Here is a 115,343-nt window from a genome sequence, read left to right on the forward strand (position 1 = left end):
CCTATTTGTGAGGAAGTTATCTGTCGAGGTATCATCCCTACTAAACTCTTCGAAGGATACGAGAAAATTGGATATATTTTCGGTTGGTTTCTCTTCACTATAGCCCATATACCAAATAATCTTCCTTCTTTCTTGATCTATGGCTGGATGTCTGCAGTACTAACTTGGACTGCTTATCGCACCAAACGACTAGAAATGTCTATCTTACTCCATTTAGTAATTAATGGAGTCAGCATTCTATTGCTTATCCTCCTTACATTCCTTATCAAGGTTGTTGGTATAGATGCTTTTCAATAAATGAAGGTTCCACTACTAATATAATTTAAAATAAAAAGACTAGAAATCTATCTAATTTCTAGTCTTTTTTGTCTATTCAAGAACGAAACACGAATTAAGTGTGAGAAGTGGCAACACGGAGTTAGTAAAGCAGGTAGCTAGACTGCTTCCTTTCTGTTACGACGGCAAAACCCACGAACCGATACCATTCGTGGGTTTTACCTAGTGAAGCGTTTAGGTAAACACTCTTAGCGCTTAGTGTTTAGTGTTTATTAGATTACGACACTTAGTTTTACAAATCGATTTCATTTGTAAAACTAAGTTAGTGAGGCAGTTAGGCAAGTCTTATAGGACTTGCCGTAGTCTACTTAAATTGCTTTGCAATCAAGTAGACTTACTGAATCACATCTTTTCTTCCAACTCCACATCTGGATACTTGTCGGCAAACCAGCGGAGGGCAAAGTCGTTTTCGAAAAGGAAGACTGGTTGGTCAAAGCGGTCCTTAGCCAAGATATTTCGGCTTGAAGACATACGTTCATCTAAATCTTCTGGTTTAATCCAACGAACTGTCTTTTTACCCATTGGAGTCATGACAACTTCAGCGTTATACTCGCCTTCCATACGGTGTTTAAAGACTTCGAACTGGAGTTGTCCAACAGCACCTAGCATATACTCACCTGTTTGGTAATTCTTATAAAGCTGGATGGCTCCTTCTTGTACCAACTGTTCCATTCCCTTGTGGAAGGATTTTTGTTTCATAACGTTCTTAGGTGAAACCTTCATGAAAATCTCAGGCGTGAAGGTTGGTAGTGGTTCAAACTCAAACTTGTTTTTCCCAACAGTTAACGTATCTCCAACCTGGTAGGTACCTGTATCATAAACCCCAATAATATCTCCAGCTACGGCATTAGTTACATTTTCACGACTTTCCGCCATAAATTGGGTGACATTAGAAAGTTTAGCTCCCTTACCAGTACGAGGCAAATTGATACTCATACCACGCTCAAATTCACCCGATACAATACGAACAAATGCGATACGGTCACGGTGTCGAGGGTCCATGTTGGCTTGAATTTTAAAGACAAAACCTGAGAAATCCTTATCATAAGGGTCGACAAGTTCACCGTCTGTTTTCTTGTGTCCATGAGGTTCTGGAGCAAACTTGAGGAAAGTTTCAAGGAAGGTCTGCACCCCAAAATTAGTCAAGGCCGAACCAAAGAAGACTGGTGTCAAATCACCTGCAAGAATGGCTTCCTCTGAGAATTCATTTCCTGCTTCATTCAAAAGCTCAATATCATCTTTCACTTGTTCATAGAAAGGGTTGCTAGCAAAGAGTTTATCGCCATCTTCTAGGCTGGCAAAACGTTCATCCCCTTTGTAGAGTTCCAAACGTTGGTTATAGAGGTCGTAGAGCCCCTCAAAGGCTTTCCCCATCCCGATCGGCCAGTTCATTGGATAACTTGCAATACCCAAGACTTCTTCCAATTCTTGCAAGAGATCTAGTGGTTCACGACCGTCACGGTCCAGCTTGTTCATAAAGGTAAAGACTGGAATCCCGCGGTGTTTGACAACCTCAAACAATTTCTTGGTTTGGGCCTCGATACCCTTGGCAGAGTCTACTACCATGACCGCAGCATCCACCGCCATCAAGGTACGATAGGTATCTTCTGAAAAGTCCTCGTGTCCTGGAGTGTCTAGGATGTTTACCCGTTTCCCATCGTAGTCAAACTGCATAACAGATGACGTGACTGAAATCCCACGTTGTTTCTCGATATCCATCCAGTCTGACTTAGCAAAGTTTCCTGTTTTCTTCCCTTTTACAGTACCTGCCTCACGAATCTCTCCCCCAAAATAGAGCAATTGCTCAGTAATGGTTGTTTTCCCCGCGTCCGGGTGAGAGATGATGGCAAAGGTACGGCGTTTCTTAATTTCTTCTTGAATACTCATAAGTTCTCTTTCTTTCTACTTTTTTAATTATTTTAATTTATAATCACTCTTTATTACATCGGACCCTAACATTCCTTTCAACACTTCATTATATCGGATTTTAGAGAGTTTTTCAATTGCTTACACAAGAAAAAGCAGGTCAAGATACTAGACCTGCTCTTCAGATTCTTTATTCATTATTTATTTTGTATCGCTAGTAACAATCTCTTCAAAATTTAATTTTTTCTAGAGCAATTTTCTTTTGCCAACGTTTTTTAAACAAAATATCAAAGAGCACTAAGGCTGACGAAAGAATGATTGAAACCAGAAGATACTTTATCCATATAGGGGCATCTGGAATAAAAGGTGTGGTATTCAAAAGTCCATAGTTCCCACCTGTTACTTGATTGACCCCAACTAGGAAAAGGTTGAGAATAAAAGTGTAGGCAATAATTCGATACTTTTTAAGTAGGTTTTTATCGTAGTGATTCATGAGATAAACCAGGGAATTGACCAAGAGAGCATAATGGCCAATCAGGAAAGAAAAGCTGGTAATATGCGGGAAATCATAGGGGTCAAAAACAGGGTAGCCCAAGGCAAATACTGCTCCACTGGCTCCCAAAAGGGCAAAATACTGCTTGGTTTTCCATTTATCTGGCAAGAATACTACTGCAAACATGGCCAAACGGCAATGGTAAAGAGGCAGGCTGTTCGAAAATGGAATGCTAAAGCCTATATACCAGGTATAAAGAGCTAGCAATTGCGCTATTTGAATCCACTTAAACAATCGAACAAATTTGGGATTTTTGTAGTAAGTAAGAGAAGCATAAATAGACAAGGCGAGAAGGCCTATCATAACTCCATACCAAAAAATCGGAATAGGCGGTGGCGTCGTTTGGGTTCTTGTAATAAAATGATGCATAAAGTCTCCTTAAGGTAACGAATTCAGTTGTATATTAACTATTCTTATGTTTATATTTAGCGAGTTGATTGATAAGGATGAGAATACCTGTCATCAAACTGGTCACTATCAAATAGTTAAGCAAACTACCATGATCCCCAATCACAGGCGGCTTGCTCATAAAGCCATAATTTCCTCCTGTCAAGAGGTTGGCTATCAAGATAATGGCATTAACTCCAAGAGTCATCTGGCATATTTTCCAAGTATCCCCTTTTTCAACTTTATAATATCTAACAAGATAAATCAAGCAGTTAGCCAAGAGGGCCAAGTGTCCGAAAACATTGTTCACGGACGAAACATGAGGGAAAGGAAAAGGATAAAAGACTGGATAAACCAAGGCCATGATAGAACCAAAAACTCCAACCAGGGCAAAATATTGCTTGAAAAAGGTCTTATCCGGAGCAAATAGAATAATCCACATAGCCATGCGACTATGGTAAAAAGGGAGAGCCTCAGATAGGGGCAGACGTGCAGCAATATACCAAGCGTTGATGATGAGCAACTGAATCAATTGTCCCCAATACCAAAATTCTCGGTAACGTTTAGAGCTTGCATAGCGCATCGATAAAACAGCTATGATTACCAAAGAAGTAGGTAATAAAAAGTAAAATGCTCCTAAATGAGGAGGGACTGTCTTTTTACTGGTAAAAAGTAACTCCCAAAGCGTCATGTGTCATCCTTAACGTCTTCTAGTTGGGTTAATGATACATCCTTTTTACCAACTAAAAACGACTGTTATTCTTTCTTCTAATTTCAACCATTATATCGAAATAAAAAGTATTTTTCAATTTCTGTTTCTTTTTAGCTTGACTTGCCTTATTTATAGGAAAATATGGTAAAATAGAACAGATAAAGAATCATCATTTCACGAAAGGATAAAAGATGAAAATTACGCAAGAAGAGGTGACTCACGTTGCCAATCTTTCTAAATTAAAATTCACTGAAAATGAAACAGCTGAGTTTGCGACAACCTTGTCTAAAATTGTTGATATGGTTGAATTGCTCAGTGAAGTTGACACAACTGGTGTTGAACCAACGACTACCATGGCTGATCGTAAGACCGTATTGCGACCGGATGTTGCTGAAAAAGGAACTGACCGTGACCGCTTGTTTAAAAATGTACCTGAAAAAGAAAACTACTATATCAAGGTACCAGCTATCCTAGATGACGGAGGAGATGCCTAATGACTTTTAACAATAAAACGATTGAAGATTTGCACAACCTCCTTGTTTCTAAGGAAATTTCAGCAACAGAACTTACCCAAGCGACACTTGACGATATCAAGGCGCGTGAAGAGGCTATCAATGCCTTTGTCACTATCGCTGAAGATCAAGCTCTTGCTCAAGCTAAAGCTATTGATGAAGCTGGAATCGATGCTGACAATGTTCTTTCAGGGATTCCCCTAGCTGTTAAGGATAACATTTCTACAGATGGTCTCTTAACAACAGCAGCCTCAAAAATGCTCTATAACTACGAGCCTATCTTTGATGCCACAGCTGTTGCCAATGCAAAATCTAAGGGCATGATTATTGTCGGAAAAACCAACATGGATGAGTTTGCTATGGGTGGTTCTGGCGAAACATCATATTATGGACCAACTAAAAATGCTTGGGACCACAGCAAGGTTCCTGGTGGATCATCAAGTGGTTCAGCTGCTGCTGTAGCTTCTGGACAAGTCCGTTTATCACTTGGTTCTGATACTGGTGGATCTATCCGCCAACCTGCTGCCTTCAACGGGATCGTTGGTCTCAAGCCAACCTATGGAACTGTTTCACGTTTTGGTCTTATTGCCTTTGGTAGTTCATTAGACCAGATTGGGCCTTTCGCTCCAACTGTGAAGGAAAACGCCCTATTGCTCAATGCGATTGCCAGTGAAGATGCCAAAGACTCTACTTCTGCTCCTGTTCGTGTAGCAGACTTTACTTCAAAAATCGGTCAAGACATTAAGGGCATGAGAATTGCTTTGCCTAAGGAATACCTTGGTGAAGGGATTGACCCAGAGGTAAAGGAATCTATCCTCAACGCTGCTAAGCACTTTGAAAAACTTGGTGCTATCGTTGAAGAAGTTAGCCTTCCTCACTCTAAATACGGAGTTGCCGTTTACTACATTATCGCTTCATCAGAAGCATCATCAAACTTACAACGTTTTGACGGTATCCGTTACGGCTACCGCGCAGAGGATGCAACGAATCTTGATGAAATCTATGTAAACAGCCGTAGCCAAGGCTTCGGCGAAGAAGTAAAACGCCGTATCATGCTTGGTACTTTCAGTCTTTCATCAGGTTACTATGATGCCTACTACAAGAAGGCTGGACAAGTCCGTACCCTCATCATCCAAGATTTCGAAAAAGTCTTTGCTGATTATGACTTGATTTTGGGACCAACTGCTCCTAGCGTTGCCTACGACTTGGATTCACTCAACCATGATCCAGTTGCTATGTACTTGGCTGACCTTTTGACTATCCCTGTCAACTTGGCTGGTCTGCCAGGAATTTCTATTCCTGCTGGATTTGTTCAAGGTCTACCAGTAGGACTCCAATTGATTGGTCCTAAATATTCAGAAAAGACTATTTACCAAGCTGCTGCTGCTTTTGAAGCAACAACAGATTACCACAAACAACAACCCGTGATTTTTGGAGGTGATAACTAATGAACTTTGAAACAGTCATTGGACTTGAAGTCCACGTAGAGCTCAACACCAATTCAAAAATCTTCTCACCTACTTCTGCCCACTTTGGAAATGACCAAAACGCCAATACTAACGTAATTGACTGGTCTTTCCCAGGAGTACTACCTGTTCTCAATAAAGGTGTTGTGGATGCTGGTATCAAGGCAGCTCTTGCCCTCAACATGGACATACACCAGAAGATGCACTTTGACCGCAAGAACTACTTCTATCCTGACAATCCTAAAGCCTACCAAATTTCTCAGTTTGATGAGCCAATCGGTTACAACGGTTGGATTGAAGTAGAACTTGAAGATGGTACAACTAAGAAAATCGGTATCGAACGTGCCCACTTGGAAGAAGATGCCGGTAAGAACACCCACGGAACAGATGGTTTCTCTTATGTCGACCTCAACCGCCAAGGGGTGCCTTTGATTGAGATTGTATCTGAAGCCGACATGCGTTCACCAGAAGAAGCTTACGCTTATCTAACAGCTCTTAAGGAAGTTATTCAGTACGCTGGTATTTCTGACGTTAAGATGGAGGAAGGGTCTATGCGTGTGGATGCCAATATCTCTCTTCGTCCTTATGGTCAAGAGAAATTCGGTACCAAGACTGAGTTGAAAAACTTGAACTCCTTCTCAAACGTGCGTAAGGGTCTTGAATACGAAGTGCAACGTCAGGCTGAAATCCTTCGCTCAGGTGGTCAAATTCGCCAAGAAACACGTCGTTACGACGAAGCTAATAAAGCAACTATCCTCATGCGTGTTAAGGAAGGTGCTGCAGACTACCGCTACTTCCCAGAACCAGATCTACCACTCTTTGAAATCTCAGATGAGTGGATTGAGGAAATGCGTACTGAGTTACCAGAGTTTCCAAAAGAACGCCGTGCTCGCTATGTCTCTCAACTCGGATTATCAGACTACGATGCTAGCCAGTTGACTGCCAATAAAGTCACTTCTGACTTCTTTGAGAAAGCAGTTGCCCTTGGTGGCGATGCTAAGCAAGTCTCAAACTGGCTCCAAGGTGAAGTCGCTCAGTTCTTGAATGCTGAAGGTAAGACACTAGAACAAATTGAGTTAACTCCAGAAAACTTAGTAGAAATGATCGCTATCATCGAAGACGGCACTATTTCATCTAAGATTGCCAAGAAAGTCTTTGTCCACCTTGCTAAAAATGGTGGAGGTGCTCGTGAATACGTTGAAAAAGCCGGTTTGGTTCAGATCTCAGATCCAGATATCTTGATTCCAATCATCCATCAAGTCTTTGCTGATAACGAAGTTGCTGTTGCCGACTTCAAGTCAGGAAAACGTAACGCTGACAAGGCCTTCACAGGATTCCTCATGAAAGCAACCAAGGGCCAAGCCAATCCACAAGTTGCTCTTAAACTACTTTCCCAAGAATTGGCTAAGTTGAAAGAGAACGAGTAAATATACTTTCGTTAATAGCCTTTTCTACTAAAAAATAGAATAAGGAGAATAAATGAACAAATTTTTACGAGTACTATTTATTTTAGTTATTATCGCAATGTTGGGTGCTTCTATTCTACAAATCTTTCTCCCATCCTATATGGGAGAGCATTCTGGTTACGGTATTTCTGTAGGATGGCAAAGAGAAATTGGAATTTGGAATCTAGCTGTCTTAATTATTATTCTTGCTGTTAATATTAAGTACGATTGGTTTTACCTGAGAATTGCCCTTCTTGCCCTTATTATTGGTGGTATAGGAATAGGAACAAATCATTTGTTAAGTTTTATTGAATTTCATTCTCCTGTTAATGCGATTGGTGCTATCGAGAATTATTTACTCGTATTTGGTTGGATTATAGGGTGGTTTATTGAAAATAAAACAATAAAACTCCAAAACTCTTTATAGACATAAAATTTAGCAAAAACTATTTTTGTACTCACATAGTTAGGAGACATATGAAAAAGTTATATACTCTTATCGCTACTTTCTTGCTTCTTCTCTTTGTGACACCCCTGCAATCAATCGATGCAGGTGTTGGACATTCTCGAAGTGGTAGCTCTAGTCACAGTAGCTCACGAAGCAGTAGCAGTTCTCGAAGTAGTAGTTCTAGCCGAAGTCGTTCAAATGGTAGTTCTTCTTCTAGAAGCAGCTATCGTTCTGGCGGTAGCTACTCAAGTTTAGATGGTTCTCTAGGGACAGGAATGAGCATTCTTATCATGTTTGGTGTCGGAGCTTTCTTACTCTTCATGCTCATCAAATATTTGAGTGACCAGAATTCATCATCTGGTAAATCTTATGGCAGCTCGCCTAGCTACAATGCTGAACCAACACTTCACCGTCGAGTGATAAACAACACCTTGGCTATCGATCGTGTCCGTTCTGGGGACCCAAACTTTGATGCAGACACTTTCACTTCATGGGTTAAAGAAGTCTATATCCAATTACAGGCAGCCTGGACTAAAAAAGATTGGAATTTGGTGCGTTCTCTTGAAAGTGCCAGCCTCTACTCTCAACATAGTGCCCAACTGGAAGACTATATCCAATCTCAAACAACGAATATTTTGGAACGAGTTTATGTCGAGAATGTTCGAATCAAAGATTTCTACGAAAATCCAGATGGAAATGATACTCTAGTTGTTATCCTTTCATCTACTTTGAGAGACTATGTCATCGAAGATAAGACTCGTAAGGTTATTGAGGGAGACCCTCAAAAAGATTTATTTACAGTTTATCAAATGAACTTCATCCGCAAACATGGCAGTCAAACCGAAAGCTCTGTCCAAGATGAAGCCGTTAGCGACCGCTGTCCAAACTGTGGCGCTCCACTGAAAATATCAGCTATCAGCAAATGTGACTATTGCGGATCTGATATCACCCGTAGTCCAAACCAATGGGTTCTTGATACCTATGAAGTTGTGGATGAAGACGAACTATATAATTAGGAGGAAATTATGGGATTTATTCGTATGGCCAAAGAGCAAATTAAGGGAGTTGTTGATGTTGCCAAATCTGCTGGAATTAATAGTCTTAATGACAGTAAATTTAAGGAAGCCGTTGTACTTCCAGAACACGTATCATCAGAAGCATTAGCTGTTAAAGGAATTCTTCTTACAAAAGACCCTGACGGAGTTTCTAGACAAGGTAATCAACATACAGGACTTTTAACAGATGGTTCTGTCGTAATTGTGCCACAAGGTTATGTTGCTATCCTTGTAAATAACGGTACTTTCCTTGGTGATGTTTTAGAAGCTGGTAGCCATGAATGGCGCTCTGGCGAAAACGCTTGGCTTCTAGAAAAAGGGGGAATTAAGGGCACTTGGGAAAACTTCAAGCACCGCTTTTCATTCGCTGGTCAAGTCGTTACTCAACAAGAAATCATCTTTGTCCGTATCCAACCGATTGCGGGTAATAAATTTGGTACCCAAAACGCTGTAGAATACTTCAGTGAACGTTACCAACAATTGCTCAACATCCGTTTCTATGGTTTATTTGATATCAAGATTTCTGATCCAGTCCTTTTCTACGTTAGCTCAATCAGTCAACAGATTGAAGAACATAAACCATTTACACTCCAAGATATTGCTCAAGGAACTCTTCGACAAAATATCTCTCCTAAAATTGCTATCGCAATTTCCAAATTCACTAATGAGTACCGAGTTGATATCTATAGCCTAAATGCTAATCAGGATACCTTCAATGAAATCGCTAAACAAGAAGTCAACAAGGTATGGACAGGACTTTACGGTATTGAAGCAACCAATATCCTTCTTGAGGATTTGAGCTACGACCAAGAAAGCTTGGAACTTGTTCGAAAACTTGACAGCGAACTCGTTGCAATGAAATACAATACCATCGAAATTGAAGAACGTCGTGCTCGTAACGAAGCTCTAATTGCGGCAGCCAATAACGAAGGTAATGGCAATGGTATGAACATGTTTATGGGTATGAATCTCGGTCAAACTCTCGGTGGCCAACTCACCCAACAAGCTCAACCTGTTAGTCCAAATCAAACTGTTCCCCCAGTACAACCTGCTGATCCAAACCAAGCATTTACTCCGACCCAAACTGCAAGTCCTGAGCAAGTTGCTAGCCCAGTAGAAACTGTTATCCCTGAACAACCCGCTAACTCAGTAGAAACTACTAATCCAGAAGTAACAACTCCTGTTCAAGAATCTACAACTCAAGAAGTAACAACTCCTTCAGTAGAAACTACTAGTCAAGAAAAACCAACTAATAAAAACTTCTACATCGAAGTCGATGGCAAGTACGTATTAGTAACCAAAGATGAAGAAGGAAACATCGTTCCTGTCAACTAATCTCACTTCCCTGATATTTGAGAAATCTTACGACTTATGATACAATAAAGAGTAAATTATTTTATTAAAGAGGTAAAAACATGATTGAAGCAAGTAAATTAAAGGCTGGTATGACCTTTGAAACAGCTGACGGAAAATTGATCCGCGTTTTGGAAGCTAGCCACCACAAACCAGGTAAAGGAAACACTATCATGCGTATGAAATTGCGTGATGTCCGTACTGGTTCAACATTTGAAACTAGCTACCGCCCAGAGGAAAAATTTGAACAAGCGATTATCGAAACTGTGCCAGCACAATACTTGTACAAAATGGATGATACAGCTTATTTCATGAACACTGAAACTTACGACCAATACGAAATTCCTGTTGTAAATGTTGAAAATGAATTGCTTTACATCCTTGAAAATTCTGAAGTTAAAATTCAATTTTATGGAACTGAAGTAATCGGTGTAACAGTACCTACAACTGTTGAATTGACAGTTGCTGAAACTCAACCTTCTATTAAAGGTGCTACTGTTACCGGTTCTGGTAAACCAGCTACAATGGAAACTGGACTTGTCGTTAACGTTCCAGACTTCATCGAAGCAGGACAAAAACTCGTTATCAACACTGCAGAAGGAACTTACGTTTCTCGTGCCTAATCTCTAGAAAGAGGTCATTCTATGGGAATTGAAGAACAATTAGGCGAAATCGTTATCGCCCCACGTGTACTTGAAAAAATCATTGCAATCGCTACAGCTAAAGTTGATGGTGTCCACTCTTTTTCAAACAAATCAGTATCTGACACCCTTTCAAAACTTTCACTTGGTCGTGGCGTCTATCTAAAAGAATCTGAAGAAGAGCTAACAGCTGATATCTATCTCTATCTTGAGTATGGTGTCAAGGTTCCTAAGGTTGCAATGGCTATTCAAAAAGCTGTAAAAGATGCCGTTCGTAATATGGCTGATGTTGAACTCAATGCTGTGAATATTCACGTTGCTGGTATTGCACCAGATAAGACACCAAAACCAGCATTAAAAGATTTGTTTGATGAGGACTTCCTCAATGACTAGTCCATTATTAGAATCTAGACGCGAACTACGAAAATGTGCCTTCCAAGCACTGATGAGTCTTGAATATGGTTCTGATATTGAAACAGCTTGTCGCTTCGCTTATACTCATGATCGAGAAGACGACGAGGTAAAACTCCCTAGCTTCCTAATCGATCTTGTATCTGGTGTTCAAGCTCAAAAAGAGGAACTAGACAAACAAATCACTCAGCATTTAAAGGCTGGTTGGACGATTGAACGTTTAACCTTAGTTGAAAAGAATTTATTGCGTTTGGGAGTTTTCGAAATCACTTCATTTGATACTCCTCAACTCGTAGCTGTGAATGAAGCTATTGAACTTGCAAAAAGCTTTTCAGATCAAAAATCAGCCCGTTTCATCAACGGACTGCTCAGCCAGTTTGTAACTGAAGAAAACTAAATATAGAAAAAAGTGTTTGACTATTATCAAACACTTTTTTACTACACTTCCATCGAAACTTGGAGTCCAGGTTAACAAAAAAGTTAGAACTATTATAAGTTCTAGCTTTTTTATATTTCTTAATATTTTCTAAAGCGTTTGTAACGTTCCTCAATAAGTTGATCTAGTGGAAGTTTCCCAAGTTCATCAAGTTCTGCTCGGAGTTGTTCTTTGACTTGCTTGATTAAATCTTTGCTTGATAGGCCCACCTCAGAAATAACCTTATCTACAATCTTCATATCTAGCAATTCGAAAGAAGTAATTTTCATCAACTCTGCAGCTTCCATGGCACGACTGCCATCTTTCCAAAGAATAGACGCAAATCCTTCAGGACTGAGAACTGCATAGATTGAGTTTTCTAACATCCAAACACGGTCAGCTACTGCAAGAGCTAGGGCTCCACCAGAACCACCTTCACCAATAATAATGGCAATAATTGGCACCTTAAGATCGCTCATCTCCATGAGGTTACGAGCAATAGCTTCACCTTGACCACGCTCCTCTGCACCGACACCAGGATAGGCACCCGCAGTGTTGATAAAGGTTACAACAGGACGACCAAATTTTTCAGCCTGCTTCATCAAGCGAAGGGCTTTTCGATAGCCTTCTGGATGAGGTTGACCAAAGTTACGGTTAAGATTGTCTTGTAAACTTTTACCTTTTTGAATCCCAACAACAGTTACTGCTTGGTCTCCCAACCAACCGATACCACCAATAACAGCACCATCATCTCGGAAAGAGCGATCACCATGGAGCTCTACAAAGTCATCAAATATTCCGGTTGCGAAGTCCAAGGCAGTTAAGCGGGTTTGTTCACGTGCTTCTCTGACGATTTTTGCAATATTCATAAACAATCCCCCTTATGTAACCTTACTAATCGAGCAATCATATCTGGCAATTCTCTCCGTTTAACAATCGCATCCACAAAGCCATGTTCTAACAAAAACTCTGCCTTCTGGAAATCCTCTGGCAAATCTTCCCTTACGGTATTTTCAATGACACGGCGTCCAGCAAATCCTACTAAACTTTGAGGCTCTGCCAAGATGATATCACCCTCCATAGCAAAGGAAGCTGTAACACCACCAGTTGTTGGATCAGTAAGGATTGTTAGGTAAAATAAACCTGCATTGGAATGACGTTTGACTGCTGCAGAGATTTTAGCCATCTGCATCAAACTCATGATTCCTTCTTGCATACGTGCTCCACCAGATGCTGTAAACAAGACGACTGGTAATTTTTCAGCTGTCGCGTATTCAAACAAACGAGTGATTTTTTCACCAACTACTGTTCCCATAGATGCCATGATAAAATTAGAATCCATGATTCCGAGAGCAACTTTCTCACCCTTAATCAAAGCAGTTCCTGTGACAACAGCCTCATCAAGACCTGTTTTTTCACGCATAGAGGCTAATTTTTTCTGGTAACCTGGAAATTCCAATGGATCTTGCGTCTCAATTCCTGTGAACATCTCTAGGAAGCTTCCCATATCAATGGTTAAAGCAAGGCGCTCTTGAGCTGAAATACGGAAGGTATAGCCACAGTGAGGACAAATACGTTCACTCCCCAAGTCCTTTTGGTAAATCGTATATTTGCAACCTGGACATTGGGAGAAGAGCTCATCTGGAACCTCTGGCTTGATCTGAGGTTGATTTACAGTCGAACGATTGGGATTGATTCGAATATATTTATCTTTTTTACTAAATAGAGCCATACATCCCCCTTTTCAGTCTTATACTATTTTTACATTATTCTTTTTCTTGATAGTGTGGTAAGAAAGTTTCCATCAAGAATGAAGTATCGTAGTCTCCTGCTATCACGCGACGATCTGAAATCAAATCGAGTTGGAAATCAGCATTAGTGACAACCCCTTCAATTTCGAGCTCATAAAGAGCTCGTTGCATTTTCATGAGTGCATCAAAACGATTTTCACCATGAACAATAATTTTAGCAATCATACTATCATAGTATGGCGGAATGGTATAACCAGGATAAACTGCTGAGTCCACTCGCAAGCCCACACCACCACTTGGTAGATAAAGATTGGTAATCTTACCTGGACTTGGTGCAAAATTAAAGGCTGGGTTTTCTGCATTGATACGGCACTCAATAGCATGTCCTTTTAGAACAATGTCTTCTTGCTTCAAGGTCAAAGATTGACCTGCAGCGATTCGGATTTGTTCCTTGACAATATCCACACCTGAAACAAATTCAGTTACCGGGTGTTCCACTTGGACACGCGTATTCATTTCCATAAAGTAGAATTTACCAGTCGCTTCATCTAGCAGGAATTCAATGGTACCAGCGTTTTCGTAGCCTACAGACTCCGCTGCACGTACTGCCGCTGCACCAATTTCATTACGAAGTGTTTTCCCGATAGCAATCGAAGGACTTTCTTCTAAAACCTTTTGGTTATTCCGTTGAAGCGAACAGTCACGCTCTCCTAGGTGAATAACATGTCCCATCTGGTCAGCAAGAATCTGTACTTCAATATGGCGAGCAGGATAAATCACACGCTCAAGATACATAGCCCCATTACCAAAGTTGGCTTTAGCTTCACTAGAGGCTGTTTCAAAGGCTGACACAAGATCCTCTGCCTTTTCAACCTTACGAATCCCTTTACCACCACCTCCAGCTGAAGCTTTCAGCATAACTGGATAACCAATTTTTTCAGCAATAGCAAGAGCCTCTTCTGCAGTATGGACTTCGCCATCTGATCCTGGAATGACAGGTACATTAGCCTTAATCATTTGAGCACGGGCGTTAATTTTATCTCCCATGACATCCATGACACGAGCTGATGGTCCGATAAATTTGATACCAACTTCTTCACACATGGTTGCAAACTTGGAATTTTCACTTAAAAAACCAAATCCAGGGTGAATAGCTTCAGCTTCAGTCAATACTGCAGCTGATAGGATGGCATTGATGTTCAGATAAGATTCTGTAGCCTTCCCAGGGCCGATACAGATAGCCTCATCAGCCAAAAGCGTGTGGAGAGCTTCCTTGTCAGCAGTTGAATAGACAGCGACTGTTGCAATTCCTAACTCTCGTGCCGCACGAATAATACGAACAGCAATTTCACCACGATTGGCAATTAAAATCTTACGAAACATGGAAAACCTCCCTAGTTTCCAATAGCAAATGTCAGAGTACCGCTTGCTGCAAGCTTACCATCTACTTCTGCCTTCGCTTCTACTACGGCGATTGTGCCACGACGTTTGATAAAAGTTGCTGTCATGACAAGCTGATCACCAGGAACAACTTGTTTTTTAAATTTCACTTTGTCCATACCAGCATAGAAAACAAGTTTCCCTTTGTTTTCAGGTTTAGACAATTCCAAAACACCTGCTGTTTGTGCCAAAGCTTCCATGATCAGGACACCTGGCATTACAGGGTATTGAGGAAAATGACCGTTGAAGAAAGGTTCGTTAATCGTCACATTTTTAATGGCAACGATTGTATCTTCACTGACCTCCAAGACACGATCCACTAAGAGCATCGGATAGCGGTGGGGCAAAGCTTCTTTAATTCCTTGAATATCAATCATTTGATACGTACCAAGCCTTTCCCGAACTCAACCATTTCTTCATTTTCAACAAGAATTTCTGTTACGACACCGTCTTTAGGTGCTGGAATTTCGTTCATGACCTTCATAGCTTCGATGATGACCAAGGTTTGGCCTTTTTTAACAGTATCACCAACTGAAACAAAATTAGGTTTATCTGGTCCGGCAGCCAAGTAAGCAACTCCGACAAGTGGACTTTCTACAAGGTCTCCTTCAGCTACAGACTCAGTAACACTTGATTCTGAAACTGCTTCTGCAGCTGGTGTTGTAGTTGGAGCTTGTGGTGCAACTGTAGGTGCAGTTGCTGGAACCACAGGTTGAGGTGCTGGACTTGTTTCAGCAACAAGTTTTGCTTCATTCTTACTGAAGACCAACTCGTCCGTTCCATTTTTATAAGAAAATTCTTTCAAGCTCGACTGGTCAAATTGTGCCATCAAGTCTTTGATTTCATTTAAATTCATCTTTACTTATTCTCCCAACGTTTGAAAGCAAGAACTGCATTATGCCCACCAAATCCAAAAGTATTTGAGATAGCATAAGGAATTTCACGTTCCACACCTTGTCCATAAATAACGTTTGCTTCAATGTAGTCTGACAATTCTGTTGTTCCAGCTGTCATTGGAACATAGTTGTTACGGATTGCTTCAATTGTTGCAATGGCTTCAACTGCACCTGCTGCACCGAGCAAGTGTCCTGTAAATGACTTGGTTGAAGATACAGGTACTTCTTTACCGAGAACCGCTACAATCGCTCCGCTTTCTCCTTTTTCATTAGCTGGAGTTGATGTACCGTGTGCATTAACGTAGGCTACTTGGTCTGGTGTAATCTCAGCTTCCTCCAAGGCAAGTTTGATAGCTTTAATAGCACCTTGGCCTTCTGGATGTGGTGAAGTCATATGGTAGGCATCACAAGTATTTCCATAACCAACAACTTCAGCTAGGATAGTTGCACCACGTTTTTCAGCATGTTCTAAACTTTCAAGAACCAACATACCTGATCCTTCACCCATAACAAATCCATTACGGTCTTTGTCAAATGGAATAGAAGCACGAGTTGGGTCCTCTGTTGTTGAAAGAGCTGTTAAGGCTTGGAAACCGGCAATCGCAAATGGTGTAATAGAAGATTCTGAACCACCAACAAGCATGATATCTTGGAAACCAAATTTGATAGAACGGAAGGCATCTCCGATAGCATCATTTGATGAAGCGCAAGCTGTGTTGATAGATTTACAGATACCATTGGCACCAAAGCGCATAGCTACATTTCCTGCAGCCATATTTGGCAAAGCTTTTGGAAGTGTTAATGGTTTAACACGTTTTGGACCTTTTTCGTGAAGTCGAAGGACTTGGTCTTCGATTTCTCTGATTCCACCGATACCTGATGCAACGATGACACCAAAGCGGTCTTTATCAAGTGCTTCTACGTCAAGATTAGCATGGTCAACTGCTTCTTGAGCGGCATACAAGGCATACAAAGAATAGTCATCGAAACGATTGGTATCTTTTTTTACAAAATATTTGTCAAAAGGAAAATCATTAATCTCTGCTGCATTATGGACGTCAAAAGCACTGTGATCAAACTTGGTGATTTCACCAATCCCAATCTTTCCATTCTTTAAACTGTTCCAAAATTCTTCTGGCGTATTCCCAATTGGAGATGTTAATCCATAACCTGTTACTACTACACGATTTAGTTTCATTTTCATACCTCTATTTTAACTCTTATTGCATGGTAAGTCCACCATCAATTGCAATGACTTGTCCCGTTAGATAATCTTGGCTTGCAAGAAAGGCTGTGACCTCTGCCACTTGCTCAGCTTGGCCGAATTGTTTCATCGGAATTTGTGCCAACATGGCATCTTTTACCTTATCAGATAGGACTGCAGTCATATCTGATTCGATCATTCCTGGTGCAATGGCATTGACACGCACATTACGATTGGCCACCTCACGTGCTACTGATTTGGTAAATCCAATCAAACCAGCCTTAGATGCAGCGTAGTTTGCTTGACCGATATTTCCCATCAAACCAACGACACTAGACATATTGATAATGGCCCCTTCACGTGCTTTTATCATCTGCTTCAAGACTGCTTGCGTCATGTTGAAGGCTCCCGTTAGATTGACTTTCAAGACCTTCTCAAAATCTTCTTCTGTCATCTTCAGCATGAGAGTGTCTTGAGTAATCCCAGCGTTATTCACTAGGACGTCAACTGAGCCTAGCTCTTCAATCGCTTGATCCACCATGCGTTTTGCATCTGTGAAGTCAGAAACATCACCAGAAATAGCAAGGACCTTCACCCCGTAAGGTTTAAATTCGTCTAGAAGCTCCTCGGAGATTTCACCACGACTATTCAAGACAACGTTGGCTCCCAAGCTAGCAAATTTATGAGCAATGGCAAGACCAATTCCTCGACTTGAGCCTGTAATAAAGACATTTTTCTGTTCTAGTTTCATTTTTCTCCTTTCAGAACTTCTACTATTTTGGTCTAATTTTCTAAGAGTGCTTGTAAACTTGCTTGATCTTCAACATTTGCAAGTTGAGCAGTTTTATCAATCTTTTTGACGAATCCTGACAAGACTTTTCCAGGGCCAATCTCGATAAAACGAGTGACTCCCGCTTCTTGCATGACTGCAATGCTTTCATAAAAACGAACAGGTTCCTTAACTTGACGAGTCAAGAGTTCTGCAATTCGTTCTTTTTCCATGATCTTTGCTTCTGTATTACCAACAAGTGGACAAGCAAAGTCAGAAAATTCAACTTCTGTAAGGGCTTGAGCTAATTTTTGACTAGCAGATTCCAATAAAGCTGTATGGAAAGGCCCAGAAACATTTAGCGGAATTAAGCGTTTTGCTCCTGCTTCTTGCAAGAGTTCAACTGCACGATCCACAGCAACTACCTCACCACCAATAACAATTTGGCTTGGGGTATTGTAGTTAGCTGGAGTCACAACACCAAGTTGAGAAGCTTCTTGACAAGCTTGTTCAATAACTTCAACTGGAGTATTGAGTACGGCTACCATTTTACCAGATCCAGCAGGTGCCGCTTCTTCCATATAAGATCCACGCTTAGCAACTAGAGCCACCGCATCCTCAAAATCCAAAGCACCACTAGCTACGAGGGCAGAATATTCACCAAGAGACAGACCTGCCACCATATCTGGTTGGTAACCCTTCTCCTTTAGTAGTCGGTAAATGGAAACGGATGTAGCCAAAATAGCTGGTTGTGTGTAACGAGTCTGATTTAGCTTCGTTTCATCGTTATCAATCAAGTCACGAAGATCATAACCCAAGACCTGGCTAGCTTGGTCGATTGTTTCCTTGACGATAGCATATTGGTCATATAGTTCACGTCCCATTCCAAGGTACTGGGCTCCTTGACCTGCAAATAGAAAGGCTGTTTTAGTCATTTCTTGTAACTCCTGCCCAACGAGCGGCTTCTTTTTGAATTTTCTCAGCTGCACCATAGTAGATATCTTTTAAGATTTCTTCAACTGTTTCTTCTTTCGATACCAAACCTGCAATCTGGCCGGCCATTACTGAACCGCCATCCACATCACCATGGACAACAGCCTTAGCTAAGGCTCCAGCACCCATTTGCTCAAAGATTTCCAAATCTGGATTTTCTTGTTTAAAGGCATCTTTTTCAGCTTGCTCGAAATCACGAGTCAATTGGTTTTTGATAGCACGAACTGCGTGTCCAAAATGTTGTGCTGAAATCGTTGTATCAATATCTCGGGCTTTTAAAATTTTAGCTTTATAGTTTGGATGAGCATTAGATTCTTTAGCAACTACAAAACGAGTTCCTACTTGAACAGCTTCAGCACCAAGCATAAATCCAGCTGCAGCTCCCTCGCCGTCTGCAATACCACCTGCAGCGATAACAGGAATTGAAACAGCCGCCGCAACTTGGCGAACCAAGGTCATAGTTGTTAATTTACCAATATGTCCGCCGGCTTCCATACCTTCAGCAATGACAGCATCCGCACCGATTTTTTCCATACGTTTAGCCAAAGCAACACTTGGAACTACAGGAATAACGGTAATCCCCGCTTCATGGAATCGCTCCATGTATTTACTTGGGTTTCCTGCACCAGTTGTGACTACCTTAACCCCTTCTTCAATAACGAGGTCAACAATATCATCAACAAATGGAGACAAGAGCATAATGTTTACACCAAAAGGCTTGTCTGTTAAAGATTTAATCTTATCGATATTGGCTTTAACTACTTCTTTAGGTGCATTTCCCCCACCAATGATACCAAGCCCACCAGCTTTTGAAACAGCTCCAGCCAAATCTCCATCTGCCACCCAGGCCATTCCACCTTGGAAGATAGGATATTTAATATTTAATAGTTCAGTGATACGTGTTTTCATAGTGCCTCCATAAGTCTTGCTTACGTAATAGTTCGACTTTATTATAATTTGACGGTCAAACTATTACCTAAACAAGAGGGAGCGGGTCTCCCCTACTCCTTCTTTATTTATTCTAATTATTTTGTTTGCTCTTCAACGTAAGCAACCAAGTCGCCAACTGTTTTCAAGTTGTCTTCTGCTTCGATTTGGATATCAAAAGCGTCTTCGATTTCAGAGATTACTTGGAACAAGTCCAATGAATCTGCATCCAAATCATCAAAAGTAGATTCAAGTGTTACTTCTGATGCATCTTTTCCAAGTTCTTCAACGATAATTTCTTGTACTTTTTCAAATACTGCCATGATAGACTCCTTTAAAATAAATAGTTTTTTATAACAATGTGATCACCACATGATTACCTAAATTGTAACAATAAGTGTGCCCCATGTCAAACCTCCACCGAAACCTGACAAGAGAATTTTTTGGCTACCATCCAAATGGATGAGCCCTTCTTCTACACACTCAGAAAGTAAAATCGGGATACTTGCTGCACTAGTATTTCCATACTTCATCATATTAGCAGGAAGCTTGTCACGATCGACACCGATTTTTCTAGCCATCTTATCTAAAATGCGAATATTAGCTTGATGAAGCAAGAGATAATCGAGTTCATCTGCTGATATTGGACTTTTTTCGATGGTCTGTTTAATAGATTTAGCCACGTCTCGAATTGCAAAGTCAAAAACTGCTCTCCCATCCATTTTCAAGAAAACATCTGGTTCTTCTTGAATCGAAAATGGTGAAATCAATCCTGTCTGTCCATAAGTGAGACACTCACCACGAGAACCATCGCTATTGAGACTTTCAGCTAAGAAATGTTTTTGGTCACTTGCCTCAAGTAGCACTCCACCAGCTCCATCTCCGAACAAGACAGCTGTTGAGCGGTCAGACCAATCCAAAGATTTTGACATGGTCTCACTACCGATAACCAGACCCTTGCGATATGTTCCTGAAGAAATGAACTTTTCTGCAGTTGATAGGGCAAAGACAAATCCACTACAAGCGGCTGTTAAATCATAGGCAAAAGCCTTGTGAGCGCCAATTCTTGCCTGAACACGAGCTGCAGTAGAAGGCATCATCGAGTCAGGTGTCATAGTCGCCAGAATAATAAAATCTAGCTCTTCAGCAGAAATCCCTGCCTTGTCTATAAGTTGCTTTGCAACCTCTGTAGCCAAATCTCCTGTTGATTCTGTTTTAGAAATATGACGTTCTTTAATCCCTGTCCGACTTGAGATCCATTCATCACTCGTATCCATGACCTGAGCCAAGTCTTCGTTAGTGATAATCTGCTCTGGAGCATAATGAGCGACCTGGCTTATTTTTGCAAAAGCCATTACTTCAAATCCTCCAAAAAGTGATAAAGATTAGTCAACCCTTTACCCATAACTTCCATCTCTTCAGGACTCATGCTTTCGATAATTCTTTCGACCATGGCCTTATGGAAACGTTTGTGAAGACGGTGAACGAGACGACCTTTCTTTGTCAAATGCAGATGTACTACACGACGATCTTGATCTGAACGGATACGTTCGATGTATCCTTTTCTCTCCAAATTGTTTAAACTCGTTGTCACAGTCCCTAGAGTTACCATCAACTCTTTGGAAACTTGGCTCGGAGTCACTTCTGGATACTTGCCGATAACATCAATCGTGTGCATTTCTTTGATAGAGATATCCTTGAAACGACTACCTCGCAAACTTACTTCCTCGATTACTAGGACATTGTTAAAAATTGATGTTAAATAGTCATTGACTTGTTGGTAGTCCATTTCTCTTCCCTCCTTTACCAAAAAAGTTTAATAATCAAAACATTTGACAAGAAAAGTATATCAAACTTCAAAGAATAGTGCAAGTATTTTTTATTTCCCGACAAATTTTGGACGTCTTCTTTCAGAATGTGCACGAACACCTTCTTTAAAATCTTCCGTATAAGATAGTGATTTTTGTAGCTCCAATTCAAGTTGGGCGTATTCATGCCACTGCTTGAACTCACTCTCCCAAACGAGCTTTTTAATTGCTGCATAAGAATTTGAAGAACCACGTCTCAACTTCTTCAACAATTGTTCTCTTGTTTTTTCTAATTGTTCACTAGTGCATAGGCGATACAAAGCTCCTGCTTCAAAGGCTTTTTCAGCGGTAAAAGCTTCGCCTGTCATTGCTAATTGAGTTGCTCGAGTTGCACCTAGAGATCGTGTAAGCAAGAATAAGCCACCTGCATCAGGAGCTAAGCCCACACCTACAAAAGCCTGGATGAATTTAGCTTTGTCAGATGCAATACAGAAATCAACAGCCAAAGCCATATTTGCTGCGGCTCCAGCAACTGCTCCGTCCACCTCCATGATAACTGGCTTAGAAATCTGTTTAATCTTATAAGAAATTGTATTAACCAATTCAGCAATTCGTGCAAGTGAAGCAATATCATCTTCATCGACAGCACGTTTCATCTCAACTAAGTCTCCACCGACTGAAAATACCTTACCTGCTGCATTAATGAGAATAAATGAAACAGAGTCGTCTTTTTCAGCCAATTCCAGTGCTTCTAAAATTTCTTCACACATAGGAATATGGAAACCATTTGCCACTTCGGGACGATTTAAAGTAATCGTTGCTAAATCGTCTTGAATTTGAAAGATAATATGATTCATAGCTACTCCTTTAATTTAGAAAGCTTATTAAATTATTTTATCTTCAAAGTATATCTTATTATTTTCATTTACACAAGCAAAAATCGATTAAAAGTGTATCAGCCGATTTTTAAAGAGTGTTTTCTATACTTAAAATAACTAAGTTAAGCTAATCATGTCCAGACTTCTAATAAGATGTAGCCTTTCCTATTGCAGATTGAAAAAAGCCCTTCTTTCTGCTATAATCGTATAAAATACTAACTGAGGAGTTTTTATGAAGGTTGTAAAATTTGGAGGAAGTTCACTCGCCTCTGCAAGCCAGTTGAAAAAGGTTTTAAACATTGTAAAAAGTGACCCTGAACGTCGTTTTGTAGTTGTTTCTGCACCAGGAAAGCGCGATGCTGAAGATACCAAGGTTACGGATGCTTTGATTAAATATTATCGTGATTATGTAGCAGGAAATGATATCAGTGCTAGTCAAAATTGGATTATCGATCGTTACGCTGCAATGGTTAGCGAACTAGGACTTAAACCAGCTGTTTTAGAACGAATCTCTAAAAGCATCCGAACTCTTGCTACTCTTCCAATTGAGGACAATGAGTTTCTTTACGATACCTTTCTTGCTGCAGGGGAAAATAACAATGCTAAACTGATTGCAGCTTACTTTAACCAAAATGGTATAGAAGCGCGCTATGTTCATCCACGAGAGGCTGGGATTGTTGTTACAAGCGAACCTGGAAATGCTCGTATCATTCCTTCAAGTTATGATAAAATCGAAGAGCTCAATAATGGAACGGAAGTTCTGGTTATTCCCGGATTCTTCGGTGTGACTAAAGAGAATCAAATCTGTACCTTCTCACGTGGTGGATCTGATATCACTGGTTCAATTATCGCAGCTGGAGTTAAAGCTGACCTTTATGAAAATTTCACTGATGTTGACGGAATTTTTGCTGCCCACCCTGGTATCATTCACAAACCACACTCAATCCCTGAATTGACTTACCGTGAAATGCGGGAATTGGCCTATGCAGGTTTCTCTGTACTACATGACGAAGCACTCCTTCCAGCCTACCGCGGAAAAATCCCTCTTGTTATCAAAAATACCAATAATCCTGAACATCCGGGTACTCGCATCGTTCTAAAACACAGCAGTGATGAATTCCCAGTAGTGGGGATTGCTGGTGATTCTGGTTTTGTCAGCATCAATATGTCTAAATACCTGATGAACCGCGAAGTAGGTTTTGGTCGTAAAGTACTTCAAATTCTAGAAGACCTGAATATTGGTTGGGAACATATGCCAACTGGTATCGATGACCTATCTATCATTCTACGTTCACGAGAATTGACTCCTATCAAGGAAGAAGAAATCCTTCGTCAACTTGTTCAAAAGGCAGAGGTAGACCACGCCGAAATTGAGCACGATCTCTCAATCATTATGATTGTTGGAGAAAAAATGAAGCGCCATATCGGGGTAACTGCTACAGCTACTCGTGCCTTATCTGAAAACAAGATCAACATTCAAATGATGTCGCAAGGTTCTAGTGAAGTTTCTATCATGTTCGTTGTCCACAAAGACCAAGAAAAAGCGGCTCTTAAGGCTCTCTACCAAGCATTTTTCGGTGAAAGTAAGGAAGACTAAACATGGCTCAATCTCTCAACAAAGTCATTGACCTACAAACAACTGGAACCTCCTATCTTTCCATTTCAGGAAAGGTCGGAAAGTTCCTTGTTGGAGATCAAGCACTAGAATTTTACGCAGACCGAAATGTCGAGGATTATATTCAAATCCCATGGTCTAGCGTTAATCAAATCGGAGCCAATGTTTCGGGCCGTAAGGTTAGTCGTCACTTTGAAGTTTTTACAGACCAAGGAAAATTCCTCTTTGCCTCAAAAGATTCTGGAAAAATTCTTAAAATTGCTCGTGAAAAACTAGGTAATGATAAGGTTGTCAAGCTTCCAACTTTAGTCCAAATCATTGGGCATAAAATTAAAAATCTATTTGCAAAAAAATAGAAACTTTAGTATAATCATAGAAACGGATAAGTAGGTTAAGTTTATCTTTCAGAAAGTCTGCGGTCGCTGTGAGCAGATAGAAAACTTAGGTGAAATTCTACCGTTGTTGCAAACTAAATACATAATCAAGTGCACACCTGTGAAGTTGGATGGAACCGTGGCCCTGCCACTCCAACGCTTTGTCAGGTGTGCTTTTTTCATAAAGGAGTTTATATGCTAGATATTAAACGAATTCGTACAGACTTTGATGCTGTCGCAGAAAAATTGGCTACACGTGGTGTAGATGCTGCTATCTTGAACGAGATGAAAGAAATCGATGCAAAACGTCGTGATATCTTGGTCAAGGTTGAAACACTTAAAGCAGAACGTAATACAGTTTCTGCTGAGATTGCTCAAGCTAAACGCAACAAAGAGAATGCAGACGATAAAATTGCTGCCATGCAAGCTCTCTCTGCTGAGGTAAAAGCTCTTGATGCTGAATTGGCTGAAATCGATGCGAAATTGACAGAATTTACCACAACTCTTCCCAACATCCCTGCTGATAGTGTTCCTATCGGTGCTGACGAAGACGATAACGTAGAAGTTCGACGTTGGGGAACTCCTCGCGAGTTTGACTTCGAACCAAAAGCTCACTGGGATCTTGGTGAAGACCTCGGCATTCTTGACTGGGAACGTGGTGGAAAAGTTACCGGTGCCCGCTTCCTCTTCTATAAAGGCCTTGGAGCTCGTTTGGAACGTGCTATCTACAACTTTATGTTGGATGAGCATGGTAAAGAAGGCTATACAGAAGTCATCACTCCATACATGGTGAACCATGATTCTATGTTTGGTACTGGTCAATATCCAAAATTCAAGGAAGATACTTTTGAGCTCAGTGATACCAACTATGTCCTCATTCCTACAGCTGAAGTTCCTTTGACTAACTACTATCGTGATGAAATTCTTGACGGAAAAGACTTGCCAATCTACTTTACTGCTATGAGTCCATCATTCCGTTCTGAAGCTGGTTCAGCTGGTCGCGATACTCGCGGTTTGATTCGTTTGCACCAATTCCACAAGGTTGAAATGGTGAAATTTACCAAACCAGAAGAATCATACGAAGAATTGGAAAAAATGACAGCCAACGCTGAAAACATCCTTCAAAAATTCAATCTCCCATACCGTGTGGTAGCTCTTTCTACAGGAGATATGGGATTCTCAGCAGCAAAAACTTACGACTTGGAAGTATGGATCCCTGCGCAAAATACTTATCGTGAAATCTCAAGCTGTTCAAATACAGAAGATTTCCAAGCGCGTCGTGCCCAAATCCGTTACCGTGATGAAGCAGATGGTAAAGTGAAACTCCTTCACACTTTGAATGGTTCTGGACTTGCTGTTGGACGTACCGTTGCTGCAATTCTGGAAAACTATCAAAATGAAGATGGTTCTGTCACTATTCCAGAAGTCCTTCGTCCATACATGGGTGGTGTTGAAGTCATCAAACCATAATTCAAAAAAAGAGGAAGCTATGCTTCCTCTTTTTAATTTACAAGAAAGAAAACAGGTAGAAACCTTTATTTCCACCTGTTATTTTTATATTCTCTAGTAACCACCCATCATAGATGGATCCATTGCTGGAGCAGGGGCTACTGGTTCTGGTTTGTTAGCTACAACTGCTTCGGTTGTCAAGATGAGACTTGCTACTGAAGCGGCATTTTGAAGGGCTGAACGACTTACCTTAACAGGATCGATAATTCCTGCTTCAATCATGTTAACCCATTCACCTGTTGCAGCGTTGAAGCCTGTTCCAAGCTCTGCATGCTTCAAACGATCGATAACGATTGAACCTTCATAGCCTGCGTTGTAGGCAATTTGGCGAACCGGCTCTTCTAAGGCACGAAGAACAATGCTACGTCCTGTTGCTTCATCACCTGTCAATTCTAAAGCTTCAACAGCTGGAATGACATTCACTAAGGCAGTACCACCACCTGCAACGATACCTTCTTCAACAGCTGCACGAGTCGCATTAAGAGCATCTTCGATACGGAGTTTCATTTCTTTCAACTCAGTTTCAGTTGCAGCACCAACCTTGATAACAGCTACTCCACCTGACAATTTAGCCAAGCGTTCTTGAAGTTTTTCACGGTCGAATTCTGAAGTTGTTGTTTCAATTTGAGACTTGATGACAGCGACACGGTTAGCAATTGCTTCAGGATTACCTGCGCCTTCTACAATAACAGTGCTATCTTTATCTACAGACACTTTAGCTGCTTGACCTAAAGCTTCGATGGTAGCATCTTTCAACTCAAGACCAAGGTCTTCGGTAATAACAGTTCCACCTGTCAAAATCGCAATATCTTCCAACATCGCTTTACGACGGTCACCGAAACCAGGAGCCTTAACAGCAACTACGTTGAAAGTTCCACGAATCTTGTTCAAGACAAGAGTTGGAAGAGCTTCACCGTCAACGTCATCTGCAATAATCAAGAGCGGACGGCTACTTTGAAGAATACTTTCTAGAAGTGGCAAAATTTCTTGGATGTTTGAGATTTTCTTATCAGTGATTAAAATGTATGGATTTTCAAGGTCTGCAACCATTTTTTCATTGTCAGTGACCATGTACTGTGATAGATAACCACGATCGAATTGCATTCCTTCTACAACTTCAAGCTCTGTTTCCATACCACGTGATTCTTCAATAGTGATAACTCCATCTTTACCAACTTTTTCCATGGCTTCAGAGATGTATTCACCCACTTTTTCAGAGCGAGAGGATACGGCAGCGACTTGTGCGATTGCTTCCTTGCTTGATACTGGAATGGCATTGTTCTTCAAGGCTTCTACAGCAGTTGCAACTGCTGCTTCAATCCCACGACGGATACCGATTGGGTTTGCTCCTGCTGTAACGTTCTTGATTCCTTCACGAACGATGGCTTGGGTCAAGACAGTTGCAGTGGTTGTCCCGTCACCAGCAATATCGTTGGTTTTAGAAGCTACTTCTGATACCAATTTGGCACCCATATTTTCAAAATGGTCTTCTAGTTCAATTTCTTTAGCGATTGTCACCCCGTCATTGGTAATCAATGGTGAACCAAATGATTTTTCAAGAACGACATTACGTCCTTTAGGGCCTAAGGTTACTTTAACTGTATCAGCTAGGATATCAACCCCACGGACCATTGCTGAACGTGCATCAGATGAAAATTTAATTTCTTTTGACATACTTACTTCCTCCTATTATTCTTCAACGATTGCTAAAATATTAGCTTCACCCACGATGATATATTTTTCATCACCATCTTTGACATCAATACCTACATGAGCTTCAACTAAAACTTGATCTCCAACTTTTACACTTGGAGCAACAAGTTCACCACTCAAGGTGCGAACACCTTGTCCAATAGCTACTACTTTAGCTGTTTTTGTTTTTTCTTGGGCTGATCCTGCAAGGACAAAGCCACCAACTGTTTGTTCTTTTTCTTCAATTTTCAAGACCACGCGGTCTCCTAATGGTTTCAACATCTGCTTTCCTCCATAAGATAATCATATTATTAGCACTCTTTGTATACGAGTGCTAAACCATAGTTCTATTGTATCACTTAGTCAGAAATAGTCAAGAAAAAAACACCTCAAAAATGAAAGAGATGTTCCTTTAATATTAATTGAGAATCGTCAACTTTTGATTGAAATCATCGATAACCTTTTGGAGATTGATCCGCCCGCGGTAGATACCATATCCAAAAACCACCATTCCTAATATTCCAATCAAGGCAAGTAAAATTCCGAAAATTAAGAGTGGGAGGAAGGTTTTATGAAAAAGATAAATCAATACCACACCAATACTAGCAGTGATAAAGAGCAAACTGAACCAACGACCCAAATTTTCAAGCATGTGGCGTTGATACTTAATTTCTGTTTCATATCCATTAACAAGTTCTTGTTTTGTAACCATGAAAATCCTCCTGATAAAAATTGAGAATGAAGTGTAAGAGAAGGAGATTAGTCTACTTCATTCTCAAAATTTTTACTAGTAAATATTGGGTTCTCTTGACCTTAGTAATTAAGATGTGGGTCAAAGATACCTAGAGCAACACCAATTAAGGCAACAACAACTAGAATTAACATGACTTTGTTTGGTGAAACTTTTTTCTTAGACATCAACCACCAGCAAATAGTGATGAAGGTTGCTGTCAAGAGACCTGGATAAACACCATCAATCTTTTCTTGAATTTTAAGGAAGGCTTCTCCGTTAGCATTTTTGAATTCGAGTGCTGTTGTAACAGAGACCCAAGTCGCTGCTACAGCACCAATAACCATACCACCGACAACGCTGATTGCTTTACGAAGAGCTTGTCCTTTTGGTCCTACTAGGAATTCAACGGCTTTATCCCCTAATTGATATCCTTTGAAGAAGGCAAAGCGCATACCAAAGTAGACTAGGAAGTTCCATACGACGATGTAGAAGATAGCACCAGCGACGTTACCACCTTTAGAAAGACCAAGTGCAATCCCCAAAAGAACTGGAATCAAGGTACCAACGATCAAAGAGTCACCAATACCAGCGATTGGTCCCATCAAACCGGCACGCATCCCATTGATGGTTTCACCATCTACTGCATCTCCATTTGCACGTGCTTCTTCCAAACCAGCTGTAATCCCTACAACAAGAGATCCAAGTTGCGGTTCAGTATTGAAGAAAGCAGTATAGGTTTGCATAGCATCTTTTTGTTCTTCTTTTGTATCATACATTTCTTCTACGATTGGAAGCATAGAAGTCAAGTACCCAAAGGTTTGCATGTGTTCTTGAGAGAAACAAGTCAAATGACCATAATACCAATGATGAAATGCTTTTGCTAATGTTTTCTTTGAAATTTTCTTTCTATCAGCCATTTTAAATATCCTCCTCATCATCGTCTACGTAAACAACCCCAGCTGGAACAGCTTTCATAGATTTGATTACTTCAAGTTCATAGTAGATTACTGCAAAGATCAATGAAACAACCGCACTCGCTACCAAGTTCAAGCCGAGAGATTTAGCCAAGGTAAATCCAACAAAGAATGGAATGAAGTCAGTTGCTTTTGTAACAATTTGTTTCAACAAGATAGCAATACCGACACATGGGAGAAGAGCTCCGACTGTAAAGAGAGCTTTCATCCAGAAACCATCCATAGGAAGGTAAAGTTTCATCAAATCAACCATGTTTTCACCATATTTAGTGATAATCATAGTTGGAAGGAAAGAGAAGAGGAAGTGAGAGATCCATGGGTAAACCCAGTCAACTGCGTAGAGTTTTTTGAAATTTCCTTCTTCAACGGCTTTCCAACCAATGTGTTGCCAAAGCAAGTTCATGGTAGCTGTTCCGTAGAAAAGAACAGTACCGATTGTCCCAACGGCCGCACCGATTGGGGCTGCAGCTGCTGCAATTCCAGCTTCATCTGTGATGTGATTTGCATGCACAAACAAGATAGCAAGAGGAACACCGATATAAGAGATGGCACGAACATCGGCAGATACGGTTCCACCAGGTGTTACCAAGGCGATATAAACGACTTGAAGGGCAACCCCGACCATAATACCGGTTGTCACATCTCCAAGAATTAAACCTGAAATCAACCCACCGATCAAGGGACGACCGAGTGTATAGTTCCCGATACTGGAACCTCCCATACCAGGCATTGAAGACAAGCTGGCGAAAACAGCAAGCAAGATTGCTTGAATCCATGAAATTGTCATAACAAACGCTCCTTTTTGTTTGTAAATTTATTTACCTAACTAATAAAACTGTTAGGTTTAAAAACCAAATTTAGATTTGAAATCGTCCCAATAACCAATTGAGACATCCGGCAGCAATTGGAATTTAACCTTGTAACCTGCTTCCTGGATAGCCTGAAAGGCTTCTGCTTCTTCCTGTGTGATAGATTGGTTATTACCCAATTTCACTGCACCAGGTCGATCATTTGCAGGGCCAACGATGATTTCTTTAACATCTCCTGGGACAAAACCTTGATCCACCAAAATTTCCTTCATATCGATTGGGTTTTTGGTAATCAAGAAGTAACGACTATCTGATTCCGTTACTTTTGCTGATTTTTCTTTAAAGGCTTCTTTTGTCCATACAAAGGTTTTCTTGTCTGATGCACCCTTGTATGCCTGGATTAAAACCTTGTTTGACGCTGCTGCATCGTTTACGGCAATCAAACCATCACATGGTTTTTCTTTTGCCCAGCGTGTGACTGTTTGACCGTGAATCATGCGGTCATCAATCCGTACAAATGTTACTACCATAAGGTACCTCCCTATTAAATATCGTCATCATCTTCTTCAGCACTAGTGGCTGAAACTTCAAAAGGCTGTAGTGCAGATCGTGCTTCTGATAAGATGGTGGCTGACAAATCGTCTCCATCCAACACATCCTTCATCACTACTGCTGTTAAAGCCATGGTAAGATTCATTCCACCAAGGATCAAAGCTTCATCTAGCTTCCCAACTTCTTCTAGGACAGTTGCTGCTGTGGTTAGTGGACTACCGCCTACAATATCTGCCAAGACCAGTACAGAATCATCTGCTGTCAATTCTGAAATGCTTTCTCTAAAATCAACTGCAAAATCATCGACCGACTTTCCTTCTTTGAGTCCAACTGCAATGACCTGGTTCATCTTATCACCAGCAAACATAGCTAGTGATGTTTTTAGGCCTTCTGCCAATCCTCCATGACTGACTAAAATGAGGTATTTCATTTTGCTACGCCTCCTTTATTTGACTCTATTGTAGATTATTTGAAAGCGTTTTTACATTGTCAAATGTCACATTATAAACATGACATTTAGCAATAAAAAAATGACATCTGTCACTTGACACGATGTCATCTTTTTTTCTTTAAAATCCTACCTGGAGACTACTTTCAATCTCCCTTTGAATTTGCGGCAGGCGGTTCTCAACATCTTGATTGCGCAAGGCATTGCCAATCAAGTAGTCCAGTTTTTCTAACACTTCTTTCGAGACATTCTTGGGACTACTTTCTACAGCTTGTTCCATGATTCGGTTCAAGGTCTGATTGGTTAAGGAATCTGCCCCAAAATCATCCACTTGCAGAAGGTCTTTACTAGAACGACTCTTGACTACATCAGGCATGACAGAAATCCCTTGAGATTCAGCAAAAAGAGTTTGTTGGATTTCTGGATCCTCTGTCAACACTTGCATCAACTCCCAAGCCAACTTTGAATGAGGAGTCCGAGCAGACATGGCAAAAGAAGTCGTCGTAACCAAGGTCGCCTTAGTGGTTTTTGACTTAGCAGGCATAGGAATACAGGTCCAGGTGAAGTTTGAATATTTGGAAACATGATAGGGATAAGGTTTATAAGTCCTATATTGAGCCAAAGTCATGGGGTAAAACGCTACTTTCCCCTGGTCAAAATCTTTGGAACTCACCTTATAATTTTTATTTAACTCTTCCAATTTTTGCAGAAAAGTCAAAGATTCTTTGACTTCTGGAGCCGTAAGTTTGAGCATCCCACCTTGAAAGAGACTACCCCCATTTGCTGCCAAAGCTTCTTTCCAGGTGTATTCTGTACTCCCAAACTGATCCAATTGACCATCTCCATTGGTATCTTTGGTTAGTTTTTTACAAATTGTATAGAACTCTTCCAAGCTCCAACCTTCTTTGGGAACCTCAATGCCTTCTTTATCCAGCAAATCTTTATTGACACACATCAAAATAGGATTACTTTCATATGGCAAGGCATAGGTTTGCCCCTGATAAACACCTGATTCAAATGCAACAGGATAAAAAGCAACTTGGTCTTCTTTATTCATATAGCCGTTTAACTTTTCTAAAACGCCACGTGCCGCCAATAAGGACAAATCTTTCTCAGAAACCATAAACACATCAGGGGTCTTTCCTGATACAATTTTTTCTGAGAGCCAGTTTGAATATTCCGACTGCGGAATTCCATTTTCATATTCCACACGGACATTAGGATGGGACTTTTCAAATTTTTGGATCGCAAGATCCAATGCATGAGAACGTTGACTGGTCGGTACATCCCAACTAGAGCCTGCATAAACTCCTATATGAAGGACGGTCGGTTGCTGTTTCCACCAATAAAAACCAGCACTCAAAGAGAGCATAAAAAGGAGACAAATCCCTAAACAAAGTTGCTTTCGCTTCAATTTCATTCCGTATTTCCTTTTGAAAAATCACGTCGGGTCACTCCTGTTTGGACTGACCAAATCGCTAATTGCGTTCGATCTCTTAGGTTTAATTTCGACAAAATCGTTGATAAGTAATTACGAACAGTTCCTTCTGATAAGAAGAGTTTAGCCGCAATCTCTTTATTTGACTCACCATAGCCAATCTCTTGGATAATGCGCCATTCCGTCGTGCTCAAATCCTTAACGTTATCCTCATCCACAGCAATAGAGAAATTTGATTTGGCCATTTGCGAGAAAATTTGAAAGACCTTGCTTGCGATATCAGGGTTGATCATTGCTCCTCCCTGATGCACCACCTTAATAGCTTCATAAAGCTCCTCTGTCGAGGCTCCTTTTAAGAGATACCCTGAAGCACCATACTTGAGCGCACTATAGATAAATTCATCATCGTCAAAGGTTGTTAAAATAATAATTTTGATATCCGGATAGTGCTCTTTTACTTCTTTTGTAGCCAAAACCCCATCCATGCCTGGCATCCGAATATCCATTAAGATTAAATCCGGATGCGAGTGTGGAATGCTAGACAAGACATGATTCCCATCTTCCACTGTGGCTACCACTTCAATATCTGAGTAGGCCGACAAAATAATTTTCAGAGATTCTCGAATCAAGGACTGGTCATCCGCCACCATTACTTTTATCATCATCTATTATCTCCCTTCTTTATATTTTGGTAAACTAACACGTGTGAAAAATCCATCGCGACTTTCAAATTGAAGCTGGCCTCCTAGAATTGAAATACGCTCCATCATCTGTTTGAGTCCGTAGCCATAGGTCAAGGTTTCAAACCCAACTCCATTATCCTGCAACTCAATCATGTAATCTTCTTCGTCCTCAAAAAAATGGAGGTCCATGTGGCTGGCATGACCGTGGCGAACCGCATTAGTCATAGACTCTTGTATCACACGAAAGATTGTATCTTCAATCATGACGTCCATATCGACATCGATCCATTCATAGTTGAGATCAACTTGCAAGTTTGAAAGAATTTGGTACTCGCGGATTGTCTTTTCTAAAGCATCTTTGAGAGTTCGCTCCTCAAGGGCTCCTGGACGAAGGCGATTGAGAGAGCCTCTCACATCCTGGATTCCTTCACGGACGACTTCTGATACGTTTTTTACCTGCTCTTTGGCACGACTTGGATTGATATCAATCAAGACCCCGACAGCATCTAAACCTGCTGAAATCCCTGTTAACGCGTGTCCCAAGGTATCGTGAATCTCCCGAGCAATCCGCTTGCGCTCCCGATCCTCTGCAATCTTCTCAGATAAGGCCATATAGTTGTTCAACTCGGTATTAACCTTGGACACCATGGCCAGCTCTTGTTCAACTTCATGGTTTTCCGCAAGGACATTCATGATATAAAATAAAAGTGAAATAATGAAGAGTACCATATTCAAGGCGTAGAGGGAATTCTTTAAGAAAAAGGCCAAAATACGGATAGATTCAGGATAAAAATGAATATAGGTATCAAGAGAAGGAATTGGGAAGAAAAGCGAAAAGACGTCTGAATTGGTTACAAGGAGCATCAAGAAGCTCACTAGGATAAAGGCAAACCAATACTTCCGATCTCTCTTGGTATTCAACTCTTTGGAGCCATAGAAGATATCTGCAAAAACCAAGAGAATGAGCCCGTTATAAGCTATGTTCTGAACCCACATCAACAGTAACATCAGGAGAATCTCTAGAAGATTCCTCTTATCAAAAATGGACCATCGACTTGTTTGAGGTCTATAACGACTCATTGAGATTAAGGCAATCCCAGCAAATAAGATTGCTGACAACCAAAAAGTCGTAGATGGAGCAAAAGGAATACGCTCTAGGCGCTCCAATAATAGAGAGGCTTGGCGTTGAGCAATGATATAGTTGGTTGCTTGAAGATAGATGATGCTGTTGAGCATAACAGCAATAAAATTCACGACCATAAGAATGGCCAAACTGTATCGAACACCTCTAAACTTTCTCATTACTGCCACCCATTCACATCAAACTGATCAATGTTTTCCTTTGTCATCATTTCAACTGGAATGATCACCTCTTTGGTATAGCTCTTCCCTTCAGAAATATCTTGGATAACTTCCATAACACGGTCTCCCATCTTCAAGGGAGATTGAGCAACGGTTCCCACTACATCATCCGTCGAGTGCAACAAGGATTTCATATCTGGTGAGCCATCGATTCCATAAATTGCAATGGACTGGCTATTTCCTTGCTCCTTAATTGCAGCTAAAGCTCCTATAGCCGAGCGGTCATTTAAGGCAACCAAGGTATCAATTTCAATCCCTGATTGTAAAAAATTCTGGACAGCCGGCATGGCGATCTCCGTTTGCCCCTTGGTTTCTAGTTCCGATACAATCTGATAAGAACTGTGCCCCTCTATAGTGTCTTTAAACCCCTGAATCCGCGTATCTGCTGAGACAGTCCCTTTATGCTCCAAAAGGAGGACTCGAGCGCTAGAAGAACGTTTCATGAGCTCTTTAGCAATCATTACTCCCGCTTGGTAGTTATCAGATACAATACTTGCATCGGGCTTAAAATTTTTCAATTGGGTATCGACTGCAATGATTTTAATTCCTTGTTTTCTAGCTTTTTCAAGAGCAGTTAAAATGGACTGGCTATCCCCCTTGACCGGATTGATCACAATCACATCAACTTTTTGAGCACAAAAATCATCAATCTGCTGGCTCTGCCTTTCTTCATCCAATTCTGGATCTCGGACGCAAACAAGAGCTCCTCTTTCATCGGAAATTCGACTAATTTCCGAATGAATACTTTTATAGAACTCATTGTTCATGGTCATATAGGTTACACCAATTTTAGTCTGATCCTTGATGCCACTTGTTTGACAACGGCCAAAAATCCAAAAGAGAATACAGACCACTGGAATCAGCAGTAATATACGCTTTATCAGCCATTTCAACAATTCTTTTTTCTCTTTATTTTCCTTCAAATTTCATTCCTTTTCTGAAAACTCTGAATATATAATACTTTATTCTACTACTTTTTCAAAAAAAATGCTTGATTTTATTGTACAAGTACATTTATTTGACCTATTTTAAGAAGTAATTTCCGAACAATAAAACTAGAAACAATAGAAAAAGCTGGTCTATAAACGAACCAGCTTTTTCTATAATCAATCCTAGAAGGGAAGTTCCTCCTCTTCCAAAACCAGATCTGCTAAGTCTTGACCAGCATTATTTTCACGCATAGCACGTTGGGCGCGACTTTCCAAAAGTTGAAATCCTGTAGCAAGAACTTCGGTCACGTAGTTGGTCTGACCATTCTTCTCGAACTTACGGGTACGAAGTTCCCCATCGATAGAAATGAGACTGCCTTTAGTCGCGTAGCTAGCCAAGGTTTCAGCCAATTTCCCCCAGACAACAATATTGATGAAGTCCGCTTCACGTTCCCCATTTTGGTCCTTAAAACGACGGTTAATAGCAATCGTCGCACGAGCTACAGACTTATCATTGTTGGTTTTGTGCAATTCGGGTGTAGACGTCAAGCGTCCAATCATAATCACTTTATTATACATTTTTCATCCTCCTACTTATCTATTCGAAGGAAATCAAAAAAAGTTACAAGATTTGTAACTTTTTTAAAAATAATATTAATCTCGATGAATCATAAACCCAGTTGCTTGTTGATTAGCCATGATGGTCATATCTGTGATTTGCACACGACGAGGTTGACTGGTCACATAAACCACTGCATCAGCGATATCTTGTGCCTGTAAGGCTTCAAGCCCCTGGTAAACAGTCGCAGCCCGTGCCTCATCTCCATGGAAACGGACTTTTGAAAAATCAGTCTCTACAATTCCTGGCTGAATAGTGGTCACCTTGATATCTGTCGCAATGGTGTCAATCCGAAGCCCGTCTGAAAAAGTTTTGACTGCAGCCTTGGTTGCTGAATAGACTGCTGCACCAGCATATGCGTAAATCCCTGCAGTAGAACCCATATTGATAATATGCCCTTGATTAGCTACTACCATAGAAGGCAAGAGACAGCGTGTAACTGCCATTAAACCCTTGACATTGGTATCCAACATGGTCAACATATCCAACTCTTCATAGTCCTGATAAGGCGATAAGCCTAGAGCCAGTCCAGCATTATTGATCAAGATATCAACCTGACCTACAGTCTCTAAAATTTCCGAACAAACAGTCTTTACCATGCTCATATCTGTAACATCTAACGGAAAGGTCCAGACTTTTTGATTTGGAAATGCTTCTACAAACTCAGCTTTTAGAGCTTGGAGTCTTTCTGTTCGACGTCCTGTGAGTACAACATTCTCACCTTTTTCTAGATATGCACGCGCAATGGCTTCACCGATACCTGATGTTGCACCTGTAATGACTACATTTTTTGCCATCCTATTTTCCTCAAGCAAAGATTATAAATCACTTTTAGTAATTAAGCAGTCCAGTGTGTAGCTGGGTCAAAGGGTGTTCCAACTACCTGGTCGTCTGATAATTCAATGACACCACGTTTTTGGGGAGCATTTGGCAAGGCAAGTTCACGAGGACTACACATCATACCAAAACTCTTTTCCCCTCGAAGTTCCCCTGGAAAAATGAGATTACCTTTTGGCATCATAGCTCCAGGAAGAGCTACAATGGTTTTCAAACCGACACGCGCATTGGGAGCACCTGCAACGATCTGCACTGTCTTGTCACTTCCAACAGCCACTTGGCAGATATTGAGGTGGTCACTATCTGGATGAGCAACCATTTCTACAATCTCACCAACCACAAATTTGGGTTCCTTGTCATTGATGATTTCTTCAGCAAATCCTTCTTCTTGCAATTCTTGGTTCAAACGTGCTACTTGGTCGTCAGTTAAAAAGACTTGCCCGCGCTCAGCGATTTCAAACATACTAGAAACTTCAAAAATGTTCCAAGCGACAGTCTCACCAGTTTCTTTTAGGAAAACACGCGCTACATTACCTTTACGCTCAACATCTAGTTTGTCATCTCCACTGTTTTTCACGATGACCATAAGGACATCGCCGACATGTTCTTTATTATATGTAAAAATCATTCTTTTTCCTATTTCAAACTTGCTAAAAAGTCATTGATTTGCCCCTTGGTTTTACGGTCACGATTGACAAAACGTCCAATCTCCTTGTCCTTGTCTAAAACAACAAGACTTGGAATCCCGTATACATCCCAAAGTTTAGCAAGTTCCATGTACTCATCTCGGTCTACCCGTATAAAAGTGAACTCTGGATTTGTCTCTTCAATCTCTGGCAAGGCAGGATAGATATAACGGCAATCGCCACACCAATCCGCAACAAAAAGGAAGACCTTCTTGCCATCCTGCTCTACTAGATTTGCTAATTCTTCTATATTTTTAGGAGAAATCATAAGGCTTCCTCCTCGTAGATGAGATCTTCATCTTCATAGACAAAGGTATAGTGACGACCATCTTCAAAAATGACACCACCAACAAGACGTTCTAGGCTACTTTCGTATACTTGGACATAGAGAGTCCCAATCTCACCCATTTCTGAGAAATAGTCACGCACAATAGCAGTTAACTCTTCCTGTGTCTTCATAAGTTTGTGATCATCAGCTACTTTCTTAGCACCAAAGGCAAGTGCTCCAAGCCCTGCCACTACTAAACCTGTTTTAATAATATTTTTCGTTTTCATGCTAACATTGTAACACAAAAAGGCTCAAGGAACAATGAAAAAGAGAGTGGGACAGAAATCGGTAATTCGTTAGAATTCGATTTCGTCGTCCCACCTCCGCACAGTTGAGTAGGGCTGTAAAAGCTGATGAAATCAGCGTAGTAGAGCCCACTCAACCACTGCGTCTTGCTCGACAATCCAAAGACAATTGAGAGGCTAGGACTTTTGTCCCAGCCTCCTTTCCAATTTCTAAACATTAATAATTTCTCTCGCCAAATAAACCTTCTGGTAAATCATGGAATCCCTTGCCTGCCTTGAAGTTTTCAAATTTACCTAGTAAGAACTGGTAGGCATCCAAGCGACTCTCGTAGCGAATCATGGCATCTTTAGCGCGCTCATCTTGATCTTCTTCATAGACCTTTTGACTTTCCTTAAGAGCCATATCGTTGATCATAATCTGGGTATTAACCCAGGCTTCAAATTCCTTCATAAATTCTTGCTCGTAACTCATTTTTTCTCCTTATTCTAATCCACGGAAATAGTCCGTGTCAATCTCACGGTAGGGTTGGATGTCCTGAACATATTCCAAGACTCCTTGAAACTCCCCTGCTTGATCGTGGACAGCTGCGTAAGTGACATGGACAAACTTTCCACGTGATTCTGACTTGAACCACATCTCGTACTTGTCCTTTTTCCCTTCACGAATGCCTTGCATAATCGCTTTGACTTTCTCCAAATATTTTGGTGGATGGCATAGTTCGACATTTCGTCCAACTTGAGACGGTGTCCGCTTGAAAATCATTTCATCTGCTGGAGTATTGTCATTATAATACTGGAAAATATCATCCTTATTAACAAAGGTAATCTCCATCGGCAAATGATTAAGGATAAGATTCGCCTGTTCAACTGAGAGATAGCCATTGCCAAAAGCCTGCTGGCTATTGCGATCTAGCACCGTTTCCTTTTCCTTTGGTGTAAAGGTGATTGTAAACTGACCTTCTGGTGTATCGATCACTTGCTGAACTTGTCCATCTACAGTTTCTGACTGAGTTGGTTCTTCTACACTTTTTTCCTCAACAAAATGTTGACGTTCAGGAACCCATTTCTCAGACGGACGGATAATAGCATATCCATAGGCATCACTTTCCTCAGCAATCTGAATCCAGTCATCCTGGGTAAAGGATTCAAGCAGAATCATGAGAAGGATTGATTCTTCCTTAAAAATCATACTTTCAAACTCTGTCGCAAAAGCTTCAAAAGCTTCCTTTACGGTGGAAATTGGCACTTCTGGGAGCGACTTAGTAGCCACTAAGGCTGTTTGAAAGAGATCCCTAATCTGATCATCCACTCCCCACATAACTTTGGGAGGTGAATCATGGCCATAACGTTCCATGATAGGAAAGAAGAGCTCTTCCTTGCGCTGGTAGTGAATATCAAATTGACCAACAAGCCCCATCTGACGTACCAAGCCTTTGCGCATCTCAACCAGCATTTCCTCATCGTCCACAGATTCATAAGTCGAGAGCAATCTACGGACCCGAATCAAAGCAGCACGGAGAGCTAGATTTTCATCCTTAAAGACACGCACAGGGTGACCAGGATGCTCGGTGTCCTCAACTTCGACACCCTTAACAGCATTCTTAAAGAGATTGGCATGCACATCACATAGCTCCATGACGTCTTCAAATGTCACACCTGAGTCCGAGTTCATCAACTCGTGCTCCATAAGGGAAATCTCAATAGCAGATACACCTGTAAAGGTCGCATCAAAGCGTTCTTGAACGGACTCTGGAGAGGCTCCATTATGCAATTCTAATAAAATATCCCGCAGAATATAAATTCGTTCATCTGTCATTAGTCTAACCCAATCACTTCGTATCCATTCGCTTCAAGCGTACGCACAATCTTATCCATAGGAGTTCCTTCAAGCTTTGAGCCTTGTTTGAGCGACACTTTTCGCCCTACAGTATTACGCATCAAGGGATTTGCAAGAGGTTTAAAACCAAGCTCAACCAAAATACCTAAAACTTCTGGATGTTTATCCACCACTTCCGCAACTGGAATTGATACATCGATTATATTGTCCATGAGAACCTCCATGAGTCTATTTCTAATCATTTAACTGTTTTTATTATACCATAAGGAATGGGATTAAAAAAACTAGCAACACCAGACTTGCTAGTCTCATCATATCAGTCAGCTTCGATTACCTCAGCCTCTTTTCGAATAATTGCCATATCATTTTGATATTGCACTTCAGAATAGTTAACTAATTTGGATAATTCTTTTTGCAATCTTTCGCCCATGGGTTTCATAGTCGCATAGGTTAATCCCCCTGAAATAACCCCACCTAGAATAGGAATCGCTTTTCCCATTCCCTTTGCCAAGCCTCTCCTTGTAAGAGTAACCCCAAAAATTTTCATAACCTTTTTTAAAATAGGGTACCAGCCTGCTTTGGCTACGGCTTTCTGAGGTACTGTGGTCATTACATGTTTAGCGACTGTAACACCACCAGAACGAAGCAAGGCACCCGCTCCGTTTACCCCAAGCATGACCCCTAGATAAAGTAATAGTGTGTTTTTAGCTTCTTCACTTAACTCATTTCGTGATGCCCAAAGATCATTAAATCCATAAATATATCCCAATTCTTGGGCTAATTTCAAGGAAAAAGCATAAAACTGAGCTACATCCGTTGGAATAGTAAGCGCCATTAGAATACCTCCAGGTAGACCTGCTAGAACAGATGTTCCACTTGCTCGTAAAACATTATCCTTTATGCAGGACCTGGCTACCCTATCTAAGGTTTCCTGGGGTAATAATGAAGGAGGACCTTGTTCTAACAATTTGGCAATATCCTTCTTATCTAATTCTTTAGAGAACTTCTCCACTAAAAATTTTTCTCTATTTACTTTCACGACAGGAAGCTTTACAACTTGTTGTAAAACTTTTATAGCTATATCTTGTTTAGCCATCTATATCTCCATTTTATATTCAAGTTAAGCTTTATCATATCATACTATTAGAGATTTATACATTTTTTTAACCGACTTTTAAGAAGGGCAACTAATTAATCTATCATCATGTTTAAAGTAACAAAAAAGAGGGATTCCCCCTCTTTTTCTTAATTCTTATCCAGATTGCGTAACATTTCGTCAATCTTGTTTCCATACTCGATAGATTCGTCTTTGACGAAGGTCAAGTCTGGAATTTTATACAATTTCAAATTGTGACCAAGCTCACGTTTGATAGTTCCGGTTGCTTTTTCAAGCCCAATTTGGGCCTTTTGATTATCTGAAGCAAGATTACTCAAAATTGTGTAGTAAACCTTAGCTACAGACAAGTCCCCAAGCATCTGAACATCTGTGATGGTCACGCCTTGGACACGCGGATCACGGACTTTCTTTTGCAAAATCTCATTGACTTCACGCTTGATCTCCATGCCCACACGATCCGTACGGAAATGATTTGCCATGCTATTCCTTCCTCTCTATTGAACCAAAAGCTAGGCCAGCAGACCTAGCTTTTTCTAAACTTATTGATTTTCAATTCAAATTGGAACGAAGTTCAATTTGAACTCATCGGCTTCTTTCGCCGTGGTGAAAGTGATTAGGCTGATAATTCAGTTCAATCACTGGGGATTTTTGAGACTCTAGGCTCAAAAATAAGCAATGAAACCATCGGTTTGCTTGCGTCCCTCACCACCTAAGAAAGGAGCAAAAATTTTATCTCTTGATTTCTTCCATGACATAGGCTTCAATCACATCATCCATCTTGATATCATTGTAGCCATCAATCATGAGACCACCTTCACGGCCGTTTGTAACTTCTTTGACGTCATCTTTATAGTGTTTCAAACTTGCAAGTTCACCATCGTAAATAACGACACCGTCACGAATAACACGGACTTTAGAATCACGGGTAACTTTTCCGCTAGTAACCATAAATCCACCGATTGTTCCCACTTTAGATACTTTGAAGGTTTCACGGATAATCGCTTCACCGATAACTTTTTCTTCAAATTCTGGATCAAGCATACCTTTCATGGCTTCTTCCATCTCTTCGATAACCTTGTAGATGATGCTGTGGAGACGGATTTCTACATCGTCTGCTTCTGCTTGTTGACGAGCTTGTGGTGTAGGACGTACGTTGAAACCAATGATAAAGGCATTTGAAGCTTCAGCAAGAGTAACGTCAGATTCGTTGATGGCACCAACTGCTGAGTGGACGATGGTAACTTTTACACCTTCCACATCAATCTTTTGAAGGGAAGCAGCAAGGGCTTCAACTGAACCTTGTACGTCGGCTTTGATAATGACATTAACAGACTTGAGTTCACCAGCTTTAAGAGTGTCAAAGAGGTTTTCTAGGCTGACACGTTGTGTAGCTTGACGTTGCTTCATAAGAGCACGTTTAGCACGTTCTTCACCAGCTGCACGAGCAGATTTTTCATCTTCGTATACAGCAAAGTGATCACCCGCCATAGGTGCTTCATTCAAACCTGTAATAGATACTGGTGTTGATGGTCCTGCAACCTTAACACGACGTCCAAGGTCATTGGTCATGGCACGGACACGTCCGAAAGTATTACCAACAACGATTGGGTCTTGAACGTTCAAAGTACCTTGTTGAACAAGGAGGGTTGCAACCGCACCTTTTCCTTTATCCAAACGGGCTTCAATAACGGTACCGATGGCGCGAACGGTTGGGTCTGCTTTGAGTTCTTGGATTTCAGCCACAAGAAGAACAGTTTCCAAGAGTTCATCGATATTTTGGTTGAATTTAGCTGAGATCTCTACAAACTCAGAATCTCCACCCCAAGCTGTTGACATAACACCGTGTTCAGCCAATTCACCGATCACACGTTCTGGGTTGGCACCTGGTTTATCAATCTTGTTAATGGCAACGATGATTGGAACATTAGCTGCTTTTGAGTGGTTGATAGCTTCGATAGTTTGAGGCATAACCCCGTCATCTGCCGCTACGACCAAGATGGTAATATCAGTAACAGAGGCACCACGTGCACGCATAGAAGTAAAGGCCGCGTGTCCTGGTGTGTCGAGGAAGGTAATCTTCTTACCATTTTCTTCGATCTGATAGGCACCGATATGCTGAGTGATACCACCTGCTTCTCCTGTAGCAACACGAGAATTACGAAGGGTATCCAAAAGGGTTGTTTTACCATGGTCAACGTGTCCCATGATGGTTACAACCGGTGGACGCTCAATCAACTCATCTTCATTGAGGTATCCATCTTCTACGAAGAAGCGTTCGATATCCGCATTATCCACTTCAACCTTTTGTTTAGCTTCAATTCCGTAATCAACCATAAGGAGTTCAATTGTTTCACCATCCAGAGATTGGTTTTGAGTGGCCATTACGCCCATCATAAATAGTTTCTTAACAATCTCAGCTGGTTCACGTTTGATACGTTTTGCGATTTCCGCAACAGTCATACCATCTGTATATTCAAATTCTGTTGGCAACTCATGGAATTTACGCTCTGTAACAGGTTTTGGAGCCTGGTTACGGTTGTTTTGCTTGTTGCCTTTTTTATTTTTCTTATTGTTATTCCAGTTACTATTTCTTTGATTTCTCACTTGATTCTGACTACTTCGATTCTTTTGTTGTTTTCTAGGACCATCTTCTTCACGATCGTAATCATCACGATCTTTGTCTGGTCGGGCTTGTTTTTTACGACGTGTATCCACTACAGGCTCTTTGACTACAGGAGCTACTTCAACCACTTGCTGAGTTTGTTCAGCTAGCTTAGCAGCTTCTTCAAAGATTTCCTCTGGTTCTTTTCGTTTATTAGCTTGAGCCAAGGCTTCTTTGGCAACTTGAGACTGTTTGAAGCGTTCCTCGCTTGAGCGTGCGTATTCGGCATTTTGCTCTGCCTTCAGGGCTGCTGCACGAGCCTTGAAATCAATACGTGGTCCAGCTTGGTTCGGACGATTGTCCGCTTGTTGGCGGCGATCGTTCCCACGATTTCCTTGACCTTGCTGTTTCTTGGCTTGATCATTAAAACGACGATTGTCGCGGTTCCCTTGACCTGGTTTTCCACCATTACGGTTCTCATTCTTTTGACGGTTCCCGTTTTGTTGTTGGTCGCGGTTGTTGCCCTTGTTTTGCTTGCGTCGCTCTGCTTGCTCTTTTGCACGAGCTTCACGCTCTGCCTTGAAGTTTCGGCTTTGTGGTCTAGCAGCTACTACTTTTTCTTCCTTAGGAGCTACTGGTGTTTCAGATTTCTTTTCTACCTTCGCTTCACTTGCTTTTGGTGCTACAGGTTTTGCTTCTGCTTTAGGGGCAGCAGGCTTAAAGCTAGCAACGATTTTTTCAGCAGCATCAGCTTCAACGCTTGACGAGTGGCTCTTCACCTCCAAGCCCAACTCTTTTGCACGCGCTACAACTTCCTTACTTTCTTTTCCAAGTTCTTTTGCGATTTCGTACAATCTTTTCTTAGACAAATCATGTCCTCCTCTTCTATTCCATAAGAGACCTCATTTTCTTTGTAAATCCAGCATCTGTCACAGCTAAAACCTTTCTTGATTTCCCAACTGCTATGCTTAATTCCAGTGTTGAAAACACGGTTACAACTTCTACTTGATAATAGTGACTTTTATCTTGAATCTTCTTGGTCAGGTTGGGGGCAGCATCATGCGCTAGAAATACCAGCTTGGCTTTCTGTTCCTGAATGGCTTTGACAACCATTTCTTCACCCGAGATAATTTTCCCTGCTCGTTGAGCAAGTCCCAAGAGATTACTTACTTTTTGTTTATTCAAGTCCTAACTCTCTTCTTTTCACTTTGTGATCAACATAAGCAATCAACTCGTCATAAAAACTTTCTTCAACTTCCATGTTAAAGCTACGGTTAAAGACTTTTTTCTTTTTAGCCTCTAGGGCTTCTGCATTGTCTAGCTTGATATAAGCGCCACGGCCATTAGCCTTGCCTGTCGGGTCGATAAAGACCTCTCCTTCTTTGTTCTTGACAATACGGAGTAAATCTCGCTTATCAATTACTTCGTTGGAAACAACAGACTTGCGCAAAGGGATTTTTCTTGTTTTCATCTTCCCCTCCTCTTGCAGCTTTTATTCTTCTGTCAATTCTTCTGTGTCAGCGAAATCAACTTGACCTGCTTCTTCCATAGCTTCAAATTCACTTGCAGACTTGATATCGATACGGTATCCAGTCAAGTGAGCTGCCAAGCGAACGTTTTGTCCACGACGACCGATTGCAAGAGAAAGTTTATTATCTGGTACAACAACCAAGGCACGCTTGCTATCATTTTCATCAAAGATAACTTGGTCAACTTCGGCAGGAGCAATGGCATTGTAGATAAATTCAGCTGGATCTGCTACCCATTCGATAACGTCAATGTTTTCTTCTACTGGTACCATGCGGTCACTCTTAGCATCGTAGCGAGCTGGGTGGAATTTGCTAGTGATTTTCTTAATGTTTGCACCACCACGTCCAACGATTGTTCCGATAGCATCAACGTTAGGATTGTGGCTACGAACCGCAACTTTCGTACGATCACCTGCTTCACGGGCTACGCTCATGATTTCAACAGTTCCGTCGTAAACTTCAGGAATTTCTTGTTCCATCAAACGTTTTATCATTTCTGGATGGCTACGACTTACAAAGACGTTAACTCCACGAGGGTTGTCTTCCACTTTGTAGACATAAACTTCAATACGATCGTGGGAAGCAAAGACTTCTCCAGGAATTTGGTCTTGTTTTGACAATTGAGCTTCGATGCTTCCAAGGTTGACGTAAATGAAGCGGTTGTCAAAACGTTCAACTGTACCTGACATGATTTCTTGTTCATGCTCTTTGTAAGTATTGTAGGTAATGGCACGTGTTTGCTTACGCATTTTCTCCATGATGGTTTGTTTAGCAGATTGGGCTGCTACACGACCAAACTCTCCTGGTGCTTCTTCAAATTTGATTTTATCACCAAGCTCATAGGCTGAATTAATGGCAAGGGCATCTTTCAAGCTAATTTCCAAACGGCTATCAAATACTTCATCAACAACTTCACGGACAGTGTAGACTGTAAAGTCACCTGTTTTTTCGTTGAAGTCGATAGCTACGCTATCTGATTGACCATAGCGTCTACGATAAGCAGAACGAAGTGATTCTACTACTGCGTCGATGATATCTTCTTTCTTGATTCCCTTGTCTTCTTCCAAAATGCGGAAGGCCTCTAGCATTTCTTTACTCATGTTCTTTTTACTTTTGAATTCTCAAAAGCTATCCTTTCTTTCTATAATTTTACTGCTAAACGTGCTTTTGATACCAAGTTATATGGAATTTGGACTGTTTTCTTGCGCGTTTTATCCATATATTCCATAGTCAACTCGTCCTCTTCAAAGGACAACAAGGTTCCTTCAAAAACCTTTTGCTTGTCGATGGCTTGATAGAGCCCGACATGGATGTATTTCCCGACCGCTCCAGCGACTGCTTCCTTGGTTTTCAAAGGACGCTCCAATCCTGGACTGGTAATTTCTAGGAAATATTGTTCTGGGAAGGGATCCGGCTTGATAGTGTCTAGGACAGGACTGATAATTTCAGTCAAGTCTGCTGTATCATTCAAGGTGATTCCTTCAGGCTTGTCTACAAAAATACTAAGAATCATGTCACTACCAATTTTTCCATACTCGATATCTACGAGTTCAAAAGGAGCTTCAATGACAGGTTCTACGACTTCTCTGACTAATTCAACGATCGTTGCGATTGCGTCCACCTCCTCATAAGCAAGAGGCGAAGATATCTCCCCGCCTCTCTTTCTTATATTCTTGCTAATAGTATAGCACTTTTATGTACTAATGTAAAGCATAAGCACCCAAATAGCTTGGATTCAAGCTTTTTCTTAAAATTCTGCCTCAACTCGGTAGATAACTTGCCCCTTACTTGAGAACTTTTGCTCATACTCAGTCATGACATTTCCTTCAAAGTCGCTGGCATGTAAATCAAGCCAAACAGCATTTAGCTTCATACCATATTGTGAAAAGCTCACTAAACTATATTCAAACAAGCCACGATTATCTGTCTTGAAATGAATTTCACCATGTTCAGGCAAGATTCGCTTAAAGGTATCCAAGAAGCTCTTGTAGGTCAAACGACGTTTCTCATGACGTTTTTTAGGCCATGGATCCGAGAAATTCAAATACAAGCGGTCGATTTCGCCATCTTCAAAATAATTGGTCAATTCTGAACCATCAACCCATAGAAGTTTGATATTGGGAACTCCAACTTCTAAGACCTTGTCTAAGGCATAGCTTAATACAGACTTCTGAATATCAATCCCGATATAGTTGATACCAGGATTTTGTTTGGCCATTCCTGTTACGAAAGCTCCTTTGCCACTACCAACCTCTACATGGATTGGATTGTCATTACCAAACAAATCTCGCCACTTACCTTTAGCTTCTGCGGGATTTAAAACAACGTACTGCGGATTAGCCTCTAACAGTTCTGTTGCACCTTTACGATTTCTAACTCTCATTTTTTCTTTCCATACTTATCTCGGAAGCTACGCAAAGCATAAATCTCCCGATTTACATTATCCAAATCTTGATTTTCATAGTATTTGGTAATTAGGCTCAAAAAGGACAGTTGAGCATACCAATATAACTTATTCAAAACTGTTTGATTGTACTTGTAGCCATAATTAGTCAGCCACTCTTGCCATTGAAACTCTGGAATATAGTGACAGAGTAGATAGGCCACATCAAACATACGATCAGTCAAGCGAACAGAATCCCAGTCTACCAAGTAAATCAAGCCGCTCTCTGTCTCAAACCAATTGCTGTGACGAACATCCCCATGAACTATGGTTGCATAATCTTCCCTAAACCCAGGAAGGTTCTCACGCAAGTCACCTAGAACCATACGTAGATACTGGTTATTTTTCAACGCATCAGGAGCCTTATTTACCCATGATTGAAGCAAATCCGAAGGCGTTTCTAATGCATACCCCAAGCGTGTCAACTGGGTCATTAAGGGACGTGAACGGTGTAAACGGGTCAAAATATCGATAATTTGTTTACGGTTCATATCTCCTGGCGTCAAAATGTTCCCTGTCAACCATTCCTGAGCAGACATATCACGACCGTCTGGCAAACGACGGCTCCAGAGTAATTGCGGCGCAATTTGCTCTCTAGCTAAACCAGGCAGGATTGGAGAAGTATTCATTTTTATAAAAACACGTTTTCCATCAGGATAACTCCCCATATAAGCTTTTCCACTCTTCCCAGATATCGGGGTTAGCGTTAGCTCAATATCACCCAAGTCCATTTTTTTCCTCCGAATAAAGTTTCCTTATTATTCTACTAATTTTTATGCTATTCGTCAACCAATCTTCTCAGTTGATATGGCAAATAAAGATATTGCAATACAAGGCCTGCTCCCACAAGGACTAAAACTAGAATTTTGTCCTTGAAAACAAGCAATCCTAAAAGACTTTCCAAGGCTAAGGCAAAGATCCCAATCGCTCTCAAGATTTCCTTCAAGCCTTTCTCTTTTTGCCCCTTACCTACTGGGAATAATTGCGTTAAATATTGATAGTCAAAGGCATGATAGAGGGCTAGAAGCTGGAATAACAAAAGATAATTGAATAAAATTACAATTGCTACCGCAATCCAAGATTGCTCAATGAAGATGAGAGCGGTCAAAGATAGGATTATGAGTCGCAGACTAAGGGCGAATAAATCTCCATTTCTAAGATAGGAGCGGAGATAAAGATTCTGCCAGATTTTCCCTGGTACTTTCTGAACGCCCTTGAGGATAAAGTCCAGGTAAGCTCGACGTTTAACACTGTTTGAAATTCCCTTAACCTGGGTAAAGAGGGCAAAAAACCGAAGCAAGAACTGCTTGCGTTTGCTTTCCTGGGCAATGGCAAAATCCCAGTCAAGTCCATTTCCAAGGAAAAAGTTGCTAGACTTTTGGCGAAAAATCACATATTTTACTATCCCCAAGACAAGGAGATAGACTCCAAAAAACGGCAAACCAAGACCCATGGCTAAGAATAAAGGCGCAAACAGGAGCAAAAAGAGAGTCTGTACACTGACCCAAAAGATGAAAGAAATCAGACTCTGCTTCTGGATGTGTTCTCTCACTTCTTCTTCAGCAACTAAAAGAAATAGTTTGTCAGGCACTTCTAGATAGGTCGCAATACCACCCCAAAGCAAAAGTAAAATAGATATCATCCCAATCAAAATTAGGATTGGGAAATGATTCTCAGGAAAGTGTTGGAGCAACTGGTTGTACTGGTAGGCCAAAAATCCTAACAACACCAACAAAAATAAGACAAAATGGTCATTGAGCACATAACGGAGATAGCCCAAGCATTCCTTGCGAAATTCCTGCTTTCGTTTTAAAAACAAGTCCTTCATAACTCCTCCTCTTTGGTCAGAGCCAAATAGATATCATTGAGGCTTGCTTCTGGCATATCAAAGGCTTCTCGGAGCTGTTGGAGATTTCCTTTGGCTCTTACTTGACCTTTGTGAAGAATGACAAAAGAGTCACACATCTTTTCAGCAGAATCAAGAACGTGGGTACTCATAAGGATAGACTTTCCTTTTTTCTTTTCCGCTTCTAAAAGTTGAATCAAATCTGAAATCGCCAAAGGATCAAGACCAAGGAAAGGTTCGTCTACGATAAAGAGACTAGGATCCACGACAAAGGCACAGATAATCATAACCTTTTGCTTCATCCCTTTGGAAAAATGAACTGGAAACCAATCCAATTTTTGATCCAAACGGAACACTTTTAAAAGCGGCTCTACACGTTCAAAAGCTAGATTTTGCTCGATACCATAGGCCATAGCAACTGTCTCAATATGCTCTTTGAGAGTCAATTCTTCATACAAGCTAGGAGTTTCAGGAATATAACCAATCTGCTGACGATATTCACGAGGATTAGCACCTAAGGTTAGCCCGTCGATGAATATTTCTCCACTATAAGGTGTCAAAAGTCCAATAATCTCATTGATGGTCGTCGATTTCCCAGCACCATTGAGACCGATCAAACCGACCAACTGCCCACTTTCAACTGTAAAAGACACATCTTTCAAGACAGGGACATGAACGTAGCCACCTGTCAGATTTTTAATTTCTAACATATTTTCTCCAAATCTGGTATAATGTAGCTATATTATATCAAAATTCAATACAGTAGAGGTAGATTTTATGTCAGATTGTATTTTTTGTAAGATTATCGCAGGAGAAATCCCTGCAGCCAAGGTTTATGAGGATGAGCAAGTCCTTGCCTTTCTTGATATTTCTCAAGTAACACCTGGTCATACCTTGGTCGTACCTAAAGAACACTATCGCAACCTTTTAGAAATGGATTCGACGAGCTCTAGCCAACTCTTTGCAAAGATTCCAGTCATTTCTCAAAAGGTTATGAAAGCTACCCAAGCTGAAGGCATGAATATCATCGCCAACTGCGAAAAGGTAGCTGGACAAACCGTTTTCCATACCCATGTCCATCTAGTTCCTCGTTATGGTGCCGAGGATGACCTAAAAATTGACTTTGTTGCCCATGAACCTGACTTTGACAAACTTGCCCAAGTCGCTGAAACGATCAAAAACGCTTAAGGAGTTCCTATGAAACTATCAAATTTACTACTTTTTGCTGGATCAGCAGTCGGATCTTACCTCCTCGTTAAAAATCGTGAAGTTATCACTGAAGATGTTTTAGATACTACTGATCGAGTTGAAGCAATCAAAGGTGATTTAGATGTTATCCAAAATAGCTTACAAATTATCAATCAACAAAAAGAAGTCATCAAGGAATACCAAGAAGACCTAACCTATAAATTTAAAGTCTTAGAAAAAGACCTCCAAGCAAGACTTGCTGTGATAAAAGAACTACGAGAAACTGAAGAAAACTAAAGAAAGGAAAGCATCCAACTTTCCTCATATCCCCTTAAATCCATCTTGGATTACCAGCTCCTAATAGAAAAGGGAGGGACTAAACATGAAACAGTTTTTAAAAGTCATCTTGATTATTTCTGGTTGCTTCTGTCTTTTTGTAACCCTAGCTTTTCTACTTGTGGCCAATCTTTTCAAGGCCTCATCAAGTGACATTCGAGAAGGAAATGAAACCTTAAAACAAATCTTTATCTCCCTTGACCTGCCTCCTGAGAAAGTTGAATCAAACGGACACTATCAATACGAGGGGGGAGGCTTGGATTTTTATGTGACTTTTTCAGATGAGGTTATCAATAGCCACCCTGTCCTGAAAGAAAGTCCAAACCTCACTAAAAACCGACTCAAAGTCTATGTCCTACAGGCAGGTGATATTTCCTATAGAAAAGTAGAAGATAATTTGTTTAATCATGGTTTATTCCAGTTTTTAGAGGAGGAAGGCGAGAAATATTTCCGAGAAAACGGAAAGAAATCACATTCTTCTTACACAATTCTAACTTTGAAGGATTCGGAAAGCATGAAAAAGGGAATCGCATTCTATGAAAAAGCTTTGACCTTGGTGGATATCCAGGATAATTCGGCGATTAAGCACATTGATACCGTAACTGTGAAACCCGGCAAAGAATCAGAACTCAAGCAACTCATCCAGGAAATGGATAAAGCCGGCTTGCTCATTCAAAAGTATAAATAGTAGACTAACTGGAAAATGATTTTCTGAAGCTAAATTTTTCAAGATAACACAAAAAGAGCCAATCGGCTCTTTTGTTTTATTCACCTTCGAAGGCATCCTTAATATGGTCAAAGAAGCCTTTTTTCTTTGGATTAACTTTCAAATCACCTGCAGCTGCGAATTCTTTCAAGGCTGCTTTTTGACGTTCGTTCAAGCCTGTTGGAGTCACGACATTAACAGTGACATATTGGTCACCAACAGCACCACCACGTAGGCTCGGAGCTCCCTTACCACGTAGGCGGAATCGTTTACCGGTTTGAGTTCCCTCTGGAATCACTAATTCAACATCACCGTGAACAGTTGGGATATCTACAGTATCACCAAGAGTTGCTTGGACGATATTGAGGTTTAACTTGTAGAAAATAGTTGTTCCTTCACGTTCAAATTTGTCGCTCGGCTCAACATTAACAACAACATACAAGTCACCGTATGGTCCGCCGTTAAATCCAGCCTCCCCTTGACCAGCTAGACGAATTTGTTGACCAGTTTCGACACCTGCTGGAATTTTTACATGGACACTGTGGGCTTGTTTTTCATGACCTGTTCCATGACAAGTTGTACATGGATCTTTGATTTCTTTTCCACGACCATGACAGACATCACAGGTTACTTGGCGACGCATCATACCAAGCGGTGTTTGAGTATCGACGTTGATAACACCAGAACCGTGACAGCGTCCACAAGTAACTGGACTTGTTCCAGGCTTAGCACCAGATCCGTTACAAGTACGACAGCTAGCTTCACGATTGTATTTGACTTCTTTTTCAGTACCAAAGATGGCTTCTTCAAAAGTCAAATTGACGCGATATTGGAGGTCATCCCCTTGACGAGGTGCGTTTGGATTGCGAGAAGAACCGCCTCCGCCGAAAAAACTTGAGAAGATATCTTCAAAGCCACCAAAGCCTCCTGCACCATCGAAGCCACCGAAACCGCCTGCACCACCAAAGCCACCATTGGCACCAGCAGCACCATATTGGTCGTAAGCAGCACGTTTTTGTTCGTCACTTAAGGTCTCATAAGCTTCTTGAACTTCCTTGTACTTGTCCTCAGCACCAGGCTCCTTGTTGATATCTGGGTGATATTTTTTAGATAATTTCCGATAGGCTTTCTTGATTTCATCCTGAGATGCATTCTTTGAAACGCCCAAACGGTCATAAAATTCAGTATTGTTCATACAAGATACTAAGAGCGAACAGAAAGCGACTGAAATTTAGGAAACCGACAAGAAATCCTGATTTCTTAGGTGGTTTATCTAATTTCCAAGCTTTCCGCTCGAGTTCAATTCCCCGAACGCTCTTTGTTCCTTTCTATTGATGTTGTAAATCAAACCACGATGTAGGTCGGGTTCAATTCCTTTCTTTCATATTGAGTAAGAAACTTTAGAGCTCGGCTTCAATTCCCCGAACACTCTTTGTTCCTTTCTATTGATGTTGTGAATCAAACCACGATTTAGGTCGGGTTCAGTTCCTTTCTTTCATATTGAGTAAGAAACTTTAGAGCACGGGTTCAATTCCCCGAACACTCTTTGTTCCTTTCTATAATTTTTATGTAAATCTTCAGAGGCTGTTTTCTATACTTCGCTTCACTTGATCAAACTCTTGGTCTGATAGAGTAAATATCAAATCCTCTTCTGAGTAGTCGTTTCGTTCTTTAAAATAGTTGTCCGTATTAGCTGCCAAGCCTAAACTTAGAATCACTTTTCTTGCAAACTCTTGATGGGCAAAACCGATAGCCGTAATGATCTGTTTATCTTGCACAAGAACTTTCGGTTGGAAATTTTCACGTGGAAGAAATTCAAAATAGTCAAAGAAGTTTTGCCAAATTCCACCTGTAAATTTCGTGTCCTTCAACAGACCTGCTTTCGCTAATAAAAGAGGCGCTGAAGAAATGGCTGCAATGAGGATATCTTGCTCACCAAGATCCCTCAAGAACGAAATCAATTTCTCATCCTGTAGGGCAGGGCCTATATTGACCATTCCTGGCAAAATCACGCAAGAATACTCTTCTATACAGATTTGATCTAGTGTTTTAGTTGGTTGACAGGGCAAGCCATCCTCAGAGACCACCATCGAATGATCTGAAGCGGCATAATCAATCATGACGTCAAAAGACAGAGCTAAAGTACTTGTTAAAGCGGTTATCTCATAGAGAGAAAAATTAGGATAAATGATACAAAGTACTTTTTTCATACGCAACATCCTCTATTTTACCGAAAAACAGAGGCTGGGTTGCAACCTCTGGATTTCTTCTTATACTTACTAGTTTAAAAACTAGTAATGCTGAATTGAGTTTCGGATTAAAGGAATCCTAAAATCTCGGAACCTTTCTTTATTTCAGGAGGTTCCGCTAAAACAATCCACTGGATTGTTTTACTTTTCCGTAAACTCTCCGTCTACGACGTCATCGCCTGCGTTTCCTGTTGCTTGTGCACCTTCTGCTCCTGCTTGAGCTTGTTGCGCTGCTGCGGCTTGTTCGTAGAGTTTAACAGCAAGTCCTTGAGCTTTTTCGTTCAATGCTTCAAGTTTTGCTTTCATTTCGTCCAAGTTGTTGTCTTCTTGAGCTTTCTTAAGATCATCAAGGGCAGCTTGTGCAGCATCACGTTCTGCATCAAAGCCTTTACCTTCAGTTTCTTTGATTGTCTTTTCAGTCGCAAAGATAGCTTGGTCTACTTCGTTACGAAGGTCAACTTCTTCTTTACGTTTCTTATCTGCTTCAGCGTTTGCTTCTGCATCTTTCATCATGCGGTCAATTTCTTCGTCCGTCAAACCTGAGTTAGATTGGATAACGATTGTTTGTTCTTTTTGAGTTCCAAGATCTTTGGCTTTAACAGATACGATACCGTTCTTATCGATGTCAAATGTTACTTCGATTTGTGGAATACCACGAGGTGCAGCTGGGATATCTGTCAATTGGAAACGTCCAAGAGTCTTGTTATCTGCTGCCATTGGGCGTTCCCCTTGAAGAACGTGGATATCAACGGCTGGTTGGTTGTCTGCTGCAGTTGAGAAGACTTGTGATTTAGATGTTGGAATTGTTGTGTTGCGGTCGATGAGTTTTGTGAAGACTCCACCCATTGTTTCGATACCAAGTGACAATGGCGTTACGTCAAGAAGGACAACGTCTTTCACATCACCAGTGATCACACCACCTTGGATGGCAGCACCCATTGCAACTACTTCGTCAGGATTCACTGATTTGTTTGGTTCTTTACCAGTTTCAGCTTTAACAGCTTCAACAACGGCAGGGATACGAGTTGAACCACCGACAAGGATGACTTCGTCAATATCTGACAAGCTCAAACCTGCATCTGAAAGGGCTTGACGAACTGGAACTTTTGTACGTTCTACAAGGTCACGAGTCAAATCGTCGAATTTAGCACGAGTCAAAGTCATTTCCAAGTGAAGAGGTCCAGCCTCACCAGCAGTAATAAATGGCAAGCTGATTTGAGTTGAAGTCACTCCAGAAAGGTCTTTCTTAGCTTTTTCTGCTGCATCTTTCAAACGTTGAAGAGCCATCTTGTCGTTTGACAAGTCGATACCATTTTCTTTCTTGAATTCTGCTACTAAGTAGTCGATGATTTTTTGGTCAAAGTCATCACCACCGAGTTTGTTATCCCCCGCAGTTGCCAATACATCAAAGACACCATCACCGAGTTCGAGGATAGATACGTCAAATGTACCACCACCAAGGTCGAATACCAAGATTTTTTCTTCTTTGTCAGTCTTGTCCAAACCGTAAGCAAGAGCTGCTGCAGTTGGTTCGTTGACGATACGTTCTACTTCAAGGCCAGCGATTTTACCAGCGTCTTTAGTTGCTTGACGTTGAGCATCGTTAAAGTAAGCTGGAACTGTGATAACAGCCTTGGTTACTTTTTCACCAAGGTATTCTTCCGCATAACCTTTCAAATATTGAAGGATCATCGCTGAGATTTCTTGTGGAGTGTATTCTTTGCCGTTAGCAGAAACTTTTTCAGAAGTACCCATCTTAGATTTGATAGAGATAACTGTATCTGGGTTTGTAACTGCTTGACGTTTTGCAGCGTCACCAACGATGATTTCACCGTTTTTGAATGACACTACAGATGGAGTTGTACGGTTTCCTTCTGGGTTTGCGATGATTTTTGATTCAGTTCCTTCAAGAACTGCCACTGCTGAGTTTGTTGTACCTAAGTCAATACCAATAATTTTAGACATATGTTTTTCTCCTTAAATTTTATATTCTATTTTTCTTTTTGATACTCTCCTTAGGTGGCGGCGCCGTCAGAGCTTAACTTCGTTAATCTCTTTGACTAAACTTTGAGCCTAAGGTCTCAAAGTTTGCGCAAATAGCGCCACGGCGAAGAGTATCGCCAATGGTTCGCTTCGCTCACTATTGCAAAGCTGAATAATTTTTTATCTTTCTTCATAGTTTTCTGTCGTTTCGGACAAGGTTTTTAAGTTCTCTAGACTAGTTGTAGACAACTACCATAGCCGGTCTTAGGATGCGGTCATGGAGTTTGTAGCCTTTTTGAAAGACTTGTGCGATGGTGTCAGCTGGATGCTCATCATCAGCTGGGACTGTTTGAATAGCCATATGGTAGTTATGGTCAAACTCTCCATCAGCTGCGATTTCCTCGATTCCTTCTTCTTTCAGAGCATGAATCAAACTTTCTTGGACCATTTCCAAGCCCTTCTTCACATCATCTGTCAAGCCTTCAACGGCAAGAGCGCGTTCAAGGTTATCAAGCGATGGCAAAATTGCTTTTGCCAAATCTTGGCTGCGATAGCGTTGCAAGAGTTGACGCTCTTCATTGGCACGACGCTGAATGTTTTGCATTTCTGCGTGGGCACGAAGATATTTGTTTTCAAACTCCTCGGCACGTTCATTAGCCAAGTCCAATTCCAACTTCTCGGGAGTTGTTTCTTCAGCTGTTTCCACAACTTCCTCTTCTTTTACTTCTTTATTTTTTATATCTTGGGCCATTTTCGCCTCCTTTAATGATTTCAATCTTAATTCACTTCATAGTGATTGCTGCTGAGATAGCGGTAAAAATCCGTCAACTTCATGGTCAAAACTCGATTGACAACGTTGAGTTGATTGACCAATTGTTGATAATCCAGATTAACTGGACCAATAATCGCAAGGATTCCAAACCCACGATAGGGAATCAGGAACTTACTGCTAATTACTGCTAAGTCAGCAAGACAAGATTCTTGGCTATCCGCAACTCGGACACTTTGCATCTGGTCGCCAATCAGATTCTCTCGAATTTCCAAAGCTACCTTTTGTGGCTGATCAAAAAATTGATAGGCCGCTAAATTAGCGAAATTCAAAAGATTGACTTTGCCAGAAACCACGATATTTTCATTGAACATTTCTTTGAAGATATGCTCAATAAGATCCATAACGTTATCCGTTGTTGTGAAGTAACGTTGGATAATTTGCGGAATCTCTGTCCGAATCTTGTAGTGAATATCCAAAACAGTCTGATCCAGGAAACGTTCTTGAATCATGGTCTTGAGGCGATTTAAATCCTCCTGCAAGAAATTTCTCGGAATCAAAAACTGACTGGTAACTGTTCTAGACTCATCAAGCGTAAAAACAGCAAGAGCTGTATGTTGCCCGAGGACAACAATATCAAAAGCTGTTAGCTTCTGCCTACTTGGTTCAACATCCAGCGCTACAACCGTACAACCACTCAAGTCTGACAAGATTTTCGTTGCCTCTTGAAGAATATCCTCAAGCTTGAAGAATTCTTGATCAAAGGCTTTTACAATCTCATAAACTTGATTTTCAGCTAAACGGTCAAAGGATAGGGAGTGTTTGACATAGTATTGAAAACCAGCCACACTCGGCATACGACCACTGGAAGTATGAGCCTTTTCAAGTAAACCTTGCTTTTCTAAAACTGCCATATCATTTCGAATGGTAGCACTACTAGAGTTGATAGACTCTTGCAAGGCCTTAGATCCAACAGGTTCGTGCGTTTTGGTAAAGATGTCAATAATCAGATTTAAAATATTCTGCTGACGTTCTGTAACCATCTCGCTACTCCTCTCTGATAGATCTTTTTAGCACTCGACACATCCAAGTGCTAACTTATGATTCTATTATACACCCTTAGTAAAGAATGTCAAGACAAAAACTCAAAAATTAGCACTCTTTTAACAAGAGTGCTAAAAATCAGTCTGAGGACCTAAAAAATCATCTTACATTCTCAAGATATTTCTTTTTAAGTCTGTAAAAACTATAGATTAGGTAAGAAATCATGAGGGCATAAAGGGCAAAAATAAGGAAGAAAGATTGAGAGAGACTTTCGCGAAACAAGCTCATACAAATAACTAGACCGCCAGAGATAGAAACTGTAGATGTACGAAGTCTAGATTTCACATCAGCCCATTGAAGACGATTGTCCACGAAAGATTGATCATTTAAATCTACATCACAAGTTACTTTTCGAAAAATAGAATAAGAACAATTTTCCACAAATTCCCATCCTCTATCCTTAATACTTTGTAAATCTACCTCATTTTTTCTAAGGTAGCTAGTATTCCACACACGGTAAATCACATCATCTGGTTGGCATTGTTCAAAATAGAAAAAGCCAAAACGATTCGATTTAAATTTCCAACCTTTCAAATGCATCTCATGCAAATAATCTTCTACCTTATCCAAATCAAAAATGGTAAACATTCGAAATTGTACTTTGCTATTCATTGTCTAACCTCCAAAATGGTTTTATTTATCAGATAATTCTTTCCACTTTTGAAACAATCTCCAAAAAATATAAGAAATCTGAATCGCGAAAACTATCAATAAAGTACAGTCTATGATAACAATCAAAAACATTCCCCAACTGAAAGAACTACCTCCACTGACAAACTTTGAGAAAACCGGTAGTAGCGCTAAAAAGAGAAGCAAAATAGGAAGCATCCGCATTGTTAAAATCTTCTTGACCATTGCTAACTTCCCGACCGCGTCATTATAAATTTCAAACTCGGCATCCGACTCAACTCCAGAATAAGGCTTTCTAAAGTAGGAAAAACCATTAAAGTCTGTAATATGCTCCCACCCACAATCTTTAAATAGTTGTAAATAGGAAGCTCTCTCTGACTTTTTCATAGGATAAAAGTCCAACTGATAAACCACCTGCTCCGGTTGGCACTTTTCAAAAGTATACTTAACCGCAACTACTAAGTTAGAGTAACTTACTTCCTTAAGTTTCCAGCCCTGAGCATGCATTTCTCCGAGATAGAGAGCCTCTCTATCATAATCCGCAATGGTAGCAATTCTATAAACAACTTTCTTTTCCATCAAAGCTCCTCCCGACTGTTTCTATAGAGCCGCTCAATACGTTTCAACTCAATCTCTAAAACTTTTCGACCCAAGTCTGTTATCTGATAGATTTTACGTTTTTCCTCTTCTCGAACAAAGGAAACCAAACCATCTTTTTCCATCTTCGATAGGGTTCCATACATAGTTCCAGGACTAATGGATACTTGCGAATCTGTCATCTCTTTGACCTTTTGTGTAATACCATAACCATGGTTCTCCTTTTGCAGACAGAACAGAATATAAAAACCCGTTTCAGTCATGGGAAGGTAAACCCGCCTAATCTTATCTGTTAATTCCATTTAATCAGACCTCCTATTCAGTTCGATATATCGCACCTCGTTATATAAAATATATCACACCTCGATATAAAATGCAAGAAAAAAAGATTGTCCTCACGGACAATCTTTCTGATTTATCATTAGTATAGATCTAGGTAGTTATCAATTTCCCATTGTGAAACGAAGGTTGCATAGCTTGCCCACTCAATTCGTTTGGCTTCAAGGAAGCTAGTGTAGATGTGTTCACCTAGAGCCGCTTTAACCACTTCGTCTTCTGTCATGGCCTTCAAAGCGTTGTGAAGAGTTGATGGAAGGTCTGTGATACCAGCCTCTTTGCGCTCTTCTGCAGTCATGATATAGATGTTTTCTTCGATTGGCGCTGGTGCTTCGATTTTGTTTTCAATACCGTGCAAACCAACTTCCAAAAGAACAGCCATTGCGATATATGGATTTGCCATTGGGTCTACTGAGCGCAATTCCAAACGTGTTCCCATTCCACGAGTAGCAGGAACGCGGACAAGTGGTGAACGGTTACGACCAGCCCAAGCGATGTAAACAGGTGCTTCGTAGCCTGGAACCAAACGTTTGTATGAATTAACTGTCGGGTTCATAATAGCTGTGTAATTGTAAGCGTGCTTGATCAAACCACCAAGGAAGTGATAAGCTGTTTCTGACAATTGCATTCCTTTTGGATCATTTGGATCAAAGAAAGCGTTGTTCCCTTCATCATCAAACAAGGACATATTGCAGTGCATTCCTGAACCAGCGATACCAAATTTAGGTTTAGCCATAAAGGTTGCATACAAACCATGTTTACGCGCAATTGTTTTTACAACAAGTTTAAAGATTTGAATCTTGTCACAAGCACGAAGAACTTCATCATACTTAAAGTCAATCTCATGTTGACCTACAGCAACTTCATGGTGACTGGCTTCTACTTCAAATCCCATTTTAGTCAAGACATTTACAATTTCACGACGGGTATTATCGGCAAGGTCTGTAGGCGCCAAATCAAAGTAACCACCCTTGTCATTTACTTCAAGAGTTGGGTCTCCATTTTCATCAAGCTTAAACAGGAAGAATTCTGGTTCCGGACCAAGGTTGAAAGATTTGAATCCTACTTTTTCCATGTGATGAAGAGCTCGTTTAAGGTTGCTTCGAGGATCTCCAGCAAATGGCTCTCCTTCTGTTGTATAGACATCACAGATCAATCCTGCGACACTACCGTTCTCATCTCCCCAAGGGAAGACAGTCCATGTGTCCAGGTCAGGGTACAAGTACATATCTGATTCATTGATACGAACAAACCCTTCAATAGAAGATCCATCAAACATAGCCTTGTTTGACAAGACCTTGTCTAGTTGTTCATCTGTAGCAGGAATTTCGACGTTTTTCATTGTTCCCAAAATATCTGAAAACATAAGACGAATAAAGGTTACATTTTTTTCCTTAACTTCACGACGAATATCTGCAGCTGTGATTGGCATGGTTTTTCTCCTTATATATGACGACTTGCGGTTGCCTAACCGCGACCAAAAGGTGATTGTTGAGAAGCAAAGCGACTTTGTTGAAGAACTTCATTCCGAAGTGCTCGGCGCACCTCAGTTTGACTAACTGGTTTCTTGGCTTTCGCCTCACGTTCGGCATATTTTTTCTTGATAGCAGCAATGTTCAGACCTTCAGAGATATAGTCCTTAATCTCAAGTAACCGATCCATATCATTTAAAGAATACATCCGGCGGTTACCTTCGTTTCGATCAGGTTTTATCAACTCCTGATCTTCATAATAACGAATTTGACGCGCCGAAAGATCGGTCAGCTTCATAACACTACCAATGGGGAAAACTGCCATATTGCGACGAAATTCTTTTTCCTTCATGTGCACTTCCTCTTCTTTCTGTCTATTATAGTCTAAAAAAAATCAATCGTCAATTGTTAATGTTATATCTTGTGACATTATTTTATTTTTTCTGTATGATGCTTCGTAAGCGATCAATATCGTAATTTACAAGAATTGCTACAAAAACACCCATAAATGTTTCAAAAACTCGAGCAAACACGTACAAAACAGTTTCTCCGTTTGGAATTGATAGGGTAATAATCAGCATAGCTGCAACTCCCCCAATAACTCCTGACTTATTGTTCATGGCAACATTTGTCATGATGGTTAACATGGTACAAATTGGAACAACAAGAAGAGTTACCCAAAAGGCTCCATGAAAAAAGTTGTTCAAGAGAAAGAACATCAGCGCATAAAAACCACCGATACTATTCCCTAAAATACGTGATGTCCCAAAGTGGACACTCTTATCAAAGTCTTCTCTCAAGCTAAAAACGGCTGTAAGAGCCCCAATCTGAAGTCCCTTCCATCCAAAAAAACCAAAAATCATGAGAACCAAAAAAACAGCGATTCCTGTTTTAAACGTTCGCATCCCTAACTTAAACTTAGATTTATCAAATGTATACTTTTTAAAATAACTCATAATCTCAACTTTCTTTTTTCCATTTTACCATATTTTTACTTTTTTGAGAAAAGGATTCATCAATTGAAGAAAATAGGAACTAAAAAGAGAAGGGTATAAATCCTTCTCTTTTATAGTCCAATATTCTATTTTAGAATAAATACATGAAAGCCAAGGTCACGAGACTAGCAAGCAAGCCCACTCCCCAGAAGAAGAAATCGACCTTCCACTCACTCCAGGATTGACCTTTACCAGAAAATCCACCCAACTCAAAATGGTGATGAACTGGTGTCATCCGGAAGATACGTTTTCCTCCAGTCAACTTAAAGTAGGTAACTTGCATCATGACAGATGTTGTTTCAAAAACATACACTATACCAATCAGGAGTAGCGTCCATTCTTGGTGCAGCGCCATAGAAATAGCGGCCAACATTCCTCCAAGAGCAAGACTTCCGACATCTCCCATAAAAACTTTAGCAGGCTTATGGTTAAAGACAAAGAAACCAAGAAGACCACCAATCATGGCAAGAATCACTAGGAGAATATCCAATTGGTTTTGTACATAAGCAATGACTCCATAGGCAGATAGGCTAATCACTACTGAGATACTTGCCAAGCCATCAATTCCGTCAGTCAAGTTAACAGCATTTGAAAAACCAACTAGCCAGAAGAGAGCAAAGAAAATGTAAAGAACGCCTAGGTGCAATGGATACCCAAATACATTTAAGACATCCCCTCCTCTTTCATAAAAGAGATAGAAGATAACTCCTCCTACTAACTGAAGCAAGAGCTTTTGTTTAGGATTGAGCCCTTCATTGATTTTACGAAAAACCTTGAGGAAATCATCTAAGAAGCCAACCAAACCATACAAAACGAGAATAAAGAGGATCATTCCAACATTGTTGGTTAGTTGATTAGTTAAAAGTGCAAGAACTAAACTAACTAAAACGCTTGTTACGAGGAAGACAATCCCTCCCATTGTCGGCGTCCCAGCTTTTGCCTGGTGTTGTTTAACATCCTCATGCATCTGTTGACCAGTAATCTGTGCTTTACGGTAAAAACGGATAAAAGCTGGAATTCCTACCACTGTAAGGACAAAAGCAAGGATTCCAGGAAAGATAGAAACTAGCATTCTAATCTCCTAATGTTATTTTTATTTTCTGTATATTTTTTAAAGCTGTATTGGTACGAACACTTTGTTTTTTTACAGTTTCTCCTGTACCTTCAAATTCAACTTCGATATCCAGCCATTTTGCAAAGGTTTCAACATTCTTCTTAGACCAACCATACAAATCCGGCATCTCTTCTACCTTGTCAGAAAGGAGTAAGATCTGCTCATTAGCGTCTAGATTGGTTCCTTCTGCCGCTGAACTTTCTTTGATTTTCGTTCCTGAACCGATAACGATTGGTTGAACAAGATTGCGTCTCAGTTCCTCTGCCATATCTCTCGGACTATAGTCCTTGGTCGCTGGCATTGCATAACTAGTTGTTGTTGTAACTTGATCCAGATTTTTAGCTGTAGACTGAAGATTAAGAGATTCTTTCATGGCAGAAGCTCGTTCAAGAATAGGATTAGCAAATTCTCCAAACCAAGGGTTAGAAAAGTGTTCTGGCTGTTGAACTGTTACGTAAAGAATAAAATCAGGATTTTCAGAAGGATGCATGGTTACTACAGAAAAGATATAATTGGTTTTCCCAACTAAATATCCTCCGTTTTGCTCATCGGCAATTTGAGCTGTTCCAGATTTGACAGAAACATTCTGACCAGGAACAGTAATTACTGGTTTATTATCATTACGATTATACATGGTTCCATAGATAGGATCCGTACCAACCAAAATCATATTCTCACGAGTCAAACTAGCCGCTTCTTTAGAAACAGGATTCCCTACAATCTCCCTTTGTGATTTACGAACAGTCTGATCATTTGGATCATAGAGGGCACTAATAAACTTCGGTTCAAGCATAACCCCATCATTTGCAATTGCTGTAAAAGCACGAAGCATCTGGGTCTGAGTAACAGAAATCCCTTGACCAAAAGCACTCATGGCAATATTAACAACATTATCTTCAGGTAACTGACCAGCATACTCATCACTCATACCAAAACGGGTTGGAACTCCAAACTTAAATCGATTGAGGTATTCTAACCAAGTAGCATCCCCCATCTTTTGTTGGAGCAAGGTCATACCCACATTACTTGAGTGAGCAAAACCTTGAGAGTATGTCATTATACTTCCTGCTGATAAACCATCATTAACATCCCAGTCTCTGATAGTCGCATCAGCTACCTTCAATTCGCTACTGTTGAAATATTCTCCTCCAGGGAAGGTATTATTGTCAATTGCTGAAGCTAAAGTAATCACCTTCATGGTTGAACCTGGTTCATAGTTACTTTGGTAAAGGATATCACGCCAGACAAAGTCCTCTGTAATCCCTTCTTTGGTATCAGCATCAAAGGTTGGTCTTTGAGTTGTAGCGAGAATCTCTCCCGTCTTGGCACTAACCAAGGTCGCAGTCATATACTTGCCTTTTAGTTTTTCTTGGAAGGCATCCATTTGACTTTCCATAAAGGACTGCAAAGGACTAGATAGGGTCGTATAGACATCTTTCCCGTTTACAGTCTGTCGGGTGACTTGTTCTGTACCAGGAACAATATTACCTAGACGGTCTTTTTCGTATGTAATAATACCATCTGTCCCTGCCAATAAACTATTTAAGGAACTCTCGATACCCGATGTCCCAATTAGACTTTTCGTGCCATCTTCATTTTCATGTAACTGTGCTAAACCAATAAAGGATGAGGCAAATTTCCCATTTGGATAACTTCGATTTGGACTAGTCGTAAAATTAATACCCTCGACCTTAGCAGATTCTAAGTCCTGTTTAATGGACATCATATTAGCATAGGTAATCCCATTCCCTTTAGCACCAAAAGAAACCTGTTTGAGATTTGGTTGAGAGAGTTGGTCTTTGACGTAGGTCTCCTCCATATCTAAGTATTTATGAAAAATTTCTGCCACTTTGTTGTACTGTGATTCTTCTACATAAAGAACATCACCATTAGCGGACTTATATTCTTTATCTATTACAGCATAAACATTATAAGAGGTCGCATCTTCTGCTATGGGAGTTCCATTACGATCATAAATGGTTCCTCTTTTAGCAGGAACAGTCAGAGTCGTTTGATGAACTTTTTTTGCTTCTTTAACCAGATTGACCCCAAATTTTGTGCCTGTACCAATAATCACCGCAAAATTAACCAAAAAAACAGCAAAGAGAAAGACGGCCAAGAGGCTCAGACTCTTCCCCACTCGTCTGCGGTTTTCCATTGGAGATTTACGATTCTTAATGGCAAAGCGTATGATTCTTTCTTTCATAGTTTTCATCTACTACTCCGCCGATCGAATATTTTCATTATTCAATTGCAAGTCTTGTGAATTTGCAATTCCGGTCAAACGTTCTGATCGGATTAATTCGTTAACTTCTTGTTTGGCATCATCTAGCTCTGTCTTTTTTTCTTCAATTTGTGCATTGACTCTTGTCAAATCACTCTGGACCTGAAAAAGTTTTGTCTGCATATAGACTACACTAATTGCTAAGACAAGGGCTGTTATGGCAATTGAAAAGTAAAAGGCCTTTTCAACACGTGAAAATTTTTTTATACGAGCTTGTAGCAATTGGCTCGTTGTTCCTCTGTTTTCTGCCATTGTTTCCTCTTACTTGTGAATTTTTCTTGCCACTCGTAGCTTGGCTGAGTGGGAACGATTATTGGCTTCCAATTCTTCCTTGCTTGGTAAAATCGGCTTCCGAGATACTAATTCCATCTTTGGCTTGAGATCGTCTGGGATGAAAGGTAGTCCTTTAGGAACTTCAACTGTAGAAGCTTCCTTAAATAACTGCTTAGTCAAGCGATCTTCCAGCGAATGAAAAGTGATGACTGATATTCTTCCATTGAGAGCTAGAAGTTCAATTGCCTGCTGGATTGATTCATCCGCAGCCCCCAGTTCATCATTGACCTCAATACGGATAGCTTGGAAAATTTGTTTGGCTGGGTGACCTTTTTTCTTGAGTTCCTTTGCTGGTTTTGCAGATTTGATAATCTCTGCCAATTCTGTCGTGGTCTCAATCGGTTTCTGTTCACGCGCCTGTTCAATTTTTCGAGCAATCTGTTTGGAAAACTTGTCTTCTCCATATTTGAAAAAGATTCTTACCAAATCATGGTAGTCGTAGTGATTAACGACTTCATAAGCGGTCAAACTAGCTTCCTGATTCATGCGCATATCCAGCGGTGCATCCTTCTTATAGGAAAAACCACGTTCACGCTGATCCAACTGCGGGCTTGACACACCTAAATCATAACAAATTCCATCAATTTCAGTCACACCTAAGTCATGTAAGCGGTCCTTCAAATGACGGAAATTATCCTTGATGAAGGTGACCATTCCTTTTTCGATATAAGGTGCCAGACGTTTTTGCGCATTATCAATGGCATTCTGGTCCTGGTCAAAAGCATATAAATGCCCCTTCTCACTTAACTTACTTAATAAATACTCGCTGTGTCCTGCTCCTCCCAAGGTCGCATCAACGTAAATACCATCAGGTTTTACATCTAGCATATCAATGGTCTCATGGAGCATGACCGTTACATGATGAAATTCTTTTGTCATATCTTATCTATTTTACCACAAATCCGACTAGCTTGCACTCACTAAAGCTAAAACATTCCACTGTTGCTTTATTCCTTATACTCGACAGGCTTCTCAGCTACTTGAGCTAGCCCTGAGTCTACTTCTGGATTCAGGTGATGATGAACTGCCTCTGCCACTGCTCTTGGTATACCAACAGCGACAATCTCATCCACACTGGCTTCCTTGATTTTTGTCAGAGATTTGAAATATTTCATCAAATTCTGCTTGCGTTTTGGACCCAAACCTTCAATTCCATCCAATTGAGAGGAGAAGGAATTTTTAGAACGTAGTTGTCGGTGGAAGGTAATGGCAAAACGGTGGACTTCATCCTGAATGCGTTGCAGGAGGAAAAATTCTTGAGAATTGCGAGACAACTCTACCACCTCAAGTGGGTCTCCAAAAAGCAATTCATGGGTTTGGTGCTTGTCATTCTTTTGCAGGCCTGCGATCGGAATATCTAACCCCAACTCTTCTTGAATGACCTGTTTAGCGATATTGACCTGACCTTGTCCCCCATCAATGACAATCAAATCTGGCGGTGTCAAACCGTCACGTTGGACGCGTCCATAGCGTCTGCGAATAACCTCACGCATACTAGCATAGTCATCTGGTCCGACCACAGTCTTGATTTTATACTTACGGTAATCCTTCTTGCTAGGTTTTCCGTTGACAAAAACAACCATAGCAGAGACAGGACTAGTCCCCATAATATTAGAGTTATCAAAAGACTCGATACGGACTGGGGTTGGAATTTGTAAGAGTCGTCCCAAGTTTTCAATGGCTCCTTGAGTCTTCTCAACTGATTTTTCTAGCAGGTTAAATTTCTGCTCTAGACTGACACGAGCATTTTTGATAGCTAGATTGACCAGTTGCTTCTTCTCCCCACGTTGAGGCTTGAGAACCTTGGTATCCACCAAAGCCTTGATAGCTTCTTCGTCAATATCTTGAGGAATCAGAATTTCATTGGGGACCAAGTGAGATTTTTCTTGATAAAACTGTCCCACATAGGTCAAGAAATCCTCGTCTGGATCGTTGTAGTATGGAAAGAGATTGACGTCGCGTTCAATTAGTTTACCTTGACGGACAAAGAAAACCTGAACGCACATCCAACCTTTTTCTACATAGTAGCCAAATACATCACGATTTTGAAGATCTTTTGCCATGACTCGTTGCTTAGTTCGAAGGGTGCCAATGGCCTGAATCAAATCACGGTATTCCGCTGCACGTTCAAACTCCATACTTTGGGCTGCCACTGCCATTTTACCCTTGAGATCATCGATGATTTTGTCATCCTGTCCTTTTAGGAAGTCAGAAACCTCCTGAGCCATAGACTTGAAATAGGCCTCATCTTTCTGACAGATGGTGTGGGCCATACATTGCCCGATGTGGTAGTAAAAACAGACTTTAGAGGGCGAGTTGGTACACTTGCGAAAAGGGAAAATCCGATCCAATAGCCGTTTGATTTCATTGGCTGCCCCCACATCCGGATAGGGACCAAAGTAGAGTCCTCCGTCCTTCTTGACCTGACGGGTGATAATCAAGCGAGGATAGCGCTCATTTGTGATTTTGATAAAAGGATAGGACTTATCATCCTTGAGCATAATATTGTACTTAGGCTTGTTTTCCTTGATTAGGTTGATCTCCAAAAGAAGGGCTTCAATATTAGACTCCGTCACAATAAATTCAAAATCTACAATCTCAGATACCAGGGCTTCTGTCTTGGTATCATGGCTCCCGCGGAAGTAGGACCGCACCCGATTGCGCAGATTTTTAGCCTTTCCTACATAAATGATAGTGCCGTTTTTATCTTTGTGAATGTAACAACCAGGGCTAGTCGGCAAGAGCTCCAGTTTTGATTTAATCAATTTATTCATAGTTCCATTATAGCAAAAAGCCCCCTGTATTGCTTAAATCAGAGAGCTCCAGTTTCCTTAGAAAATCAGTTATTCTCCAGACTCATATAGCTCTTGAACTTCTTTTACATCTTGAGCTTGGATACCATAATAGGACCCCGCTGGTTGCATAACCGAAACTTCATTGGTGTGTTCCAAACCAATAGCATGGCCTAGTTCATGCTCTGCTGTATGCAAGATACGGTCATCCGTATAGCCATAATTTGGATTAGATAGATAGTAATGATTCAAACGAACGGTTACGGAAGTGAATTGTTTGGTTAGGAGATTTGTTTGACTCTCTGCCTCGCCAGCAACAGCTGTCGAACCATCGTTCATTTCGGTAGCGAAAATATTGGCCTGATCCGGTTCTGTTACAAGCACAAAGTTAAAAGTACCGGTCTGATTCCAGTTAGAAATAGCTTCAGTATAAGCTTTTTGGAAGCTAACATCCATTTGAGGATCGATATAAATCGTTGCTTGTGCCTTTGGCCATTTTGCTCCTGAATCTTGGTGATAATCTGTCTGAGATAAGCCTTGCAATTTGCCAGTTTCTTGCCATTGTTGCCAACCTTCTTGGCCGACTCGAACCACTTTACTAACTTGATTTAAAGTAGCAGGTAAATCACCTGTCACATACCAGAGAATCCCAAAAGTGATGAGAATTAAGAGGATAAGTGTCCATACAAGGCGCCAAAAAATGCGCAAAATCCCTAATAAAAATCGACATAACACACGAATAATCCAGCCCATAATTGCCCACCTTTCTAAAAAATAAGAACCCATCTTTAAGCCATGGATCCCATTCTAAAGATAGGTTCTCTATTTTACTGAATAAAACTGAAAGAAAGCTAAAATTAAGACAAGCGTTCCTCCAAAACGAAATCAATTGGTAAAGTAGCCAAAAAACGGTCCAATTGCTTTTCCCAATAATACCACTCATGGGTTCCTGCACTGTGGCTATAGGTCACATCAAAACCGAGTTTCTTGAGATTCTTCACTGCTAGATTATTAGCAGCATACAAGAAATCTTGCTCCCCACACCAAACCCAGAGCTTGGTTTTCTTATCAGACTTTTTAGCGAGTGTTTCAAGTGAGTAAGGACTATTCACCCAATCATTTACTTTGCCAAAAACTCCTCTCCAGTAGGAACGCGTCCCTAAATCTTGACTCTCAGGAGAAAACTCCTCGAAACTAAGTGCCCCAGAAAAGCTAGCGGCACGCGAGAAACGGTCAGTTGACAGTGCCAATTTGAAGGAACCGTAGCCTCCCATTGAAAGACCAGCGATAAAAGTCTTTTCACGCTTGTTGGTCATATTTGGGAAGAAGCGTTTGAGCACCTTAGGCAATTCTTCTGCTATAGCTGTATAGTAGTTATAGCCATACTGAGTATCTGTATACCAGCCATTACATGTATTTGGCAGGACAACAATCAGATTGGTCCCTCGTAGCAAGCGTTCTACATTGGTCCGCTTGAGCCAACTATTTTGATTTCCAGACATTCCGTGAAGTAGGTAGAGAACTGGGATATCTGTAGAGTCTGGCTCTGTTACCCGAGACGCATCCGGATAGAGTACATTTACTCCCCACTCCATATCTAAAACTTCTGAGTAATACTCAATCTTCATTACTGCCATAACTTGCTCCTTATACACTTAAGATAAGAAAAAGCCGAAACTCGACTTTCTCTACTGTTATTTAATCCTTATTTTGCTTCCATGACTACTGGTAGGATGGCTGGACGACGCTTGGTTTGGTCAAAAAGGAATTTGGCCAAATTATCACGGACCTTCCCTTTAAGATCAGCCCAGTCAAAGTCCTCACCTTGGAGGTAATCTTCAACTGTTTGGTTCACCAACTCTGTACTTTCACGTAAGATATCACGACTCTTTTTAAGATAGACGAATCCACGCGTATGTACTCGAGCTTTAGCAATGATTTTCTTCTCACGACGGTTAACAGTGATAGCTACTATAAAGATACCATCTTCTGACAAGACCTTGCGGTCACGAAGAACAACGTTCCCAACATCCCCAATGGCATTACCATCAATCAAGACATCACCTGCAGTAACAGCACCGGATGGAACGAAGTCTCCATGCTCATAAGACATGGTTGTCCCTTTTTTAGGGATAAAGATACGCTCTGGTAGCATACCAACCGCCATAGCAGCCTTGGCATGAGCATCCAACTCACGGTATTCTCCCTGGATTGGGAAGAGATACTGAGGATGTAAGAGATTAATCATTAATTGAAGATCACGCGCATTCCCATGTCCTGATACACGCAAGCTTTGAGTAATCGGTTTAACGACACCACCTGCTTGGTAGACCATGTTTTCTACACGTGCCATCACAGCTTCCTTAGCAATTGATGGCGTCGTAACGATATAGACCAAGTCACCATCTTTGATTTCAACATAGCGGTGACGACCAATGGACATTTTGCGGAGTCCGTTAATTGGTTCACCCATACGTCCAGTTTCAAGGATGATTAATTCATGGTCCTCAAAACGAGACATATCTTTTGGTTTAATCAAGAGATTCTCATTTGCTAAAGACAATTTTTTCAAACGGATAGCTGTACGAACGATATTTTCAACGTCAAAACCAGTCAAAACAACACGACGACCTGTATCCGCAGCCGCATCAAACACTTGCTGAATACGAGAAAGGTTACTTGCAACTGCAGCAACGATGATACGTCCATCCCAGTCGGAAATAGTTTGTGTAATTTCGTCTCCAACTTCACTTTCGCTGGCTACTTGGATATTGCTGTCAGCATTTGCTGAATCACTTAGAAGAGCCAAAACTCCTTCACGACCAATTTCAGCTAGACGTCCGAAATCGGTTGCGTATGATTCACTTGCTGTTTGGTCAAATTTAAAGTCACCTGTATAGACGATGTTGCCTTCAGATGTTTTCAAAACAACACCAAGACTCTCTGGGATAGAGTGAGTTGTGCGGAAGAAGGAAACTTCAGTACCACCAAAGTCAATTTCGGTGTTTTCATCGATAACATGGAAATCATCAAATTTCTTAACGCTATCATTTCCCTTTACAAAAAGCTTAGCAAGTTCGATGGTCAATTCTGAACCAAAGACAGGAACCTTCACTTCTGACAAAAGATAAGGAAGAGCTCCGATCGCATCCGCATGTCCGTGCGTTAAAAAGACTCCTGCAATACGGTCGCTGTTTTCAAATAGATATTCCATATTTGGAATAACGACATCGACACCCAACTGCTCATTTTCAGGGTATTTCAAACCTGCATCTAAAACGAAGATAGAGTCGTTAATTTCTGCGATGTACATGTTTTTACCATTTTCACGAACACCGCCCAAAGTTGTTAATTTAATATTGGTCATTTTTCCTCCGAAGTATTACTATAACGTGTTTATAGAGTCTTCACAACTCTCTTTTTTTTTAAAGTCCAATATACTTTTATCCGAATCTTTTCCTCTCATTATACCATTTTTTTACTAATTTTCAAAATGAAGATAGGATTTCAACTAGAGAACATTCACTCTAATAGCCACAGCGGCTTCCTTTGTTCTTTTTTAAGCTTCGTCTAAGATCATTAAACGATTAAATCGAATGAAGCTCCGAAATTTCTAGCTGACCAAAATCCTAAAAACTAGGCTTGAGTACTTAAAAAAAGATTTAGAAATTCTAAATCTTTTTAAGTATTCTTAGTTTGGATAAATGTATCTTACAGTACCTCTTGATGCAGTCGGATTAAACCATCCACGATAGTTTCCGATTGGTTGAGTTCCACTGCCATCATAGTTACATTCCAATACCTGGATAGAAGTCTCACTTTGTACATCTGTGACATATGCAACATGTCCATATTCACCACCGTCCCACACGGCGATTGCTCCTACTACAGGTACATTTCCTGTCTTAAAGCCATGTGCACTAGCGTAGATTGCCCAAGTATTGGCATTTCCCCACCAGTTACTAGCCCAAGGTGCCAATTCTTTTACGCCCCATGTACACTGACCAATAGGATATGAGTTCCCGTAGTTTGTAGGAGTATTTACGACAACATCCTCAACTGCTACCGCATTCGCAGTACTACGTGCTTCATAAGCCGGAGCATTGTATGAATAGCTAACTTGAGTTGGACCACTCACTTCTAGCACATCACCTGGGTGGATGGTATCAAAAATGCTTTTCCCATTATTAGCTGCCAACTCATAAGGATCCATACCATTTGCAGTAGCAATAGCAAAAAATGAATCACCGTCTTGAACAACGTAAGAGTCTGCGCTAACAGTCTGAGCACCAACTGTCGCCAAAATAGCTATAGATGTTAAACCAAGAGTCAGTTTAGCAACTGTTTTTTTCATAACAATTTTCTCCTAAAATTTTATTGATTATTTTTAATTTTAATGTTGATAAGAGAATCATACCTGATTTACATGTCAGTTGTTTTAGATTTATGTTGTAGTCATGTTACAAATCTGTATACTTTTACTACATAAAGTTAAAAAGCACTTACAAAAAGAGACTGAAATAGTTTACTTCAGCCTCTTTGTATTTATTTTTTCATCAAGAAATCATAGATTTCCTGCACTGTTCCTAGTGCCATCATTTCTTGGTCTTTAACAGTTTGCTTGAGATTTTGATAAATCTGACTTTCAGCAATATCCCGTTTAGCCGCGTCTTTATTAACCCTCATCACACCATTTTCAATGGTGACAAAACCAAGCTCTTCAAAAATCTGAATCATCTTTATTAATAAGATTTGTTCAATTTTTAGATAAGCTGATAAGTCTTTTAATTTATAACGGATATCGAATTCTGGGAACTGGTAGATCGTCTTATAGAGTTTAGCAAATTGGTCTCTTGTGCCATACCCTGTCAAATAGTAGGGCTTATCGATATCATTTTTAAAGTAAACAGCTGAGAAATCATGTTGCTGGAAAATATTCTTGAGAATTTCGATGTCTTCTGGGAAATTCTTGACCACAACAGCTTGACTTGAAGAAATATCAGGCAATTCTCCTGTAAAATCAAGTACTGGTACTCCTTCTGGTAGAGCTGCAGTCTTCCCACGAATATTAAAGAGTTGAACACCGTCTACACGAGCGTCTACCATCACCAACTGGAGGGTTGTTTGTCCATTCCACTGGTTAACAGAAAGAGTGACTGCTAACTCCAGTTGTTTGGTCTGCGCAAATTCTGTCGCTTTCGACCCTTGACCAAAGGCAACCACTTCAAAGTTCGCATTCCCTTTGGATATTTTCAATTTCAGGTGACTATCTCCCGCTCCCATAGAACGAGCATTTTCAACTTGAAAATCTCGAATATAGAAGACAGGCTTTTGATTGTCCATTCCAAAAGGAGCTAACCGTTCGAAACTTTTAACTGTATCTAAACTCAGATTTTCCAAATCTAGTTCTTCGTCAAGATATAGTTTACTCTTGCCCTTGTCATCTATCCCTTTGTCTTTTACATAGGTTTCTAAAATTTCTGATAGGGCATCTAACTGTTCAGCTTCGAGCGTCATACCTGCGGCACCTGCATGGCCACCAAAGGCGATAAAGAGAGCACGATGCGGATCCAAGGCTTCAAAAATATCGACAGCTTCAATACTCCGCGCACTTCCCTTAGCACGGCCGTCTTCAATATTCAGAACAATAACTGTCTGCCCTAATTCTTCCAACAAGCGTCCAGCTACAATCCCAAGAACCCCTGGGTTCCAGCCTTCCTTGGCCAAAACCTGAACACTTTTACTAGGGTCTACCAAGTTTTTAGCTTCTTCATAGATGGCTTGAACGATTTCCTTGCGTTCTTCATTTTTTTCTTGAATCATGAGGGCAATTTCATGCACCTCTTCATCATCAAAGCCAGTCAGTAAATCAATCGCTGGATTGGGATCATCCAAGCGCCCCAAGGCATTTAACCGAGGTGCCAACTGAAAACCAACTGTTTCTTCTGTAATATCACTAGTAGCAATTCCTGCAATTTCAAATAGTTCTTGGAGACCAATTCGTTGAGTATTGCGCAAAACTTCTAGACCGTACTGAACCATGATACGATTTTCATCCGTCAGGCTGACCATATCCGCAATGGTTCCAATGGCAACCAAGTCAAGCAACTCAACCTGCACTTCCTCCAAGAGGGCACAAGCTAGTTTAAAAGCAACTCCACAGCCTGCTAAATGTTTAAAAGGATAATCTGCTTTTGGGTGCTCAGGATGGACGATTGCATAAGCATCTGGTAAAACCTCTGGCATGGAGTGGTGGTCTGTCACAATGACGTCCACGCCCATAGACTGAGCCAAGTCAATAGCCTCATGCCCGGCAACACCATTGTCCACCGTCACAATCAGAGACACTCCCTGCTGCTCGATAAAATATTTGTAGACACTAGCATTTGGTCCATAACCATCTGTAAAGCGATTAGGGAGATAGATTAGACACTCTGCACCTAATTGTTCCAAACTCTCCTTGACAATCGAAGCCGAAGTCATCCCATCCGCATCATAGTCTCCATAGACCAGAATCAATTCCCCCTGCTCGATAGCCTGGCGAATACGCTCAACTGCCTTATCCATATCATGTAAGAGATAAGGATCATGTAAATCTTCCAAAGAAGGTTCTAAAAATTTCTTCAGGCTGCTTTCATCCCTGATCCCTCGTTGATACAACAAACAAGCGACTTCAGAGCTCAAGCCTGCACTCTTGGCTATCTTGGTAAAATCCGCGTCCTCAACTTGCGGAGAAAATTGCCAATTATAAGTAGGAATTATCACTCAAACATCCACTCTTTCTTACGATTCTATTCATTTATTATAACACGATTTTTAGTTTTTCTCCTGCTAATCTGACCACATTCCTTGCTAAATTTTCAGGTCACTTCAGCTAACACCTAGCAGTTTTCGTTAAGTAAAAAACACCTAGACTACTAGACTTTTCAGTTTAGAAATTCAGGTGTTCCTTATTTTAACATTTATTCTTGAATTCTTGCTTCTGCATCTGCCACTAGTTGAGCAAGACTAGTTTGACCCAGCTCCTTCTCCATTGCCATCTGAATCTTTTGTAATTTCTCATCTAAAACACCATGGATATTGGCTCCTACTGGACAGGCTGGATTGGGATTGTCATGAAAACTAAAGAGTTGACCTGTCTTTCCAAGGCATTCAACTGCTTGGTAAACATCTAATAAGCTGATGTCCTCTAGGTCTTTGATAATCTCTGCTCCACCAGTTCCACGCGCGACTGAGATTAACTCGGCCTTTTTCAGTTGGGATAAGGTTTTACGGATAATAACAGGATTGACTCCAACACTACTAGCTAGAAAATCGCTAGTCACCTTACTTTCCTTCCCTTTTAGGGCGATAATAACTAGCATATGGGTTGCAATGGTAAATCGACTTGAAATTTGCATGCAGTCCTCCTTTTTCGTTAACTAAGCTCATTCTTCTCTTATATTTATTATAGCTTCTATAGTTGTAATGTCAAGAGTTACGACTAAGCCAATCATCCAATTCTGCATCATGTCCTTCATTTTGAGCAATTTCATGGAGTAATTCTTGATTATGAGTGTGGTGAATTCCATTGACTAAGCTTTCATAGTAAATTTTATAGTAGGGCAACTGTAACTCTCTAGCCAACTGCAATTCTGCCTCAACATCATAATCAACACGACGAAAATCTACATCCTTCAATCCTTTGTCATCAAATTCTAAAATCATATATTGAGCACGCAAGTCCTTACGTAGATTTGCTGATAAAAAGAATGGTTGTCCAATCGAACCTGGATTCAAAATAAGTTGCCCACCACTTCCATAACGTAGAAATTGCTGGTGGATATGCCCATAGATGGCAATATCACAGTCAGGATTAGTCACCAAACGATCAAAATCCTCCTGCTTGCCAAGATGGATCAGTTCTCTTCCCCAATTTTTATCTGGTAAATGATGGCTTATCCCTACCTTCAGATTTCCAAACTGGCGGTGGCTGTGCATAGGAAATGCCTGTAGAGCTTCAATTTCATCTAGACTAATTTCTTCCATGATATACTGGCATTGACGCAAGAGATAGCGATGACTGGGCCTACTTGTATCTAATTTTCGATGAGCAGCTCGCCACAAACTCTCTTCCCAATTCCCCAAAACTCGAACCGTTATTGGCAAGCCTTCCAATTGGTGAAGAATGTTTTTTCGTCCTGTCCCTGGCATGAGAATATCCCCCAAGAGCCAATATTCTTCTACTCCTGCCTTTCCCGCATCTGCGAGAACTGCTTCCAGTGCTCCTGTGTTGCCATGAATATCTGAAAGTACCGCAATTTTTGTCATATCAATCCCTCTTGTTTTCTCACATTTAATTATATCACTCTCAAAACCAAAGTCAAAAAGCCTCTTTTTACTATCATGTTTTACTTTACTTTTTTAGTGAAAAGGATTACAATGAAGGTGATAAGAAACGAGGAGGTTTTTGCTATGACACAACGTTACGAAAACATCATGGTAGCAGTCGACGGTTCTAAAGAAGCTGATTTGGCTTTTATCAAAGGAGTTCAATCAGCAGTGCGTAACCAGGCTAAACTAACCATCGCCCATGTCATTGACACTCGTGCTCTTCAAAGCATTTCAACATTTGATGCAGAAGTTTACGAAGAGTTACAAGTTGAGGCCCAAGACTTGATGGCAGAATATGAAAAGCGTGCAAGAGACGCTGGTCTTACAGATGTTCAAGTTGTCATCGAAATGGGAAATCCTAAAACACTTTTGGCTAAAACAATCCCGGACCAAGAACATGTTGATTTGATTTTAGTTGGTGCAACAGGGCTTAACGCCTTCGAACGTTTGCTTGTTGGATCTTCATCAGAATATATCCTACGCCATACAAGCGTTGACCTTCTCGTCGTTCGAGACAAGGATAAAACTTTATAAACCAAAAATAAAAGGAGCAGATGCTCCTTTTATTTTTGGTTTTCTCTTTCCTTATGACGTTCATAAGCCTTGATTTGGCGCTCTATTTCCTTTTTGATTGCAGGCTCTGGAGCGTACTTTTCTTTCCAGTTATCTGGTTTCAAGATTTTGTGGGTTACTGGATCAAAATGAGCCTTACCATCTGGGAAGATTTTACCCATGTTTGCTTGATGGACAATCTCAAAGATTCTCTCTGGGTCTACCCCCATTAAAACGAAACTTCCATAAGTAAAGTAGAGCGTGTCAATCAAAGCATCCACTTGACCAACGAGGGTTTTCTCAGCTGGTGTTGACTGAGATACTTTTTCAGCAGCTATATCAAGTGCTTGGTGTAAATCCTGCACAGCTTGTTGGAATTCCTCTTCAGAATTGCTTGCAGCACGGACAAATTCGACTAACTCTTCAATCTTAAAGCCAGCACGGTGGGTCGCCCCTTCTAAATCCCAAGCTATAGGTTCTTCTTGAGTTCGCTCATCCATCATACGATGGAAGGTCTTAACTTTGTTGAAATGATAGTCACGACTGACAAAGACTTTTTCAGAAGCCAAAACTCCAAAATATTCTAAAGCCTTGTGAATCCCATCATTTTGGTTGCTGGCAGTGATATGCTTGGCAACTTCTTTCACACTGCTACTACCATTTCCCATGGCAACAGACATACCAACACCAGCCAACATTTCCAAGTCATTATCTGAGTCACCAAAGGCCATGACTTGATTGAGATCAAAACCGTATTCTTTTCCGACACGGCGAATTCCCTCTAACTTGGAATTCCCTTGATTGATAATATCGGCTGCGAAAGGATTACTTCTGGTGAACTTCAGATTGTTTAATTCTTCAGCAGCATGGTTTGTCTCCTCAGGCGTCATCAACATAAGCACCTGATAGATCGGTTGATTGATTAAGTCTAACAAATCATCTTCCTTCTGAGGAAGGGCCTTACTGACCATACGATTAAAGGAATGACTAACAGTACGAGTCAAAAATTTAGGTACAAAACGACTGACGAGTTGTGAAAGAGGACTGAGTCCAAAGGACATAATCCGAGAACCGACAACGTCTTGTCGCGTTCCCATGGCAATCTCTTTTCGATTTTTCTTAGCATAAGAGATGATTTGTCGAAGACTTCTCTTATCAATAGGGCTAGCAAAAAGAACACGATCTTTGTTAAAGATATATTGGCCATTGTAGGTCACTGCAAAATCCAGATCCAAATCATCCATCAAATCCTTAACAAAAAAAGGTCCTCGCCCTGTTGCTACCCCAACAAGCACCCCTTGTTCTTTCACAATCTTGATAGCTTCCTTTGTGGACTTCAAAACACTCTTACTGTCATTTACAAGCGTTCCATCAATATCAAAAAACACAGCTTTGACTTCCATTCTATCTCATTCCTTTCTTTTATGATACAATGATTATACCACATTTCAGAAAAAGTGAGTGAATCATGACTAAGAAAATCCTTGTTTTACATACTGGTGGCACTATCTCCATGCAGGCAGATGAATCTGGAGCTGTAAGGACTAGTGTTGATAACCCTATGAACCATATCTCTAATCCTCTAGAAGGTGTCGAAGTCCATTCCTTGGATTTTTTAAATTTACCTAGCCCACACATCAAGCCCAAGCATATGTTGGCCCTCTACAAAAAAATTAAACAAGAGGCATCGTCCTATGATGGTGTTGTGATTACACATGGGACAGATACCCTAGAAGAAACGGCTTATTTCCTCGATACCATGGAAGTCCCTCATATGCCTATCGTCCTGACAGGCGCTATGAGAAGCTCCAATGAACTAGGAAGCGATGGCGTCTACAATTATCTCAGTGCCCTACGCGTCGCGAGTGACGATAAAGCTGCTGACAAGGGTGTCTTGGTCGTGATGAATGACGAAATTCACGCTGCTAAGTATGTGACCAAGACGCATACGACGAATGTTAGCACCTTTCAAACACCGACCCATGGCCCTCTTGGGCTCATTATGAAGCAGGAAATTCTCTACTTCAAAACGGCTGAACCTCGTGTTCGTTTTGACCTTGAGAGCATTCAAGGGTTGGTCCCTATTATCCCTGTTTATGCGGGCATGACCGATGAACTTCTCGATTTACTTCCTGTTAACCAACTAGATGGATTGATTATTCAGGCTTTTGGCGCTGGAAATGTACCAAAGGAAACAGCTGAAAAATTAAAATCTCTCAGTCAAGCAGGACTTCCTATTGCACTAGTCTCACGTTGTTTCAATGGGATTGCAGAACCTGTTTACGCCTACGAAGGCGGTGGTGTTTGTCTTCAGAATGATGGTGTATATTTTGTAAAAGAACTAAACGCTCAGAAAGCGCGGCTAAAGCTCCTCATTGCAGTTAATGCAGGACTTAAAGGTGACGAGCTCCGAGCATATATGGAAGGATAAGAAAAACCCAGGAAATCAGTTAGATTCCTGGGGATTTTTATTACTTTTTGCGAGTTGATTTGCGTTCTGTCAAACCGTGAGGGAGAAGAACTTCACGTTCCTCCAATTCTTCCTTATGCATAATCTTCGTCAACATACGCATACTGATCGCACCAAGGTCATACAAGGGTTGTGCGATAGTTGTCAAATTTGGTCGAGTATAGCGTGCGATTTGAGAATCATCACTTGTAATGATTTCAAAGTCTTCTGGTACTGAAATGCCATGGTCAGCCAAACCATTCAAGAGACCTGCCGCCAATTCATCACCAGTCACAATAGCTGCTGTTGCTTTAGAAGAAATCAAGCGTTCTGCCAAGGCATAACCATCGTCATAGCGATATTTTGATTCGAATACAAGACCTTCACTATAGTTGACTCCAGCTTCTTTCAAAGCTTCCTTATATCCAACCAAGCGAACCTTACCATTGATATCATCAACTAAGGGACCACTCACAAAAGCAATCTTTTTGTTACGTTTCAACAAATGGCGAACAGCATCCGCAGTAGCATTCTTATAGTCAATATTGACACTTGGAAGCTGGTGTTCTACATCCACTGTTCCTGCAAGAACCACAGGAGTGCGTGAACGTGAAAACTCTGAACGAATCTTCTCTGTCAAATGATAGCCCATAAAAATAATACCATCGACTTGTTTTGAAAAGAGTGTGTTGACTACTGCTACTTCTTTTTCATCATCCTCATCGCTATTAGCAAGGACGATGTTGTATTTGTACATTTCGGCAATATCATCAATCCCTTTTGCCAGAGCAGCGAAATAAGTATTTGTGATATCCGGAATGACAACACCAACAGTTGTTGTTCGTTTGCTTGCCAAGCCACGAGCTACTGCATTGGGACGATAGTCTAGGCGTTCAATAACCTCTAGAACTTTCTTACGAGTGTTCTCTTTGACATTCTTATTACCATTGACTACACGACTGACTGTTGCCATTGAAACTCCTGCTTCTCGGGCAACGTCATAAATTGTTACTGTATCATCTGTGTTCATACCATTTCCTTTCTAATGTTGAAAATTTTGTTTTCATGTTTACACCATTACTAGTTTACCACTAATTGTAAGCATTTTCAAGGGATATATAAAGTTTCTTTGAAAAAATTTCACCGATAATCATATTTTTGTAATCAGTTTACTTTTCTTGATTTTTAGGCCAGTTTGCAGTATGATAATAAAAAATTAAGTAGGAGGTATCAATGGCTTTTACGGATTCACATAGACGTTGTGCCAGCTTTGGTGTGGTAACCAATCTCCCAGACGATGTCATCGACTCAATCTGGTATATTATCGATCATTTTTTAAAGCATGTATTTGAACTAGAAGATGAGTTAGAATTTCAACTTTTAAACAGTAACGGTTTCATCACCTTCCGTTTTTCAAGCGAGCATCTACCTACAACGATTGACTTCGATTTTAATCATCCCTTTGACCCATTGTATCCACCGAAAGTACTTGTTATGGATATGGACGGCAAGGAAACTATCCTCCTCCCTGAAGAAAATGACCTATTTTAAAAACTCTAGCCTTCTGACTAGAGTTTTATTTTTTTTTAATAAACAGAACGACTGACTACGATGCCACTCGGTTTTTTAAATTCTAAATCAAGATAGTCCTGATAAGTCCCAGGAACGATAAAACCTTGGGGACTCAGGATATCTGTTCCAGCCTCCCCAACAATAGAGTCGGCTAATAGAACACAGTTGGTACTGAGAACAAAGTAGGTTTTAAATTTAGAGGATGTGAACTTATAGAGTGTCGCATCAGCCTCGTGTTTCAGCTGATAAGAGTAGGTATGTTTGACCTCTCCTTCCCTTCTTTTCAGCAGTTGTGAACTTGGCTCCCAAGGTATCAAGAGGCTTTCTATCTCTCTCAATCGTTCTTCGATGGCTTTTTTCTGTTGTTCAGACAGGCTTAAACCATAGGCGAATAGGGTTTTCTGGCTTTCTCTCTTACAAAGTTCAATATATTTTTCACGATTAGCCTTAAATAATACTCCGTCACCGATTGTCCCAAACAAGCGCTCTGAGTGAGGGTCATAAGAACCGTAGGAAATAACCTGACCTTGGTAGCAAATATCTACATGGCCCATGGCCAAGAAGAAGGATGATTCTGAAGTATGGATGAAAATTTCTAAGTCAACAGATTTTTCATTTTTTCTCTCCAAATGCACTTCGTTTTCTTCTACCTGATGAGTAGATAACCTTTCATTCCATCGTCGTAAGGTACTGATGGGAATCAAGGCTGTCATAAATATAGGCAGGGTCATTCTCATTCTACGCTTGAGCTTAGGATTGCTTCTCCCTTTTTCAAAAAAGAATCCATCCCTGACACTGCTTGCCCCCAACATGATCAAGTAAAAACCAAGTAAGAGCAATTCAAAATTTGTCGCATCATGAAAAGGGGAAATACTATAGAGACCAAATCCCATCATCCACAAAGCATCAAATAAATAATTAATCCTCGGATGAATATGATTTTTCCGGTATAGCAACCAGGTAATCAGACTGATTAGACCTGTAAAAAGCTGATAACTTCCAATGATAACAACCAAGAAATAGAGAGCTATCCCTTGCAAGATGACTGAGTCAAATAGAATGACTGCAAGAAAGAGCTTGGCTAGAGTTACAAATATATTTTCTCTACGGGACTTTTCTTGAAACCATCGCGTCAATAGTTGCCAAACTGCTGACAAGAAAAAGTAGGCCATCAGGAGTTGGTAACCCAGTATTGGAACTACCTGCCCAAAACAAACCAAGAGAAGGCCTAAGACAATAGCTACAAGACCTTCCCCTATACTTTTCCATTTACTATAAGTTTCAGAAACCTTGGCCATTTTCTTTCTCCAATTGACGATATAAGTGACGTATCGGTTGCCCTAGCACTGGATGGATAAAATGAGGTGCTATTTCTTGAAGGGATTCTAGGACAAAGAGGCGCTCAGCGATATAAGGATGAGGTAAGATGAGGTCATCTGTATAGATAACTTGATCCTCTACAAAGAGCAAGTCCAAGTCAATCAAGCGAGGTCCCCAATGCACTTCTCTAACCCGACCCATCTCTGATTCAATACTTAACAAAGTATTTAACAAGATTGGCGCCGGCAACCAAGTTTCCACCTCAATGACTTGATTAGCAAAGCTATCTTGCTCTACCCCGCCCCAAGGCTCAGTCGTAATTACGCTAGACTCCTTGAGAACATGGATGCCACGAGCTCGCATTTTGTCAATCGCTTGCTCAAGATTAGCTGTCTTATCACCCATATTACTTCCTAGAGCGATAAAAGCTCTTTGTTTACGACGGTGAATAGTTACTGAACAGGTTTCTAGCGGTAGATGAATAGGCGCCCATGGTTTTTTGAGTTCCAGTTTAATTTCTTGAACTATTGGATAGGTTTCAAAAGTGCGCTCTACTAGTTTATAGGCTACTGTTTCAATCAGGTCTTCAGTGGTTTCCTGGAACCAAGTCGTCCATTGCTGACAAAGTTCTCCATAGTGAATTGAAGATTCTAAGTCCAGCTCCGTCGCAGCCTTGGTCATATCATAGGATAAGCTAGCTGAAATGACAAACTTTTGCCCTAATTCCTTCTCACTAGAGAAGAGTCCATGAAAGGCGAAAACTTCCAGATCCTTAATGCGCAATTGATCCATAACTAGTCCTTTCTAGAAAAATCTACTTAAAACAGATTTTTTATAGCCCCATGAGACGGTATGCTTGATCTCGGAGGTCTTTATCCGTTTCAAAGACTCCACGAGATACTGTTGTCAAGGTTGCAGTTCCTGGTTTTCGGACACCTCGCATACTCATACACATATGCTCTGCTTCAATGACAACAAAAGCTCCCTTAGCACCTAGGTATTCCATCAAAGCATCTGCCACTTCGATATTCAAGCGTTCTTGAATCTGTGGTTTTTTTGCATAAACTTCAACTGTACGTGCAAGCTTCGACAAACCTGCTACACGTCCATCTGGGATGTAAGCAATATGGGCTTTCCCATAAAATGGCAAGAAGTGGTGTTCACACATGGTATGGAAAAAAATATCCTTTTCCACTACCATATTGTCATCAATAATCTCAAAGGATTTTGACAAATATTCCTCTGCAGTTTGACCAAGTCCTGAAAAAATCTCTTGATACATGCGAGCTACACGAGCTGGTGTCTCCTGCAATCCCTCACGGTTGATATCTTCGCCGACCGCTTCGATAATCATTTTTACAGCCGTCTCAATTTTTTGTGTATCCATTCTCTAGTTTTTCCTCTCCATTAGATAGGCTCGCACCTGGCTCAAGAAATACAAGGAGCCCGTTACTATCCTAACTGTTTTTTTCTCTTCAATATCTATCATACTTTGGTCTAGAAATGCCTGCCAACTTTGGTAGTTTAAATTTCTAGAATGAGCTGCCTGTTTTAGCACCTCTTCGTCTGTCGCTCGACCATCATCAAAATGTGTTAGTGTAAGATTAGTATCTGGTAAGGCCTCTAATAAATCTAACATATCCTCTAAAGCCTTGGTTTTAATACAAGTAAAGAGGATTTCCTTGTGATAGTCAGCAAATCGTTCTTTCAGGGTAGCTAATAAAGCTTTGATTGCATGGGGGTTGTGGGCCCCATCTAAAATCATCAAGGGTTTTCTAGAAACAACTTCTAAACGTCCAGGCCAGCTTGTTTCCTCTAAAGCTTGAGCCACTAAATCATTTTCTGGCAATTCTCGCCCAGTCTCATGACAATAGGCATCCAACAAAGTTAGTGCCATTCCAGCATTCTCTATCTGGTGCAAACCAAGCAGACCTGTTTGAAAGCGACCTTGTCTAACAGAACTTGTATAGTCAAATATCTCTCCAGTGACAATACTTTCATGATGGCTAACCTGATAGGCATCCCCATAGAACAGGCTAGGAGCCTCTTTCGCTTTCGCAATCTGGTCAATAACCTCCATAGCTTCTGGGACAATATGACCAGTCACTATAGGGATTCCTTGCTTGATAATTCCTGCCTTCTGCTCTGCGATGGCTTCCAAGCTATCCCCTAAAAGCGCTACATGGTCTAATCCAATGGTCGTAATACCTGTTAAGATAGGCTGGCAAACATTGGTGCTATCCAAGAGTCCACCCATACCAACTTCCATAATCGCCACATCGACTCGCTCAGAAGCAAAATAATCATAGGCTATAGCAGTGATAATCTCGAATTCTGTCGTTCCCTGCAAGGCAGGAGCGTACTCCCCTTCAAGTAGTGAGCGATATTCCGACATTAAGACTTCTAGTTTAGCTTCTGGGATTGACTCCCCATTAATGGCTATCTGATCCGTATAATGAATCAGATAGGGAGAGCTAAAGACACCAACTCTTAGTCCCATCTTTTCCAACATATTTTTCAAAAAAGCTATGGTAGATCCCTTGCCATTGGTTCCACCGATGTGGATAACCTTGAGCTTAAGATGGGGATTGCCACGTAAAGCTAAAAGCTCTACCATTCTTTCCAAACCAAAATGAGGTTGATCTGTCCGATAGTTTGCTATCCACTGATTCGTTTCGTTTTTATTCATCTTACTTATATTGTTTCAAATCTAAATTTTCCGCATCATCAGCTAGGCGGATAGCTGATGCAATGTCGACTGCCATCTTGTGACTAGTTACATCGTGTACACGCACCACTTCCACACCTTGTCTGGCAGCAATACTGGTTACATGAGCCGAAGCAATATCACGATTTCGGAAGCCAGCTTCAGTATCTGGATTGACTTCAAATCCATTTTCTTCCAGAATATTGATGACAAAGCGCTTGCGAGAGACTCCCAAAAAGATTGGATAGTCCATCTCGTGCAACTTATCAAGGTCACGTAGGAGAATGAGATTTTCCTTCTTTGTCAAACCAAAGCCAATCCCTGGATCCAGCATGATGTTTTCTTTTGCAATACCAGCTTCCTTCGCTCTTGCTAGAGCACGGTCGAAGAAAGCAGCCATCAATTCTTCAACTGATAGTTGTTCAAATTCAGCCAAGTCTTCCTTTGTGAAAGTCTGACCAAATCCAAAATGAGGGAAAATGAGCGAACTAGGGTGCTGAGGGCGTGCCATGACTGGATTAAACATGATGACCACCTGAGCTCCTGCTTTAGCAACCACTTCCGCCATTTTCTCATCACCCATGAGACCGGTAATGTCATTGACTATATTGGCACCAGCCTGTAAAGCTGCTTCTGCCACTTGACTCTTCCAAGTATCGACCGAAATCAGAACATCACTTTCTTGACGGATAGCCTGAATGACTGGAACCACACGTTGGATTTCCTCTTCAATCTCAACATAGCTACTTCCAGGCCGAGTAGATTCACCACCGATATCTAAGATAGTAGCACCTTCAGCTATCAATTTTCGAGCCTGTTTTAAGGCTTCTTCAATAGCAAAAAATTGACCCCCGTCAGAAAAAGAATCTGGGGTGACATTGATAATACCGCAAATAGCTGTTTTTGTAAGATTCTCTCTTTTTTCCACGTTCATCACTCAAATTTCATTTAGATTGGTATTCCTCTATTTTACTGTTTTTTTTGGATTCTGTCCAATTATCCCTCAGTACTCTTTAACTTTAAAAGAGCGCAAAAAAGGAGAACCTGAGTCCTCCTTTTTCTATATTCTTATTTTTCAGTCAATGCTGCAAGTCCTGGAAGAACTTTACCTTCAAGAAGTTCCATTGAAGCTCCACCACCAGTAGAGATCCATGAGAACTTGTCTGCACGGCCAAGGTTAATCGCTGCGGCAGCTGAGTCACCACCACCGATGATTGATTTAACGCCTGGTTGTTTCACGATAGCGTCCATCACACCGATTGTACCAGCTTGGAAGTCAGGGTTTTCAAATACACCCATAGGTCCGTTCCATACAACTGTTTTCGCACCAGTCAATGCTTCATCGAATTTAGCGATAGATTTTGGACCGATGTCAAGACCAAGGAAGCCTGGGTCTACTGCTTCACCTTCAGTGTCTTTCACTTCAGTGTAGTCAGCAAATGCATTTGCTTCTTTTGAGTCAACTGGCAAGATCAATTTGCCGTTTGCTTTTTCAAGAAGAGCTTTCGCAACATCCAATTTGTCTTCTTCTACAAGTGAGTTACCGATTTCGATTCCTTGTGCTTTGTAGAATGTGTAAGTCATACCACCACCGATAAGAACTTTATCAGCTTTTTCAAGCAAGTTTTCGATAACACCGATTTTGTCTGAAACTTTTGAACCACCAAGGATAGCCACGAATGGACGTTCTGGAGCTTCAACAGCTTCTTGGATGTATGCAATTTCGTTTTCAAGAAGGAATCCAGCAACTGCTTTTTCAACGTTTGCTGAGATACCAACATTAGATGCATGTGCACGGTGAGCTGTACCGAATGCATCGTTTACGAAGATACCATCTCCAAGTGATGCCCAGTATTTACCAAGTTCAGGATCGTTTTTAGATTCTTTCTTACCGTCAACATCTTCAAAACGAGTGTTTTCAACCAAAAGAACTTGTCCATCTTCAAGAGCGTTGATAGCTGCTTCCAATTCAGCACCACGAGTTACACCTGGAAGGAAAGTAACTTCTTGACCCAATTTAGCAGCCAAGTCAGCAGCTACAGGAGCAAGTGATTTACCAGCTTTGTCTGCTTCTTCTTTTACACGTCCAAGGTGAGAGAAAAGAATCGCACGTCCACCTTGTTCAAGGATGTACTTGATAGTTGGAAGAGCTGCAGTGATACGGTTGTCATTAGTAATCACGCCATCTTTTACAGGAACGTTGAAGTCAACACGAACGAGAACTTTTTTCCCTTTCAACTCAACGTCTTTAACAGTCAATTTTGCCATTTGGAAAGACTCCTTAATTTTTTTTACGTGTTAATTATATCACAAAATCAATAAAAGAGATAGCAAAACCTTAAACTTTTCCAGTTCTTTATTGCCCTTTATTTCTTATTGTTTTATAATAAAAAATAAGATAAGGAGCGCTAAATGATGAAAAATACTCTAACAGATAAGCAAAAAGAGGCAGATTCAGACCTCAATATCATTGCCATTTTGACAATTCTTTCGTTTATAGGATACATCCTTTTCCAAAAACAAATACTTGATTTCTCTCACCAAACAGAGTTTTCCATCTGGATTCGTCTTCTTTTTCTCGCAACTCTCCAGTTTTGTGTTGCTGGATTGGGGACGAGCATTGTAATGATTCGAAGAAAAGAAAGCTGGAAACAATATGGTTTGCTAGCTAAACATCTCCTCCCAACCATTATTCAGACCGCTGCTATCTGTCTCCCCTTACTTCTTTTTCTCATCAGTAGAGGGCAGATTCATTCCTATCTCCCTTTTCAATCCATCCTCTTAACCAGAGAAGTTCTGGCAAGTTCTTTTCCGACAAATATCTTGGGGTTCCTCCTTATTGGACTTATCTGGGGATTCTGGGAAGGTTTTAATTATGTTGTCATTGCAAACAAAATTAACTGTCGCTTTCCATCACATCAGACTTGGCTTGATTACGGAGCCTTGACTTGTGCTCTTATCTGTCTGATGATTCATGGGATGATTAGCTTTCATCTCCATGCCATTTTAGAGGCTTTGTCTGTTTTTATCTTGATTTATGGTATGCTCGTCATTCAAAAGAGAACAGGTAACTCTTGGGGTTGTATTTTTATCTTCCTATTCATTTGGAACGCATTTTAACCCCCAAAACAAGATTTTCACTTTTTAAACTCAAAAAAAGATTTGACTCTATTATGAATCAAATCTTTCTTTTTATTTCTAAGAAGTTACATTAAGCAAAGTTATTAACTTACTCTTCTTTTTTCTTTTGAGCGAGAAGTCCAAAACCACCTAAAACTCCGACCAAGCCAAGGGCTAGGAGGTTTGCATCTACTTCTGCACTTGTATTTGGAAGTTGTTTTCCTTCAGTCTTTTCAACTTGTGCTTTTGCTGGTTCTTGCTTCGCCACTTGGCTTACTTGAACTGGAGAAACGGATGTTTCAGTCTTAGGTTCTGTTTTTGTAGTTTCCTTCTTAGTATCTTGAGTCGTTGGAGCAGGCGTAACTGGTCTGTCACCTGGTACTTTAACTACTTTTGTACCGACTTCAACAATTTCAGTTACGGCTTCCTTGACTACTTCCGTTTCCTTAAGACTGCGATGCCCTTCAGAATCAAGCTCTACAAGGTTTCTACGAAGACCTGCGACTCCTACTTGAACCAAGCGACGTTCTCCTACTGGGAGGCTAGGATTTACTCGTTCTTCATGTCCATAGGCAAGAACTTCTTCTTCCACAACCAAGCTTGGTTTCTTAACTTCTAAGACTTTTGGCCCGTCAAGCGGTTGAGTGCTACTTTCAATCTTAGTACCAACCTCAGTAATCTCTGCCACTGCTTCCTTGACGACTTCTGTCTCAAGAAGAGTACGGTTGCCTTTGGCATCCACTTCAATCAAATGACGGATTTGTCCTTCTGCACCAGCCTGAACGACTCGACGTTCACCCAACACGAGGTCTCCTGACGGACGTTCTTGACGCTCGAAGGCTTGAGTTTCTGTCTCAACCACTAATTCAGGTAGTGCTTCAACTGTTGGAGCAGTTTCACCTTCTTCTAAGCTACCTACATGATGGCTTTCTTTAACAAGGAGTTTTTTGTTGAGTTCTTCCTTGAGGTTGGCAAATGCTTCTGGAGTAGGATTTGTTGAACCAATGAGAGTTTCTGCTTGAGCGATGATTGGATCATCTGCATTTTTCTCACGAACTTTCCCTAGAAGAGTTTCAAGTTCTTCCTTAGCTGCTTGATAAACCTGTACACCATTCAAGTCAGTACCAGCTTGTTTCAAGTCATTCAAGGCTTGGTTGACTGCTTCTTGGCTAGCATCGTGGTTTTCTAAGATCGCTTTTGCTGCATCAATCTTCTCAACTAGAGCTGCTTGTTTTGCTGCATCAGCAAATGTATAAGCTAATGTTTCTTTGCGACCTTGAGCAGATGTGATTTCTTGTTTCAGATATTCGTCGTTGACAGCCGCTTTAGGTGATACTAGAACATCAAAGTCGACAGTTTGTCCTTGATAGTGTAACTGAAGTTTCTGACGGCCTGTTTTTTGAGCATCATAGCCTGTAATTTCGACTCCTTGGTCTGTAAAGTTATGTTCAGTCTCCGTTTCATCATCATACAAGACCTTGAAACGTCCTTCTGATAAGTCAAGAGTATCGCCTACAAAGTAATCAATTTTCGGTTGCTTGCTAATATACAAGGCTGCGACTTCTTTTGGACCAGCTTCTTCACCGGTCACTTGAACCTTAAAGCTACCTGCAACTGGAAGGCCAAGATAGGCTACTGTCAACTCTTGTTCGCCATGATGGTGAGCATCGTAGCCATTAACAGTAACTCCTGCATGACTAAGGTTGATGACTTCGTCTGCTTCTTCACCCTCATATTTAACACGGAGAAGACCACCTTTGAGATTCAATTCCTCACCAACTTGATAAGTTGTCTTTTTAGGTGCCACTTCTAGACTGACAGCCTTAATCTTTCTCTCATCCTGAGGAATCGTTACAGCAAGAGTATTACTGATTTCTTTACCTGGCAATTGTGTACGATAGTAAAGAAGGCTTGGACGTTTTTCAAAGCTCAATGGATCTGTTGCTAGATCCCCTCCAACTACTGTGTTTAAAGTAGCGATAGGAGTTTGTGAATCTGCCTTGTCATAGACTGTAATTGTTGCTCCAGCAGGAACTTCTGAGAATCCAAGTTGAATCTTATTGTCCGTTAGAACACGTGCTGCAACTTTAGCCATTGGGATGTTTGGGCTCTCCGTATCAAGAGTTTCATACATCTTCCAGTTGTAGATACGAATGGCTTTCCATGGTGTTCCATTATCAGATGTGATAACGTGCAAACGCCAGTCTTGGGCCGTAATTGGACTATCAAGAGTAATATCTGAAACATGGGCTTTATTGCCACGAACTGCTTTAGCTAGTTTCCATTCTCCAGCTTCATCCTTATAGTAGAGGTCAAAGTCCTTAGTATTCATCAAACCATCGTTGACAGATTCTCCACCAGCACCGGCATGGTCCATGACCCATCTAACGACACGGCGTGGTTGTGTCAAACGGATATCAACACTACCGCTCAACTGAGCAGAAGACCATTTGTCAGATAGACTAGTGATTGTCCCATTCAACATACCTTCGATACCTTCGCCACCTTCTGTGTCTGGGAAGGTACTTCCGATAACAGTCGCTCCTGGAACGATATTTTCTGCTAGAGGGCTTGGAAGGCTTGTGTCTTGAACAGTCATTCCCCATTCGAAGTTTGTAGTTGCTGCTTCAGAGCGAAGGCCATTCTTACCAACTGCAACAACCTTCAACTCTTGGCTAGTTCCAGTCGCACTAGCTGAACGGCTAACTTTTGGTAGGTAGATAGTAGTGGCAGATGAGCCTGTCAATAGACGCCAAGTATCGCCATCTTTTTCATAGACTTCATAGAAGTCAGCATCTTTATTTCCAGTAAATTGGACAATAGCTTCTGCTTCTTGGGCGTTTTTCAGAGATTGCTTAGCTACTTTTAGAGCTGTTGGTGCTTGAGGAGCCTCTTGATTATCAGTCACCGTTAACTCACCCAAGTTAAATTGATAACCCTTAACTGCAGCAGCGTTTTCGAAAGTGAGCTTTATGCCATAGATTGTTTTACCAGTCAATGAGCTCAAGTCAAATTCGTCTTTTGTCCAATCATCAGTCAGAGTTAGCTCTTTACGAGCATTCTCTCCACCATAAGTATAGTTTTTCTGAGTCGCAAACTCTACATAGACCTTGCTTCCCTTACCACCTTTATGAGCAACACGAAGTTTTGTTTTATCTGTTACTTCCAGTTTTGTAGAGTAAAGGCGAACATCTTGGTTGGTATTTTCAGCTAAATCACCCGCAAATTTGAGTGAATTCCCTCCATTGTAGGCATCTTCAAAGTCATAATCAGCTTGAAGTTTAGCCCCTGATGAAGTTTGCCACCAGCGCCATGTAGGCAAGATACCTGATACAGAACGATAGTTCCATTCAGAATCCTTGGAAACTTTACCGTCTACAAACCATTTTTTACCATGTCCAGTGTTAAAGGATGTTGTGAAGCTACGACCCACTGCTGGTGTGCGGTCAGCTACGAGGTTGGCAATCCCGTACCAGTCCTTGTCCTCTGGTTTTTGACCAGTTGGATCTCCTTGATAACCTGTAAAGAAGATATTTTCATTCTTATGATAGTCTTCTCCTGTCTTACCAAGACTAGTGATAGTATCAGGTGCAAAGAGACCTAGTGATAAGCGAAGTTTCCCGTTTTCATCAAAAAGGGCATCCCATTTCACTTTTGTCTTGTAGGAACCACCTTGTTGCAATTCCAAACCTGCAAAGACATCGTACTGACTACGTCCAAGCCATTTGGCCATAGTTACAGAGTAGTCATTTTTCTCTTTGGTCCAGTTAAAGTTGGCAAAGAAGTGATCAGCAGGAACTTTATCGCCTTCTTTTTCCATGAATTGATAGTTGTACTCACCAAGTCCATCCTCATGGTAACGGCCATATTCATAAGTCATGGCATCATACCAAGAATACTTGACTGGATGATTAACTTGAGCTGCATATTCCTTGGTATAAAGCATGAAATCACGCATTTTCTTACCAAGAGGCGTTACGATATCACCTGTAGTTTCTTGGTTGATAAAATATCCATCAAATCCATAGTATTTAGCCAAATCAACCAACTTACGAGCGATAGGGAAAGTACCGTCTTCGTCTTGTTGAAGGGCTGCAGCAAATTTTTCTTGGTCTGCAATACTATTAGACCAGTTAAAGAAAAGAGTACCCAATACTGGAACACCATTACGGTGACCAGCATCAATCACGTCCGGAGTTGGAACGAGCCCTTCCCAGAAGACCATAGAATTCAAGTATTGCCAGTAGTCAAAAGCATAGGCTTTAAACTCTTCACCACCTACAGATGCATGGTCTTTAGCCTTAGAGTTGGTATTAGCAAGAGCCTCAACCTTAGCATCCTTATTGGCTTTTTCATTGACGACATGTCCACGGTAGCGTTTTGCTAGTTCTACTGAAGAGCGGTTAATAGCATCGTCTTCACGGGCACCTGGTTCCCATTTTAACAAATCTTCCCAGGTGTCAAACTTAATTTCTTTTGGTCGAAGACTTTTTTCTTCTTTCTTAGGAACATCAGAGACGGTTGCTTTTTCTTCTGCCTTATTTTCTGTAGCTACAGGTGCCTCTTCAGCCTTAGGAGTTTCAGCAGCTGGACTAGTTGCTTCCTTATCAACTGCAGTCAACTGATCCAAGGTTGGTTTTTCTTCTGAAACAGGTTGCTCACTTGCCTTATTTTCAGTTTTCTCTAACTGATTCAAGACTTCAGGTGACGTTGTTGTTGGTTGTTCTGTAGTTGCAGTCGATGGTTGTTCAGTCGTACTACTTGACGGTTGCTCTGCAGCCACGGTAGTTGATGTTTCATTTGCTGGAAGGACAACTTCTTCTGCCAAAGCCTGGTTAGCAAATAAAACAGATCCAATCATCAAAGAGCAGGCACCCACTGATAATTTTCGAATACTATAGCAACAACGTTTCTCAAAAAATGGATTCTTCATCTTTTTCTCCTTTTACTTCCAAAAAAGTAAGCGCTTTATTTTTGTTTTAAAAAAGTAACTGCTCTGGAAAAAGCAGAACTGTTCATTTTCATTTTACGTTATTTAAAGGAAGAGTCAACACTTGCCCATAAATATCTATAAAGGAGTGAATAAATGATATAAATTAGACAATTAGAAGCATTTTTCTAAAAAAACTTCATTTACTACTTGTGAGATTGCTTAGAATCCTTTAAAATAGAATGGGAGAGATTCCGCGATTAGTTTTCGGAGGAAAAAGAAAATGTCCATTAATTGGCAGGAAATTGCATTTCACTTTTTAGGTGGTCTGGGACTATTCTTATATAGTATCAAGACCATGGGGGACGGTTTGCAACAAGCAGCTGGAGATCGTCTTCGATATTACATTGACAAATATACTAGCAATCCTTTCTTTGGAATTTTAGTTGGAATTGGGATGACTGCCCTGATTCAATCGAGTTCAGGTGTTACAGTAATTACAGTTGGTCTGGTTAGTGCCGGACTATTGACCCTGCGTCAGGCTATTGGGATTGTTATGGGAGCCAATATTGGAACAACCGTCACATCCTTTATCATCGGTTTTAAACTGGGAGACTACGCTTTACCGATGCTCTTTCTCGGAGCAGTCTGTCTCTTCTTCACAAAAAATAGAACCATCAATAACATCGGACGAATCCTCTTTGGTGTTGGTGGTATCTTCTTTGCCCTCAATCTTATGAGTGGCGCTATGGAACCCCTTAAGGATTTACAAGTCTTTAAAGACTACATGGTGGAACTTAGTAAAAATCCAATCTTGGGTGTTCTTGTCGGAACAGGTTTAACCCTTCTGATTCAAGCCTCCTCAGCGACCATCGGGATTCTACAAAATCTCTACGCTAGCAATCTGATTGACCTTCAGGGGGCCCTACCAGTTCTCTTTGGAGATAACATTGGAACAACCATCACTGCTATTATCGCTTCTTTGGGTGCTAATATTGCAGCCAAACGTGTGGCCGCAGCCCATGTGGCCTTTAACGTTATCGGGACTGTTATCTGTATTATCTTCCTCGTTCCATTTACAGGCTTAATCCAATGGTTTGAGAGCTTCTTAAATCTCGCTCCAGAAATGACCATCGCCTTCGCCCACGGAACCTTCAACATTACCAATACAATCATTCAGTTTCCATTCATCGGAGCTCTTGCCTTCTTGGTAACCAAGCTTATCCCTGGAGAAGACGAAGTTGTCAAATACGAACCTCTCTACCTTGATGAGCAACTGATCAAACAAGCTCCATCTATCGCTCTTGGAAATGCTAAAAAAGAACTTCTTCACTTGGGTAATTATGCTGCTAAAGCCTTTGACCTCTCTTACGACTATATCATCAACTCTAATGAAAAAGTTGCAGAGAAGGGACATAAGACTGAAGAAGCTATCAATACCATTGATGAAAAATTGACTCGTTACCTCATTAGTTTATCTGGTGAAGCTTTGAGCCAAAAAGAGAGTGAAGTCTTAACAAATATCCTTGACTCTTCACGAGACTTGGAACGTATCGGAGACCACGCAGAAGCCCTGCTTAATCTTAATGATTACTTGCAACGTAAGAATGTTCAATTCTCTAGCTCTGCCTTAGAAGAGTTGGAAGATATTTACCGTCAAACAAGTGAGTTCGTTAAAGATGCTCTCGAAAGTGTAGAGAATAACGACCTCGAGATGGCTGAGTCTCTTATCGAACGTCATGAAGCTATTAACAAGATGGAACGTGTTCTTCGTAAGACCCACATCAAACGTCTTAATAACGGAGAATGTTCTACCCAAGCAGGTGTCAACTTTATCGATATTATTTCACACTACACTCGTGTATCAGACCACGCTATGAACCTTGCTGAAAAGGTTTTGGCTGAACAAATCTAAGATAAAAAAATGCTTTGATTCGAAAGAATCAAAGCATTTTAAATAGCTCTCCAATCATAATGGAAGATGCTGCTGCGCCCTTGTACCTAGCTTCTTCCTTTTGGATAAAGCGGGCTAGATTGACTAGTTCTGGAGCTAGGGTTTTGGGATTTTTAAGTAGTTCAAGAGTGACTAGTCCAGACAGACGCACCGCTAGCAATCGCTCATTGGTACTGGGCAATTGCTTAGCAGTTTCTAGGAGTGCAGCCACTAAATCTTCACTCAAGTTTTGACGGGCATGATTGTAAAGGTCCCGTATCAAGGTTTCTAGGTTTGGTTCTTCCATACCCATAATTTCCATCTTTTCAGTTTAATAATTTTTGATCAAATCTACAGTAGAGCGATCTAATTTTTTAACCAAGGCTTGTAGGAAAGCTTGAGCTTCTAGGAAGTCATCCATTGCATAAAGGGTTTGGTGAGAGTGGATATAACGAGCGCAGACACCAATTGTTGTAGATGGAACACCAGCATTTTTCAGATGAGCTGCTCCTGCATCTGTACCACCTTTTCCACAATAGTATTGGTATTTGATTCCAGCTTCTTCTGCAGTTGTCAAAAGGAAGTCCTTCATACCTGGGAGAAGCAAGTGACCTGGGTCGTAGAAACGAATCAAGGTTCCATCACCAATCTTACCTTGACCACCATAAACATCACCTGCTGGTGAGCAATCCACAGCAAGGAATACTTCTGGATCAAATTTTGTTGTAGAGGCATGGGCACCACGAAGTCCAACTTCTTCTTGGACGTTAGCCCCAAGGTAAAGTTCATTTCCTAGTTTTTGACCTGACAAGTTTTCAGCCAACTCACTAACCATGAGAACACCATAACGGTTATCCCAAGCTTTTGAGATGACATTTTTTTCATTAGCAGTTAGGATTGCGCTACTATCTGGAACAATTGTGTCTCCAGGACGGATACCGAAACTTTCAGCCTCAGCCTTATCCGCAAAACCACCGTCAAAAACGATATCTGAAATAGCTGGCATAGTTGGTCCACCTGTGCCACGAGTCAAATGTGGAGGAACTGAACCCGAAATTACTGGAATCTCACGTCCTTCACGTGTAAAGAGTTTAAAACGTTGGCTGCTGACAACCATAGGGTTCCAACCACCAATGCTGACTACTCGGAAGGTACCGTCTGCTTTGATTTCACTAACCATGAAACCAACTTCATCCATGTGAGAGGCTACCAAAACACGAGGGGCATTTTCAACTTCTGAGTGCTTAACCCCAAAAATACCACCCAAGCCATCAGTCACCACTTCATCCACGTGAGGTGTTAATTTTTCACGAAGATAAGCGCGAACAGGTGCTTCATGACCTGAGATAGCAGAAAGCTCTGTTACTTCTTTGATTTTAGAAAATAATGTTGTCATTTCTATCCCTTCTTTCTTTCAACCATTTTACCACTTTTTATAGGAGAAAGGTAGTAGAAATCAACATTTTAACATCTAACTTATTTACTGTAATAAAAAAGAATCACAAATGTGATTCTTTTATTTTGAATTTCTTTTTAATGAGAAAACATCCGGCACTGGATCTTTACCCTCTTCGGACCAAGGGTGACACCGTAAAATCCGTGCTAAGCCCATCAGAACTCCCTTGGCACCATGCTTTTCGATAGCTTGAATCATGTAGTTCGAACAAGTCGGTTCAAAGCGGCAAGATGGCGGGAAAGCAGGCGAGATAAATCGTTGGTAAAAGCGCACTGGCGCAATTAAAATTTTTTTCATTATTTATTATTGGTTACACCCATGGTGTGTAATTGGCTGATTTCTTTTTTATTAAGACGACGTGATTCTCCTGGACGAAGACCCGTTAAGTCTAGATGTCCAAAACGAGTTCGAGAGAGTTTATCCACTTGAAGGCCAACAGCTTCAAACATCTTTTTAACCTGGTGATTGCGCCCTTCATGGATGGTCAACTGAACAACTGAGCGGTTTTTTACTGGATCTACTTTGAGAATTTCGTAAACAGCTGGTTTAGTCTTCTTGCCATCAATCTCAAGACCACGAGTCAAGGGACGGAGATTTTCTTTGTTAGCAATTCCTTTCACACGCGCAACATAAACCTTGTCAATCTCATTACGAGGGTGAATCATCTCATCTGTAAAGTCACCATCGTTGGTCAAAATCAAGACTCCAGATGTATCCCAGTCCAAGCGACCTACAGGGTAGATACGCTCTTTCACATTAGGCAAGAGATCAACAACAGTTTTACGTCCCTTGTCATCTGTCACACTGGAAATCACTCCACGTGGTTTGTTAAGCAAATAGTAGACCTTTTCTTCGTTGTAGATGGGTTGACCTTCAACCTCAACCTTATCGCCAGACTTAATGGTTGTCGCTAGTTCACGTACTACCTGTCCATTGACGGTTACCAAGCCTTGTTTGATCAACTCTTCTGCTTTTCTCCTACTGGCCACACCTGCGTGGGCAATATACTTATTGATTCTCATCTTCTTCTATCCTTTCACCAAATAATTGGCTTTCTTGTGCTTGAATGTCAAGCTCATCAATCACGGGCAATTCTTCCAAGTGGTTAATGCCCATGTAATCTAGAAAATAATCCGTTGTTACATAGAGATTAGGGCGTCCAAGAACTTCTTTCTTTCCATCTTCTCGTATCAAATCGAAGGCCTGTAACTTAGCTAAGGCTCCGCTCGAATTAACCCCACGAATAGCATCGATTTCTATACGTGTGATAGGTTGCTTATAAGCAATGATAGACAAGGTTTCAAGTGCAGCCCGAGATAGACTCTGGTTGATGGGTGCCTTAGAGTATTCTTTCAAAATGGCTGCAAATTGAGATTTGGTTACCAATCTGTAGGCACCACCTGTCTCAATCAAGTCTAGACTAGAATCCTGATCTTTTTTATACTTTTTGGCTAATTTTTCCAAGCTTTGCTGAATTCCTGTTGGTGGAAGCGATAGGACCTCCGCCAGCTGGCGGACTCTAATGCCATCCTCCCCCGCTACAAACAGGAGCGCTTCTATTTTTGCTAAAGTACTCATACTTCCTCTCTATCAAGCCTGACTTTGCTCTACTTGATTTTCTTCATTCTTTTTCATGAGATAAATATCTCCAAAACTCTCTTTTTGAATCAAGAGAATTTCTTGGGTTTTAATCAACTCCAAGGTTGCTAAAAAGAGTGTAATGACCTCTTGTAAATCCTTGGTTTCTTTAAACAAATCCTGCAAACATAATTGTTGACCTTCAACCAAGGCTTCTCGAACGATGACCATCATATCTTCAATCTTATACTCATCTCGTAAGATTGTTGTGTGACTTTTCGAGAATTCTTCCTTTTTCTTGGTCAGTAAGGTTGAAAAGGCTAAGAAAAGATCAATCGTCGTCTTATCATGCACAAGTTCTGCATCCTCATAGATCAACTCTGTAGGTGCTTTTGAGTAATATTGAGCTCGTTCCTGGTGCTTCACTTCCAACTGCTCTCCCAAAAGTTTAAATTTACGGTATTCTTCAATCTGAGAAAGGAGATCCTGCTCTAGGTCATCCTCTAAATCCGTCACTTCTGCAACCTTGGGCAAGAGCTTGCGACTCTTAATCAGCATCAGTTGGCTAGCCATCACCATGTATTCGCCTGCAACTTCTAAACGCATGGCTTGTAATGTCGAGATATAGGCTAGATATTGCTCGATAACCTCTGTGATCGGCACATCATAGATATCCATCTGATACTTTGAAACCAAGTGTAGGAGCAAGTCCAAAGGCCCTTCAAAATCTTTTAATTTAATATCCATTATCTATATTTTTCTAAGGTCATGACTGTCTTTAATCCTAATTTTTTAGCGATTTCGTACAAGTCAACCTTTTCTTCGATTTGTCTTAATATAAACTGTTCTCTCAATCCTTGGGCAGATAAATCTGAAAGACCTTTTTCCTTTAAAAAAGCTTCCAACTGACGAAAGGCCCATTGACGGGAGTACGGTTTCCCAGCTTTTTCAAAGAGATAGGTCTGCCCCATCAAGGGCTCTAACTCTGCAAGCAAATTTTGGGGAAGGCTCAAGATTCTTTGTTGAGAAGCTTTATTGACTCTCAAAACTTGAAAATCTAGGTTCACATCCCCTGTTTTTAAGGCTAGGATTTCACTCGGCAAGAGGCCCAACTCTACTATTAACAAGGCTAGTAAGCGTCCTTCTGGATAAGCACTTTCTTGCCAGAAAGAACTGAGGTCTAAAAGTTCCGACTTCCCTGGCTTTTTCTCAGCCTGTTTGGGTAATTCCAAACGGTAAAAGGTCCCAATCTTCCCTTTTTGGTACAAAAAGAAGAGAAATTGATTGCAAGCAGAAACTTTCCGCTTTTGGGCACTCATTTTAAAATTTGATAATTGAGCTTGGTAGATTTTTAAACTTGTCTCAGAGATTCGTTCTCCAATAAGATCTAAAAACTGCTCCAAGTCATACTTATAAGACTGTTTAGAATTACTAGATAGATTTTGCTTTTCTTCTAAAAATACTGAAATCCATTCTCTCATTTGCTTCGAATCTCATATTCCTTACTAAAATCATGCAGAAGGGCATTGACAGCCTTAAGGATTGATTTCCGTGTAATAATCCCTTGGAAAATTCCATCCTTATCAACGACTGGTAGGAAAGATTCATCCACTAACTTATGTAAAACATCTGTCAATGTATAATCTGGATCTACCACTGCAACGTCCTTCTTGGCCATGTGTACGATATCCGTATCTGCCATAGCTTCTTGACTCAATCCCTGCTCCATCTGGTAGGCAAGGATATCTCTAAGACCAATAGTTCCGACGAATTTTTTCTCATCAGTCACGACTGGCACTCTGGTATAGGTCATCTGGCTAAGGAGGAGAATTGCATGATCTGCATTGTGAGTATCAATGAGCACAGCCAAATTTTCAGCAGGAGTTAAAAAGGTTTCCTCTTGCTCCAGTAAAAACTGTTCAAACTCTTTGGCAATCATCGAGCAAACTCCTTGGATAAGCCTGGATAGACCTCATGGTTCCGTGTCAAAAAGTCCACTTTAAAGTAGCTATCATCAATCTCTACACGGGCATAGAGACATTCTCTGATGGTCCCACGTGGTTGACTAATAGAACCAGGATTTAGGAAAAGGGTCTTCCCTTCCATCCAAGCATTTGGAACATGCAAGTGCCCATAAAGACAGATATCTGCATCTTCCTCTTGAGCCCAAAAATCAAGCTTTTGGAAATTGAAGTTAATATCAAACAAATGTCCATGAGTCTGGATAATCTTGGTAGGACCCAGTTGAGTCACCAAACGTTCTGGATAGTCTGAATAAAAGTCCATGTTTCCTCTGACTACTTGGATTCCTTCCCAGAGGGGTGAGTCTGGGCGAAGTTCCGAGTCACCATCATGAAAAATGGCATCAACTTTCCCCAGATAGCGGTCACGGATTTCTTCTACAATTAAGCTATCTCCGTGGGAGTCACTCATTACAATGATGGTTTGCTTTGCCATGATGGAAATACCTCCAAAAGTTTCTTAACGGCTAAGGCACGGTGGGATTGACTATTTTTTTCTTCGAGGGTTAATTCAGCTGATGATTTACCAGTTTCTCCTACTAAGAAGAGTGGATCATAACCAAAACCATTTTCACCCTTAGGTTCAAAGTTAATGTAGCCTGGCCAGTCAGCTTCGACAACCAAGCTTTCCTTACCTGGGCTAGCTACGACCAGGGTTGTATGGAATTGAGCTGAACGGTCCTTTAGTTCAAAGACCATAGCTAATTCGTGCAAGAGTTTAGCATTATTTTCCTGGTCAGTGGCTCCCACTCCTGCGAAGCGAGCTGACCAGACACCTGGTAGGCCACCAAGCACATCGACTTTAAGACCAGAATCATCTGCTAGAACCATCTTTCCTGTTAATTTAGAAATAGTTTCAGCCTTGAGGCGAGCATTTTCTTCAAAGGTCATACCTGTTTCTGCTACTTCAGGTAGGTCTGGATAATCATTTAGATTTTCTACGTCATAGCCTAGTTTGTCAAAGATAGCTCGAAATTCCTTGGTCTTGCCCTCGTTACGAGTTGCAATCAACAAGGTTTCTCTGACTTTATTTGTCTCGAAAAAGTCTTGAACATTGACTCCTTCTTTAGGCAATTCTACATGCAGAAGTTGTCCATTTTCAACTAAGAGCAAGGCACCCTGACGTTGAATAACTTCTAAGTTTCGGTCCGCTTCTTGGTTGAGAATATCTACCACAAAAGAGAGTAAGCGGTAGGCTGAACCATATCGTAAAACGGTAACTGAAAGCGGAAACCCTCGCTCCTCATCTCGAAAGATTTTGGCCAAATCAAATAGCGGAAACTCTAACTCATCATCCGTCAAAGTCCGAATGCCACCAAAAACACTGTAGGATCCAACATACCAGTCTTGGTCATCCTTGTATTCATAAATTTTGTTTGTCATAATGTTACATGCTCCACATGAATATCTCTTTCCAGCCATTCTGCTCCGATTTGAGCAAAACTTTGGCTATTTGCAGTTGTGTAAAAACGGTGTTGAAGTGGTGCCGCATCTCGACTACGATTAATCTCAAAATAATTGAGTAGGACCGAGATATCGCGAACACACTCCGCTCCACTATCGATTAGTTGTACCTTAGGGCCCATGACATTTTGGATGATAGGTCTGAGGAGCGGATAATGAGTACAACCTAAAATCAAGCTATCCACTTTTCCAACCAAAGGACGTAGGGTTTCGTATACGACTTTCTTGGTCACACTGGTCGATAGAGCACCTGACTCGACCAAAGGAGCAAATTTGGGGCAAGCCAGACTTTCAACCTGCAAATCTGGATCCAAGTCATGAATCTTTTGACGATAGATATCTGATTGTACGGTCATCGGTGTTCCAATCACTCCGATTTTCCCACCCTGACTTGCTTTGATAGCTGCTGAAGCACCAGGCAAAATCACTCCAAGAACAGGAATATCAAGTTTGGATTTGATTTCTTCCCAGACGACTGCTGTTGCTGTATTACAAGCAATGACAATCATCTTGACATCCTTGGTCAAAAGAAAGTTGACCAACTGCCAAGTATATTCACGAATTTGCTCAGCAGGACGAGGGCCATATGGCGCCCGTGCCGAATCTCCAATATAGACGATTTCTTCATGAGGAAGCTGACGCATGAGCTCACGCACAACAGTCAAGCCCCCAACACCAGAGTCCAAAAAACCGATTGGTCGATTATCCATATAGTCTTCTTTCTAGTCTTATTATTCTGATTGATAGTTCATTATCATTACATTTCTTACTGAAATTTCCGACCGACTGATTCGTCATCAGTTGTCTCCAACTTAATCATAATCAAATATCAATAGAATGCAAGGAAAAAGTCTTAGTTCTAAATATCAGTTGAACATAGTGAGAAGTCTGGAACTTTCATCCCAGACTTTTCCTATTTATTTCTTTTTATTGTTAGCGAGGGCTGCTTTTTGTTGGCGAATGATTTGGTGGTACACTTGTTGTACCTTAGCTTCGCTTGGTTTTTGACCATTTGCACTCAACAGAGTACGAACTGCTTCTGCATTCAAACGTGGGTTATCAGCAAATTCTTTTTCGATTTGCTTGCGCACCAAGTACATTCCTCCAAGTGCTCCACCAAGAAAAGCTAAAACAATCAAGACAATTGCTAAAATAAGGTCCATAATATTTCTCCTGTTTCTTTTTGAATCTTCTATATTATACCATAAAGTCCCACGCCTGACTAGTTTGATTTACGCTTCCAAAAGGGTAGGGCATTACTCAAATTCTTTTTCTACTCTAATCTTTTTTAATTCAATAAAATAAAAAAAAGAACTAAAATTTGGTAAAATAATTCAGTTTTTCCGAAAAAACCTTGCAATGGTTGGATTTATTTGCTATATTAAGATTATACAAATCAAAGGAAACATCTTTCTGCAAGGCTTATTTTTTTTACCAAAAAATGTATGCGCTTACAGATTTGAGAAAGGAGTTTTTATGGAGAAGAGCTATTGGGAAAAATCCTGTAAGTATAGTATCCGAAAGTTGACCGTTGGAACTGCTTCTGTTCTACTGGGAGCTGTTTTTCTAGCAACACAGAATGTAGCTGCTGATAGCCTCGAAGTGAAGGACAATCAAACGAATGTTAGTGAGACGACGGTTAAAGTAGATGTCAAAGTAGAGGAACCAAGTCAAGCAAAGACGGAGAATCAGCCAAGCACAGACACTCATCCTTCTACTGAATTAGCTGACAAAGAGGTAAAACCTGAAAAGGAATTACCTCAAACACATCATCAATCAGAGACTAACGCTGTAGTTGAACCTTCTGAAAATAAGGAGAGTGAAAAGCCCGAACTTCCTATGACTAAGCAAGAAAACTATCAACTTCATTACGACCAACCAACTGCTCCTTCTTATGACGGCTGGGAAAAACAAGCCTTGCCTGTCGGAAACGGTGAAATGGGGGCTAAGGTTTTTGGATTAATCGGTGAAGAAAGAATCCAATACAATGAAAAAACTCTCTGGTCTGGTGGGCCACAACCTGATAGCACTGACTACAATGGAGGGAACTATCAGGACCGCTATAAGGTTTTGGCAGAAATTCGTAAAGCCTTGGAAGAAGGAAACCGCCAAAAAGCCAAACAATTGGCAGAGCGCAACCTAGTGGGTCCAAACAATGCTCAGTATGGTCGTTACCTATCTTTTGGTGATATCTTCATGGTCTTTAACAACCAAAAGAAAGGCTTGGAGAACGTTACCGACTATCGTCGTGGCTTAGATATTTCTGAAGCTATCACAACTACCTCTTATACTCAAGATGGGACAAGTTTCAAACGAGAAACCTTCTCTAGTTATCCAGATGACGTCACTGTTACCCATTTGACTAAAAAGGGAGATAAGACGCTTGATTTTACACTTTTGAATAGCTTGACTGAAGATTTGATTGCTAATGGAGATTATTCTTGGGAGAATTCTAAATACAAACAAGGGACTGTTAGCGTTGATTCTAATGGTATTTTACTCAAGGGAACTGTCAAAGACAACGGTCTTAAATTTGCCTCTTATCTTGGTATCAAAACAGACGGACAAGTCACTGCTCAAGATGGTTATTTGACAGTTACAGGAGCAAGTTATGCAACACTGCTACTCAGCGCCAAGACTAATTTTGCTCAAAATCCGAAAACCAACTACCGCAAGGATATTGATGTAGAAAAGACTGTCAAATCTATCGTAGAAGCTGCCAAAGCCAAAAACTATGAGACTCTGAAAAATGACCACATCAAGGATTACCAAAGTCTTTTCAATCGTGTTCAACTAAACCTCGGCGGTAGCAAGTCTAATCAAACTACAAAAGAAGCTCTTCAAACCTATAATCCAACAAAAGGACAAAAACTAGAAGAACTCTTCTTCCAATACGGACGTTATCTACTCATCAGTTCTTCTCGTGACCGGACAGATGCCCTTCCTGCCAACTTGCAAGGAGTCTGGAATGCTGTAGACAATCCACCTTGGAATTCTGACTACCACCTCAATGTCAACCTACAAATGAACTACTGGCCTGCCTACATGAACAATCTTGCAGAAACGGCTAAGCCAATGATCAATTATATCGATGATATGCGTTACTATGGCCGTATCGCTGCTAAAGAATATGCAGGTATCGAGTCCAAAGAAGGTCAAGAAAACGGTTGGCTGGTTCATACCCAGGCGACACCATTTGGCTGGACTACTCCTGGTTGGAACTACTATTGGGGTTGGTCTCCAGCTGCCAATGCTTGGATGATGCAGAACGTCTATGACTACTACAAATTCACCAAGGATGAAACTTATCTCAAAGAAAAGATTTATCCAATGCTCAAGGAAACAGCTAAGTTCTGGAACTCCTTCTTGCACTACGACAAGGCCAGTGACCGTTGGGTTTCTTCTCCATCTTACTCGCCAGAGCACGGAACTATCACGATTGGGAATACCTTTGACCAATCTCTAGTTTGGCAGTTATTCCATGATTATATGGAAGCAGCCAATCATCTCAATGTCGACCAAGATTTGGTGACAGAAGTGAAGGCTAAATTTGACAAGCTCAAACCACTTCATATCAACCAAGATGGCCGAATCAAGGAATGGTACGAAGAAGACAGTCCTCAATTCACTAATGAAGGAATTGAAAACCATCACCGTCACGTTTCTCATCTGGTTGGGCTCTTCCCAGGAACCTTATTTGGCAAAGATCAGCCTGAATATCTGGAAGCAGCACGCGCAACCCTAAACCATCGTGGAGATGGTGGTACCGGTTGGTCTAAGGCTAATAAAATCAACCTCTGGGCTCGTCTCCTAGATGGAAATCGTGCCCATCGTTTGCTGGCAGAACAACTCAGATCCTCAACTCTAGAAAACCTCTGGGATACGCACGCGCCTTTCCAAATTGATGGGAACTTTGGTGCAACCAGCGGTATGGCAGAAATGCTCCTTCAATCTCACACAGGCTACATTGCCCCATTACCAGCCCTTCCAGATGCATGGAAAGATGGTCAAGTCTCAGGTCTAGTAGCTCGTGGTAACTTTGAAGTCAGCATGAAATGGAAAGAAAAAAATCTTGAAACCCTATCTTTCCTTTCTAATGTTGGTGGAGACTTAGTCGTAGACTATCCAAATATCGAAGCTAGCCTTATCAAGGTTAACGGTAAGGAAGTACAAGCTACCCGCATCAAAGACAACCGCATTCAACTTGCTACTCAAAAGGGCGATGTCATTACCTTTGAAAACTTCCCTGGCCGTATTACTCGTCTGACTGCCCAACGAAAAGATTCAACAACTGCTGAACTCAACTTTAATGCAGTCGAGGGAGCAACTCACTATATTATTCGTCGAGAAAGCAAGGATGAAAATAGTCAAAACTCTACCGTCCGTGAGTTTACAACCAACCAAACTCACTTCGTCGATCGTTCTATTGATTCAAGCCACGCTTATACATATACAGTCCAAGCAGTTTTAGGAGAGCACTCAACATCTATTTCAGATACCGCTTCAATCTCAGCTTTTAGTGAGCTAATGGACGATCGTGACTCTCGCATTCAGTATGGTGCTGCCTTTGGAGATTGGTCTGACTCAGAACTCTTTGGCGGAACAGAAAAATACGCCGATATCTCAAATGGGAACTATTCCGATAAGGAGGCAACAGCAACCATTCCTTTCAATGGACCTGGTATTGAAATTTACGGACTCAAGTCTTCTCAATTAGGACTTGCTGAGGTTACCATCGATGGCAAATCTGTTGGTGAGCTTGACTTCTATACGGCTGGAGCTACTGAAAAGGGTGTCCTAATCGGTCGTTATACAAATCTATCTTCAGGCCCTCACCTTATGACTATCACTGTTAAGCGTGAACATAAGGGACGTGGAAGTGAACGCTCAAAAATTTCCTTAGACTACTTCAAGGTCTTCCCAGGACAAGGAGGAACAGTAGAAAAGATAGATGATCGTGATTCTCGTATCCAGTACGGCTCAGCATTTAAAGACTGGACTGATGCGGAACTCTATGCTTCTACAGAGAAATATGCAGATATTAATGCAGACGATAGTCTTGCTCCTGAAGCAACTGCAAGAATCCCATTCTCTGGTACAGGTATTCGTATCTATGGTCTGAAAACTTCAGCTCTTGGCAAGGCACTTGTGACACTCGATGGAAAAGAAATGCCGAGCCTTGACTTCTACACTGCCGGAGCTACCGAAAAAGGAGCTTTGATTGGTGAATTCACTAATCTAGCAGACGGCGATCACGTTCTAACTTTAAAAGTGGACCCAGATTCTCCAGACGGTAGAAAGAAAATCTCCCTGGACTCATTCGATATTCTAAAAGCTCCATCAGTATCATTAGATACACCAAGCCTCGAACCTATAAAGGTAGAAGATAAGAAAGTAACACTAACTTTACCAACTGGTAACTGGGATGCTGTAGCTGTGACATTCCCTGGTATTACGGATTCCCTAGTCTTAAGAAAAGTCGATGATAATCATCTTGTCACTTCTGGCGAACAAACTGTATTAAGCATAAAGGATAACAAGATTCAAATCGACATCCCTGAAACTACGGACCGTAAATCCGGCAATCCAATAGAAGCTTATGCTATCCTAGGAGAAACACGAAGCAGTACTATTGTAACAGTCTTTCCAAAAAGGGAAACTGCACCTGTAGAAGAGCAAGTTGTTACAAGCAAAGGTGACGAGTCTGCTCCAGTAGTAACCATCCCTGAATATACTGACCCAATTGGAACTGCGGGAGAACAGGAACCTCCTATCGTGGATATTCCTGAATACACTGAGTCTATCGGAACCGTAGGGGAACAGGAAGCGCCTGTCGTAGATATTCCTGAATATGCTGGGCCTATCGGTACTGCAGGGGAACAAGCGGCTCCTATCGTAGATATTCCTGAATATACTAAGCCTATCGGTGCTGCAGGGGATCAGGAAGCGCCTGTCGTAGATATTCCTGAATATGCTGGGCCTATCGGTACTGCAAGCGATCAGGCAGCTCCTAGCGTAGATATCCCTGAATACACTGGGCCTATCGGTACTGCAAGCGATCAGGCAGCTCCTAGCGTAGATATCCCTGAATACACTGGGCCTATCGGTACTGCGAGCGACCAAGCGGCTCCTATCGTGGATATTCCTGAATACACTGGCCCTATCGGTACTGCGAGCGACCAAGCGGCTCCTATCATCTCTCTTCCTGAGTTTAAACTCAAAGCCTTAAAAGACCAGGCTACCGGAGTTCAAGTCATCAGTGGAGCAACTGAGCTAGGTGAAGCAAGTTATCTTGAAATCCAGAAAGTAGACAAGCAAGAACTCTTGGGCAAGAAATATGATGCCTACAACATTCAACTCAAGAATGAAAATGGTCAACCAATCCAAGCAAAAGGTGCTGTACTGGTTCGATTACCAATTTCTGGTACAGTCCAGGAATTCTATCGTTTCAATTCAGAAAAAGACTTGAAATCACAAGATTTCACAATTCGTGATGGCATGCTTGAGTTTCTCACCCTTGATTTGACTACTTATGCTATCATCTACAGGACTGAAACAGAAGCCCAACAACCAAGCTCAAGTCAAGTCGAAGAAGCTAGTCCATTAGCTAATAAAAACCAGTTCAATGGTGAAAATTCTACAAATGACAAGCAGCTTCCTGCTACTGGAGAAGAGTCTAGCCCACTCCTCTTCATGGCAAGTCTCAGTCTAGCCTTAACTGCTGCCTTCTTGCTTAAAGGCAAAAAAGAGTGATCCCAATAAATCTATAAAGATTTAGATAAATAGAAAAAGGATGAGTAAATTACTCATCCTTTTGATTTATTTCAGAGTATTTTAAAATAAACTAAAAAGCCAGTTATAAATCCAGTTAAAAATCGAATATAACAAATTCAAAAGGAATTCATAAAAAATAAAACAAATGTGATACCAAATGAATTCTAGAATGGCGATTAGTGGCTTGACTATGATATAAAATAAAATATCCCAAATAAATTTCATTTTTTATCTTCCTTTCTAGGAAGTCCCGCAATCCAAGGCAGAGTAGATATCATTTTATAAGCCGTAAGAAATTTAGCAAGCTCTATGACTTTTGGCTCAGATTCCTTCTTCTCAGTCAGTACTTCCATTCCTTTTACCCAGAGGCATATCCCAATCGCTCTAGCTATTCCTGTAAAAAAATTTGGTTGTTGATCCATGCGATTCTCCCTTGATTACTCCGACTATTACTATTCTGTTTTCATTGTATTCAGTATATCAATTTTTTATAGATAATCAAGCTTTTATCTGCAAAATAAAAAAGTTTCATAACCTTTCTAGAATAATACTAGGAAGATTATAAAACTTTTCATTATTTAATTTCTTTTTTATATCGTTCCAATTCTGCTTGGTTAGCCCAAACATAATGTCCTGGACGAATTTCAACCATAGAAGGTTTGTCAGTTTCATAGTCATGTTGATCTGGATCATAGACTTTCAAAACTTTTTTACGTTCCAAGATTGGATCTGGAATAGGAACAGCTGATAGAAGTGCTTGTGTATATGGATGAACTGGATTGTTAAACAATTCTTCAGTTTCAGCCACTTCTACAATGACACCCTTATAAATTACCGCGATACGATCAGAAATAAAACGAACTACTGACAAATCGTGGGCGATAAAGAGATAGGTTAAGCCCAATTCTTTTTGGAATTTCTTGAGCAAGTTCAAAACTTGGGCACGTACAGAAACGTCCAAGGCTGAGATTGGCTCATCCGCGATAACGAAGTCAGGTTGCATAACCAAAGCACGGGCAATCCCAATACGTTGACGTTGTCCACCTGAGAACTCATGAGGATAACGAGTTAAGTGTTCAGCCAAAAGTCCCACTTCACGAATGATATTTTGAACTTTTTCTTTTCTTTCTTCTTCGTCTTTAAATAAATGGTGGTTGTAAAGACCTTCAGAGATGATATAGTCCACTGTCGCACGTTCATTCAAACTTGCAGCTGGGTCTTGGAAAATCATTTGAATGCGACGGATTAATTCCGCTGCTTGTTCACGTGATTTTTTACCATTAATTTTTTTACCATCAAAGATGATATCTCCCTTGCTGGTATCATTAAGACCGATAATGGCACGACCAATTGTTGTCTTACCACTACCAGATTCTCCAACAAGTGAGAATGTTTCGCCTTTGTTGATAAAGAAGTTTGCATTTTTAACGGCTACAAACTTTTTGCTTCCTTCACCGAAGGAAATCTCTAAGTCTTTAACTTCTACTAATTTTTCAGACATTTCCTTCCTCCTAGTCCTCAAGATGAGCAAAGCCCATCTTTTCACGAATCTTATCGTGTAAATCTGCAATTACTGCTGGTTTTGCAACTTTTGGAGCTTGTTCATCAAGCAACCATGTTTTAGCCCAGTGAGTATCAGATACTGCAAACTGAGGAGCTTTTTCTTCGAAATCAATCTTCATCGCATAATCTGAACGAAGAGCAAAAGCATCTCCCTTCAATTCAGTATACAGTGATGGAGGTGTTCCCGGAATTGAATACAATTCTCCTTTATCGTCAGCCAGCTGTGGCAAACTTGATAAGAGGCTCCATGTGTATGGGTGACGTGGATCGTAGAAGATTTCTTCAACTGTACCATACTCAACGATTTCACCAGCATACATAACTGCAACTTTATCAGCAATACTTGCTACAACACCAAGGTCGTGTGTGATAAAGATAGTTGTAAAGTGGTATTCTTGTTGAAGTGTTTTCAACAAGTCAATAATCTGAGCTTGGATGGTCACATCAAGGGCTGTTGTTGGTTCATCACAAATCAAAACATCTGGACGACACGCAAGGGCAATCGCAATAACAATACGTTGACGCATTCCTCCAGAATACTGGAATGGATATTCATTAAAACGTCTCTCAGCGTCAGGGATACCAACCTTATTCATATAGTCAATCGCCAAGTCTTTTGCTTCTTGAGCCGTTTTCCCTTGGTGTTTAACAATAACTTCTGTGATTTGACTTCCGATTGTTTTGATTGGGTCAAGACTGGTCATCGGGTCCTGGAAGATCGTTGCAATCTTCGCACCACGAATTTGCTCCCAATCTTTATGAGAAGAAAATTCAGTCAAATCTTGGTCACGGTAAAGAATACTACCGTTCGCAATACGACCATTATCTTCCAACATTCCTGTAAAAGTTTTTGTTAAAACAGATTTCCCTGAACCAGATTCTCCAACGAGTGCAAGCACTTCGCCCTCAATCAACTCCAGAGATACTCCACGAATAGCTGTCAAAATTTTGTCACGAACATCAAATTCCACGACAATATCTTGAGCAGTCAAAATTACATTTTTTTCTTTTGTCATGTCTACTCCTATCTATGTGTACGTGGATCACTAGCATCCGCTAGGTTTTGACCAACTACGAAAAGTGACAAGGATACCAAGACCAAAGTTGTCAATGGAATCCAGAAGAGGTATGCATTTGTTGTTACGTTCTGTGAGTAATCTGAAATCAATCGACCTAAACTTGGTACTGTAATAGGCAATCCAAGTCCAAAGAATGATAGAAAGGCTTCATATGAGATAAATGCTGGAAGCATTTGTGATGTAGTCGTAACAATAACAGATACCAATTGTGGCATGATATTTTTAATGACAATTTTGTATGTTGGAGTTCCGAGTGTGCGTGAAGCAAGGTTGTACTCTAAGTCACGGTAACGCATGATTTGGATACGAATTGAGTAGGCAATCCCAATCCAAGTCGTTACACTCATGGCAAAAATCAAATTCCAGAAACCTGCTCCGATTGAGTATGTTAGGACGATAACAATCAATAAGTGTGGGATGTTGGAAATAACGTTATAAACTTCCATCATGACGCGGTCAACTGATTTTGAAATACCCCAGATACCGCCGACAATAACACCAATTACAATATTGATAAAGGTCGCAATAACGGAAATCAAGATAGAGTTACGGGCTCCAAACCAGACACCATCAAAAAGAGACTTACCATTACTATCTGTACCGAACCAATGTTCCGCATTTGGTTTAATGTAGCGAGCGCTAAAATCATTTACCTTACTTACATCATTGAAGTCGAAATCAGAAAACATTGGGTAGATGAAACTCATCAAAACGATTGAAATCAAAATACCAAGCATGATGATGGTTGATTTCTTTTTCAAAAATTGTCTAAAAACAGAACCCCAATATGAGTAGGCAGGAGCATCAATTGCTTCAGAGGCAAAGTCATCGCGTTTTACAAACTGAAATTTATCATTACTAATTGTAGACATTATTTGCCTCCTTTCTCTGTCAACTTAATACGTGGGTCAATAATTGTCATCCAAATATCCCCAATTAAGTAAGAGAAGATTGAGACGCAAGTAAAGATGAAAACTAGACCAACAACCATGTTATTATTTGACGCTTTTACAGAGTCAATCAACATTTTACCCATACCTGGGAAGGCGAAGACTGTTTCAGTAAGAGTAGCTCCACCAATAACACCGATAATAGAACCAGGAATACCTGAAACAAGTGGTACCATGGCATTTTTAAAGATGTGTTTGTTTGAAATTTCTTTCTCAGAAAGACCTTTTGCACGTGCAAAACGAACAAAGTCTTGTGATTGTAAGTCAATCATGTAACGACGAATCCAGATAGCCAAACCAGGAGCACCAAGTAAACCAAGAATAACTGCAGGTAGTACATATGAACGCCAGTCTCCAGCACCCAAGATAGGGAATGAATCAGGGAGTCCAATTGAAGAACCAATCAAACGAATGATATAGACAAGAGCGATAGTTGGAAGAGCAAGTAAGAATGTTAAAGCTCCTGTAGAGAAACTATCAATCCAAGTATTCTTGTAACGAGCCATTGCAGAACCAAGTGGAACCGCAATCGCATACGAAATTGCAAGGCCAATCAAACCAGCAATAGCAGAACTGGTAATCATAGATGGATACTGATAGTTGCTTTCAGTAGCTGTATATGGATCACCTTTACCGTAGTTCGCTACTTCACGTGCATCCGCCTGACTTGGTGATTTATAAGTTCTTGTGTAGATATTGACTGATGAAGTTTTCTTCCCAGTTGGGAATTGAACTTCAGAAGTCTTCGTTTGTCCTTGACCTTGTGTGATAACTTGAAGTACAGGAGTATTGGCATAAGTTGGGTAAGAATCTCCTAGGTTCAAGTTCACAAAGTTCTGATGAACAAATGGGAACTGACTGTTGAAGTACAAGAGGTATTTATGTTTAGTCCCTGAACCTACTAAAGACCATCCAATAGCTGGATCGTTTTCAAAACGCAAATAACGCTCTAAGTTAGGATTTTCTGGGTCTTGAATCTTGTTTGTATGGTCAATATCAAGCAAGTTTGCATAGAATTTGAACACACGCTCGAAAATAGGGATTTCACGAGTAGCATAGAATTGACCGCTCTCTGTAAACTCACCTAAAGTCCAACCGTTCCCAAGTTGTTGGATGTATTTTTCATAGATAGCTTTATTTGTATCATTTGCATCTACTGTAACAGAAGGGTCAATGCTACTAGCTTTTTCCTGCAACTCTTTTGTATCGTAATATTCGATATAACCCATACGCTCATAAACGGTATTTTCATAGTTATCGCGTTTATCAGCTGTAGTTGCAATTTTATTGTAGTTAGTATCTTGTTTGAAGATCAACTTCCGTGGAACCATCGTATAGATGATTGTGTAAATCAAGGTCGTTACTAAAAAGATAGAAACTAACGACCGCAAGATACGCATAAAAACATATTTTTTCATATTATTTCCTTTAAAATCCCAAAAGAACCTTCTCCTTTTGGAGAGAAAGTTCTAATGAGCATTATTTATTTCACGTGGCTCGCTAATTCTTTTTGAGCTTTCTCGTTTGATTCAGCTTTTTCTTTGAGCCATTTTTCACGAGCTTCTTTGTACTCTTTAGCAGTTACAGTGTTCGCTTGCAATTTAAGATATTTGAAGTAAACATCTGAACCTTTATCACCAGATTGAGTATAAGATGCTGAGAATGGTACTACGCGAGAAATGATTGGTGCTGCTCCTGAAGAAGACATAGCTGGAAGGAAGAGTGAGCTATCTGTCAACCAAGCTTGAGCTGCTGCATATTTCTCATAACGTTTATTAAGATCGGTTGTTTCACTAGCTGCATCATCAACTAATTTGTCATAATCATTCAAACCAACTTGAGCAACCGCTGGGTTTGATGGATTATCATAGCCCATGTAGGACTTAGTTGTTTCACTGTTAGTTGTTTTCAAGATATCAAGGTATGTTGATGGATCATCATAGTCTGGATTCCATCCAACAGCACCTGAAAGGTCCCAATCTTCTGCTGCCGCACTAGCTGCGTAGTATGTGGCATTTTGTAATTCATCTGTAGTGATTTGTTGAATATCGATAACTACATTATCTGTACCCAAAGCCGTCTCAACAGATTGTTTAAATGATTGGATACGAGCGATATAGTTTTTAGATGTTTGGTCAACTGGAATATCCAAGTGGATTGGGAATTTTACACCATCTGCTTCAAGGACTTTTTTAGCTTTAGCTAGTTCTGCTTTAGCCTTATCAGCATTGTAAAGACCATCTTGAGCATCCGCAAAGTTTACGTCTTTCCATTCATCACCATAAGAAACAACTTTCTCAGTAACCAAGTCACCAAATGTCTTATCTCCAGCAGAAACAAAGTCAGGTTTGACAAAGAGGTTACGAACAGCAAGGGCGGCTCCATCCTTACCATTTAGCTGAGCTGAATAAGCAGTACGGTCAAAAGCAAAGTTCAAAGCTTGACGGAAGTCTTTGTTAAGAAGAGCTTTCTTAGTAGAAGTCTTTTCCTCGTCAGTTGTTTTTGATGTATATTTATAACTTTGACGGTCAATGTTAACACCTAAACCAGCAATACCAGCTCCCTGTGGGGTATAGTAGATATTATCTTTATATGTTTCTGCTACTTTAGAATAGTTTGAGCTAGTAGGGAAGAGACGTGCATAACTATATGCACCATTTGTAAAGTTACGCTCAAGTGACTCTTGGTCTGAACCATCATAGTAAGAAAGTGTTACAGTATCGATGTGAACATTGTCTTTATCCCAATACTGATCATTCTTTGCAAATTCGATAGAAGACTTAGCTGTCAATCCCTTAAGCAAGAATGGACCATTGTAAAGCAATGATGTTGGATCTGTCGCTTTACCAAAGTCTTTACCTTTTGATTTTTCAAACTCTGCATTCAAAGGCCAGAAGATTCCATAAGATAATTTAGAGTTCCAGTATGGTTCAGGTTTGTTCAATGTATATTGAAGAGTGTAATCATCAACAGCTTTAATACCTACTGCAGAAAAGTCTGTATTGTTCCCTGATATATAGTCAGCCAATCCTTTAACAGAATTTTGTGCTAGGTAAAGAGCGGCTGATTTATTGTCAGCTGCGTGTTTTAAACCTGTAACAAAGTCATTTGCAGTTACTTCTGCATATTCTTCACCATCAG

General features: G+C 40.7%; 118 protein-coding genes (2 of these 118 cut by a window edge). 22 read left to right on the forward strand and 96 right to left on the reverse strand.

The features are described from left to right. On the forward strand, positions 1–297 hold the 3' end of the coding sequence (locus HW271_RS06840; protein WP_178895397.1) for a CPBP family intramembrane glutamic endopeptidase. It extends 408 nt beyond the left edge of the window; the window shows 297 of its 705 coding nt (coding positions 409–705); its start codon lies beyond the left edge, outside the window; its stop codon occupies positions 295–297. Between the two features lie 381 nt (positions 298–678). Here the strand turns inward: HW271_RS06840 and HW271_RS06845 are convergent, their stop codons facing one another. From HW271_RS06845 to HW271_RS06855, 3 genes are all read right to left on the reverse strand, one after another. Further along, positions 679–2,223, reverse strand: a complete 1,545-nt coding sequence (locus HW271_RS06845; RefSeq protein WP_049494232.1) for a peptide chain release factor 3 — start codon at positions 2,221–2,223, stop codon at positions 679–681. A gap of 208 nt (positions 2,224–2,431) precedes the next feature. Next, complete coding sequence (locus tag HW271_RS06850; RefSeq protein ID WP_178895398.1) at positions 2,432–3,124, reverse strand: TIGR02206 family membrane protein; 693 nt, start codon at positions 3,122–3,124, stop codon at positions 2,432–2,434. Positions 3,125–3,158: 34 nt separating this feature from the next. After that, positions 3,159–3,833 carry a TIGR02206 family membrane protein gene (locus HW271_RS06855; protein ID WP_178895399.1) on the reverse strand — a complete coding sequence of 225 codons (675 nt, stop codon included), beginning with the start codon at positions 3,831–3,833 and terminating at the stop codon, positions 3,159–3,161. Between the two features lie 212 nt (positions 3,834–4,045). Between HW271_RS06855 and gatC the strand changes: the two genes are divergently transcribed. The 9 genes from gatC to nusB all read left to right on the forward strand — a co-directional run bounded on the left by gatC (position 4,046) and on the right by nusB (position 11,582). Next, positions 4,046–4,348: an Asp-tRNA(Asn)/Glu-tRNA(Gln) amidotransferase subunit GatC gene (gene gatC, locus HW271_RS06860; protein ID WP_178895400.1), complete on the forward strand. Its 303-nt coding sequence runs from the start codon at positions 4,046–4,048 to the stop codon at positions 4,346–4,348. Then, the gene (gene gatA, locus HW271_RS06865) at positions 4,348–5,814 is read left to right on the forward strand and encodes an Asp-tRNA(Asn)/Glu-tRNA(Gln) amidotransferase subunit GatA (protein WP_178895401.1); all 1,467 of its coding nucleotides are present in this window, start codon (positions 4,348–4,350) and stop codon (positions 5,812–5,814) included. The genes gatC and gatA overlap by 1 nt, the downstream gene beginning before the upstream one ends. Continuing rightward, the gene (gatB, locus tag HW271_RS06870) at positions 5,814–7,259 is read left to right on the forward strand and encodes an Asp-tRNA(Asn)/Glu-tRNA(Gln) amidotransferase subunit GatB (RefSeq protein ID WP_178895402.1); all 1,446 of its coding nucleotides are present in this window, start codon (positions 5,814–5,816) and stop codon (positions 7,257–7,259) included. The genes gatA and gatB overlap by 1 nt, the downstream gene beginning before the upstream one ends. A gap of 52 nt (positions 7,260–7,311) precedes the next feature. After that, positions 7,312–7,704: a hypothetical protein gene (locus HW271_RS06875; protein WP_178895403.1), complete on the forward strand. Its 393-nt coding sequence runs from the start codon at positions 7,312–7,314 to the stop codon at positions 7,702–7,704. Positions 7,705–7,754: 50 nt separating this feature from the next. Further along, a complete protein-coding gene (locus tag HW271_RS06880; protein WP_178895404.1) occupies positions 7,755–8,741 on the forward strand; it encodes a zinc-ribbon domain-containing transport protein in 987 nt (328 codons plus the stop codon). A gap of 9 nt (positions 8,742–8,750) precedes the next feature. Then, on the forward strand, positions 8,751–10,115 hold the full coding sequence (locus HW271_RS06885; protein WP_178895405.1) for an SPFH domain-containing protein: 1,365 nt from the start codon (positions 8,751–8,753) through the stop codon (positions 10,113–10,115). Between the two features lie 80 nt (positions 10,116–10,195). Beyond that, positions 10,196–10,756: an elongation factor P gene (gene efp / locus HW271_RS06890; RefSeq protein WP_004251910.1), complete on the forward strand. Its 561-nt coding sequence runs from the start codon at positions 10,196–10,198 to the stop codon at positions 10,754–10,756. A gap of 21 nt (positions 10,757–10,777) precedes the next feature. Beyond that, on the forward strand, positions 10,778–11,167 hold the full coding sequence (locus HW271_RS06895) for an Asp23/Gls24 family envelope stress response protein (protein ID WP_006150382.1): 390 nt from the start codon (positions 10,778–10,780) through the stop codon (positions 11,165–11,167). Further along, positions 11,160–11,582: a transcription antitermination factor NusB gene (nusB, locus tag HW271_RS06900; protein ID WP_178895406.1), complete on the forward strand. Its 423-nt coding sequence runs from the start codon at positions 11,160–11,162 to the stop codon at positions 11,580–11,582. The genes HW271_RS06895 and nusB overlap by 8 nt, the downstream gene beginning before the upstream one ends. A 119-nt stretch (positions 11,583–11,701) precedes the next feature. On the opposite strand, the gene HW271_RS06905 is transcribed toward nusB, so the two are convergent. From HW271_RS06905 to HW271_RS06965, 13 genes are all read right to left on the reverse strand, one after another. Then, positions 11,702–12,469 carry an acetyl-CoA carboxylase carboxyl transferase subunit alpha gene (locus HW271_RS06905; RefSeq protein WP_178895407.1) on the reverse strand — a complete coding sequence of 256 codons (768 nt, stop codon included), beginning with the start codon at positions 12,467–12,469 and terminating at the stop codon, positions 11,702–11,704. Beyond that, the gene (gene accD / locus HW271_RS06910) at positions 12,466–13,332 is read right to left on the reverse strand and encodes an acetyl-CoA carboxylase, carboxyltransferase subunit beta (RefSeq protein ID WP_049527076.1); all 867 of its coding nucleotides are present in this window, start codon (positions 13,330–13,332) and stop codon (positions 12,466–12,468) included. The genes HW271_RS06905 and accD overlap by 4 nt, the downstream gene beginning before the upstream one ends. Positions 13,333–13,366: 34 nt before the next feature. Then, entirely contained in the window at positions 13,367–14,734 is a 1,368-nt protein-coding gene (gene accC / locus HW271_RS06915) for an acetyl-CoA carboxylase biotin carboxylase subunit (protein WP_178895408.1), read from the reverse strand. A gap of 11 nt (positions 14,735–14,745) precedes the next feature. Next, positions 14,746–15,168 (reverse strand): 3-hydroxyacyl-ACP dehydratase FabZ, encoded by a 423-nt coding sequence (gene fabZ, locus HW271_RS06920; protein ID WP_050086899.1) that lies wholly within the window; start codon positions 15,166–15,168, stop codon positions 14,746–14,748. Further along, the gene (gene accB / locus HW271_RS06925) at positions 15,165–15,647 is read right to left on the reverse strand and encodes an acetyl-CoA carboxylase biotin carboxyl carrier protein (RefSeq protein WP_178895409.1); all 483 of its coding nucleotides are present in this window, start codon (positions 15,645–15,647) and stop codon (positions 15,165–15,167) included. Before accB ends, fabZ begins: the two co-directional genes overlap by 4 nt. A 2-nt stretch (positions 15,648–15,649) precedes the next feature. Further along, a complete protein-coding gene (gene fabF / locus HW271_RS06930) occupies positions 15,650–16,885 on the reverse strand; it encodes a beta-ketoacyl-ACP synthase II (RefSeq protein ID WP_178895660.1) in 1,236 nt (411 codons plus the stop codon). Positions 16,886–16,907: 22 nt separating this feature from the next. Then, positions 16,908–17,642 (reverse strand): 3-oxoacyl-[acyl-carrier-protein] reductase, encoded by a 735-nt coding sequence (gene fabG / locus HW271_RS06935; protein ID WP_036756905.1) that lies wholly within the window; start codon positions 17,640–17,642, stop codon positions 16,908–16,910. Between the two features lie 32 nt (positions 17,643–17,674). Then, positions 17,675–18,595, reverse strand: a complete 921-nt coding sequence (fabD, locus tag HW271_RS06940) for an ACP S-malonyltransferase (protein WP_178895410.1) — start codon at positions 18,593–18,595, stop codon at positions 17,675–17,677. After that, positions 18,588–19,562 (reverse strand): enoyl-[acyl-carrier-protein] reductase FabK, encoded by a 975-nt coding sequence (gene fabK, locus HW271_RS06945; RefSeq protein WP_016466762.1) that lies wholly within the window; start codon positions 19,560–19,562, stop codon positions 18,588–18,590. The genes fabD and fabK overlap by 8 nt, the downstream gene beginning before the upstream one ends. A gap of 116 nt (positions 19,563–19,678) precedes the next feature. Further along, a complete protein-coding gene (locus HW271_RS06950) occupies positions 19,679–19,903 on the reverse strand; it encodes an acyl carrier protein (RefSeq protein WP_000257840.1) in 225 nt (74 codons plus the stop codon). Between the two features lie 57 nt (positions 19,904–19,960). Next, positions 19,961–20,935 carry a beta-ketoacyl-ACP synthase III gene (locus HW271_RS06955; RefSeq protein WP_178895411.1) on the reverse strand — a complete coding sequence of 325 codons (975 nt, stop codon included), beginning with the start codon at positions 20,933–20,935 and terminating at the stop codon, positions 19,961–19,963. Continuing rightward, positions 20,935–21,369: a MarR family winged helix-turn-helix transcriptional regulator gene (locus tag HW271_RS06960; RefSeq protein ID WP_178895412.1), complete on the reverse strand. Its 435-nt coding sequence runs from the start codon at positions 21,367–21,369 to the stop codon at positions 20,935–20,937. The genes HW271_RS06955 and HW271_RS06960 overlap by 1 nt, the downstream gene beginning before the upstream one ends. A gap of 90 nt (positions 21,370–21,459) precedes the next feature. Continuing rightward, positions 21,460–22,245: an enoyl-CoA hydratase gene (locus tag HW271_RS06965; protein WP_178895413.1), complete on the reverse strand. Its 786-nt coding sequence runs from the start codon at positions 22,243–22,245 to the stop codon at positions 21,460–21,462. A gap of 253 nt (positions 22,246–22,498) precedes the next feature. Between HW271_RS06965 and HW271_RS06970 the strand changes: the two genes are divergently transcribed. The 3 genes from HW271_RS06970 (at position 22,499) to serS (ending at position 25,725) form a co-directional block, all read left to right on the forward strand. Beyond that, positions 22,499–23,863 (forward strand): aspartate kinase, encoded by a 1,365-nt coding sequence (locus HW271_RS06970; RefSeq protein ID WP_178895414.1) that lies wholly within the window; start codon positions 22,499–22,501, stop codon positions 23,861–23,863. A gap of 2 nt (positions 23,864–23,865) precedes the next feature. Then, complete coding sequence (locus tag HW271_RS06975) at positions 23,866–24,237, forward strand: DUF956 family protein (RefSeq protein WP_178895415.1); 372 nt, start codon at positions 23,866–23,868, stop codon at positions 24,235–24,237. A 213-nt stretch (positions 24,238–24,450) separates the two neighbouring features. After that, positions 24,451–25,725, forward strand: a complete 1,275-nt coding sequence (serS, locus tag HW271_RS06980; protein WP_178895416.1) for a serine--tRNA ligase — start codon at positions 24,451–24,453, stop codon at positions 25,723–25,725. Between the two features lie 93 nt (positions 25,726–25,818). On the opposite strand, the gene groL is transcribed toward serS, so the two are convergent. The 30 genes from groL to HW271_RS07130 form a co-directional block, all read right to left on the reverse strand. After that, the gene (groL, locus tag HW271_RS06985; RefSeq protein WP_049494251.1) at positions 25,819–27,438 is read right to left on the reverse strand and encodes a chaperonin GroEL; all 1,620 of its coding nucleotides are present in this window, start codon (positions 27,436–27,438) and stop codon (positions 25,819–25,821) included. 15 nt (positions 27,439–27,453) lie between these two features. Next, positions 27,454–27,738: a co-chaperone GroES gene (gene groES, locus HW271_RS06990; RefSeq protein WP_049494252.1), complete on the reverse strand. Its 285-nt coding sequence runs from the start codon at positions 27,736–27,738 to the stop codon at positions 27,454–27,456. 136 nt (positions 27,739–27,874) lie between these two features. Next, complete coding sequence (locus HW271_RS06995) at positions 27,875–28,168, reverse strand: hypothetical protein (RefSeq protein ID WP_000256768.1); 294 nt, start codon at positions 28,166–28,168, stop codon at positions 27,875–27,877. Between the two features lie 101 nt (positions 28,169–28,269). Beyond that, positions 28,270–29,124, reverse strand: a complete 855-nt coding sequence (locus tag HW271_RS07000) for a PTS system mannose/fructose/sorbose family transporter subunit IID (protein ID WP_029689583.1) — start codon at positions 29,122–29,124, stop codon at positions 28,270–28,272. Then, complete coding sequence (locus HW271_RS07005) at positions 29,108–29,950, reverse strand: PTS sugar transporter subunit IIC (protein ID WP_178895417.1); 843 nt, start codon at positions 29,948–29,950, stop codon at positions 29,108–29,110. The genes HW271_RS07000 and HW271_RS07005 overlap by 17 nt, the downstream gene beginning before the upstream one ends. A 57-nt stretch (positions 29,951–30,007) precedes the next feature. Further along, positions 30,008–30,502 (reverse strand): PTS sugar transporter subunit IIB, encoded by a 495-nt coding sequence (locus tag HW271_RS07010; protein WP_049494254.1) that lies wholly within the window; start codon positions 30,500–30,502, stop codon positions 30,008–30,010. Between the two features lie 14 nt (positions 30,503–30,516). Continuing rightward, on the reverse strand, positions 30,517–30,954 hold the full coding sequence (locus tag HW271_RS07015; RefSeq protein ID WP_004251855.1) for a PTS sugar transporter subunit IIA: 438 nt from the start codon (positions 30,952–30,954) through the stop codon (positions 30,517–30,519). A 139-nt stretch (positions 30,955–31,093) separates the two neighbouring features. Beyond that, on the reverse strand, positions 31,094–32,392 hold the full coding sequence (locus tag HW271_RS07020) for an ABC transporter substrate-binding protein (RefSeq protein WP_006150426.1): 1,299 nt from the start codon (positions 32,390–32,392) through the stop codon (positions 31,094–31,096). Next, positions 32,389–33,072, reverse strand: coding sequence for a response regulator transcription factor (locus HW271_RS07025; protein ID WP_004251853.1), 684 nt, complete (start codon positions 33,070–33,072; stop codon positions 32,389–32,391). The genes HW271_RS07020 and HW271_RS07025 overlap by 4 nt, the downstream gene beginning before the upstream one ends. A 6-nt stretch (positions 33,073–33,078) precedes the next feature. Next, positions 33,079–34,395, reverse strand: a complete 1,317-nt coding sequence (locus HW271_RS07030; protein WP_004251849.1) for a sensor histidine kinase — start codon at positions 34,393–34,395, stop codon at positions 33,079–33,081. After that, entirely contained in the window at positions 34,395–35,378 is a 984-nt protein-coding gene (locus HW271_RS07035; RefSeq protein WP_004251845.1) for a substrate-binding domain-containing protein, read from the reverse strand. Before HW271_RS07035 ends, HW271_RS07030 begins: the two co-directional genes overlap by 1 nt. A gap of 189 nt (positions 35,379–35,567) precedes the next feature. Continuing rightward, positions 35,568–35,963 carry a single-stranded DNA-binding protein gene (locus HW271_RS07040; RefSeq protein ID WP_004251844.1) on the reverse strand — a complete coding sequence of 132 codons (396 nt, stop codon included), beginning with the start codon at positions 35,961–35,963 and terminating at the stop codon, positions 35,568–35,570. A 75-nt stretch (positions 35,964–36,038) separates the two neighbouring features. After that, positions 36,039–36,800 carry an SDR family NAD(P)-dependent oxidoreductase gene (locus HW271_RS07045; RefSeq protein ID WP_178895418.1) on the reverse strand — a complete coding sequence of 254 codons (762 nt, stop codon included), beginning with the start codon at positions 36,798–36,800 and terminating at the stop codon, positions 36,039–36,041. A gap of 41 nt (positions 36,801–36,841) precedes the next feature. After that, positions 36,842–37,468, reverse strand: coding sequence for a YtpR family tRNA-binding protein (ytpR, locus tag HW271_RS07050; protein ID WP_178895419.1), 627 nt, complete (start codon positions 37,466–37,468; stop codon positions 36,842–36,844). Between the two features lie 8 nt (positions 37,469–37,476). After that, positions 37,477–37,794, reverse strand: a complete 318-nt coding sequence (locus HW271_RS07055; protein ID WP_178895420.1) for a thioredoxin family protein — start codon at positions 37,792–37,794, stop codon at positions 37,477–37,479. Further along, positions 37,791–38,081 carry a DUF4651 domain-containing protein gene (locus HW271_RS07060; RefSeq protein ID WP_178895421.1) on the reverse strand — a complete coding sequence of 97 codons (291 nt, stop codon included), beginning with the start codon at positions 38,079–38,081 and terminating at the stop codon, positions 37,791–37,793. Before HW271_RS07060 ends, HW271_RS07055 begins: the two co-directional genes overlap by 4 nt. A 235-nt stretch (positions 38,082–38,316) precedes the next feature. Continuing rightward, positions 38,317–38,571, reverse strand: coding sequence for a DUF1912 family protein (locus HW271_RS07065; RefSeq protein WP_004251830.1), 255 nt, complete (start codon positions 38,569–38,571; stop codon positions 38,317–38,319). 9 nt (positions 38,572–38,580) lie between these two features. Beyond that, a complete protein-coding gene (locus HW271_RS07070; protein ID WP_178895422.1) occupies positions 38,581–39,915 on the reverse strand; it encodes a DUF438 domain-containing protein in 1,335 nt (444 codons plus the stop codon). After that, positions 39,915–40,148, reverse strand: a complete 234-nt coding sequence (locus tag HW271_RS07075) for a DUF1858 domain-containing protein (protein ID WP_000368742.1) — start codon at positions 40,146–40,148, stop codon at positions 39,915–39,917. The genes HW271_RS07070 and HW271_RS07075 overlap by 1 nt, the downstream gene beginning before the upstream one ends. Positions 40,149–40,252: 104 nt before the next feature. Further along, a complete protein-coding gene (locus tag HW271_RS07080) occupies positions 40,253–41,032 on the reverse strand; it encodes a hypothetical protein (protein ID WP_178895423.1) in 780 nt (259 codons plus the stop codon). A gap of 149 nt (positions 41,033–41,181) precedes the next feature. After that, positions 41,182–41,532 (reverse strand): 30S ribosome-binding factor RbfA, encoded by a 351-nt coding sequence (gene rbfA / locus HW271_RS07085; protein WP_049549654.1) that lies wholly within the window; start codon positions 41,530–41,532, stop codon positions 41,182–41,184. A gap of 250 nt (positions 41,533–41,782) precedes the next feature. After that, the gene (infB, locus tag HW271_RS07090; protein ID WP_178895424.1) at positions 41,783–44,524 is read right to left on the reverse strand and encodes a translation initiation factor IF-2; all 2,742 of its coding nucleotides are present in this window, start codon (positions 44,522–44,524) and stop codon (positions 41,783–41,785) included. 16 nt (positions 44,525–44,540) lie between these two features. Further along, a complete protein-coding gene (locus HW271_RS07095) occupies positions 44,541–44,840 on the reverse strand; it encodes a YlxQ-related RNA-binding protein (RefSeq protein ID WP_178895425.1) in 300 nt (99 codons plus the stop codon). Then, entirely contained in the window at positions 44,833–45,126 is a 294-nt protein-coding gene (gene rnpM / locus HW271_RS07100) for an RNase P modulator RnpM (protein WP_006144965.1), read from the reverse strand. Before rnpM ends, HW271_RS07095 begins: the two co-directional genes overlap by 8 nt. Before the next feature lie 21 nt (positions 45,127–45,147). Then, positions 45,148–46,284 (reverse strand): transcription termination factor NusA, encoded by a 1,137-nt coding sequence (gene nusA / locus HW271_RS07105; RefSeq protein ID WP_178895426.1) that lies wholly within the window; start codon positions 46,282–46,284, stop codon positions 45,148–45,150. 41 nt (positions 46,285–46,325) lie between these two features. Continuing rightward, complete coding sequence (gene rimP, locus HW271_RS07110; RefSeq protein WP_004251813.1) at positions 46,326–46,805, reverse strand: ribosome maturation factor RimP; 480 nt, start codon at positions 46,803–46,805, stop codon at positions 46,326–46,328. Positions 46,806–46,931: 126 nt separating this feature from the next. Beyond that, positions 46,932–47,567, reverse strand: coding sequence for a tRNA (guanosine(46)-N7)-methyltransferase TrmB (trmB, locus tag HW271_RS07115; protein WP_178895427.1), 636 nt, complete (start codon positions 47,565–47,567; stop codon positions 46,932–46,934). Next, positions 47,564–48,358, reverse strand: a complete 795-nt coding sequence (ccrZ, locus tag HW271_RS07120; protein ID WP_178895428.1) for a cell cycle regulator CcrZ — start codon at positions 48,356–48,358, stop codon at positions 47,564–47,566. Before ccrZ ends, trmB begins: the two co-directional genes overlap by 4 nt. Positions 48,359–48,405: 47 nt before the next feature. Beyond that, positions 48,406–49,455 (reverse strand): ABC transporter permease, encoded by a 1,050-nt coding sequence (locus tag HW271_RS07125; RefSeq protein WP_178895429.1) that lies wholly within the window; start codon positions 49,453–49,455, stop codon positions 48,406–48,408. Further along, positions 49,452–50,183 (reverse strand): ABC transporter ATP-binding protein, encoded by a 732-nt coding sequence (locus HW271_RS07130; RefSeq protein WP_178895430.1) that lies wholly within the window; start codon positions 50,181–50,183, stop codon positions 49,452–49,454. Before HW271_RS07130 ends, HW271_RS07125 begins: the two co-directional genes overlap by 4 nt. Positions 50,184–50,250: 67 nt before the next feature. Here HW271_RS07130 and HW271_RS07135 point away from each other — a divergent pair, with 67 nt between their 5' ends. The 3 genes from HW271_RS07135 to HW271_RS07145 all read left to right on the forward strand — a co-directional run bounded on the left by HW271_RS07135 (position 50,251) and on the right by HW271_RS07145 (position 51,685). Then, a complete protein-coding gene (locus tag HW271_RS07135) occupies positions 50,251–50,661 on the forward strand; it encodes an HIT family protein (RefSeq protein ID WP_178895431.1) in 411 nt (136 codons plus the stop codon). 9 nt (positions 50,662–50,670) lie between these two features. Beyond that, positions 50,671–50,958, forward strand: coding sequence for a hypothetical protein (locus HW271_RS07140; RefSeq protein WP_178895432.1), 288 nt, complete (start codon positions 50,671–50,673; stop codon positions 50,956–50,958). Between the two features lie 85 nt (positions 50,959–51,043). Continuing rightward, positions 51,044–51,685, forward strand: a complete 642-nt coding sequence (locus HW271_RS07145) for a hypothetical protein (RefSeq protein WP_178895433.1) — start codon at positions 51,044–51,046, stop codon at positions 51,683–51,685. A 76-nt stretch (positions 51,686–51,761) separates the two neighbouring features. Here the strand turns inward: HW271_RS07145 and dnaJ are convergent, their stop codons facing one another. From dnaJ to HW271_RS07260, 23 genes are all read right to left on the reverse strand, one after another. Further along, the gene (gene dnaJ / locus HW271_RS07150) at positions 51,762–52,898 is read right to left on the reverse strand and encodes a molecular chaperone DnaJ (RefSeq protein ID WP_178895434.1); all 1,137 of its coding nucleotides are present in this window, start codon (positions 52,896–52,898) and stop codon (positions 51,762–51,764) included. Positions 52,899–53,280: 382 nt separating this feature from the next. After that, on the reverse strand, positions 53,281–53,913 hold the full coding sequence (locus HW271_RS07155; RefSeq protein ID WP_178895435.1) for a DJ-1/PfpI family protein: 633 nt from the start codon (positions 53,911–53,913) through the stop codon (positions 53,281–53,283). A gap of 180 nt (positions 53,914–54,093) precedes the next feature. Beyond that, positions 54,094–55,917, reverse strand: a complete 1,824-nt coding sequence (gene dnaK, locus HW271_RS07160; protein ID WP_178895436.1) for a molecular chaperone DnaK — start codon at positions 55,915–55,917, stop codon at positions 54,094–54,096. 253 nt (positions 55,918–56,170) lie between these two features. Further along, positions 56,171–56,686 (reverse strand): nucleotide exchange factor GrpE, encoded by a 516-nt coding sequence (grpE, locus tag HW271_RS07165; RefSeq protein WP_004251792.1) that lies wholly within the window; start codon positions 56,684–56,686, stop codon positions 56,171–56,173. 26 nt (positions 56,687–56,712) lie between these two features. After that, complete coding sequence (hrcA, locus tag HW271_RS07170; RefSeq protein ID WP_178895437.1) at positions 56,713–57,747, reverse strand: heat-inducible transcriptional repressor HrcA; 1,035 nt, start codon at positions 57,745–57,747, stop codon at positions 56,713–56,715. Between the two features lie 160 nt (positions 57,748–57,907). After that, positions 57,908–58,420 (reverse strand): DUF2812 domain-containing protein, encoded by a 513-nt coding sequence (locus HW271_RS07175; protein WP_178895438.1) that lies wholly within the window; start codon positions 58,418–58,420, stop codon positions 57,908–57,910. Positions 58,421–58,441: 21 nt separating this feature from the next. After that, entirely contained in the window at positions 58,442–59,017 is a 576-nt protein-coding gene (locus HW271_RS08830) for a DUF2812 domain-containing protein (RefSeq protein ID WP_178895439.1), read from the reverse strand. Beyond that, the gene (locus HW271_RS07185) at positions 59,017–59,337 is read right to left on the reverse strand and encodes a PadR family transcriptional regulator (protein WP_000423982.1); all 321 of its coding nucleotides are present in this window, start codon (positions 59,335–59,337) and stop codon (positions 59,017–59,019) included. The genes HW271_RS08830 and HW271_RS07185 overlap by 1 nt, the downstream gene beginning before the upstream one ends. Positions 59,338–59,456: 119 nt before the next feature. Next, positions 59,457–60,803 (reverse strand): type I glutamate--ammonia ligase, encoded by a 1,347-nt coding sequence (gene glnA / locus HW271_RS07190; protein ID WP_004251784.1) that lies wholly within the window; start codon positions 60,801–60,803, stop codon positions 59,457–59,459. 35 nt (positions 60,804–60,838) lie between these two features. Then, the gene (gene glnR / locus HW271_RS07195) at positions 60,839–61,195 is read right to left on the reverse strand and encodes a transcriptional repressor GlnR (RefSeq protein ID WP_000659542.1); all 357 of its coding nucleotides are present in this window, start codon (positions 61,193–61,195) and stop codon (positions 60,839–60,841) included. 82 nt (positions 61,196–61,277) lie between these two features. After that, on the reverse strand, positions 61,278–61,799 hold the full coding sequence (locus tag HW271_RS07200; RefSeq protein WP_178895440.1) for an aromatic acid exporter family protein: 522 nt from the start codon (positions 61,797–61,799) through the stop codon (positions 61,278–61,280). Positions 61,800–61,929: 130 nt separating this feature from the next. After that, entirely contained in the window at positions 61,930–62,910 is a 981-nt protein-coding gene (gene mraY, locus HW271_RS07205) for a phospho-N-acetylmuramoyl-pentapeptide-transferase (protein ID WP_178895441.1), read from the reverse strand. Position 62,911: 1 nt separating this feature from the next. Further along, on the reverse strand, positions 62,912–65,167 hold the full coding sequence (pbp2X, locus tag HW271_RS07210; protein ID WP_178895442.1) for a penicillin-binding protein PBP2X: 2,256 nt from the start codon (positions 65,165–65,167) through the stop codon (positions 62,912–62,914). A gap of 3 nt (positions 65,168–65,170) precedes the next feature. Beyond that, positions 65,171–65,488 carry a cell division protein FtsL gene (ftsL, locus tag HW271_RS07215; protein ID WP_178895443.1) on the reverse strand — a complete coding sequence of 106 codons (318 nt, stop codon included), beginning with the start codon at positions 65,486–65,488 and terminating at the stop codon, positions 65,171–65,173. Positions 65,489–65,497: 9 nt separating this feature from the next. After that, positions 65,498–66,448, reverse strand: a complete 951-nt coding sequence (gene rsmH, locus HW271_RS07220) for a 16S rRNA (cytosine(1402)-N(4))-methyltransferase RsmH (protein ID WP_178895444.1) — start codon at positions 66,446–66,448, stop codon at positions 65,498–65,500. Positions 66,449–66,516: 68 nt separating this feature from the next. After that, on the reverse strand, positions 66,517–68,343 hold the full coding sequence (gene uvrC / locus HW271_RS07225; protein WP_178895445.1) for an excinuclease ABC subunit UvrC: 1,827 nt from the start codon (positions 68,341–68,343) through the stop codon (positions 66,517–66,519). Positions 68,344–68,412: 69 nt separating this feature from the next. Continuing rightward, on the reverse strand, positions 68,413–69,114 hold the full coding sequence (locus HW271_RS07230) for a matrixin family metalloprotease (RefSeq protein WP_178895446.1): 702 nt from the start codon (positions 69,112–69,114) through the stop codon (positions 68,413–68,415). A gap of 104 nt (positions 69,115–69,218) precedes the next feature. Next, a complete protein-coding gene (locus tag HW271_RS07235; RefSeq protein ID WP_178895447.1) occupies positions 69,219–69,998 on the reverse strand; it encodes an alpha/beta hydrolase family protein in 780 nt (259 codons plus the stop codon). Between the two features lie 68 nt (positions 69,999–70,066). Next, a complete protein-coding gene (locus HW271_RS07240) occupies positions 70,067–71,728 on the reverse strand; it encodes a ribonuclease J (RefSeq protein ID WP_178895448.1) in 1,662 nt (553 codons plus the stop codon). A gap of 324 nt (positions 71,729–72,052) precedes the next feature. After that, entirely contained in the window at positions 72,053–72,715 is a 663-nt protein-coding gene (locus HW271_RS07245) for a CHAP domain-containing protein (RefSeq protein ID WP_178895449.1), read from the reverse strand. A 191-nt stretch (positions 72,716–72,906) separates the two neighbouring features. After that, on the reverse strand, positions 72,907–75,126 hold the full coding sequence (recJ, locus tag HW271_RS07250; protein WP_178895450.1) for a single-stranded-DNA-specific exonuclease RecJ: 2,220 nt from the start codon (positions 75,124–75,126) through the stop codon (positions 72,907–72,909). A gap of 197 nt (positions 75,127–75,323) precedes the next feature. Beyond that, positions 75,324–75,761, reverse strand: coding sequence for an Rrf2 family transcriptional regulator (locus HW271_RS07255; RefSeq protein WP_178895451.1), 438 nt, complete (start codon positions 75,759–75,761; stop codon positions 75,324–75,326). A gap of 70 nt (positions 75,762–75,831) precedes the next feature. Next, a complete protein-coding gene (locus HW271_RS07260; RefSeq protein WP_178895452.1) occupies positions 75,832–76,671 on the reverse strand; it encodes a metallophosphoesterase in 840 nt (279 codons plus the stop codon). A 144-nt stretch (positions 76,672–76,815) separates the two neighbouring features. Here HW271_RS07260 and HW271_RS07265 point away from each other — a divergent pair, with 144 nt between their 5' ends. Then, entirely contained in the window at positions 76,816–77,268 is a 453-nt protein-coding gene (locus HW271_RS07265) for a universal stress protein (RefSeq protein WP_178895453.1), read from the forward strand. Between the two features lie 29 nt (positions 77,269–77,297). On the opposite strand, the gene HW271_RS07270 is transcribed toward HW271_RS07265, so the two are convergent. Further along, a complete protein-coding gene (locus HW271_RS07270) occupies positions 77,298–78,689 on the reverse strand; it encodes a Cof-type HAD-IIB family hydrolase (RefSeq protein ID WP_178895454.1) in 1,392 nt (463 codons plus the stop codon). A gap of 65 nt (positions 78,690–78,754) precedes the next feature. On the opposite strand from HW271_RS07270, the gene HW271_RS07275 reads away from it, so the two are divergent. Continuing rightward, positions 78,755–79,717: an asparaginase gene (locus tag HW271_RS07275; RefSeq protein ID WP_178895455.1), complete on the forward strand. Its 963-nt coding sequence runs from the start codon at positions 78,755–78,757 to the stop codon at positions 79,715–79,717. 40 nt (positions 79,718–79,757) lie between these two features. Here HW271_RS07275 and ccpA read toward each other — a convergent pair whose 3' ends face one another. Beyond that, on the reverse strand, positions 79,758–80,765 hold the full coding sequence (gene ccpA, locus HW271_RS07280; RefSeq protein WP_178895456.1) for a catabolite control protein A: 1,008 nt from the start codon (positions 80,763–80,765) through the stop codon (positions 79,758–79,760). Positions 80,766–80,968: 203 nt separating this feature from the next. On the opposite strand from ccpA, the gene HW271_RS07285 reads away from it, so the two are divergent. Next, positions 80,969–81,286 carry a DUF960 domain-containing protein gene (locus HW271_RS07285; RefSeq protein ID WP_178895457.1) on the forward strand — a complete coding sequence of 106 codons (318 nt, stop codon included), beginning with the start codon at positions 80,969–80,971 and terminating at the stop codon, positions 81,284–81,286. A gap of 35 nt (positions 81,287–81,321) precedes the next feature. Here the strand turns inward: HW271_RS07285 and HW271_RS07290 are convergent, their stop codons facing one another. The 6 genes from HW271_RS07290 to HW271_RS07315 form a co-directional block, all read right to left on the reverse strand. After that, positions 81,322–82,605: a DUF308 domain-containing protein gene (locus HW271_RS07290; protein WP_178895458.1), complete on the reverse strand. Its 1,284-nt coding sequence runs from the start codon at positions 82,603–82,605 to the stop codon at positions 81,322–81,324. Next, positions 82,589–83,419, reverse strand: a complete 831-nt coding sequence (gene folK, locus HW271_RS07295; RefSeq protein ID WP_178895459.1) for a 2-amino-4-hydroxy-6-hydroxymethyldihydropteridine diphosphokinase — start codon at positions 83,417–83,419, stop codon at positions 82,589–82,591. The genes HW271_RS07290 and folK overlap by 17 nt, the downstream gene beginning before the upstream one ends. Before the next feature lie 40 nt (positions 83,420–83,459). After that, on the reverse strand, positions 83,460–84,014 hold the full coding sequence (gene folE, locus HW271_RS07300; protein WP_178895460.1) for a GTP cyclohydrolase I FolE: 555 nt from the start codon (positions 84,012–84,014) through the stop codon (positions 83,460–83,462). A 3-nt stretch (positions 84,015–84,017) separates the two neighbouring features. Then, positions 84,018–85,316, reverse strand: a complete 1,299-nt coding sequence (locus HW271_RS07305) for a folylpolyglutamate synthase/dihydrofolate synthase family protein (protein WP_178895461.1) — start codon at positions 85,314–85,316, stop codon at positions 84,018–84,020. Position 85,317: 1 nt separating this feature from the next. Beyond that, entirely contained in the window at positions 85,318–86,268 is a 951-nt protein-coding gene (gene folP, locus HW271_RS07310; RefSeq protein WP_178895462.1) for a dihydropteroate synthase, read from the reverse strand. A 134-nt stretch (positions 86,269–86,402) separates the two neighbouring features. Next, complete coding sequence (locus tag HW271_RS07315) at positions 86,403–87,602, reverse strand: phosphoglycerate kinase (RefSeq protein ID WP_001096781.1); 1,200 nt, start codon at positions 87,600–87,602, stop codon at positions 86,403–86,405. Positions 87,603–87,746: 144 nt separating this feature from the next. On the opposite strand from HW271_RS07315, the gene HW271_RS07320 reads away from it, so the two are divergent. After that, entirely contained in the window at positions 87,747–88,454 is a 708-nt protein-coding gene (locus HW271_RS07320) for a hypothetical protein (protein WP_254729682.1), read from the forward strand. A gap of 109 nt (positions 88,455–88,563) precedes the next feature. On the opposite strand, the gene HW271_RS07325 is transcribed toward HW271_RS07320, so the two are convergent. Beyond that, on the reverse strand, positions 88,564–93,387 hold the full coding sequence (locus tag HW271_RS07325; protein ID WP_178895463.1) for an endo-beta-N-acetylglucosaminidase: 4,824 nt from the start codon (positions 93,385–93,387) through the stop codon (positions 88,564–88,566). 280 nt (positions 93,388–93,667) lie between these two features. Between HW271_RS07325 and HW271_RS07330 the strand changes: the two genes are divergently transcribed. After that, positions 93,668–95,299: a Na/Pi cotransporter family protein gene (locus HW271_RS07330; RefSeq protein WP_178895464.1), complete on the forward strand. Its 1,632-nt coding sequence runs from the start codon at positions 93,668–93,670 to the stop codon at positions 95,297–95,299. Positions 95,300–95,327: 28 nt separating this feature from the next. On the opposite strand, the gene HW271_RS07335 is transcribed toward HW271_RS07330, so the two are convergent. From HW271_RS07335 to HW271_RS07390, 12 genes are all read right to left on the reverse strand, one after another. Continuing rightward, on the reverse strand, positions 95,328–95,624 hold the full coding sequence (locus tag HW271_RS07335; RefSeq protein WP_178895662.1) for a bacteriocin immunity protein: 297 nt from the start codon (positions 95,622–95,624) through the stop codon (positions 95,328–95,330). Positions 95,625–95,648: 24 nt separating this feature from the next. Then, entirely contained in the window at positions 95,649–96,713 is a 1,065-nt protein-coding gene (pepA, locus tag HW271_RS07340; RefSeq protein ID WP_178895465.1) for a glutamyl aminopeptidase, read from the reverse strand. 120 nt (positions 96,714–96,833) lie between these two features. After that, on the reverse strand, positions 96,834–97,070 hold the full coding sequence (yidD, locus tag HW271_RS07345; RefSeq protein ID WP_016466835.1) for a membrane protein insertion efficiency factor YidD: 237 nt from the start codon (positions 97,068–97,070) through the stop codon (positions 96,834–96,836). Further along, the gene (locus HW271_RS07350) at positions 97,070–97,795 is read right to left on the reverse strand and encodes a pseudouridine synthase (protein ID WP_178895466.1); all 726 of its coding nucleotides are present in this window, start codon (positions 97,793–97,795) and stop codon (positions 97,070–97,072) included. Before HW271_RS07350 ends, yidD begins: the two co-directional genes overlap by 1 nt. Further along, positions 97,782–98,351 (reverse strand): SMC-Scp complex subunit ScpB, encoded by a 570-nt coding sequence (gene scpB, locus HW271_RS07355; RefSeq protein WP_178895467.1) that lies wholly within the window; start codon positions 98,349–98,351, stop codon positions 97,782–97,784. The genes HW271_RS07350 and scpB overlap by 14 nt, the downstream gene beginning before the upstream one ends. 12 nt (positions 98,352–98,363) lie before the next feature. Continuing rightward, positions 98,364–99,098: a segregation/condensation protein A gene (locus HW271_RS07360; protein WP_016466838.1), complete on the reverse strand. Its 735-nt coding sequence runs from the start codon at positions 99,096–99,098 to the stop codon at positions 98,364–98,366. Continuing rightward, a complete protein-coding gene (gene xerD / locus HW271_RS07365) occupies positions 99,098–99,832 on the reverse strand; it encodes a site-specific tyrosine recombinase XerD (protein ID WP_178895468.1) in 735 nt (244 codons plus the stop codon). Before xerD ends, HW271_RS07360 begins: the two co-directional genes overlap by 1 nt. Then, complete coding sequence (gene cbpB / locus HW271_RS07370) at positions 99,829–100,290, reverse strand: cyclic-di-AMP-binding protein CbpB (RefSeq protein ID WP_178895469.1); 462 nt, start codon at positions 100,288–100,290, stop codon at positions 99,829–99,831. The genes xerD and cbpB overlap by 4 nt, the downstream gene beginning before the upstream one ends. Next, positions 100,287–100,808 (reverse strand): metallophosphoesterase, encoded by a 522-nt coding sequence (locus tag HW271_RS07375; protein WP_004251713.1) that lies wholly within the window; start codon positions 100,806–100,808, stop codon positions 100,287–100,289. The genes cbpB and HW271_RS07375 overlap by 4 nt, the downstream gene beginning before the upstream one ends. Beyond that, a complete protein-coding gene (locus HW271_RS07380) occupies positions 100,784–101,755 on the reverse strand; it encodes a nucleoside-triphosphate diphosphatase (RefSeq protein ID WP_178895470.1) in 972 nt (323 codons plus the stop codon). Before HW271_RS07380 ends, HW271_RS07375 begins: the two co-directional genes overlap by 25 nt. Continuing rightward, positions 101,752–102,546 carry a glutamate racemase gene (gene racE, locus HW271_RS07385; protein WP_045614644.1) on the reverse strand — a complete coding sequence of 265 codons (795 nt, stop codon included), beginning with the start codon at positions 102,544–102,546 and terminating at the stop codon, positions 101,752–101,754. The genes HW271_RS07380 and racE overlap by 4 nt, the downstream gene beginning before the upstream one ends. Positions 102,547–102,753: 207 nt before the next feature. Next, positions 102,754–102,999: a YneF family protein gene (locus tag HW271_RS07390; protein WP_004251708.1), complete on the reverse strand. Its 246-nt coding sequence runs from the start codon at positions 102,997–102,999 to the stop codon at positions 102,754–102,756. 313 nt (positions 103,000–103,312) lie between these two features. Here HW271_RS07390 and HW271_RS07395 point away from each other — a divergent pair, with 313 nt between their 5' ends. Then, on the forward strand, positions 103,313–108,589 hold the full coding sequence (locus HW271_RS07395; protein WP_178895471.1) for an SIALI-17 repeat-containing surface protein: 5,277 nt from the start codon (positions 103,313–103,315) through the stop codon (positions 108,587–108,589). Positions 108,590–108,831: 242 nt separating this feature from the next. On the opposite strand, the gene HW271_RS07400 is transcribed toward HW271_RS07395, so the two are convergent. The 6 genes from HW271_RS07400 to HW271_RS07425 all read right to left on the reverse strand — a co-directional run. After that, positions 108,832–109,032, reverse strand: coding sequence for a mechanosensitive ion channel protein MscL (locus HW271_RS07400; protein WP_178895472.1), 201 nt, complete (start codon positions 109,030–109,032; stop codon positions 108,832–108,834). A gap of 152 nt (positions 109,033–109,184) precedes the next feature. Further along, positions 109,185–110,111: an ATP-binding cassette domain-containing protein gene (locus tag HW271_RS07405; protein ID WP_178895473.1), complete on the reverse strand. Its 927-nt coding sequence runs from the start codon at positions 110,109–110,111 to the stop codon at positions 109,185–109,187. Between the two features lie 10 nt (positions 110,112–110,121). Continuing rightward, positions 110,122–111,189, reverse strand: a complete 1,068-nt coding sequence (locus HW271_RS07410; protein WP_006150205.1) for an ABC transporter ATP-binding protein — start codon at positions 111,187–111,189, stop codon at positions 110,122–110,124. An 8-nt stretch (positions 111,190–111,197) separates the two neighbouring features. Continuing rightward, positions 111,198–112,124 carry an oligopeptide ABC transporter permease OppC gene (gene oppC, locus HW271_RS07415; RefSeq protein ID WP_006150281.1) on the reverse strand — a complete coding sequence of 309 codons (927 nt, stop codon included), beginning with the start codon at positions 112,122–112,124 and terminating at the stop codon, positions 111,198–111,200. Next, on the reverse strand, positions 112,124–113,620 hold the full coding sequence (locus tag HW271_RS07420; RefSeq protein ID WP_178895474.1) for an ABC transporter permease: 1,497 nt from the start codon (positions 113,618–113,620) through the stop codon (positions 112,124–112,126). Before HW271_RS07420 ends, oppC begins: the two co-directional genes overlap by 1 nt. Before the next feature lie 65 nt (positions 113,621–113,685). After that, a protein-coding gene (locus tag HW271_RS07425; protein ID WP_006150231.1) for a peptide ABC transporter substrate-binding protein crosses the window boundary here: on the reverse strand, positions 113,686–115,343 show its 3' portion. The gene runs 322 nt beyond the window's last position; the window shows 1,658 of its 1,980 coding nt (coding positions 323–1,980); its start codon lies off the right edge, out of view; the stop codon is at positions 113,686–113,688.

This window comes from Streptococcus sp. oral taxon 061, from assembly GCF_013394695.1.
In the GTDB taxonomy this organism is placed as follows: Bacteria; Bacillota; Bacilli; order Lactobacillales; family Streptococcaceae; genus Streptococcus.

Coding starts and splice junctions, on each gene's coding strand:
- HW271_RS07125 (WP_178895429.1), bottom strand. CDS start 49,455: ATGAAGGACTTGTTTTTAAAACGAAAGCAGGAATTTCGCAAGGAATGC.
- HW271_RS07135 (WP_178895431.1), top strand. CDS start 50,251: ATGTCAGATTGTATTTTTTGTAAGATTATCGCAGGAGAAATCCCTGCA.
- HW271_RS07235 (WP_178895447.1), bottom strand. CDS start 69,998: ATGGCAGTAATGAAGATTGAGTATTACTCAGAAGTTTTAGATATGGAG.
- accB (WP_178895409.1), bottom strand. CDS start 15,647: ATGAATTTAAATGAAATCAAAGACTTGATGGCACAATTTGACCAGTCG.
- fabZ (WP_050086899.1), bottom strand. CDS start 15,168: ATGATTGATATTCAAGGAATTAAAGAAGCTTTGCCCCACCGCTATCCG.
- ccpA (WP_178895456.1), bottom strand. CDS start 80,765: ATGAACACAGATGATACAGTAACAATTTATGACGTTGCCCGAGAAGCA.
- yidD (WP_016466835.1), bottom strand. CDS start 97,070: ATGAAAAAAATTTTAATTGCGCCAGTGCGCTTTTACCAACGATTTATC.
- HW271_RS06885 (WP_178895405.1), top strand. CDS start 8,751: ATGGGATTTATTCGTATGGCCAAAGAGCAAATTAAGGGAGTTGTTGAT.
- serS (WP_178895416.1), top strand. CDS start 24,451: ATGCTAGATATTAAACGAATTCGTACAGACTTTGATGCTGTCGCAGAA.
- HW271_RS06970 (WP_178895414.1), top strand. CDS start 22,499: ATGAAGGTTGTAAAATTTGGAGGAAGTTCACTCGCCTCTGCAAGCCAG.
- HW271_RS07270 (WP_178895454.1), bottom strand. CDS start 78,689: ATGGAAGTCAAAGCTGTGTTTTTTGATATTGATGGAACGCTTGTAAAT.
- HW271_RS07305 (WP_178895461.1), bottom strand. CDS start 85,316: ATGAATAAAAACGAAACGAATCAGTGGATAGCAAACTATCGGACAGAT.
- gatB (WP_178895402.1), top strand. CDS start 5,814: ATGAACTTTGAAACAGTCATTGGACTTGAAGTCCACGTAGAGCTCAAC.
- HW271_RS07080 (WP_178895423.1), bottom strand. CDS start 41,032: ATGGCTAAACAAGATATAGCTATAAAAGTTTTACAACAAGTTGTAAAG.
- HW271_RS06960 (WP_178895412.1), bottom strand. CDS start 21,369: ATGGACTACCAACAAGTCAATGACTATTTAACATCAATTTTTAACAAT.
- HW271_RS07010 (WP_049494254.1), bottom strand. CDS start 30,502: ATGGTAGTAACATTTGTACGGATTGATGACCGCATGATTCACGGTCAA.
- HW271_RS06880 (WP_178895404.1), top strand. CDS start 7,755: ATGAAAAAGTTATATACTCTTATCGCTACTTTCTTGCTTCTTCTCTTT.
- HW271_RS06950 (WP_000257840.1), bottom strand. CDS start 19,903: ATGGCAGTATTTGAAAAAGTACAAGAAATTATCGTTGAAGAACTTGGA.
- folP (WP_178895462.1), bottom strand. CDS start 86,268: ATGAACGTGGAAAAAAGAGAGAATCTTACAAAAACAGCTATTTGCGGT.
- HW271_RS06855 (WP_178895399.1), bottom strand. CDS start 3,833: ATGACGCTTTGGGAGTTACTTTTTACCAGTAAAAAGACAGTCCCTCCT.
- HW271_RS07175 (WP_178895438.1), bottom strand. CDS start 58,420: ATGAATAGCAAAGTACAATTTCGAATGTTTACCATTTTTGATTTGGAT.
- folK (WP_178895459.1), bottom strand. CDS start 83,419: ATGGATCAATTGCGCATTAAGGATCTGGAAGTTTTCGCCTTTCATGGA.
- HW271_RS07320 (WP_254729682.1), top strand. CDS start 87,747: ATGATGAAAAATACTCTAACAGATAAGCAAAAAGAGGCAGATTCAGAC.
- HW271_RS07275 (WP_178895455.1), top strand. CDS start 78,755: ATGACTAAGAAAATCCTTGTTTTACATACTGGTGGCACTATCTCCATG.
- ftsL (WP_178895443.1), bottom strand. CDS start 65,488: ATGGCAGAAAACAGAGGAACAACGAGCCAATTGCTACAAGCTCGTATA.
- HW271_RS06975 (WP_178895415.1), top strand. CDS start 23,866: ATGGCTCAATCTCTCAACAAAGTCATTGACCTACAAACAACTGGAACC.
- HW271_RS07065 (WP_004251830.1), bottom strand. CDS start 38,571: ATGAGTTACGAGCAAGAATTTATGAAGGAATTTGAAGCCTGGGTTAAT.
- HW271_RS07375 (WP_004251713.1), bottom strand. CDS start 100,808: ATGGCAAAGCAAACCATCATTGTAATGAGTGACTCCCACGGAGATAGC.
- HW271_RS07420 (WP_178895474.1), bottom strand. CDS start 113,620: ATGAAAAAATATGTTTTTATGCGTATCTTGCGGTCGTTAGTTTCTATC.
- ccrZ (WP_178895428.1), bottom strand. CDS start 48,358: ATGGACTTGGGTGATATTGAGCTAACGCTAACCCCGATATCTGGGAAG.
- HW271_RS06845 (WP_049494232.1), bottom strand. CDS start 2,223: ATGAGTATTCAAGAAGAAATTAAGAAACGCCGTACCTTTGCCATCATC.
- fabG (WP_036756905.1), bottom strand. CDS start 17,642: ATGAAACTAGAACAGAAAAATGTCTTTATTACAGGCTCAAGTCGAGGA.
- accD (WP_049527076.1), bottom strand. CDS start 13,332: ATGGCTCTATTTAGTAAAAAAGATAAATATATTCGAATCAATCCCAAT.
- glnR (WP_000659542.1), bottom strand. CDS start 61,195: ATGAAGGAAAAAGAATTTCGTCGCAATATGGCAGTTTTCCCCATTGGT.
- HW271_RS07025 (WP_004251853.1), bottom strand. CDS start 33,072: ATGATAAAAGTAATGGTGGCGGATGACCAGTCCTTGATTCGAGAATCT.
- HW271_RS07230 (WP_178895446.1), bottom strand. CDS start 69,114: ATGGGCTGGATTATTCGTGTGTTATGTCGATTTTTATTAGGGATTTTG.
- HW271_RS07000 (WP_029689583.1), bottom strand. CDS start 29,124: ATGAGGAGGATATTTAAAATGGCTGATAGAAAGAAAATTTCAAAGAAA.
- HW271_RS07245 (WP_178895449.1), bottom strand. CDS start 72,715: ATGAAAAAAACAGTTGCTAAACTGACTCTTGGTTTAACATCTATAGCT.
- HW271_RS07155 (WP_178895435.1), bottom strand. CDS start 53,913: ATGAAAAAAGTACTTTGTATCATTTATCCTAATTTTTCTCTCTATGAG.
- HW271_RS06905 (WP_178895407.1), bottom strand. CDS start 12,469: ATGAATATTGCAAAAATCGTCAGAGAAGCACGTGAACAAACCCGCTTA.
- mraY (WP_178895441.1), bottom strand. CDS start 62,910: ATGCTAGTTTCTATCTTTCCTGGAATCCTTGCTTTTGTCCTTACAGTG.
- hrcA (WP_178895437.1), bottom strand. CDS start 57,747: ATGGTTACAGAACGTCAGCAGAATATTTTAAATCTGATTATTGACATC.
- dnaJ (WP_178895434.1), bottom strand. CDS start 52,898: ATGAACAATACTGAATTTTATGACCGTTTGGGCGTTTCAAAGAATGCA.
- fabK (WP_016466762.1), bottom strand. CDS start 19,562: ATGAAAACACGTATCACTGAACTATTAAATATTAAATATCCTATCTTC.
- HW271_RS07400 (WP_178895472.1), bottom strand. CDS start 109,032: ATGGATCAACAACCAAATTTTTTTACAGGAATAGCTAGAGCGATTGGG.
- gatC (WP_178895400.1), top strand. CDS start 4,046: ATGAAAATTACGCAAGAAGAGGTGACTCACGTTGCCAATCTTTCTAAA.
- HW271_RS07015 (WP_004251855.1), bottom strand. CDS start 30,954: ATGAAATACCTCATTTTAGTCAGTCATGGAGGATTGGCAGAAGGCCTA.
- folE (WP_178895460.1), bottom strand. CDS start 84,014: ATGGATACACAAAAAATTGAGACGGCTGTAAAAATGATTATCGAAGCG.
- HW271_RS07255 (WP_178895451.1), bottom strand. CDS start 75,761: ATGCAAATTTCAAGTCGATTTACCATTGCAACCCATATGCTAGTTATT.
- HW271_RS07265 (WP_178895453.1), top strand. CDS start 76,816: ATGACACAACGTTACGAAAACATCATGGTAGCAGTCGACGGTTCTAAA.
- ytpR (WP_178895419.1), bottom strand. CDS start 37,468: ATGATTTTTACATATAATAAAGAACATGTCGGCGATGTCCTTATGGTC.
- pbp2X (WP_178895442.1), bottom strand. CDS start 65,167: ATGAAAACTATGAAAGAAAGAATCATACGCTTTGCCATTAAGAATCGT.
- HW271_RS07285 (WP_178895457.1), top strand. CDS start 80,969: ATGGCTTTTACGGATTCACATAGACGTTGTGCCAGCTTTGGTGTGGTA.
- pepA (WP_178895465.1), bottom strand. CDS start 96,713: ATGACAACATTATTTTCTAAAATCAAAGAAGTAACAGAGCTTTCTGCT.
- HW271_RS07260 (WP_178895452.1), bottom strand. CDS start 76,671: ATGACAAAAATTGCGGTACTTTCAGATATTCATGGCAACACAGGAGCA.
- accC (WP_178895408.1), bottom strand. CDS start 14,734: ATGTTTCGTAAGATTTTAATTGCCAATCGTGGTGAAATTGCTGTTCGT.
- HW271_RS07240 (WP_178895448.1), bottom strand. CDS start 71,728: ATGACCAATATTAAATTAACAACTTTGGGCGGTGTTCGTGAAAATGGT.
- grpE (WP_004251792.1), bottom strand. CDS start 56,686: ATGGCCCAAGATATAAAAAATAAAGAAGTAAAAGAAGAGGAAGTTGTG.
- HW271_RS07395 (WP_178895471.1), top strand. CDS start 103,313: ATGGAGAAGAGCTATTGGGAAAAATCCTGTAAGTATAGTATCCGAAAG.
- HW271_RS07380 (WP_178895470.1), bottom strand. CDS start 101,755: ATGACAAACAAAATTTATGAATACAAGGATGACCAAGACTGGTATGTT.
- HW271_RS07360 (WP_016466838.1), bottom strand. CDS start 99,098: ATGGATATTAAATTAAAAGATTTTGAAGGGCCTTTGGACTTGCTCCTA.
- HW271_RS07045 (WP_178895418.1), bottom strand. CDS start 36,800: ATGGCAAAAAATGTAGTCATTACAGGTGCAACATCAGGTATCGGTGAA.
- HW271_RS06995 (WP_000256768.1), bottom strand. CDS start 28,168: ATGGTTACAAAACAAGAACTTGTTAATGGATATGAAACAGAAATTAAG.
- HW271_RS07020 (WP_006150426.1), bottom strand. CDS start 32,392: ATGAAATTGAAGCGAAAGCAACTTTGTTTAGGGATTTGTCTCCTTTTT.
- rsmH (WP_178895444.1), bottom strand. CDS start 66,448: ATGACAAAAGAATTTCATCATGTAACGGTCATGCTCCATGAGACCATT.
- HW271_RS07315 (WP_001096781.1), bottom strand. CDS start 87,602: ATGGCAAAATTGACTGTTAAAGACGTTGAGTTGAAAGGGAAAAAAGTT.
- HW271_RS06875 (WP_178895403.1), top strand. CDS start 7,312: ATGAACAAATTTTTACGAGTACTATTTATTTTAGTTATTATCGCAATG.
- HW271_RS07140 (WP_178895432.1), top strand. CDS start 50,671: ATGAAACTATCAAATTTACTACTTTTTGCTGGATCAGCAGTCGGATCT.
- HW271_RS08830 (WP_178895439.1), bottom strand. CDS start 59,017: ATGGAAAAGAAAGTTGTTTATAGAATTGCTACCATTGCGGATTATGAT.
- HW271_RS07030 (WP_004251849.1), bottom strand. CDS start 34,395: ATGAGAAAGTTTAGAGGTGTTCGATACAGTTTGGCCATTCTTATGGTC.
- glnA (WP_004251784.1), bottom strand. CDS start 60,803: ATGCCAATCACAGCTGCAGATATTCGTCGTGAAGTTAAGGAAAAAAAT.
- groL (WP_049494251.1), bottom strand. CDS start 27,438: ATGTCAAAAGAAATTAAATTTTCATCTGATGCACGTTCAGCAATGGTC.
- cbpB (WP_178895469.1), bottom strand. CDS start 100,290: ATGATTGCCAAAGAGTTTGAACAGTTTTTACTGGAGCAAGAGGAAACC.
- fabD (WP_178895410.1), bottom strand. CDS start 18,595: ATGACTAAAACAGCCTTTCTATTTGCAGGTCAAGGAGCCCAGTACCTT.
- HW271_RS07290 (WP_178895458.1), bottom strand. CDS start 82,605: ATGGCCAAGGTTTCTGAAACTTATAGTAAATGGAAAAGTATAGGGGAA.
- uvrC (WP_178895445.1), bottom strand. CDS start 68,343: ATGAATAAATTGATTAAATCAAAACTGGAGCTCTTGCCGACTAGCCCT.
- HW271_RS06850 (WP_178895398.1), bottom strand. CDS start 3,124: ATGCATCATTTTATTACAAGAACCCAAACGACGCCACCGCCTATTCCG.
- HW271_RS07055 (WP_178895420.1), bottom strand. CDS start 37,794: ATGATTTCTCCTAAAAATATAGAAGAATTAGCAAATCTAGTAGAGCAG.
- xerD (WP_178895468.1), bottom strand. CDS start 99,832: ATGAGAGAATGGATTTCAGTATTTTTAGAAGAAAAGCAAAATCTATCT.
- efp (WP_004251910.1), top strand. CDS start 10,196: ATGATTGAAGCAAGTAAATTAAAGGCTGGTATGACCTTTGAAACAGCT.
- HW271_RS07325 (WP_178895463.1), bottom strand. CDS start 93,387: ATGAAGAATCCATTTTTTGAGAAACGTTGTTGCTATAGTATTCGAAAA.
- oppC (WP_006150281.1), bottom strand. CDS start 112,124: ATGTCTACAATTAGTAATGATAAATTTCAGTTTGTAAAACGCGATGAC.
- HW271_RS07070 (WP_178895422.1), bottom strand. CDS start 39,915: ATGACAGATGAACGAATTTATATTCTGCGGGATATTTTATTAGAATTG.
- HW271_RS07390 (WP_004251708.1), bottom strand. CDS start 102,999: ATGGACCTTATTTTAGCAATTGTCTTGATTGTTTTAGCTTTTCTTGGT.
- HW271_RS07410 (WP_006150205.1), bottom strand. CDS start 111,189: ATGACAAAAGAAAAAAATGTAATTTTGACTGCTCAAGATATTGTCGTG.
- HW271_RS07075 (WP_000368742.1), bottom strand. CDS start 40,148: ATGGACAATATAATCGATGTATCAATTCCAGTTGCGGAAGTGGTGGAT.
- HW271_RS06955 (WP_178895411.1), bottom strand. CDS start 20,935: ATGGCTTTTGCAAAAATAAGCCAGGTCGCTCATTATGCTCCAGAGCAG.
- groES (WP_049494252.1), bottom strand. CDS start 27,738: ATGTTGAAACCATTAGGAGACCGCGTGGTCTTGAAAATTGAAGAAAAA.
- rnpM (WP_006144965.1), bottom strand. CDS start 45,126: ATGAAAACAAGAAAAATCCCTTTGCGCAAGTCTGTTGTTTCCAACGAA.
- HW271_RS07200 (WP_178895440.1), bottom strand. CDS start 61,799: ATGAGTTATTTTAAAAAGTATACATTTGATAAATCTAAGTTTAAGTTA.
- HW271_RS07005 (WP_178895417.1), bottom strand. CDS start 29,950: ATGACAATTTCATGGATTCAAGCAATCTTGCTTGCTGTTTTCGCCAGC.
- HW271_RS07130 (WP_178895430.1), bottom strand. CDS start 50,183: ATGTTAGAAATTAAAAATCTGACAGGTGGCTACGTTCATGTCCCTGTC.
- rbfA (WP_049549654.1), bottom strand. CDS start 41,532: ATGGCAAATCATTTCCGTACGGATCGTGTGGGCATGGAGATCAAGCGT.
- racE (WP_045614644.1), bottom strand. CDS start 102,546: ATGGATAATCGACCAATCGGTTTTTTGGACTCTGGTGTTGGGGGCTTG.
- HW271_RS06965 (WP_178895413.1), bottom strand. CDS start 22,245: ATGAATCATATTATCTTTCAAATTCAAGACGATTTAGCAACGATTACT.
- HW271_RS07060 (WP_178895421.1), bottom strand. CDS start 38,081: ATGAAAACGAAAAATATTATTAAAACAGGTTTAGTAGTGGCAGGGCTT.
- HW271_RS07145 (WP_178895433.1), top strand. CDS start 51,044: ATGAAACAGTTTTTAAAAGTCATCTTGATTATTTCTGGTTGCTTCTGT.
- HW271_RS07185 (WP_000423982.1), bottom strand. CDS start 59,337: ATGGAATTAACAGATAAGATTAGGCGGGTTTACCTTCCCATGACTGAA.
- HW271_RS07350 (WP_178895466.1), bottom strand. CDS start 97,795: ATGAGAATCAATAAGTATATTGCCCACGCAGGTGTGGCCAGTAGGAGA.
- nusB (WP_178895406.1), top strand. CDS start 11,160: ATGACTAGTCCATTATTAGAATCTAGACGCGAACTACGAAAATGTGCC.
- HW271_RS06895 (WP_006150382.1), top strand. CDS start 10,778: ATGGGAATTGAAGAACAATTAGGCGAAATCGTTATCGCCCCACGTGTA.
- HW271_RS07405 (WP_178895473.1), bottom strand. CDS start 110,111: ATGTCTGAAAAATTAGTAGAAGTTAAAGACTTAGAGATTTCCTTCGGT.
- fabF (WP_178895660.1), bottom strand. CDS start 16,885: ATGAAACTAAATCGTGTAGTAGTAACAGGTTATGGATTAACATCTCCA.
- scpB (WP_178895467.1), bottom strand. CDS start 98,351: ATGAGTACTTTAGCAAAAATAGAAGCGCTCCTGTTTGTAGCGGGGGAG.
- trmB (WP_178895427.1), bottom strand. CDS start 47,567: ATGAGAGTTAGAAATCGTAAAGGTGCAACAGAACTGTTAGAGGCTAAT.
- HW271_RS07330 (WP_178895464.1), top strand. CDS start 93,668: ATGTCCATTAATTGGCAGGAAATTGCATTTCACTTTTTAGGTGGTCTG.
- nusA (WP_178895426.1), bottom strand. CDS start 46,284: ATGAGTAAAGAAATGCTAGAGGCCTTCCGCATTTTGGAAGAAGACAAG.
- HW271_RS07335 (WP_178895662.1), bottom strand. CDS start 95,624: ATGGAAGAACCAAACCTAGAAACCTTGATACGGGACCTTTACAATCAT.
- HW271_RS07040 (WP_004251844.1), bottom strand. CDS start 35,963: ATGTATAATAAAGTGATTATGATTGGACGCTTGACGTCTACACCCGAA.
- gatA (WP_178895401.1), top strand. CDS start 4,348: ATGACTTTTAACAATAAAACGATTGAAGATTTGCACAACCTCCTTGTT.
- dnaK (WP_178895436.1), bottom strand. CDS start 55,917: ATGTCTAAAATTATTGGTATTGACTTAGGTACAACAAACTCAGCAGTG.